Source organism: Microtetraspora malaysiensis, from assembly GCF_001528665.1.
Taxonomy (GTDB): domain Bacteria; phylum Actinomycetota; class Actinomycetes; order Streptosporangiales; family Streptosporangiaceae; genus Microtetraspora_A; species Microtetraspora_A malaysiensis.
Window position 1 is genome coordinate 55,034 of record NZ_BBYJ01000023.1, and the last position, 98,530, is coordinate 153,563.

96 protein-coding genes and 2 tRNA genes (1 of these 98 only partly in view) are annotated in these 98,530 nt (G+C 69.7%); 41 read left to right on the plus strand and 57 right to left on the minus strand.

Annotated elements, in window-relative coordinates; genetic code table 11:
• Positions 1–514, plus strand: partial view of a purine-cytosine permease family protein gene (locus AWQ71_RS27955; RefSeq protein ID WP_067138313.1) — the 3' portion only. 836 nt of this gene lie to the left of the window's left edge; 514 of the gene's 1,350 nt are visible here — the last part of the coding sequence; its start codon lies off the left edge, out of view; the stop codon is at positions 512–514.
• A 52-nt stretch (positions 515–566) separates the two neighbouring features.
• On the opposite strand, the gene AWQ71_RS27960 is transcribed toward AWQ71_RS27955, so the two are convergent.
• Both AWQ71_RS27960 and AWQ71_RS27965 read right to left on the minus strand, forming a co-directional pair.
• Positions 567–1,781, minus strand: coding sequence for a lipase family protein (locus AWQ71_RS27960; protein ID WP_169806646.1), 1,215 nt, complete (start codon positions 1,779–1,781; stop codon positions 567–569).
• 265 nt (positions 1,782–2,046) lie between these two features.
• Positions 2,047–2,610, minus strand: coding sequence for a methylated-DNA--[protein]-cysteine S-methyltransferase (locus AWQ71_RS27965; RefSeq protein ID WP_067138317.1), 564 nt, complete (start codon positions 2,608–2,610; stop codon positions 2,047–2,049).
• Positions 2,611–2,696: 86 nt separating this feature from the next.
• On the opposite strand from AWQ71_RS27965, the gene AWQ71_RS27970 reads away from it, so the two are divergent.
• Together AWQ71_RS27970 and AWQ71_RS27975 are read left to right on the plus strand one after the other, a co-directional pair.
• The gene (locus AWQ71_RS27970) at positions 2,697–4,571 is read left to right on the plus strand and encodes a PAS domain S-box protein (protein WP_067138319.1); all 1,875 of its coding nucleotides are present in this window, start codon (positions 2,697–2,699) and stop codon (positions 4,569–4,571) included.
• Positions 4,572–4,668: 97 nt separating this feature from the next.
• Positions 4,669–5,115, plus strand: coding sequence for an ATP-binding protein (locus tag AWQ71_RS27975; RefSeq protein ID WP_245658515.1), 447 nt, complete (start codon positions 4,669–4,671; stop codon positions 5,113–5,115).
• 1 nt (position 5,116) lies between these two features.
• On the opposite strand, the gene AWQ71_RS42785 is transcribed toward AWQ71_RS27975, so the two are convergent.
• A complete protein-coding gene (locus tag AWQ71_RS42785) occupies positions 5,117–5,284 on the minus strand; it encodes a hypothetical protein (RefSeq protein WP_169806647.1) in 168 nt (55 codons plus the stop codon).
• A 97-nt stretch (positions 5,285–5,381) separates the two neighbouring features.
• Between AWQ71_RS42785 and AWQ71_RS27980 the strand changes: the two genes are divergently transcribed.
• Positions 5,382–6,095, plus strand: a complete 714-nt coding sequence (locus tag AWQ71_RS27980) for a response regulator transcription factor (protein ID WP_084259376.1) — start codon at positions 5,382–5,384, stop codon at positions 6,093–6,095.
• A 35-nt stretch (positions 6,096–6,130) separates the two neighbouring features.
• Here AWQ71_RS27980 and AWQ71_RS27985 read toward each other — a convergent pair whose 3' ends face one another.
• Entirely contained in the window at positions 6,131–6,493 is a 363-nt protein-coding gene (locus tag AWQ71_RS27985; protein WP_067138321.1) for a hypothetical protein, read from the minus strand.
• Between the two features lie 173 nt (positions 6,494–6,666).
• Between AWQ71_RS27985 and AWQ71_RS27990 the strand changes: the two genes are divergently transcribed.
• The 3 genes from AWQ71_RS27990 to mptB all read left to right on the plus strand — a co-directional run bounded on the left by AWQ71_RS27990 (position 6,667) and on the right by mptB (position 9,355).
• On the plus strand, positions 6,667–7,008 hold the full coding sequence (locus AWQ71_RS27990) for an STAS domain-containing protein (protein ID WP_084259377.1): 342 nt from the start codon (positions 6,667–6,669) through the stop codon (positions 7,006–7,008).
• On the plus strand, positions 7,005–7,754 hold the full coding sequence (locus AWQ71_RS27995) for a glycosyltransferase family 2 protein (protein WP_067138324.1): 750 nt from the start codon (positions 7,005–7,007) through the stop codon (positions 7,752–7,754). The genes AWQ71_RS27990 and AWQ71_RS27995 overlap by 4 nt, the downstream gene beginning before the upstream one ends.
• Positions 7,755–7,897: 143 nt before the next feature.
• Complete coding sequence (mptB, locus tag AWQ71_RS40615; RefSeq protein ID WP_245658517.1) at positions 7,898–9,355, plus strand: polyprenol phosphomannose-dependent alpha 1,6 mannosyltransferase MptB; 1,458 nt, start codon at positions 7,898–7,900, stop codon at positions 9,353–9,355.
• Here the strand turns inward: mptB and AWQ71_RS42005 are convergent.
• Positions 9,255–11,510 (minus strand): hypothetical protein, encoded by a 2,256-nt coding sequence (locus AWQ71_RS42005; protein WP_157570617.1) that lies wholly within the window; start codon positions 11,508–11,510, stop codon positions 9,255–9,257. The genes mptB and AWQ71_RS42005 overlap by 101 nt on opposite strands.
• A gap of 337 nt (positions 11,511–11,847) precedes the next feature.
• Between AWQ71_RS42005 and AWQ71_RS28010 the strand changes: the two genes are divergently transcribed.
• The 3 genes from AWQ71_RS28010 (at position 11,848) to serS (ending at position 15,520) form a co-directional block, all read left to right on the plus strand.
• Positions 11,848–13,155 carry a glycosyltransferase 87 family protein gene (locus AWQ71_RS28010; RefSeq protein ID WP_067138330.1) on the plus strand — a complete coding sequence of 436 codons (1,308 nt, stop codon included), beginning with the start codon at positions 11,848–11,850 and terminating at the stop codon, positions 13,153–13,155.
• A 47-nt stretch (positions 13,156–13,202) separates the two neighbouring features.
• Positions 13,203–14,123: a prephenate dehydratase gene (gene pheA, locus AWQ71_RS28015; protein WP_067138332.1), complete on the plus strand. Its 921-nt coding sequence runs from the start codon at positions 13,203–13,205 to the stop codon at positions 14,121–14,123.
• 134 nt (positions 14,124–14,257) lie between these two features.
• Entirely contained in the window at positions 14,258–15,520 is a 1,263-nt protein-coding gene (serS, locus tag AWQ71_RS28020; protein ID WP_067138334.1) for a serine--tRNA ligase, read from the plus strand.
• 67 nt (positions 15,521–15,587) lie between these two features.
• Here the strand turns inward: serS and AWQ71_RS42010 are convergent, their stop codons facing one another.
• The 3 genes from AWQ71_RS42010 to AWQ71_RS28035 all read right to left on the minus strand — a co-directional run bounded on the left by AWQ71_RS42010 (position 15,588) and on the right by AWQ71_RS28035 (position 18,032).
• Positions 15,588–17,018, minus strand: coding sequence for a hypothetical protein (locus AWQ71_RS42010; protein ID WP_067138336.1), 1,431 nt, complete (start codon positions 17,016–17,018; stop codon positions 15,588–15,590).
• Positions 17,019–17,111: 93 nt separating this feature from the next.
• Positions 17,112–17,654 carry a hypothetical protein gene (locus AWQ71_RS28030; protein WP_067138338.1) on the minus strand — a complete coding sequence of 181 codons (543 nt, stop codon included), beginning with the start codon at positions 17,652–17,654 and terminating at the stop codon, positions 17,112–17,114.
• Between the two features lie 174 nt (positions 17,655–17,828).
• Complete coding sequence (locus AWQ71_RS28035; RefSeq protein WP_067138340.1) at positions 17,829–18,032, minus strand: cold-shock protein; 204 nt, start codon at positions 18,030–18,032, stop codon at positions 17,829–17,831.
• Positions 18,033–18,271: 239 nt separating this feature from the next.
• Between AWQ71_RS28035 and AWQ71_RS28040 the strand changes: the two genes are divergently transcribed.
• Positions 18,272–19,066, plus strand: a complete 795-nt coding sequence (locus AWQ71_RS28040; protein WP_067138342.1) for an HAD family hydrolase — start codon at positions 18,272–18,274, stop codon at positions 19,064–19,066.
• Positions 19,067–19,104: 38 nt separating this feature from the next.
• Here the strand turns inward: AWQ71_RS28040 and AWQ71_RS28045 are convergent, their stop codons facing one another.
• Positions 19,105–19,626 (minus strand): bacterial proteasome activator family protein, encoded by a 522-nt coding sequence (locus AWQ71_RS28045; protein WP_066935333.1) that lies wholly within the window; start codon positions 19,624–19,626, stop codon positions 19,105–19,107.
• 62 nt (positions 19,627–19,688) lie between these two features.
• Positions 19,689–20,642 carry an NAD(P)H-quinone oxidoreductase gene (locus AWQ71_RS28050; RefSeq protein WP_067138346.1) on the minus strand — a complete coding sequence of 318 codons (954 nt, stop codon included), beginning with the start codon at positions 20,640–20,642 and terminating at the stop codon, positions 19,689–19,691.
• A gap of 113 nt (positions 20,643–20,755) precedes the next feature.
• On the opposite strand from AWQ71_RS28050, the gene AWQ71_RS40640 reads away from it, so the two are divergent.
• Positions 20,756–23,053: a nucleotide-binding protein gene (locus AWQ71_RS40640; RefSeq protein ID WP_245658519.1), complete on the plus strand. Its 2,298-nt coding sequence runs from the start codon at positions 20,756–20,758 to the stop codon at positions 23,051–23,053.
• Between the two features lie 105 nt (positions 23,054–23,158).
• Positions 23,159–23,246 (plus strand) — tRNA-Ser (locus tag AWQ71_RS28060).
• Positions 23,247–23,851: 605 nt separating this feature from the next.
• Here AWQ71_RS28060 and AWQ71_RS28065 read toward each other — a convergent pair.
• On the minus strand, positions 23,852–24,982 hold the full coding sequence (locus AWQ71_RS28065) for a serine hydrolase domain-containing protein (protein ID WP_067138349.1): 1,131 nt from the start codon (positions 24,980–24,982) through the stop codon (positions 23,852–23,854).
• A 329-nt stretch (positions 24,983–25,311) separates the two neighbouring features.
• On the opposite strand from AWQ71_RS28065, the gene AWQ71_RS43390 reads away from it, so the two are divergent.
• The 3 genes from AWQ71_RS43390 (at position 25,312) to AWQ71_RS28075 (ending at position 26,596) form a co-directional block, all read left to right on the plus strand.
• Entirely contained in the window at positions 25,312–25,770 is a 459-nt protein-coding gene (locus tag AWQ71_RS43390) for a hypothetical protein (protein ID WP_218001993.1), read from the plus strand.
• Positions 25,733–26,098: a hypothetical protein gene (locus AWQ71_RS43395; RefSeq protein ID WP_067138352.1), complete on the plus strand. Its 366-nt coding sequence runs from the start codon at positions 25,733–25,735 to the stop codon at positions 26,096–26,098. The genes AWQ71_RS43390 and AWQ71_RS43395 overlap by 38 nt, the downstream gene beginning before the upstream one ends.
• Before the next feature lie 249 nt (positions 26,099–26,347).
• On the plus strand, positions 26,348–26,596 hold the full coding sequence (locus AWQ71_RS28075; protein WP_174550768.1) for a GntR family transcriptional regulator: 249 nt from the start codon (positions 26,348–26,350) through the stop codon (positions 26,594–26,596).
• Here the strand turns inward: AWQ71_RS28075 and AWQ71_RS28080 are convergent.
• The 5 genes from AWQ71_RS28080 to AWQ71_RS28095 form a co-directional block, all read right to left on the minus strand.
• The gene (locus AWQ71_RS28080) at positions 26,565–26,939 is read right to left on the minus strand and encodes a hypothetical protein (RefSeq protein WP_067138354.1); all 375 of its coding nucleotides are present in this window, start codon (positions 26,937–26,939) and stop codon (positions 26,565–26,567) included. The two genes, AWQ71_RS28075 and AWQ71_RS28080, sit on opposite strands and share 32 nt — an antisense overlap.
• 435 nt (positions 26,940–27,374) lie before the next feature.
• Entirely contained in the window at positions 27,375–27,761 is a 387-nt protein-coding gene (locus AWQ71_RS40650) for a S26 family signal peptidase (protein ID WP_084259382.1), read from the minus strand.
• Positions 27,758–29,521 carry an ABC transporter ATP-binding protein gene (locus AWQ71_RS28085; RefSeq protein WP_245658520.1) on the minus strand — a complete coding sequence of 588 codons (1,764 nt, stop codon included), beginning with the start codon at positions 29,519–29,521 and terminating at the stop codon, positions 27,758–27,760. The genes AWQ71_RS40650 and AWQ71_RS28085 overlap by 4 nt, the downstream gene beginning before the upstream one ends.
• A gap of 31 nt (positions 29,522–29,552) precedes the next feature.
• Entirely contained in the window at positions 29,553–30,071 is a 519-nt protein-coding gene (locus AWQ71_RS28090) for a TlpA family protein disulfide reductase (RefSeq protein WP_067138358.1), read from the minus strand.
• A gap of 1,725 nt (positions 30,072–31,796) precedes the next feature.
• On the minus strand, positions 31,797–32,174 hold the full coding sequence (locus AWQ71_RS28095; protein ID WP_067138359.1) for a DUF4267 domain-containing protein: 378 nt from the start codon (positions 32,172–32,174) through the stop codon (positions 31,797–31,799).
• A gap of 103 nt (positions 32,175–32,277) precedes the next feature.
• On the opposite strand from AWQ71_RS28095, the gene AWQ71_RS28100 reads away from it, so the two are divergent.
• Positions 32,278–32,871, plus strand: a complete 594-nt coding sequence (locus AWQ71_RS28100; RefSeq protein ID WP_067138362.1) for a TetR/AcrR family transcriptional regulator — start codon at positions 32,278–32,280, stop codon at positions 32,869–32,871.
• Positions 32,872–33,020: 149 nt separating this feature from the next.
• Here the strand turns inward: AWQ71_RS28100 and AWQ71_RS28105 are convergent, their stop codons facing one another.
• Together AWQ71_RS28105 and AWQ71_RS28110 are read right to left on the minus strand one after the other, a co-directional pair.
• Complete coding sequence (locus AWQ71_RS28105; protein WP_067138365.1) at positions 33,021–34,175, minus strand: epoxide hydrolase family protein; 1,155 nt, start codon at positions 34,173–34,175, stop codon at positions 33,021–33,023.
• A gap of 341 nt (positions 34,176–34,516) precedes the next feature.
• Entirely contained in the window at positions 34,517–35,296 is a 780-nt protein-coding gene (locus AWQ71_RS28110; RefSeq protein WP_067138366.1) for an alpha/beta fold hydrolase, read from the minus strand.
• 118 nt (positions 35,297–35,414) lie between these two features.
• Here AWQ71_RS28110 and AWQ71_RS28115 point away from each other — a divergent pair, with 118 nt between their 5' ends.
• Both AWQ71_RS28115 and AWQ71_RS28120 read left to right on the plus strand, forming a co-directional pair.
• On the plus strand, positions 35,415–35,996 hold the full coding sequence (locus tag AWQ71_RS28115; RefSeq protein ID WP_067138367.1) for a TetR/AcrR family transcriptional regulator: 582 nt from the start codon (positions 35,415–35,417) through the stop codon (positions 35,994–35,996).
• A 281-nt stretch (positions 35,997–36,277) separates the two neighbouring features.
• On the plus strand, positions 36,278–36,883 hold the full coding sequence (locus tag AWQ71_RS28120; RefSeq protein ID WP_084259393.1) for a cadmium resistance transporter: 606 nt from the start codon (positions 36,278–36,280) through the stop codon (positions 36,881–36,883).
• Between the two features lie 84 nt (positions 36,884–36,967).
• Here AWQ71_RS28120 and AWQ71_RS28125 read toward each other — a convergent pair whose 3' ends face one another.
• The gene (locus AWQ71_RS28125) at positions 36,968–37,624 is read right to left on the minus strand and encodes a DsbA family oxidoreductase (protein ID WP_067138368.1); all 657 of its coding nucleotides are present in this window, start codon (positions 37,622–37,624) and stop codon (positions 36,968–36,970) included.
• 464 nt (positions 37,625–38,088) lie between these two features.
• On the opposite strand from AWQ71_RS28125, the gene AWQ71_RS28130 reads away from it, so the two are divergent.
• Positions 38,089–38,778: an alpha/beta fold hydrolase gene (locus AWQ71_RS28130; RefSeq protein ID WP_067138371.1), complete on the plus strand. Its 690-nt coding sequence runs from the start codon at positions 38,089–38,091 to the stop codon at positions 38,776–38,778.
• Between the two features lie 36 nt (positions 38,779–38,814).
• Here the strand turns inward: AWQ71_RS28130 and AWQ71_RS28135 are convergent, their stop codons facing one another.
• The 12 genes from AWQ71_RS28135 to AWQ71_RS28190 all read right to left on the minus strand — a co-directional run bounded on the left by AWQ71_RS28135 (position 38,815) and on the right by AWQ71_RS28190 (position 54,811).
• Positions 38,815–39,927: a quinone oxidoreductase family protein gene (locus AWQ71_RS28135; RefSeq protein ID WP_067138373.1), complete on the minus strand. Its 1,113-nt coding sequence runs from the start codon at positions 39,925–39,927 to the stop codon at positions 38,815–38,817.
• A gap of 189 nt (positions 39,928–40,116) precedes the next feature.
• On the minus strand, positions 40,117–41,340 hold the full coding sequence (locus tag AWQ71_RS28140; protein WP_067138375.1) for an MFS transporter: 1,224 nt from the start codon (positions 41,338–41,340) through the stop codon (positions 40,117–40,119).
• Between the two features lie 87 nt (positions 41,341–41,427).
• Positions 41,428–42,891, minus strand: a complete 1,464-nt coding sequence (locus AWQ71_RS28145; protein WP_067138377.1) for an FGGY family carbohydrate kinase — start codon at positions 42,889–42,891, stop codon at positions 41,428–41,430.
• Positions 42,884–44,554 (minus strand): glycerol-3-phosphate dehydrogenase/oxidase, encoded by a 1,671-nt coding sequence (locus tag AWQ71_RS28150; RefSeq protein WP_067138379.1) that lies wholly within the window; start codon positions 44,552–44,554, stop codon positions 42,884–42,886. Before AWQ71_RS28150 ends, AWQ71_RS28145 begins: the two co-directional genes overlap by 8 nt.
• A complete protein-coding gene (locus AWQ71_RS28155; protein WP_067138380.1) occupies positions 44,551–45,612 on the minus strand; it encodes a Gfo/Idh/MocA family protein in 1,062 nt (353 codons plus the stop codon). Before AWQ71_RS28155 ends, AWQ71_RS28150 begins: the two co-directional genes overlap by 4 nt.
• Before the next feature lie 20 nt (positions 45,613–45,632).
• The gene (locus AWQ71_RS28160; RefSeq protein ID WP_157570618.1) at positions 45,633–46,511 is read right to left on the minus strand and encodes a carbohydrate ABC transporter permease; all 879 of its coding nucleotides are present in this window, start codon (positions 46,509–46,511) and stop codon (positions 45,633–45,635) included.
• Positions 46,504–47,379, minus strand: a complete 876-nt coding sequence (locus AWQ71_RS28165) for a carbohydrate ABC transporter permease (RefSeq protein ID WP_067138382.1) — start codon at positions 47,377–47,379, stop codon at positions 46,504–46,506. Before AWQ71_RS28165 ends, AWQ71_RS28160 begins: the two co-directional genes overlap by 8 nt.
• A gap of 167 nt (positions 47,380–47,546) precedes the next feature.
• Entirely contained in the window at positions 47,547–48,863 is a 1,317-nt protein-coding gene (locus AWQ71_RS28170; RefSeq protein ID WP_084259383.1) for an ABC transporter substrate-binding protein, read from the minus strand.
• Positions 48,860–49,699, minus strand: a complete 840-nt coding sequence (locus AWQ71_RS28175; RefSeq protein WP_067138384.1) for an IclR family transcriptional regulator — start codon at positions 49,697–49,699, stop codon at positions 48,860–48,862. Before AWQ71_RS28175 ends, AWQ71_RS28170 begins: the two co-directional genes overlap by 4 nt.
• Before the next feature lie 96 nt (positions 49,700–49,795).
• Positions 49,796–51,484, minus strand: a complete 1,689-nt coding sequence (locus AWQ71_RS28180; RefSeq protein ID WP_067138386.1) for a dihydroxy-acid dehydratase — start codon at positions 51,482–51,484, stop codon at positions 49,796–49,798.
• Positions 51,484–52,932 carry an NAD-dependent succinate-semialdehyde dehydrogenase gene (locus AWQ71_RS28185; protein WP_157570619.1) on the minus strand — a complete coding sequence of 483 codons (1,449 nt, stop codon included), beginning with the start codon at positions 52,930–52,932 and terminating at the stop codon, positions 51,484–51,486. The genes AWQ71_RS28180 and AWQ71_RS28185 overlap by 1 nt, the downstream gene beginning before the upstream one ends.
• A 4-nt stretch (positions 52,933–52,936) precedes the next feature.
• A complete protein-coding gene (locus AWQ71_RS28190; protein ID WP_067138388.1) occupies positions 52,937–54,811 on the minus strand; it encodes a thiamine pyrophosphate-binding protein in 1,875 nt (624 codons plus the stop codon).
• A gap of 261 nt (positions 54,812–55,072) precedes the next feature.
• Here AWQ71_RS28190 and AWQ71_RS28195 point away from each other — a divergent pair, with 261 nt between their 5' ends.
• Positions 55,073–55,945 carry a hypothetical protein gene (locus AWQ71_RS28195; RefSeq protein WP_157570620.1) on the plus strand — a complete coding sequence of 291 codons (873 nt, stop codon included), beginning with the start codon at positions 55,073–55,075 and terminating at the stop codon, positions 55,943–55,945.
• 47 nt (positions 55,946–55,992) lie between these two features.
• Here AWQ71_RS28195 and AWQ71_RS28200 read toward each other — a convergent pair whose 3' ends face one another.
• The 5 genes from AWQ71_RS28200 to AWQ71_RS28215 all read right to left on the minus strand — a co-directional run bounded on the left by AWQ71_RS28200 (position 55,993) and on the right by AWQ71_RS28215 (position 60,488).
• A complete protein-coding gene (locus tag AWQ71_RS28200; RefSeq protein WP_245658521.1) occupies positions 55,993–57,090 on the minus strand; it encodes a HEAT repeat domain-containing protein in 1,098 nt (365 codons plus the stop codon).
• Positions 57,091–57,269: 179 nt separating this feature from the next.
• The gene (locus AWQ71_RS28205; RefSeq protein WP_067138395.1) at positions 57,270–57,662 is read right to left on the minus strand and encodes a VOC family protein; all 393 of its coding nucleotides are present in this window, start codon (positions 57,660–57,662) and stop codon (positions 57,270–57,272) included.
• A 36-nt stretch (positions 57,663–57,698) separates the two neighbouring features.
• Positions 57,699–59,045 (minus strand): PAS domain-containing protein, encoded by a 1,347-nt coding sequence (locus tag AWQ71_RS28210; protein WP_245658522.1) that lies wholly within the window; start codon positions 59,043–59,045, stop codon positions 57,699–57,701.
• A gap of 329 nt (positions 59,046–59,374) precedes the next feature.
• Complete coding sequence (locus AWQ71_RS44480; RefSeq protein WP_281196276.1) at positions 59,375–59,500, minus strand: hypothetical protein; 126 nt, start codon at positions 59,498–59,500, stop codon at positions 59,375–59,377.
• Between the two features lie 289 nt (positions 59,501–59,789).
• Positions 59,790–60,488 (minus strand): PRC-barrel domain-containing protein, encoded by a 699-nt coding sequence (locus AWQ71_RS28215; RefSeq protein ID WP_067138399.1) that lies wholly within the window; start codon positions 60,486–60,488, stop codon positions 59,790–59,792.
• A gap of 164 nt (positions 60,489–60,652) precedes the next feature.
• Between AWQ71_RS28215 and AWQ71_RS28220 the strand changes: the two genes are divergently transcribed.
• On the plus strand, positions 60,653–61,498 hold the full coding sequence (locus AWQ71_RS28220; RefSeq protein ID WP_067138401.1) for a GNAT family N-acetyltransferase: 846 nt from the start codon (positions 60,653–60,655) through the stop codon (positions 61,496–61,498).
• 8 nt (positions 61,499–61,506) lie between these two features.
• Here AWQ71_RS28220 and AWQ71_RS28225 read toward each other — a convergent pair whose 3' ends face one another.
• The 3 genes from AWQ71_RS28225 to AWQ71_RS28235 form a co-directional block, all read right to left on the minus strand.
• Positions 61,507–62,379, minus strand: a complete 873-nt coding sequence (locus AWQ71_RS28225) for an NUDIX hydrolase (RefSeq protein ID WP_067138402.1) — start codon at positions 62,377–62,379, stop codon at positions 61,507–61,509.
• A 28-nt stretch (positions 62,380–62,407) separates the two neighbouring features.
• On the minus strand, positions 62,408–62,590 hold the full coding sequence (locus AWQ71_RS28230) for a hypothetical protein (protein WP_067138404.1): 183 nt from the start codon (positions 62,588–62,590) through the stop codon (positions 62,408–62,410).
• A 649-nt stretch (positions 62,591–63,239) separates the two neighbouring features.
• Positions 63,240–63,779 (minus strand): M15 family metallopeptidase, encoded by a 540-nt coding sequence (locus AWQ71_RS28235; RefSeq protein ID WP_245658523.1) that lies wholly within the window; start codon positions 63,777–63,779, stop codon positions 63,240–63,242.
• A 297-nt stretch (positions 63,780–64,076) separates the two neighbouring features.
• On the opposite strand from AWQ71_RS28235, the gene AWQ71_RS28240 reads away from it, so the two are divergent.
• The 5 genes from AWQ71_RS28240 to AWQ71_RS28260 all read left to right on the plus strand — a co-directional run bounded on the left by AWQ71_RS28240 (position 64,077) and on the right by AWQ71_RS28260 (position 68,852).
• On the plus strand, positions 64,077–64,898 hold the full coding sequence (locus AWQ71_RS28240) for a prolipoprotein diacylglyceryl transferase (RefSeq protein ID WP_067138409.1): 822 nt from the start codon (positions 64,077–64,079) through the stop codon (positions 64,896–64,898).
• A 5-nt stretch (positions 64,899–64,903) separates the two neighbouring features.
• Complete coding sequence (locus tag AWQ71_RS28245) at positions 64,904–65,401, plus strand: hypothetical protein (protein WP_174550769.1); 498 nt, start codon at positions 64,904–64,906, stop codon at positions 65,399–65,401.
• 5 nt (positions 65,402–65,406) lie between these two features.
• On the plus strand, positions 65,407–66,963 hold the full coding sequence (locus AWQ71_RS28250) for a radical SAM protein (RefSeq protein WP_067138411.1): 1,557 nt from the start codon (positions 65,407–65,409) through the stop codon (positions 66,961–66,963).
• Positions 66,960–67,388: a hypothetical protein gene (locus AWQ71_RS44000; RefSeq protein WP_245658525.1), complete on the plus strand. Its 429-nt coding sequence runs from the start codon at positions 66,960–66,962 to the stop codon at positions 67,386–67,388. Before AWQ71_RS28250 ends, AWQ71_RS44000 begins: the two co-directional genes overlap by 4 nt.
• A gap of 282 nt (positions 67,389–67,670) precedes the next feature.
• Entirely contained in the window at positions 67,671–68,852 is a 1,182-nt protein-coding gene (locus tag AWQ71_RS28260) for an ATP-binding protein (RefSeq protein ID WP_067138413.1), read from the plus strand.
• 99 nt (positions 68,853–68,951) lie between these two features.
• Here AWQ71_RS28260 and AWQ71_RS28265 read toward each other — a convergent pair whose 3' ends face one another.
• On the minus strand, positions 68,952–69,779 hold the full coding sequence (locus AWQ71_RS28265) for a MauE/DoxX family redox-associated membrane protein (protein WP_067138415.1): 828 nt from the start codon (positions 69,777–69,779) through the stop codon (positions 68,952–68,954).
• 3 nt (positions 69,780–69,782) lie between these two features.
• Positions 69,783–70,733 (minus strand): hypothetical protein, encoded by a 951-nt coding sequence (locus AWQ71_RS28270; RefSeq protein WP_245658527.1) that lies wholly within the window; start codon positions 70,731–70,733, stop codon positions 69,783–69,785.
• Positions 70,734–71,014: 281 nt separating this feature from the next.
• On the opposite strand from AWQ71_RS28270, the gene AWQ71_RS28275 reads away from it, so the two are divergent.
• Entirely contained in the window at positions 71,015–71,503 is a 489-nt protein-coding gene (locus AWQ71_RS28275; protein WP_067138417.1) for a SigE family RNA polymerase sigma factor, read from the plus strand.
• Between the two features lie 12 nt (positions 71,504–71,515).
• Here the strand turns inward: AWQ71_RS28275 and AWQ71_RS28280 are convergent, their stop codons facing one another.
• Positions 71,516–71,998, minus strand: coding sequence for a MarR family winged helix-turn-helix transcriptional regulator (locus tag AWQ71_RS28280; RefSeq protein WP_067138419.1), 483 nt, complete (start codon positions 71,996–71,998; stop codon positions 71,516–71,518).
• 101 nt (positions 71,999–72,099) lie between these two features.
• Here AWQ71_RS28280 and AWQ71_RS28285 point away from each other — a divergent pair, with 101 nt between their 5' ends.
• Positions 72,100–72,663, plus strand: a complete 564-nt coding sequence (locus AWQ71_RS28285) for a YceI family protein (protein WP_067138421.1) — start codon at positions 72,100–72,102, stop codon at positions 72,661–72,663.
• 289 nt (positions 72,664–72,952) lie between these two features.
• Positions 72,953–73,042: transfer RNA gene (locus AWQ71_RS28290), tRNA-Ser, on the plus strand.
• Positions 73,043–73,124: 82 nt separating this feature from the next.
• Here AWQ71_RS28290 and AWQ71_RS28295 read toward each other — a convergent pair.
• The 5 genes from AWQ71_RS28295 to AWQ71_RS40655 form a co-directional block, all read right to left on the minus strand.
• Positions 73,125–73,514, minus strand: a complete 390-nt coding sequence (locus AWQ71_RS28295) for a tyrosine-type recombinase/integrase (protein WP_067138423.1) — start codon at positions 73,512–73,514, stop codon at positions 73,125–73,127.
• A gap of 113 nt (positions 73,515–73,627) precedes the next feature.
• A complete protein-coding gene (locus AWQ71_RS28300) occupies positions 73,628–74,626 on the minus strand; it encodes a hypothetical protein (protein ID WP_218001994.1) in 999 nt (332 codons plus the stop codon).
• A gap of 277 nt (positions 74,627–74,903) precedes the next feature.
• On the minus strand, positions 74,904–75,449 hold the full coding sequence (locus tag AWQ71_RS28305) for a DUF302 domain-containing protein (RefSeq protein ID WP_067138425.1): 546 nt from the start codon (positions 75,447–75,449) through the stop codon (positions 74,904–74,906).
• 55 nt (positions 75,450–75,504) lie between these two features.
• A complete protein-coding gene (locus tag AWQ71_RS28310; protein ID WP_281196279.1) occupies positions 75,505–76,092 on the minus strand; it encodes a DUF5753 domain-containing protein in 588 nt (195 codons plus the stop codon).
• 7 nt (positions 76,093–76,099) lie between these two features.
• Positions 76,100–76,720 (minus strand): CGNR zinc finger domain-containing protein, encoded by a 621-nt coding sequence (locus AWQ71_RS40655; RefSeq protein ID WP_157570622.1) that lies wholly within the window; start codon positions 76,718–76,720, stop codon positions 76,100–76,102.
• Positions 76,721–76,742: 22 nt separating this feature from the next.
• Here AWQ71_RS40655 and AWQ71_RS43055 point away from each other — a divergent pair, with 22 nt between their 5' ends.
• A complete protein-coding gene (locus AWQ71_RS43055; RefSeq protein ID WP_084259394.1) occupies positions 76,743–77,720 on the plus strand; it encodes a VOC family protein in 978 nt (325 codons plus the stop codon).
• Between the two features lie 66 nt (positions 77,721–77,786).
• On the plus strand, positions 77,787–77,984 hold the full coding sequence (locus tag AWQ71_RS28325) for a GNAT family N-acetyltransferase (protein ID WP_218001995.1): 198 nt from the start codon (positions 77,787–77,789) through the stop codon (positions 77,982–77,984).
• On the opposite strand, the gene AWQ71_RS28330 is transcribed toward AWQ71_RS28325, so the two are convergent.
• Complete coding sequence (locus tag AWQ71_RS28330) at positions 77,981–78,757, minus strand: helix-turn-helix transcriptional regulator (protein ID WP_157570623.1); 777 nt, start codon at positions 78,755–78,757, stop codon at positions 77,981–77,983. The genes AWQ71_RS28325 and AWQ71_RS28330 overlap by 4 nt on opposite strands.
• A gap of 116 nt (positions 78,758–78,873) precedes the next feature.
• Here AWQ71_RS28330 and AWQ71_RS28335 point away from each other — a divergent pair, with 116 nt between their 5' ends.
• On the plus strand, positions 78,874–79,230 hold the full coding sequence (locus tag AWQ71_RS28335; protein WP_067138431.1) for a VOC family protein: 357 nt from the start codon (positions 78,874–78,876) through the stop codon (positions 79,228–79,230).
• 111 nt (positions 79,231–79,341) lie between these two features.
• Here the strand turns inward: AWQ71_RS28335 and AWQ71_RS28340 are convergent, their stop codons facing one another.
• Positions 79,342–80,958 (minus strand): ADP-ribosyltransferase domain-containing protein, encoded by a 1,617-nt coding sequence (locus AWQ71_RS28340; protein WP_067138433.1) that lies wholly within the window; start codon positions 80,956–80,958, stop codon positions 79,342–79,344.
• Positions 80,959–81,139: 181 nt separating this feature from the next.
• Here AWQ71_RS28340 and AWQ71_RS28345 point away from each other — a divergent pair, with 181 nt between their 5' ends.
• Together AWQ71_RS28345 and AWQ71_RS28350 are read left to right on the plus strand one after the other, a co-directional pair.
• Complete coding sequence (locus AWQ71_RS28345) at positions 81,140–81,817, plus strand: macro domain-containing protein (RefSeq protein WP_067138435.1); 678 nt, start codon at positions 81,140–81,142, stop codon at positions 81,815–81,817.
• Positions 81,818–82,039: 222 nt separating this feature from the next.
• Positions 82,040–82,576, plus strand: a complete 537-nt coding sequence (locus AWQ71_RS28350) for an NUDIX hydrolase family protein (protein WP_218001996.1) — start codon at positions 82,040–82,042, stop codon at positions 82,574–82,576.
• Between the two features lie 36 nt (positions 82,577–82,612).
• Here the strand turns inward: AWQ71_RS28350 and AWQ71_RS28355 are convergent, their stop codons facing one another.
• Both AWQ71_RS28355 and AWQ71_RS28360 read right to left on the minus strand, forming a co-directional pair.
• Entirely contained in the window at positions 82,613–83,296 is a 684-nt protein-coding gene (locus AWQ71_RS28355) for a hypothetical protein (RefSeq protein WP_067138439.1), read from the minus strand.
• Positions 83,297–83,417: 121 nt separating this feature from the next.
• Positions 83,418–84,230, minus strand: a complete 813-nt coding sequence (locus AWQ71_RS28360) for an SAM-dependent methyltransferase (protein WP_067138441.1) — start codon at positions 84,228–84,230, stop codon at positions 83,418–83,420.
• A 255-nt stretch (positions 84,231–84,485) separates the two neighbouring features.
• On the opposite strand from AWQ71_RS28360, the gene AWQ71_RS28365 reads away from it, so the two are divergent.
• Entirely contained in the window at positions 84,486–85,538 is a 1,053-nt protein-coding gene (locus AWQ71_RS28365) for a polysaccharide deacetylase family protein (RefSeq protein WP_067138444.1), read from the plus strand.
• Between the two features lie 9 nt (positions 85,539–85,547).
• Here AWQ71_RS28365 and AWQ71_RS28370 read toward each other — a convergent pair whose 3' ends face one another.
• Together AWQ71_RS28370 and AWQ71_RS28375 are read right to left on the minus strand one after the other, a co-directional pair.
• Complete coding sequence (locus AWQ71_RS28370) at positions 85,548–86,180, minus strand: hypothetical protein (protein ID WP_067138446.1); 633 nt, start codon at positions 86,178–86,180, stop codon at positions 85,548–85,550.
• A 304-nt stretch (positions 86,181–86,484) separates the two neighbouring features.
• Positions 86,485–87,546: a cation diffusion facilitator family transporter gene (locus tag AWQ71_RS28375; protein ID WP_067138448.1), complete on the minus strand. Its 1,062-nt coding sequence runs from the start codon at positions 87,544–87,546 to the stop codon at positions 86,485–86,487.
• A gap of 119 nt (positions 87,547–87,665) precedes the next feature.
• Between AWQ71_RS28375 and AWQ71_RS28380 the strand changes: the two genes are divergently transcribed.
• Positions 87,666–88,466 (plus strand): glycerophosphodiester phosphodiesterase, encoded by an 801-nt coding sequence (locus AWQ71_RS28380; RefSeq protein ID WP_067138450.1) that lies wholly within the window; start codon positions 87,666–87,668, stop codon positions 88,464–88,466.
• On the opposite strand, the gene AWQ71_RS28385 is transcribed toward AWQ71_RS28380, so the two are convergent.
• Both AWQ71_RS28385 and AWQ71_RS28390 read right to left on the minus strand, forming a co-directional pair.
• On the minus strand, positions 88,456–89,637 hold the full coding sequence (locus tag AWQ71_RS28385) for a zinc-dependent alcohol dehydrogenase (protein WP_067138452.1): 1,182 nt from the start codon (positions 89,635–89,637) through the stop codon (positions 88,456–88,458). The genes AWQ71_RS28380 and AWQ71_RS28385 overlap by 11 nt on opposite strands.
• Before the next feature lie 84 nt (positions 89,638–89,721).
• The gene (locus AWQ71_RS28390) at positions 89,722–90,159 is read right to left on the minus strand and encodes a pyridoxamine 5'-phosphate oxidase family protein (protein WP_067138454.1); all 438 of its coding nucleotides are present in this window, start codon (positions 90,157–90,159) and stop codon (positions 89,722–89,724) included.
• Between the two features lie 229 nt (positions 90,160–90,388).
• Here AWQ71_RS28390 and AWQ71_RS28395 point away from each other — a divergent pair, with 229 nt between their 5' ends.
• Both AWQ71_RS28395 and AWQ71_RS28400 read left to right on the plus strand, forming a co-directional pair.
• Entirely contained in the window at positions 90,389–90,949 is a 561-nt protein-coding gene (locus AWQ71_RS28395; RefSeq protein ID WP_067138501.1) for a hypothetical protein, read from the plus strand.
• 91 nt (positions 90,950–91,040) lie between these two features.
• Positions 91,041–92,726, plus strand: a complete 1,686-nt coding sequence (locus AWQ71_RS28400; RefSeq protein WP_067138456.1) for a sensor histidine kinase — start codon at positions 91,041–91,043, stop codon at positions 92,724–92,726.
• A gap of 9 nt (positions 92,727–92,735) precedes the next feature.
• On the opposite strand, the gene AWQ71_RS28405 is transcribed toward AWQ71_RS28400, so the two are convergent.
• Complete coding sequence (locus AWQ71_RS28405; protein ID WP_067138458.1) at positions 92,736–93,140, minus strand: pyridoxamine 5'-phosphate oxidase family protein; 405 nt, start codon at positions 93,138–93,140, stop codon at positions 92,736–92,738.
• On the opposite strand from AWQ71_RS28405, the gene AWQ71_RS28410 reads away from it, so the two are divergent.
• Entirely contained in the window at positions 93,139–95,580 is a 2,442-nt protein-coding gene (locus AWQ71_RS28410; protein WP_084259388.1) for a phosphoketolase family protein, read from the plus strand. The genes AWQ71_RS28405 and AWQ71_RS28410 overlap by 2 nt on opposite strands.
• 10 nt (positions 95,581–95,590) lie before the next feature.
• On the opposite strand, the gene AWQ71_RS28415 is transcribed toward AWQ71_RS28410, so the two are convergent.
• Entirely contained in the window at positions 95,591–96,793 is a 1,203-nt protein-coding gene (locus AWQ71_RS28415) for an acetate/propionate family kinase (RefSeq protein WP_245658529.1), read from the minus strand.
• Positions 96,794–97,063: 270 nt separating this feature from the next.
• Between AWQ71_RS28415 and AWQ71_RS28420 the strand changes: the two genes are divergently transcribed.
• Positions 97,064–97,903, plus strand: a complete 840-nt coding sequence (locus tag AWQ71_RS28420) for a universal stress protein (protein WP_067138505.1) — start codon at positions 97,064–97,066, stop codon at positions 97,901–97,903.
• The last annotated feature ends 627 nt before the right edge of the window (positions 97,904–98,530 follow it).

Below are 98,530 nucleotides of genomic sequence, written 5' to 3' on the forward strand. Positions count from 1 at the left end.
GCTGGTGCTGCGCGAGGTGGATCAGTCGTTCGCCAACGTCTACTCCACGTCCGTCTCGATCCAGAACTTCGCGCCCCGGGTGGACCGGCGGATCATCTCGGTGTCGATCGGCGTCCTGACCATCGCCATCGCCCTCTTCGCCGACGTGAACTCGTACGGCGCGTTCCTCAGTGTGATCGGCGCGGTGTTCGTCCCGATGTTCGCCGTACTCGCCGTGGACTACTTCCTGCTCGGCGGGGCGGCCCGGTGGAACATGGCCAAGGACGCGCCGCTGCGCTGGCTGACCCTGCCCCCGTGGGTCCTCGGCTTCGCCGCGTACTGGATCGTCACGGTCACCCCGACCGTCCCGTGGTGGGACGGCGTGTGGGCGCGGGTCCGGGACGCGATCGGGTTCGGCCACCAGCCGTGGATGAACGCCGCGCTGGCCGCGTTCCTGGTGTCGGCCCTGACGATGCTCGCGACCGGCCTGCTCGCCCGCCTGGCCGCCGCCCGGTCCGTACGGCACGGCCGGTGAACGCCGGCCGGGGCTCCGGGCGCCACCCCGCCCGGAGCCCCGGCACGTTCGATCAGTCGCCGAACTCGTTCTGCACCCCGGGCGGGGTGAGAGCCGAGACGTAGTGATGCGGCAGGTGGTCGTCGATCGAGTGGACGGCGGGGAGCGACCGGGCCATCGGGACCACGCGGGCCACGAACGCCGGCGCGGTGATCGCGACCCCCAGCAGGTGCGGCAACTGCCCGGCATGGTGCCCGGCGATGCGCCACACGCCGGCCCGGCCCGGCAGGTGCGCCTCGGGACGGCCGAGCGCGCCCGCCATGACGTTGCGGAGATGCGGGATCTCGTAGCGGTACTCCCGGCCGAAGTGCCGGAAGGGCCCCGAGGCCGCGGGCGGAAGGTGCGGAACGACGTCCCGGTCGTAGATGTAGCGGACGACGTTCTCGCGGAGGAAGTCGTCGCGGTCGCACGCCTCGGCGAACCGCCTGTCGCCGATCATGGGCTGACCGAACGTGTAGACGGCGCGCAGGTGGTCGCCGAGCGCCTCCCGGTACTTCCGCTCCCGCCGGATCATCACGCCCATGAGCGCGGCCATCGCCCCGCCGTGGCCGTGCCCGGTGATGTAGAGGGCCTCAAGCCGCCCGTCCACACGCCCGAGGTCGATCCCCGGGGAGCCGTTCGGCAGCGAGGCGCGCACCGAGTGGCGGTCGGAGGCGTTCCGCAGGGCGTTCATGACCTCGTACCTGGTCGCCCGTACGTTGCGGTAGATGCCCGCGTGGACGGTGGCCGACGGATGGCAGGCCCGGTACGCGATCCGCTCGGGCTCGCGGTCCGTCGAGGTCAGCCGGTGGGCGAAGTCGGACGGTTCGGCGCCCCGGTAACAGAGAATGGCGACCCGGCCGCTCTTGCTCTGGATGAGAAAAGCGGTCGATTGAATCCCCATGGCGTCCACGGACGCCTGGATCATCCGGCACTGGTTGTCTTCGAGGCCCATTCTCGCCATGATCATCGAGACCGTCTCGGGTCCGGAATAGGCGTAGGCCGCGCACGTGGCCATGACGTGCGCGATTTCCGGGTCGGGGTGCTCGGCGGCGTTCAGCAGCCGCTGTTCCAGGTCCTTGTATACGGGGAATCCGGAGGTTTCCCGCGGTCCGTAGGGTCGTAGTTCCTCGTAGGTGGGTGCCTTCGCGTCGCGGGTCCACAGGCCGCCGATCTCCAGGGTGTCCCGCAGCCGCGCCTCCATTTCCAGGGGGCGGAATTCGCCCGTCGTCCTGGATGATGCTGGCATTTTCCCGGTGCTCGCCTGCTCGGCCGTGGAGGGAACCGACTTTTCCGCCTGGCGGGTATTCCGCGCGGTGTCCACATTCGCCATGCCGTACACCTTCCGGTCACGTGATTTCAGGCGGTGGTTTCGACCATTTCCCGGGTGCCATGAAAAACCGGAACGGCTTGTGCCGTCCCGCGTCGAGCGTGCCCGTGGGGTCCCGCCTGTCCGTGACAATTTCCGCGACAAAGCGGGACAAATCCCTGCAACTCGCAAACACATTCCCAGGTCAGGCGAGGGCGCCCTCCAGGCGGAGCAGTTCCTCCTTCGCCGCGGGGCCTCCGGCGTACCCGCCGAGCACGCCGGGCGCCTCGATCGCGCGGTGGCAGGGGAAGAGCAGGCACACCGGGTTCGCGCCGAGCGCGTTGGCGATCGCGCGGAGCGCCTGCGGCCGCCCGATCCGTTCCGCGATGTTCTGATAAGTCGTGACCTGTCCGTACGGCACGGCGGCCATCATCTGGACGACGGTCCGCCCGAACGCGGAGACGAGCTGGGGGTCCACGGGCGAGGAGAAGGTCCGCAGCCGTCCCTCGAAGTACGCGTCGAGCTCCCGGCGCACCGGATCGAGACGGCGCGGATCAGGGCCGATGAACGAGCTGACGTCCCGGTGGATGCGGCCGTAGACGGCGTGCTCGTCCTCGTAGCTGCACGCCAGGACGCCGCGCCCGGTGGCGGCGAGCGTGAGGCGGCCCACCGGGGCGTCCACGGTGCCGAAGGCGACCTCGGGCGGGGACTCCCCCACGTATCCCCGCGCGGTCACTCGCAGCAGGGCTTCGAGGTCGGCTGTGGACATGCGCCCCACTTCCTCTCAGTGCGTATGCGAAGCGTATCGGATGCAAAACCTCAAGATCAGAGAGGGAAAGGGGGCACCATGGGGGAGTGGGTGAGGACAGGAGCGACTACGAGGACGGCATAGCGCGGGCTGCCGTCGCCAGCTCCCCCGACGCCATCGTGGCCCTGGACCGTGATCTCTCCGTCCTCGGATGGAACCCCGCGGCGGAGCGGCTGTTCGGCTGGACGGCGGAGGAGCTCATGGGCCGGCGGGCACCGATCGTCCCGGCCGAGCTGATGGCCGAGCACAACGCCGTCATGGAACGCGTGCGCACCGGCGGCCAGGTGTCGCTGCGGACCAGGCGCTTCCATCGCGACGGCCGCCTCCTGGAGGTCCGCGCCGACACCAACGCGCTGCGGAGCGACAGCGGGACGCTGCTCGGATACGTCAGCGTCTACCACCTCGCCGAGGACGACGAGGCGGCGCGGGCGGCGCGCCGGGCCCGGCTGGTCCGGCGGCTGACCGACGTCGTCGCCGACATCAACGCCGCGCTCGACCTGCCGGTCGTGCTCGACCGGATCGCGGGCAGCCTCACCGAGCTCACCGGCGCGGACGCCGGCGGCTTCGTGCTGATCGAGGGTGAGCGGCTGCGGCTCGTCAGCGGCCACCACATCCCGTCCGAGCTGCGCGGCGTCACCGCCGACCTGCACACCAGCCTGGTCGGCAAGCTGCTGCGCACCGGGAAGACGGTCCTGCTTGAGACCAACCCCGCCGGCCTGGAGGACCTCGTCTGGGCCCGGCTTCCCGGGCTGCACACCGTCGCGGTCGGCATCGCCGCCGTCGGCGGACGGCCGTACGGCGCGCTGTACGCGCTGTTCGCGAAGGGCAAGGCCGGGCACGTCGAGCTGGAGCTGCTTGAGCTGCTCGCCGGCCACGCGGGCATCGCGGTCGGCAACGCCCAGGCCTACCAGGAGGCGGTACGGCAGCGCGCGCACGAGCGGGCCGTCTTCGACGCGAGCGCGGACGGCATCGGCGTGCTCGACGAGGCCGGCCGGGTGACCCAGTGGAACCCGGCGGCGGCCGAGCTGACCGGCTTCCCGGCCGAGCGGGTGATCGGCGGGCCGCCGCCGTTCCCGCTGCCCGAGCCGGGCGAGAAACTCACCATCCAGCTCGATTCCGGACGCTGGCTGGACGTGCTGTGCGCCACGATCCCGGAGACGGGCGAGGTCGTGGCCGACTTCCGCGACGTGACCAGGGCCAAGGAGCTGGAGGAGGCCAAGGACCTGTTCCTCGCCACCACCAGCCACGAGCTGCGCACGCCGATCACGATCGTGCACGGCTTCGCCAGCACGCTCGACGCCCGCTGGGACAACCTGTCCGACGCGGAGCGCCGTTCGGCCGTCCACACCATCGCCGAGCGGGCCAGGATGCTGGGCCGGCTCGTGGACCACCTGCTGCTCGGCGCGCGCACCGGGGCGGACGAGTTGCGGATCAGGATCGAGACGTTCGACCTGGGCGAGCGGGTCCGCGCGGCCACCCTCGGCCTGCCGGTGCTGTCCGACCGGCACCGCGTCGAGGTGGGCATCCCGGACGATCTGCCCAAAGTCCACGGCGACTCGCTGGCCACCGACATCCTCCTCGGGCAGCTCCTGGAGAACGCGTTCAAGTACTCCCCGGACGGCGGCCTGATCCGGGTCGAGGCGTGGGCGGAGGAGGGCCGGGTCGTCCTCGTGATCGACGACGAGGGGGTGGGCATCGCCCCCGCGGACCGGGAGCGGATCTTCGAACGGTTCGTGCAGGCCGACAGCGGCAACCGGCGCCGATTCGGCGGTGTGGGACTCGGGCTCTACATCGCGCGCAACCTGGCCCGCGCGCAGGGCGGCGACGTGACCGCCCACTCGCGGCCGGGCGGTGGCACCCGGATGCGTTTCGTCCTCAACGAGGCGGCCGCCGTGTCGCGAGGTGAGCATCACATGATCTGATGTGTGCAACCTGTGATGAAAGGTGCGGTTTCTTGGGCCCCCGAATGGGGCATTTCGGTCCTACTGGGGTGTGTTGTCTCCTTGGGGGAGGGGGAAAGTGAGTCCGTCGAGCGTCGTGATGTTGCCCTACGCGCTGGCGAGCGTCGCCACCGCGCGTCGGCGTCTCAGCTCGGATCTGCTCGCTTCGGGGCTCTTCAGTACGACCGTGGATGATGCCGTCCTGGTCGTGAGCGAGCTGCTGAGCAATGCGTTGCGGCACGCTCACCCTTTGCCATCGGGGCAGCTCAGGCTCGCCTGGACGTGCTCGGAAGGCCGGCTGGAGCTCGCGGTGAGCGACGGGGGAGCGACCACCGAACCGCGCGCGGGCCGCCCCACGCTCTCGTCGCTGGGCGGCCGCGGCCTCGGGATCGTCGAATACCTCGCCGAGCAGTGGGGCGTGCGCCACGAGGGCGAGACGACCACCGTATGGGCGATCCTCGCGCTGCCGCAGCCTGTCCGAAACGGCCAGGAGCGAGAGCCCGAAATTCACGCCCTGCGAGGATGACTCAGCGGGACATCTTCCCCATGAGCGTGATCGCCGCCACCACGAGGAAGGCGATGATCGCGAACATGAGCAGGAACTTCAGCGTGGCGAACAGCGCCGGGATGATGAACGCGAAGACCAGCCAGATGGCGAGAACGACAGCCAGGACGGTCAGTACGGTACGGGCCATAGCCACAAGGTACGCGTTGCCGCCCGCCGCCGCGAAGATCTGGACGTTTCACGTGAATCACGACTGACGCCGGCCCGGCGACCGTGAGAATGGGCGCGTGACCGGAAGAACCGCCCGCATCCTGGTGGTCGACGACGACCCGATGGTGGCCGAGGTCGTCGCCCGCTTCCTGGAACGCGACGGACACGTCGTGGAGTGCGCGGGCGACGGCGCCGAGGCGCTGGAGCGGGCGCTCGCGGACCCGCCCGACCTGCTCGTCCTCGACCTCGCCCTGTCCGGGGCGGATGGCCTGCGGCTCTGCGGACGGCTCCGCGAGCACGACCGCGAGCACGGACGCGGCCCGACTCCGGTGATCATGCTCACCACTCTCGGCGCCGAGATCGACCGCGTGGTCGGTCTGGAGACCGGCGCCGACGACTACGTGACGAAGCCGTTCAGCCCCCGGGAGCTCGCGCTGCGGGTGCAGGCCGTGCTGCGCCGTACCGGGGCGGTGGCGCCCCTGGGCGCCGGCGTGCTCGCCGACGGCGACCTCGTCCTCGACGTCGGCACCCATGAGGTACGGCTCGCGGGCAGGGAGGTCGACCTGACCGCGCGGGAGTTCGACCTGCTCGCCCACCTGCTGCGCAACCCCCGTCAGGTGTTCAGCAGGAGCGCGCTGCTCAACCAGGTGTGGGGCTGGTCCTTCGGCGACTCCTCGACCGTCACCGTGCATGTGCGCAGGCTGAGGGAGAAGGTCGAGACCGACCCCGCCGAGCCGCGGCGCATCGTCACCGTGTGGGGCGTGGGCTACCGGTACGAGCCCGTCGGCTGAGCCTGGGAGTCGGCCAGGAGCCGGTCAGGGGCCGATCAGGAGAACGCGTCGTACATCGCGCGAAATGTCGGGCAGGGCCACCGCCACATGCAACTGCGGCAGCGCAGGATGGGGTTGGCGGTGTCGCTGGTGATGCCGCCCGCGTCCCTCGGCTGGTGGAGGTCGATCAGCCGGATGCCCAGCTCGGACAGGCTCAGCAGCTCCTCGCGCGCGGCGGCGAGGAATTCGAGGTCCTCCCCGGCCAGCCGCGCCGTGACCGGGACGTACCCCTCGCGGTTGATGAGCGCCTGGAGGTGTCCGGTGCCGTCGCGCCACGAGGTCGCCTTCTCGGTGCGGATCTGGATGGCCTCCAGCCGCTCGCGCAGCAGCCGTCGCTGCGGATCCTCGGGGGGTTCCATGCCTGCTGCGCCTGACACACTCGTCCCTTCGCCCCAAGCCGGGTGTCGCTTTCCGTCAAGCTTCCCGCACCGCGCGTTTCTGTGAGGGCGGAATCGGGGACAAAGCGCGGACGACTCTTCGGTTAGCCTGGGGGAACGTGACCCCAGGCCGGTACGGCGCTAGTGTGCGCGCTGTGGAGCTCAAAGTCGCGACGCAAACCCATGCTGGCCAGGCCATTATGGCTATTGTCGGCGAAATCGACCTATATACCGCGCCTCGCCTACAGGCGGAATTCACCCGCCTGCTGGAGACCGGGCCGGAGCGAGTGGTGATCGACATGTCGGGAGTGGAGTTCTGTGACTCCACCGGCATGAACGTGTTGCTCTCCGCTCTCAAGCGGCTGCGCGAGCGCGGCGGCATCCTCGAGGTGGCCTCACCTCGCCCCGCCGTACGGAAGATCCTCCAGGTCACCGGCCTGGACTCGGTCTTCACCGTCCATGAGAGCGTCCCTGCGGAGGTGGCCGAATTTCTATGAGTGACCTGGTGGAGCGGCCTGCGGACACCGCGGTCATCATCCCGGCCAAGGATGAGGCCGATCGGATCGGAGCCACGGTCGCCGCGGCGATGCGGCTTCCGGGGGTCGACCTCGTCGTCGTCGTCGACGACGGCTCGACCGACGAGACCGGCCGGGTGGCCAGGGCCGCCGGGGCCCGTGTCGTACGGCACAGCCGGAACGCCGGCAAGGCCTCGGCCATGGAGAGCGGGGCCGAGGCCGTGCGCCTCCTGGACGAGGAGACGCCTCGGCACCTGCTGTTCCTGGACGCCGACCTGGGCGAGACCGCCCAGCAGGCCGCTCCCCTCATCGCGCCCGTCCGTGCCGGGACGGCCGACATGACCATCGCCGTCTTCGCCACCAGGGTGAAGCTCGGCGGCCACGGCATCGTGGTACGGCTGGCCCGCGACGGCATCAAGCGGGCCACCGGTTTCGACGCGACCCAGCCGCTCAACGGCCAGCGCTGCCTGACCCGGGCCGCGTTCGACGCGGCGCTTCCGCTCGCCCGCGGGTTCGGCGTGGAGACCGGACTGACGATCGACCTGATCCGCAAGGGGTTCCGGGTGCAGGAGGTCGAGGTCGAGATGGCGCACCGGGCCACCGGCGACGACTGGAGGTCCCAGCTTCACCGGGCCAAGCAGCTCAGAGACGTCGGCTGGGCCCTGGCCGCCAGAGAACCGGCCGTCATGAAGGGAACCGACGCCATCCTCCGGACCATCCGGAGCTGACCGGCCCCGGATCGGATCGGATCGGAGGCCGGAGCCCGCGGACGCGTCTCCGGGCTGACCAGCCGTGATCGGCTCCGATCGGAGTCGGCCCGGTTGTCCACAGCCTCTACGGGAACGTGCCTCGGCTGTGATGAAATTCGGGGGTGAATCGGGAGAGCGCGCGGTGGTCCGCCACGCTGATCGCGCCGGCCTTCGTCGCCGGGGCGATCCTGCTGACGATCGTCATCGCCGCTCTCGGCCCCTCGGCGATGGTCCCGCCGCTTCCGGGCCCCGGCGGGCAGCCGCCGTACTCCCTTGACCTGCGGCCCGACGGGCATCTCGTCGTGGCGCTCGCGGCGGTCGCCGTCGTGGGCGGCGCGATCGGGCTCGTCGCCGGGCTCTACGGCCTTCGCCGCCACGCCGCTCCCGATGTCCGCCGCACCCGCCTGCTGGTCGCGGCCGGGTGCCTGGCGGCGGGCGTGCTGGCGTTCCTACCGCCGGTCGGGTCGGCCGACCACCTGAACTACGCCGCCTACGGGCGGATCGCCGTCCTCGGCCTCGATCCGTACGTCACCGTGCCGTCGGCGGTGCCGCACGACCCGGTGGCCGGGGCGGTGGAGGAGTGGCGCAACACGCCGAGTGTCTACGGCCCGGTGGCGACGGGGGTGCAGGCCCTCGCCAGCTGGGTCGGCGGCGATTCGGTGCGGCTGACGGTCTTCGTGCTGACCCTGGTCAACGCCGCCGCGTTCGTCGCCACCGCGCTGCTGCTGCACCGGGTCACCCGCGGCGACCCCAGGCGGCAGCGCCGCGCCGCGCTGCTGTGGGCGGTGAACCCGCTCGTCGTCTACCAGCTGGCCGCGGGGATGCACGTGGACACGCTGGCCGTGGCCTTCGTGGTCGCCGCCCTGGTCGTGGAGTCGGGGGTGCTCCTCGGGCTCGGCATCGCGGTCAAGGTGACCGTCGGCCTGGTCGCGCTCGGGCCCGCCTGGCGACATCGGCGCGATCCGCGCCGGCTGCTGCTGATCGCGGGCTCGGCCATCCTGACCGTGGCGGTGGCGTACTGGCTGGCCGGGCCGCACGCGCTCGACCAGGTGCTGAACGCGAGCAAGTCGGTGTCGTTCGCCACTCCCTGGAAGCTGGTGCAGCGGGCGCTCCAGGCCGTGTTCGACGACGGCGCCTACCGCGCCTGGATCCAGACCGGGTCGCTGCTCCTCATGGTCGTGCTCTCCTGGCTGCTGCTGCGTGCCGGTGCGGCGGGCCGGGTCGGGTCTCCCCCGGGTGTGCCGGAGAGCGGCGCGGGCGAGGCTCGCCTGGTGGCGCTGGCCGTCGTGGTGGCCTGGCTGTTCGCCACGCCGTACGCGCTGCCGTGGTACGACGGGCTCGCGCTCGCGCTGCTGGCGATGGTCCCGGCGTCGACGCTGGACTGGTTCGTGGTGGGACGGATGGCCCTGCTGTCGACGGCCTATCTGCCGGCCAGGCAGCTCGACCAGCCGCCCGACCTGAGCTGGCTGGTGACGGTCGTCAGGACGCAGGTGGTGCCGTGGCTGCTGCTGGCGCTGACGGTCGCCCTGGTGTGGTGGGCGGCGCGAGCTGGAGCGCGCGCACGGACGCGGCGAGCGTGAGCGGCACCGCAACAGTGAGCGCCATGGCCGGGATCGCGATCCCCGAGTCGTTGATCAGGAAGCCGGTCATGGTGGCGGCCAGCGCGCCGAACAGCCCCGCCCGCAGCGCCGGGGCCCTGCTGTAGGCGAGGGTGAGCGCCGGGGCGCCCCAGCGCGACGGGCGGGCCAGCACCAGGAACAGGAACGCGATCGCGACAACCGAGAGCACGGTCAGCTCGGTGTTGCCGAGCGTGTTGAGCATCGCTCCGAACTTGCGGCCCACGACCTCGGGGCCCTCGCCGTCGGCGACCTGCTGGACGAACGCGCCCAGATGCGTCCGCCGGTCCGCCGGGCGGAGCCAGTCGAACAGCGCGATGGCCGCGATCAGCACGGCTCCCGCCGCGCCGATGGCGACCAGCCGGACGAACGACACCCGCAGGCCGTACAGCATGAGCGCGAAGACGGCGAACCCGACGACGAACGCGGGTACGCCGCCGAAGTCGGCCCCCCAGCTCGGCCAGCCGTCCGCCACGATCGCGAGCACCCCGTAGGCGAGCAGGAGGAACCGTGGCTTGACGACGTGGGCGAGCCCGGCGAGGGCCAGGATCGTGCCCGTCGCGAAGATCGCGAAGGGCATGTTGCCGAAGCCGTAGAAGCGGCCGCCGGTCACCGGCTCGTATCCGGTGACCGCGTTCACCTGAAGCGTCGAGCCCGTCATGACGTCGGCGAGGAGCGCGAGCGAGCTGACCGCGGCGACCACCGTCAGCGGGCCGGCCACGTGCTCGCGCCACGGCCCGGCGAACGCGAGTGCCGCGATGACCCCGGCGAACCCGAGGATCGTCGCGATCAGGGCGGGCATGGGGTACGCCATGTGCCACCACGGCACGAGCTGCGCCAGGAACGTCGAGATCGGGATCGCGCCGCTGACCACGGCCACCACCTGGGTGGTGGTCAGCATCCGCCGGCGCCGCCTGATCACGAAGGCGGCGAGGCCGTAGAACAGCACCTGGATGGCGACGAGCGCGACGAAGAACGGTTGTCTGACGTCCCTGAGCACCTGGGAGGCCAGGTCGGCGTCGGCCAGCTCCGCGACGACCTCGGCCGTGTCCTCGGGGGCGTCGCCGCCACGCTGCCAGGCCCGGCCCACCACTCCCTGCGGCACGTCGAGTCCGGCCGTCGTCAGGACGGTCGCGGTCAGGTCGGTGATCGTGACCAGGGCGTCCTGCCGGGTGGAGGTCGCGGTCAGGTATCCGCGTCCGTACGGCGAGGCGCCGGTCGTCGCAGAGGTGCCGGCGGCGGCGTGCGGGGCACTGCCCGCGATGGCGACGTGCAGGTGCGGGTCGAGCGAGCCGATGCCCGAGTCGGCGAGCCCGGCGACGAGGACGACGGAGCCGGAAGGGACGCGGCCGAGGATGTCGCCGACGGTCTGGTCGGCCGCGATGACGGCCGAGTCGCGTGCGGTGCCGGTGAGATCGGAGGGCGTTGTGCCCGGGGGGCCCGCGGCGCGTCGCGCGACGGCGGCCTCGGCGATCTCGCCCGCCTCCGCGAACACGGCGGTGTACGGGGCCAGGTCGGGCAGCTCGTTGAGCGTGGCGGCATATTTCTGGACTTTTCCGGATGTGTCGGCGGCGCCGAGGGCCGCGCCCGGACCGACGGCGGCGACCTTCCCGCCCGCGGCGACGATCGTCTGCCCCAGCAGCCCGATCCGCCCGCCGTACGACTGGGTCCGCTGGTAGGCGGCGAACTCGTTCCAGCCGGGGATCGTCGCCGAGCCGTCGGGGGCCGCCTGGGGGACCGGCGTGGCCGCGCAGTCATTCCCCGCGGTCCCGGCCCGCTGGCCCGCCGAGACCGTCAGCCAGCCGCTGACGGGGCAGGTCACGTTGCGGCCGCCGGGTGGGATGACGCGGGAGGACAGCGACGCCGAGCTGCCCTCGCCGGTCAGCCGCCACAGGTTGGGCGTACGCCGCCGGTCGAGGTCGCTCCACAGGAGCCCGGGCACCCCGATGACCACCACCCGCCCGGAGGGTGCCGCCCGCCCGGTTCCGGAGGCTTCGCCCGTCGCGGTGTGGAGTGGGGCCGTCCGCGCACGCGTCGCTCCCGAGGCGTGTGCCTCTTCCGCGTGGGCCGGGGTGGGAAGGGCCAGGAGCAGCAGGCCCAGCAGAAGCGTGACCGCCACGGCCACGAAGCGACGGGGGAAGCCGTACGGGACCTCAGACGTCGGCGGGGGCGCCGCCGAGCCGGAGCCGTCCGGCGCGGCGGAAAACGCGAGCCACGGGCGGCCATGCGGTCGTGACCGGGAAAGGCCGATCCCGAATCGCCTCACGTGCTCTCCTCACTTCGTCTGATCCCACCGTCGCCTGGCTCAAGGCCCGGCCGGCGCGCGGCCCGACCGTGCCGGCTCGCGCTGTCGCGCGGCCCCCTGCTGTACGCGGCCCTCGGCGTACGGGCACCCGGCGGGCCCCGTCACGCTACTTCGCAAACCGTGGCGAAAGTCCACGGTAGCCTGCCTGGACATGAGGACAGGCGAGACGATCATCGCGAAACGGGCCTGGTGGGCCTGGGCGGCGGCCGCGCTGATCGTCGTCGGCGCCGCGATCCCGCTCGTCGCGTACTGGCTGACGAACCCCGCCGACCAGCGCCTCGTCGATCTTGACGTCTACCGCACGGGCGGGCAGAGCCTGCTGCTCGGCGTCCCGCTCTATGACGTGATCACGCCGGCTCCTCAGTTGCTGCCGTTCACCTATCCGCCGATCGCGGCCATGCTGGCGGCGCCGCTCGCCGCCGTCTCGTGGCCGGTCGCCCAATGGGTGTGGACGATCGCCATCGTCGCCACCCTCGCGGTGACGGTCCGGTACGGCTTCCGCCCCGCGCTCTCGCCACGGGCGGCCCCGCCGGAAGCCGAGGACGACGGCGCGGCGGCCGCCGCGCCGTGGCTCGGCCGGGCGGCGCGCTGGGCGGTGCCGCTCGCGTTCGCGGTCGGGGTGGTGGCCTGCCTCTACCTCATGCCGATCAGGGATCAGGTGCGGTTCGGCCAGGTCGATCTCTTCCTTGTGGCGTTGTGCCTGCTCGACTGCGTGGCCCGCCGTCCCTGGTGGCCGCGCGGGATGCTCATCGGGCTGGCCACCGCGGTAAAACTCACTCCCGGCGTTTTCCTCATCTATCTCGCTATAACGGGATTTTCGTGGCGAAAGCCGTACATGCGGGATGAAGGGCAGGGGCGGGCCTTCTTCATGGCCGTATTCACCGCGGCGCTGCTCACCGTGATGCCGTTCCTGGTCATCCCTTCGGACGCCAAGGACTTCTGGTTCTCCGCGCTGCTCGACCCCGGCCGCCTGGGCGCGAACGCGGCCACCACGAACCAGTCGATCCGGGGCATGCTGATCCGTCTCTACCTGCCCGACTCGGTCACCTCCGCACTGTGGCTGGTCGCCGTCGCCGCCGTCGGCTGGTACGGCTTCCGCCAGGCCCGCCGCGCGTACCTGGACGGGGACCCGATGACGGCCGTGGCGCTAACCGGGCTGATGGCGGTGCTGCTCTCCCCCGTCGCCTGGATCCACCACCTCGCCTGGGTGGTCGTCGTGCTGGCGGCGCTCGTGGGGGCCGGGACCGACCGGGTCCGGCTGCTGGTCGCCGGGGGCGTCTGGCTCTTCTACGTGGTCCCCGTGCCCTGGTGGGGGGTGTCCCTCAAGGCGCTGGAGATCCCCGTCCTGAGCCCGGTGCTCGGCAAGATCGTGCAGAACGGGTTCGGTCTCGGGGCGCTCGCTCTGGTGTGGCTGCTCGGCTCCTGGCTCCCCCGCCGCCGCGCCCGGATCGCCCCGTAGCGGAAATCTCGGTGTGGGCAGTTGTGACGGGTAGCTAACCTTGTGCTATGCCAAAGCTCGCGTACCTGGGGCCGGAGGGCACCTTCACCGAGGCCGCCGCGCGCGGCCTCGCACCCGACGCCGAGCGCCTGCCCTGCGCGAACGTCGGAGCCGCGCTGGACGCGGTCCGCTCCGGGCAGGCCGACGGCGCCGTGGTCCCCTTGGAGAACTCGCTCGAAGGCGGCATCATCCAGACGCTGGACGAGTTCGCGTGGGGCCAGCCGCTGCTGATCGTCGCGGAGTACCTGCTGCCGGTCGAGTTCTCGCTGCTCGTCCGCCCGGGCACCGAGCCGCGCCAGATCAAGCGGGTCACGACGCATCCCGCCGCCCACACCCAGTGCCGGAACTTCATCGAGCGCGAGCTTCCCGGCGCCGTCGTCATCCCGGCCGCCTCGACCGCCGCCGCCGCGCAGGAGGTGGCCAACCCCGATTCTCCGTACGACGCGGCGATCAGCCCGGCGATCGCGGGCGAGGTGTACGGCCTTGAGGAGGCGGCGTCGAACATCGGCGACCGCAACGACACGGTGACCAGGTTCGTCCGGGTGGCCCCGCCCGGCCACGTCCCGGAGCCGACGGGTGCCGACCGCACCTCCCTGGTGGCTTTCCTCAAGGAGGACCACGCCGGAGCGCTGCTGGAGATGCTGAACGAGTTCGCCGTGCGCGGCGTGAACCTGACCCGGATCGAGTCCCGCCCGACCGGCCAGGGCATCGGCAGCTATTTCTTCCACTTCGACGCCGAGGGGCACGTCGCCGACGCCCGGGTGGGCGAGGCGCTCTCCGGCCTGCACCGGATCTGCAGCGATCTGCGCTTCCTCGGCAGCTATCCGCGGGCCGACCGGGTCGTTACGCAGATCAGGCCGGGCACCTCCGACGGCGACTTCGGCGAGGCGGCCGGCTGGCTCACCCGGATGCGTTCCGGACGGGTCTGAGCCCCGCCTGCCGGACGGCCCGCGCCGATCACCTGGACGGATCGGCGCGGGCCGTCGGGCATCACGGCGTCACGCCGCGCCGCATCGGATAATCGGGGCGCATATGGTAGCCGTACCTCGGTAGCCTTTGTTTCGTGATTGACCTGCGTACCCTTCGTGAGGACCCGGACCGGCTCCGGGCGTCGCAGCGCGCCCGCGGTGAGGACGACTCGGTCGTCGACACGCTGCTCTCCCTCGACGAGCGCCGTCGAAGTGCGCTATCGGCCTTCGAGTCGCTGCGCGCCGAGCAGAAGTCCATCGGCAAGTCGGTGTCCAAAGCCTCCGGAGACGAGCGCCAGGCGCTGCTCGACCGAGCCAAGAACCTCGCCGCGCAGGTGAAGGCCGCCGAGGCCGACGCCGAGAAGGCGGCCGCCGAGTTCGACGTGGTGATCGAGGGCGTCCCCAACATCGTGGACGTGGCGGCCCCGGCCGGCGGCGAGGACGACTACGTCGTGCTGGAGGAGATCGGCGAGAAGCCCTCGTTCGACTTCACCCCGCGCGACCACCTGGAGCTGGGCGAGATGCTCGGCGCCATCGACATGGAGCGCGGCGCCAAGGTCTCGGGCGCGCGGTTCTTCTTCCTGACCGGGGTCGGCGCGCGGCTCCAGCTCGGCCTGCTCAACATGGGGATGCAGCAGGCGATCGAGACCGGCTTCACCCCGATGATCACTCCGGTGCTGGTCAGGCCCGAGTCGATGCAGGGCACCGGTTTCCACGTCGCCCACGACAAGGAGATCTATCGCCTGCCCGAGGACGACCTCTACCTGGTCGGCACCTCCGAGGTGCCGCTGGCGGCCTACCACGGCGACGAGATCCTCGAGCGCGGCTCGCTGCCACTGCGCTACGCCGGCTGGTCGTCGTGCTTCCGCCGCGAGGCCGGCTCGTACGGCAAGGACACCCGGGGCATCATCCGGGTCCACCAGTTCGACAAGGTCGAGATGTTCTCCTACTGCCGCCCGGAGGAAGCGGACGAGGAGCACCAGCGCCTGCTCGCCTGGGAGAAGGAGATGCTGGCCAAGGTCGAGCTGCCGTACCGCGTGATCGACACGGCCGCGGGCGACCTCGGCACCTCGGCGGCGCGCAAGTTCGACTGCGAGGCGTGGATCCCGAGCCAGGGCCGCTACCGCGAGGTCACCTCGACGTCGAACTGCACCCAGTTCCAGGCCCGCCGCATGCGCGTGCGCTACCGCGACGAGGACGGCAAGCCGCAGGCCGTCGCGACCCTGAACGGCACCCTGGCCACCACCCGCTGGATCGTCGCCATCCTGGAGAACCACCAGCAGGCGGACGGCTCGGTGGTGGTTCCCAAGGCGCTGCGCCCGTTCGTCGGGCTCGACGTCCTGGAGCCGGTGAAGTAGCCGAACGCCCAAGGAAGGCCTGAGAAAGGCCCGAGAAAGGCCCGAGAAGGCCTGAGGAAGGCCCCGCCTACCCGGCGGGGCCTTTCCTTTTCTGGAGGGTCCGTCTCGCGATCAGCCACGCGGGCGCCGCGGCGCCCAGGATCACGGCCAGCAGGACGGCCGTGCCGTACGCGTCGGGCAGGCCGGCGCTCCACCCCAGGAACGGGAAATAGACCCCGGCGAAGGTGGCCACGGCGACGAGGGCGCTCCGCCCTCCCGCCCGTTCGGTGTGATTCTGGTGGACCGCCCAGACCACCAGCACGCCCACGCCCCCCGCCAGGGCCAGCGGGATGCCCGCGAGCCGGGCCACCAGGCTGTAGGGCCAGTCCAGGACGGGGGGACCGGCGAGGGGGAGCAGCCCGATCCACAGGAGCAGGCCCGCGACTCCGAAGGCCACCGGGGCCCGCCCCAGGAAGCCGTCCGCGACGAGGCCGAGGAGCAGGACGGCGATCGCGATCAGCACCGCGATCCACAGCTCGTCCTCGATCTGCTCCCCCGGGTTGGTGAGGGGCGCGGCGGCCCGCGCCGAGAACCCGTCGTCGCCCGCGAAGCCCAGCCGCCGCCACAGGCCCGACGCGTCCCGTACGGCCACGCCGTCGGGGCCGTTGGCGACGACCACGATGTGCGCGCCCGCGCCGCCGGGTACGGCCTGTACGGCGAGCGCCCGGGAGGCGGCGAGATCGCTCGGCAGCCCATGCGGGTCGGAGTTCTCGTAGATCCGGTCCAGCCAGTGCCTCCGGCCGGAGGAGACGGCCCAGGACGTGGACCACGTGCGCCCGCCGTCGGTGGTCTCCTCGACCTCCAGCAGCCCGGGGCGGATCCGGTAGCAGTGTGCCTGCTCCCCCGGCACGCAGGCGCTGCTCTGAGGCGCGTACGTCCGGTTCTCCGTCCACGGGTGCCAGGTCGCGCCGCCGTCGGTGGACGCCCTCGCCTGGATCTCCCCGACGTCGACGACGACCGCCGAGCCGTTGACAGCCACGGAGACGGCCGACGGCGCCTGGGGAACGGCCGAGGTCGCGGTGACCGCGAAGACGGCCACCGGGACGACGAGGACGGCGTGTGGAAGCCGTACGGGAGGGCGCCGGGCGGCCCGCCGCCAGGCGAGCCAGGCGAGGCCGAGGGCGGGGAGCGCGATCAGGTCGGTCGGGTCGGCCACGATCCGCGACGGGATGAGGAGGGACCACAGCCACGACGCCGCCTCCGCCCCCGCGGCGGTGGCCTTCATCAGGGTGAAGAGCGTGCCGGTGAGCGCGATCGCCGCCGGGGCCGGGCATCGGAGGAGCAGCGCGGCCAGCGGCGGCGCCACGACCAGCCCGGCGACGTCGCTGAGCTTGCCGGTGACCGGGCCGGGCCACAGTCCCTTGAGAACGTGATCGTTGAGAAGGAGCACGGCCAGGGCCAGCACGGTGACCGGGTGGCCGAGCCACGCGAGCGCGTGGCCGGAGCTTCGCGTTGCCACGTCCGGTTCGATGCGGGGCCGGCGGCCCGGGTTGTCACGAACCGGTCCCGGCTGGGGGACGACTCGGTCATGCCGCGCGGCCCCGGTGGTGCGTCAGCGCACCCTGATCCAGGCGTTGCCGATGAGGTCCTTCCTGGTGATCTCGTCCAGGTAGTCGCGGGTGCTGCCGCCGTAGTCGAGCGTCACCGGCCGCCAGTAGTGCCCCGAGCGGAACTTCCCGCGGTAACTGGTCTTGATCCACACATTGAACGACATGGTCAGCCGGGAGTGGTTGAGCGAGCGGATCACGCAGTAGACGGCGTAGTTCCCGACCGAGTTGCGCTTCTGGGTGCCGCACTTGGCGCCCTTCGGCCTGGTCGCGAACCGCACCTTGGACACGATGCGGCGGGGGAAGTCGGCCTGCAGGACGAGCGCCTCGTCGGTGAACTGGTCGGGGTGGGTGACCTTGTAGGTGATGCGGGCAGGCCGTCCCCTGCGGATCGCCGAGGGGTAGGTGACCTTCACCTTGGGCAGCCGCCGTTCGGCCGCGTAGGAGGCCGTGTGGGCGCCGGAGGAGGCCTCCGTCGCGTGTGCGGGTGCGGGGGACGCGAGGAACACCGCCACGAGGCAGGTGGCGGCCGTGAGGACTCTGCGCATGGATCGCTCTCTGCTGGGGAGTGCCGATGAGCCAGTGCCCTCTCACCATCACAAGAGCGATTGCTTGCGGCAAGCCCCTTTTGTCCAACCGCCTGCGCGACTCCGAGACCGCCCGGGAAAGCGCGAAGGTGGGGCCCGCAGGACGCGGACCCCACCTTCAGCGGTGTTCAGAGATCAGAGCGCACGGACGTTGGACGCCTGCGGACCCTTCGGACCAGAGGTCACCTCGAACTCGACCCGCTGGCCGTCCTCGAGGTTGCGGTAGCCGCTGCCGGTGATCGCGGAGAAGTGGACGAAGACGTCCGGCTCCCCACCGTCCGGTGCGATGAAGCCGAAGCCCTTCTCAGCGTTGAACCACTTGACGGTTCCCTGAGCCATTAATGCTCTCCCTAAGGAAGTGAATCTTGGGGCTCACACCTCGTGAACCCCGGTGTGTCGCACAGCTCCCCGGGTGGCTCATACAGTCAAGCTGGTTTTCGCTACGGGAACAGCTAATACAACGCCATCACATCTAACACTATGTCGCCGGTGGGTGTTCCACGTCTGGGGGAAGATTTCCTCCGTCTTCATCCCCGAGGACGGACTCGGGTGCAACAGCGGGCAAACTGGAGGCTGTTATGAGCAGCCCCCGCCTCGTCGCGACGGACCTGGACGGCACCGCACTGCGGGCCGACGGGACCGTCTCCGTCCGCACCGCCGCCGCCTTCGCCCTCGTGGAGGACTCCGGCGGGACGCTCGTCTTCGTCACCGGTCGGCCGCCCCGCTGGATGCACAGCGTGGCGGGAGCCGTACGCCATCGGGGGCTGTCGATCTGCGCCAACGGCGCGCTCGTCTACGACCTGCACACCGAGCGGATCGTCGAGGCGCGCATGATCCACCCCGACGTCATCGACGAGTCCGTCCGGCGCCTGCGCGAGCACCTGCCGGAGCTGGCCTTCGCCGTCGAGTACGAGGGTGGCTACGCGCACGAGTCCGACTTCGCGGTGAACGGCGACGACCCCGCGTACGGGCGGCGGGAGGCGATACACGCGCTCACCGCGGAGCCGTGCGCCAAGCTGCTCGCCCACCACCCGACGATGGATCCGGACGAGCTCTACCGGCTGTCCGTCTCGCTCGTGGGCGATCTGGTGACCCCGACGCACTCCAGCGGCCGCGCGTTGATCGAGATGAGCGCGCACGGCGTCACCAAGGCGTCGGCCCTCGCCGCGCTCGCCGCCGAGCTGGGGATCGCGGCGGGTGAGGTCGTCGCCTTCGGAGACATGCCGAACGACCTGCCCATGCTGGCCTGGGCAGGAACGTCGTACGCGGTGGCCAACGCCCACCCGGAGGTGCTGGCCGCCGTCGATCACGTGACGGCGGCCAACGACGACGACGGAGTCGCCCGGATTTTGGAAGATATTTACCGTAGGTAACCGCTCACGGTTCCCGGGTCCGCCACCGAGCCGGGGACCTACAGGTAGGGCCCCGAGGCGCGGTGGTGCTGCTGGTCCTCCTGACCCTGCGACATGCCGCCGGGCAGAGCGCGGCGCATCTGCTCAAGCTGCGCGCGCGCCGCCATCTGCTGGGCGAACAACGTGGTCTGGATGCCGTGGAAGAGTCCCTCAAGCCATCCGACGAGCTGCGCGTGGGCCACCCGGAGCTCCGCGTCCGAGGGCGGGGCGCCGTTGTCGTCGGTGAACGGGAGCGACAGCCGTTCCAGCTCGTCGACGAGCTCGGGCGCGAGCCCATCCTCCAGCTCCTTGATGGAGCTTTCATGGATGTCCTTGAGGCGCTTGCGGCTGGCTTCGTCCAGGGGAGCGGCACGTACCTCTTCGAGGAGTTGGCGGATCATGCTTCCGATGCGCATGACCTTCGCCGGCTGCTCCACGAGGTCGGCGACGGAGCGCTCCTCGTGCTCGCCGTTCTCCCCCGCGACGGACAAGCCGTCGGGCCCCACGACCACGATCTGCGGCGTGCTCTCATCTGCGTTCATCGGCCGCTCATCACTCCTCGTACGCGTCGGGCTCGGTCGGTACTCATGCGTTCAAACCTAACTCACCGGAACAGGAGGATTTTGCCGATGTGCTCGCCCGACTCCAGCAGCCGGTGCGCGTCCGCGGCGTCCCGCATCGGCATCCGCGCTTCGATCACCGGCCGGATCGCGCCCGCGCCGATCAGCGGCCAGACGTCACGCACGACTCCCGCGCAGATGGCGCCCTTCTCGTCGACCGGCCGGGCCCGCAGCCCCGCCGCCGAGACGGACGCGCGCTTGGCGAGCAGCTTCCCGAGGTCCAGTTCGCCGACCCGGCCGCCCTGCATGCCGATCACGACGAGGCGGCCGCCGACCGCCAGCGCGTCCAGGTTCTTCTTCAGGTACGCGGCGCCGATGATGTCGAGGATCACATCGGCCTTCTTGGCCGAGAAATCCTCTTCGCGGTAGTTCAGGGCCTCGTCCGCGCCGAGCTCCAGGCACCGCCGTACCTTCTCCGGGGATCCGGCCGTCGCGATCACGCGGGAGCCGAACGCCTTGGCGAGCTGGATCGCCATCGTGCCGATGCCGCTCGCGCCGCCGTGGACCAGCAGCGTCTCGCTCCGGCGCAGGCGGGCGGTCATGAAGACGTTCGACCAGACGGTGCAGACGACTTCGGGCAGCCCCGCCGCGTCCACCAAGGACAGGCCCTCGGGGAGAGGCATGACCTGTTGCCAGGGAACCGCTACGCGCTCGGCGTAACCGCCGCCGGCGAGCAGCGCGCAGACCTCGTCGCCCGGTTTGATGCCCTCGACGTCGGCGCCGACCGCGACCACGGTGCCGGAGCACTCCAGGCCGAGAATCTCCGACGCGCCTTTCGGCGGGGGGTAGAACCCCTGGCGCTGGAGGACGTCCGCCCGGTTGACGGCGGATGCGGCCACGTCGATGAGCACATCGCCCCGCTTCGGCTCCGGATCAGGGACTTCCTGCCAGTCCAAAACCTCGGGTCCACCGGGTTCCCTAATTACGATCGCGCGCATGCGACCAAAGTAGCGGGGCCGCGAACTCGACGGTTGCCCACATTCGCTGCATAAGAGGGCGCTAATCTGCAAGGTGTTTGCTGCCCCTTTAGCCCATCCCGAGGGGGAACACGGTGGCAAGACACGATCGTGAGGATCCCCACTCTCTCGAAGATCAGCTCGCCTGGCTCGACGCGATCAAGGACATGCCCGACGAGGTGGACATCGCGGTCAGCGCGGTGACCTCGGCGTCGCTGTCCTCGGCGCCCGCGAACCCCGCCGGTTCTCCTGCCGGTCCTTTCGCGGGGCCGGCCGGCGAGCCGGAGGTGCCGTCGCCGTACCCTCAGGACCCATGGCGCTCGGTGCCGTCCGAGCCCGCTCCGCAGGGGCTGCTCCGCACCGCCACCGACCACGCGTACGGCGCCCCGGCGGCCGCCACCTCGGACGGGCCGACGGAGACGGAGGCCGATCCGGCCACACTCTCGCCGGGCTTCCCCGGTACGCCGCCGACCGGCCTGGGGCGCGGGCCGCTGTTCCCGGACTCCCCCGTCGACACCGACTCCTTCAACGTCGGCTCCTTCGGAACCTCGTACAAGGAGCACCACACGCAGCCGATCCGGCTTCCGACGGGGGAGCACCGGCTGGACGAGCTCCGGGCCGGCGAGCACACCGCCGAGGAGCGCGACCTCGGCGGCCCGACCCAGACGCGGCCGGAGACGCCCAAGGCGGAAGAGCCCGTTCGCGGGTGGCTGGAGCCTGCGGTGCCGGTCGAGACCGACGCGCCCACCGGGACCTCGGGGACGAACACGGCCGCCGACTCCTCGGGGTTCCCCAGCTCGGGGTTCCCGGGGCCGACGTTCTCCGCTCCCGCGCCGTCCGGAGACGAGGGCCGGCCGCCCTTCTCCGGCGACATCGTCGGCGCGGTGACCGAGCGTTTCGCCGGAACTGTCCCCGAGGAGGCTCCGGCCAAGGAGCAGCCGGACCCTCCGTTCAGCGGCTCGCTGCGCGAGGACCTCGCCTCCACCCAGACGTTCGACGCCTTCACCCGTGAGGAGCAGCGGTCCGCTGCCCAGCCGTTCGGGGGTGGACCGGCCGGAGACACGCCGCTCGGGGGCGTACCGGGTGGGGACACGCCGTTCGCGGGCGCGCCGTTCGCGGGCTCCTTGCGCGAGGATCTGGCCCCCGGCAACTCGTCGTACGAGGACGCCGCGCCCGGGCCCTCCACGGGCTCCGCGCCGTCCTCGGGCACGGTGTCGTCTTCGGGGGCCGTGCCGTCCTCGGGTGCCGTGCCGTCCTTGGGGAGCGCTTCGGCCGACGTCGCCCCGCCGCGTGAGGAACCCCGCCAGGCGGACACCTCCCCCGATGGCCAGGCGCCGGAGGAGCCGCGCCAGGGCCGGCGCAGGCAGGTCACCACGTTCGGCGCTTCTGGGCGTACGAGCGGGACGCGGGCGGCGGGCAGGCCGAGCGCGGACAGCCTGGACCCCGGCACCCTGCTCAAGGGACGCAGGACCGCTCCCACCCGGGGGTGGCGCAGGTTCGTCTACAAGGCGTCCGGCGGCTGGATCAAGCCCGGCGAGGCCCCTGACGAGCGGCGGCGGCGCGAACTGCTGGCGCGCGCCCGCACTCCCGTCGCCACCGGCCACCACCGGGTGGCCGTGCTCAGCCTGAAGGGCGGCGTCGGCAAGACCACCACGACGGTCGGCCTCGGAGCGACGCTCGCCCAGATCCGCGGTGACCGGGTGATCGCCGTGGACGCCAACCCCGACCGCGGAACGCTTTCGGACAAGGTCGAGCTGGAGACCTCCGCGACCGTACGCGACCTCCTCAACGAGCGGGCGCAGATCAAGCGGTACGTCGACATCCGGGCATTCACGTCCCAGGCGCCGTCGAGGCTGGAGATCCTGGCCTCCGACCGGGACCCCTCCGTGTCCGAGGCGTTCAGCGCGGGCGACTACCAGACGGTGGCGCAGGTGCTGGAGAACTTCTACTCGATCTGCATCACCGACTGCGGGACCGGCCTGCTCCACTCGGCGATGTCGGGCGTCCTCGGCCTGGCCGACCAGCTCGTGCTGGTCAGCTCCCCCTCCGTGGACGGCGCCAGGGCCGCCTCGGCCACGCTCGACTGGCTGGAGGCGCACAACTACGAGGAGCTCGTCCGGGCCGCCACCGTGGTGCTGTGCAGCGTACGGCCGCGGTCGAAGTCCGCCGTGGACCTCAACCGGCTGGAGTCGCACTTCGCGGCCCGCTGCCGCTCCGTCATCCGCGTGCCGTACGACCCGCACCTGGAGGAGGGCGCGGAGATCGAGCTGGACCGGCTGCTGGAGCCGACCCGCGAGGCGTACCTGCGGCTCGCGGCCGCGGTGGGCGACGGCTTCGCCGGCCCGCAGGCCCCGGCAGAGCGTAAGTTCTCGGAGATCCCCGATCAGATCTGACGTTATGATCAGAGATCATCTTTTGTCGCGGGTACGCAGCGCGCGGTGAGAGACTATGGTGATGTCCTGATGCCTGTGCGCGTTCCACGCCTCCGGCATCGGCCAGGAGAGCTCGCCTAGTGGACGATGGCGGCGGTCTTGAAAACCGCTAGGGGCTTGACGCTCCTCGTGGGTTCGAATCCCACGCTCTCCGCTCCCACCTCCGAAAACGGCGTCTGACCAGCGGTTTCGCTACGGTCGGACGCCGTTGATCGTTTCCACCCATGTGCAGCCCTACGCCACCCTGAGCAGCCCCCGGCCGCTGTTCGCGGAATATACGCGGAATGATCTTGCTTGTGTTTTCGCAGGTCAGTTTGAGTTTCGTTGTGATGTCTGCTGCTGGGGTATTCGTAGGACCAACCGCCACCCAGCAGACCGCATGAGGGCGCAGCCTTGTTGAGCAGCATCGACGACTGTTGGCTGGTGAAGATCCGTGGCTACCGTCAGATGCGTTGCACGGAGGTCGAGGTCATCAAGGGCTGCACCGGCCATCTTCCACGCAGTGATGTTGTGGGGGCGTCCACGGCCTATCTGTGGCTTATCGACAGGGAAGTTGCCAGCGGAGGGGCACGAGAGCCCCGTATTTGTCAGTCGGACCACTAAAAATGCCATGCAACCGGTCAAGCCGATGCTGTCAGGCTGAACGGCCCTCCCGCCAGCACCGAGAGGGCCGTTCTGACGTCTGGCTTCGGCCATCACTCGCCTAATTAGTGGTCGTCGCAACACCCCAGCTTCGCCCCGGAGAGGAGAGGACAGGTCTCAGGGGCAGAAGGCGGAGTCGATCATCTTGCTGAAGGCGGCCATGTCGGACTGGGACTGGTTCTGGTTGACGGAGAGGGCCAGCTTCGTGCGGCCGTCCAGGGTGGTGAAGGCGGTCGTGAGATAGCCCGGGATGCCTCCGTTGTGACCGATGACCCGCCGCCCGCACGAGGTGGACATAGAGACCAGGCCGAGGCCGTAGTCTCCCGGCTGGATCTTGATGGGAACGGTCTTCTGCATCTCGGTGAACTGGGCGGGCTTGAGGAGCTTGCCGGTGACCAGGCCGTTGAGGAAGGTCGTCAGGTCCGCGGTGGTCGTGATCATCGCTCCACCGGAGCTGGCGATGCTCGGGTTGAGCCGGGTCACGTCCACGTACTCGCCGTTGTTCTTCTTGATGTATCCGTGGGCGTGCGGACCGGGGATGGCCGTGGAGTACGTCGGAGCCGAGGTGCCGTGCAGCCCCAGCGGCTTGATGACGCGCTCGGTGACCTCGCTCTGCCAGCTGTGGCCGGTCACCGCCTTGATCAGCATTCCGACCACCACATAGCCGGTGTTGGAGTAGGAGAACTTCGTGCCGGGCTCGAAGTCCAGCGGCCTGGTCAGCGCGGTCTTCACGATGCCCTCGTCGGTGAACCGGGTGAAGCGCAGCTTCAGGTACGGCTCGTCCGACGTCGGGAACTCCTTCATGCTGGTGTAGTCGGGTATTCCGGCGGTGTGCTGGAGGATCATTCGTACGGTGATGTCGTTCTCGCGCGGCAACAGGCCGGGCAGGTACTTGCCGATGGGGTCGTCCAGTCCGATCCGGCCCTCGCCGACCAACTGCAGCACGGTGACCGAGGTGAAGACCTTGGTGACGCTGCCCATGCGGAACGACCCGTTGGCCGGGACGGGACGTTTGCCGTCGATCGTGGCCGTTCCCGAGCGCAGGACGGTCTGCCGGTCTCCCTCACTGAGCCTGGCCTGCACTCCGGCCGCAGTACCGGTGCGCATCATCGCGTCCATCGACTTCTGGAGCGAGGCCGCGGTGCTCGGAGCGGAAGCCTCCGCGGCGTGTACCGGGACGGCGGCGAGGGCCAGCCCGGCGGTGGCGAGGGCGAGGGCGAGGGCGGGGCCCCTGGACTTGGTACGCATGGGTGATTACTTCTCCTGGTGGGCTTTCACGCCGCATCGGCGCTGGTCACCACGCTAGGAGAGGCAGGCCTGGGCGAACGATCCCGCCAGCGGGCCAACGACAGAGGGGGATGACCGGCCCGCGATGGTAGGGAAATCCGTACCGTCCGGTTCGTGTGGCCGCGTGCCGCGATGCTTGGGAACGCCCCGGGCTGAGCGCCGTTCACCGGCGCCGACCAGGCCCGCGCTCCCGCCCGCCGTACCGGTGCTGAGGACGACAGTCCGGTGAAGACGGAGGGGAGGAGCGGGTGGGGTGGGTTGACCGCGTTCATCGGCTAACAAGGTATGCAATGAAGACGACCCAGCGACCCGGCTGGACACCTTCCCGCCTGCGGGAACACCGCGAAGCACATGGCCTCACCCTCGAAGCGGCGGGTGAACGGCTCCGGCTCGCGGCCAGCCGCCACGGCCTTGCCGTACCGGCGGCGAACTTCCAAACTCTGTGGGGACATGAGCAGGGGACCATCTTCCCCGGCCCGCACTATCGACGCGCGTACTGTCTGCTTTATCAGGCAACGGAGCCTGAACTAGGCTTTCGCCCTCCCTTGCCCGGTGAATCACAGAAAGCGGAAATTGTGATTTCCGAATTGCCTGCGCCCACAGACCTCGCCACCGACAACGCCGCTGCCCAGGTCATCGAAGAAGCGTTCACCAAGGTCTCCATCGGCGGCATCGAGCCAGGAGACTCCACAGGCTCTCTTGCGCGCCCGCGTGGTCGACGCCTGGCGCAGGCGCCACGGCGGAGGTAGCCCCAAGCCGATCCTCGTCCTCGTCGGTGGGTACGCCGGATCGGGCAAGACCGAGTTCTCCCGCTTCCTGTCCGACATCACCGGCTGGGCGTTCCTCGACATCGAGTTCCGCGCCGCCGCCCGCGACACCTGGAAGCTGAGCAACTGGGACCAGTACGCCACAGGGCTCAGGGTCGAGACGAGCCCGCCCACGACACACGTCACCGTCGACAACCGACTCGGCGCGGCCATCAGCCTCGCCGACCAGACCCGCGAAGCGCTCAAACGCAGGCCGGGGGCCTGCTCTTCACCCGCCGCCACTACCGCGCCGCCGACGGCACCGTCGTGACCGAGAGCGAATGGCTCCGCTCCATCCCCGCCCGACGGCTGTGGACCAACATCCTGCTTGGTCACATCCGATGACCGACCGAACCCGCCCCCTTTCCCTCGGCGGCCAGAGCGGCGAAAGCGCCAGCCATCTCTCGCGCCACCACTACGGCCTCGGCATCCTGGGTGGAGATCGGCAAGTTAAAGCTATGGCGCGCTATAGCGTGCCGTCCATCGCCATGGCATGTGATGATCTCCTACGTTCAGCGGCATGGTCGAACTCAAGCCGAATCAGCCCAGATGGAGGCAGGTTTTCGAGATCATCCGCGATCGGATCCACTCCGGGCAGTACAAGCCAGGCGAGCGCATCCCATCGATCGTCGATCTCATCGAAGAGTTCGGCATAGCCAACGCCACCGCACAGAAGGTCATGCGCGCACTCCGGCAAGCAGAGCTGATCCACACCGAGCCCGGCATGGGCTCCTTCGTCAAAGCTCCCGAGGATCAGGCGACGGACTGATCCGTAGACGCTCCAGAGGTGGCAGAGCGTCGGTGTCATAGAGAAAGTCGAGCCCGGCCAGCCGGACGCCGTCTTCCACCCAAACGATCAGCGCGCCGATCTCCCCACCCTCGGCACCGACGACACCGATATCCAGGGCCAAGGTCGAGTTGGGCGCAGAGGCCCGTCCCGCCCCGGCGACGCCGAGCCAGATGCTCGGAGATCGGTCATCCTGGACGCCGACCACTTCGACCTGATCGAGCTGACAGCACCACTCCTCCGCGGCGGCCGCGTCGAAGCGCAGGATGTACTCCAGCAACATGCGCTCCGCATCGTCCAACGGACGAGGCTCGATCGGGATCACGGGAGGCACCCCCTGATGATCCTCGCTGACGGGAAATCTGTCAGCCCGCCGATAGATGGCCAGGCCGACGGCGCTCGCGGTCGGCGGTTCAGGAGTGGCGGATGAGAACTTTCTCTACGCCTTTAAAGCGGCCCGCCTACGGCGGCCCGCACGCGCGCCGGTCGGCCAGCCGGCCGGGCATGCGGCTCTTCGGCCGGTCCCGGCCGTCGCCGCCCGCGCGCTCCCAGCCACACGAGACGGGCGCTCAGACGGTGGAAGAGCACCGCGGCCAGGATGGCAACCAGGGCGAAGCCGTCCAACTCGCCGAGGAGCCGGAGGGGCGAGCCGCAAGGGGCTCCGCCCCCTGCACCCCCGGCCCTCCGACGGGGATGAGCCGCCATACCAGATCAGAACCCGGGAACGCCGGGGCCCTGACACCCCGAAGGGGATGGCCGTTCAATGGGAAATCCTAAGCAGCACACGGGCCACCACGTGATGAACAGGTATGAAGCCCAGCTGCCTTGAGTCCATGCTCTGATCCGGGTTGTCACCGAGGACCGCCAGATGGCCAGGCGGCACGACGTTGCCCGCCACACCAGGGGGAACGAGCCCGCCCGCGACGGCTGCGACTCTTTTCACCAGGAGTGACGATCGAGGCACGTGAGGATTTCGAACCACCACCACCTGCCTGACCCTCACGGCACCACATCTTACGGCTAGCAGTCGATCGCCGTCGAAATAGGTCGGCATCATGCTTGTTCCCACGACCTGAGCCACCAGCATGCGGCGACGGACCCAGACTAACCCCAGCGCTATGGCGGCGAAGAAGAACGCCCCTCTCATGCCGATGCCTCCTTTCGATAGCTTGAGGCCTGCAAGGAGAACATGCGCGCATAGATACCTTGCCGTGATATCAGTTCGGCATGTGAGCCCAGCTCTGCGATCCGGCCGCCGTCGAGCACCGCGATCACATCGGCTTCCCGCATGGCTCCAAGACGGTGCGATATTAGTACGCTTGTCCGACCTTTCCGATGAGAGGAAAGGCGAGTGTGGATTTCGTGTTCCGCCTCGGCGTCCAGGCCTGAACCGGGCTCATCGAGAATGAGCAGGTCCCGATCCCCTCGCAGCAGGGCCCTGGCGAGCGCGACCCGCTGCCACTGTCCGCCGGACAGAGAGACTCCGATAGCGGGGTCGTCTTCATCGATACCATCGATGAAGAACCGCGTGAGCAACGTTTCATAACCACGGGGGAGGGCCATCAGTTCGTTATGGACACCGGCGTTGACCGCCGCTGTTTCAATCTCCTTCCGAACGGCCTTCAAGTCGCCGATGCCTATGTTCTCGGCGGCAGAGAGATCGTAGCGCATAAAATCCTGAAAAACGGCGCCTAATCGGTTACGTAAATCGACAAGGTCGAGATCCCGCAGATCTACTCCATCCCAAGTTATGATGCCCTCAGTGGGATCATAAAAACGACAGAGTAGTTTGACCAACGTGGACTTGCCCGAACCGTTCCGGCCCACTAAGCCGACCATCGCTCCATGCGGAATGGCCAGGTTTACACCGGAAAGGGCCCACGGATGTTCATCCGAGTACCTGAACCAAACGTCCCGGAACTCAATTCCTCTACTCAGAGGCGCGACATTCCGGCTGCTGAGCACAAGATCCGGCTTGCCGGATTCGATCTCCATGAAATATTCGAACATCGAGAGTTGCTGGTGAACTCCAGCAATTTGATTCACCAGGCTGGCCAGCCCGCTTTGCACTCCGACGACCGCTGCAACGAACATCGAGACGTCGCCAGCGGTAAGACGCCCGTAGATCGCTTGGGCGACCGCCCAGATCAGTCCCCCGCCAACGACCGATGCCCCCATGACGCCGAGTACGAGCTGGACCCTCATCTCTCGGCGGTCCAGGCTCGTCCGCTCGTCGTCGGCGTACCGTCGTGCGGCCATCATCCGGCCGTGTAGAAAGGAACTGATCCCCAGAAGCCGTATCTCCATGGCGGCTTGAACGTCGCTCATCAACCTGCTGTAGAAGAATTCTCGGCGGTCGGTCGGGCTTAGCCGCAATGCCATCGTGGTTCGGCGCTGCGACAGCGCGATCTCGGCCGTCAACGCCGGGAGAGCCGCTACGAGCACGATTCCCGCCATCACCGGGGACAGCAGGAACAGCGAGCCAGAGAATCCGATCACGGTGATCAAGCCGGCTACGATGGCCAGCCCATTCTCGACGACCTGGCTGGGCGCCTGCCCTCCGGCCTGCTGCGCCAGACGCAACCGGTCCAGGAACTCGGGACTCTCGAACCGAGCCAATCCCGGCAGTCGATTCACTGCGGCATAGAGTCGGTTCTGGGCAAGCGCTGCCACCGCGCGAGCCAGCTTCCCCCTCGCGTACTGAGCGAAGTCACCCATCGCAGCCGTCAGCAGTCCCAGCACGGCCAGCACGACGGCAAGGACGATAAGACCGCTGACCGATGAACCTTCCACGATGCCGTCTAAGATCAGCTTCGTCAACCACGCCGCCGATACGGGGACGACCGCCGAGACGAGCGTGACCAGGACGATCAGCGAGCTCGAAGCGGTCCCCGCCCGCCATGCCATTCCCGCAGCGGACCGTGCCGCCTTCATTCCACTACGCATGGACGGTGGCGCGTAGAGACTGGACGTCGTTGGCGCCGACGGCCACCTTCCCCGCTTTCATTGCCACGAAAGTGGGAGTCCCTTTCACCTTGAAGGCGAGGGGCATGGAAGCCTCGCGTTGAGCCACCACCACTTTGGCCACCGGCTCCAGTTCCGCGACGATGTCCCCGCAGTCTTCGTCCTCAACGGCAATTACGACGGCAACCGCATTCCCCGCCTCCGCCGCATAGGATACAAAATCGGGAAGAGCGCTCATACAGGGCTCGCAGGTCGGAGAAAGGAAACCAACCACGGCGTCCCGAACCGATTCACGGTTTAGCCTCTCGCCGGAAACGGTTTCCGCCTGGAACTCCGCCGGTGTTTCTCCGAGCCCGATCCCGAGCACAGGATTGGAAACCTGGCGCAACTGTTCGGTATGCTGCCGAAGGCGGCGGATCATTCCAATTATAAGCAACAGCTCTATCAGGCAGAGGCCGCCAATGAGGATATGTGACGCTATCAAATAAGGCATATGGGCTCCAAGGGATCTGCCGGTTCCAGCTTGTATACCTGCAGGGGAATCGTCTCGGGTGCTCAAACCCTGTCCGGATGGAAACGAAAGAAGTCGCTGTGGATGCCAATCGGAAAGCAGAGCGCCGAGCGCATCCACAGCGACTTCAAAGCGCTTTAGGGGCACATCCTCGCTTTCACAGTCTTGCTGATGAGTGTGCCGTTCGTGCAGTCTTCGCACCTCGTATAGATGATCATGCAACCAGTACGAATGTCGTACGTGGGATCTTCGTCATAACAGCACTTTCCGGACGCCGGTGCCGCCTTGGCCTCCACGTGCGGCACGAATCGACTGATGACGCGGTCGGCCACGCGCTCGATAAAACTAATCAAATTACCCTCTCCTAATCAGAAGACCGCTCTTTGTGGTCATGCAATGTCCAGACTAACTAGAGGCGGCTAGTCATGCAATACCGTTCTTTGCTATCGACCGTGACACAATGTGACAAGAAATGTGTGGGCGTCGCAAAACAAAACGAAATCAAAGGTCGCGAGTTTACGGCGATCTTGGTAGGGTAAAGATGATATCCCCCAGCGGCATCTCGCTTTTCGGGTGACCTTTTTAACGCTTTCGATTTATCCGTAAATCCCGAGTTCGCCAGGGTTCCGGCGTTGATTCGCAATGTTCAGTTCCGGCATGTTGATCAGATGTAGCTGGATAGGTCTTCCGGCTGGGTGTGCGCGATGCCACGCGACTGCGGGCGGATGTCACCTTGGGTGACGTCGCGGAGACGGTCCGGGAGTGCGAGTGGCTGGGCGGTTCCGGGCAGCCAGGGGCGTCTCTCGGCGAGTTCGACGAGGGCTTGGAATAAGTGGACGCCGTGTTTGCGAGTGGGGCCTGGTGGCCCTGCGGTCCGGGTCCACTTGGCATCGAGATACCGTGGCTGATCGCCGTCCGGGTGCAGGATGACCGCTGACCTTGCTAACGCCGGTGCTAACAACGGTCCTGGACGACTGTGGGAGAGGATGAAATCCCGGAGGCAGGACATCCCTCCTGAACGGGTCCCCGCGTCGTCCGTGGACGCTCGTGGACGACTCGATTACTCCTTGTAAACAGAAGTTCTCGACCGTCGGCGGAGGCCGTGGCGATCGCCGGCTTCGGTACGCGCCGTGCGGAGCTGGGGCGATCGACGCCCCACCCCTCCTTCGTCGGGGCCGGGCACCGGCAAGCCATGGCGGACGTCTGCGGGATATGTACGGGATGATCTATGAGAGGCGCGCCCTTACTCGACGCACATGTGCAGGTCAGAGGGGTTTGGCGGCCAAATACGTAGCGCTCTTGAAATCCGCTAGGGGCTTGACGCTCCTCGTGGGTTCGAATCCCACGCTCTCCGCTCCCACCTCCGAAAACGGCGTCTGACCAGCGGTTTCGCTACGGTCGGACGCCGTTGATCGTTTCCGCCCTTGTGCAGCCGTACGCCATCCTGAGCAGCACGCGGCCGCTGTTCCCGGGATATATCTGGGATGGATCACGGCGCGTTTCCGCAGGTCGGCCAGGAATCGGAGTTTGCGGCTCTGCGCGTTCGACGGCACCGACCACCGCGGCCACGGCGAGTAGAACGCCGCAGTCCGCGCCTACGTCCGCTGGCGCAACGCCCGCGCCGAGCCGAAGACCAACGTTGCCCCGGACTCACCGATCCGTCAGTGGACCGGGCTGAATACCCGGCCAGGGCGGCTTGACGAGTGGTTACGCGATGAGCAGGAGCGCGCCGATCGCCAGCATCACCACCGCAGTAGCGCCGTGGATGCCGTAGGCGGCCGCCTTGGGCCCGTTGCTGCGCAGCACGATCACCGCGTCGCCGACGGGTATGAGGCCGGCGGCCAGCAAGAACCAGCCCAGCAGGTGGGTTGTCCCGCCGATCAGCACGATGAAGATGAAAAGCCCTGAGGCGATGTCGCGCACGCCCTTGACGGACAGCCAGGCGTGGAAGCTCCGGTCCTCGGTCGGCGTGTCGGGGATGCCGAAGCCGACCGCGTTCTGCGGTGCCCAGAAGGCGCTGGCACCCATGAAGATGCTGCCTGCGCCGATCAGTCCGGCGAGCACAGTGGCGATGGTGCTGAGCATGAGTTGTCCCCTCCATAAAAGCGCCCATCTCTAGCGGCGCTAGTTATGGGAGCGACGATATACCTATCGTAGACATAATGTCTAGCGCTGCTAGGGTGATGTCATGTCCGCCATCGCCAAACGCCGCGAACGTGAACGCGCCCAACGCCATCAGCTGATCATCACGGCCGCCCGCGAACTGGCCGAGGCCGAAGGGTGGGAGGCCGTGACCACGCGAAGGCTGGCTGAGCGGGTCGAGTACAGCCAGCCCGTGCTCTACAGCCACTTCAACGGGAAGGGCGCCATCCTGCGCGCCGTTGCCATCGAAGGCTTCGGTGAACTCGGGGCCCGCCTGCGCCGTGCCCGGCTGGCCACCCCCGAGCCGCCTGAGGCACTGCACGCCGTCTGCCGCGCCTACCTGGAGTTCGCGGCCGAGCAGCCCGCCCTCTACCAGGCCATGTTCGTCCTGCCGACCGATGTGAAGTTCGCGCACGCTGAGACGCCGCCCCCACTGCGCGCCGCTTTCGCCGAGTTCGTGAGCTGCTTCCGCTCGGACAATCTGCGACGCGAACTGTTCGCCGAAGTCACCTGGAGCGCGTTGCACGGCATAGCCGCCCTGTCGGACAGCGGCCGCATCCCCCCGGACGGCCAAGCGGAGCGGCTCGACTTCCTCGTCACCCAGATCGCCGGCACACCAGGTGGACCGGCCCCGCTGTGAAGGGCAATTGAAAGGTCAAGGTGGCACGGTCGCGAGAGCATCGGTCAAGTCGGACATCCGGCTCAGAGAAGAGCGCTTCCGGTGACTCCCGCCACGCCGGCCACGTCCCGCGAGTCCCCCCGCGGCCGGTGGCCGCGGGGGGACGGACGTCAGCTTCCGGACCTGAGGGGCCGGAAGAAGGCGCGCAGCTCGTCGGCGACCTGTTCGGGTTCCTCATGAGCCATGAAGTGTCCTCCCCGTTCCGGGGTGCTCCAGTGGCGCAGGTCGGTGCAGAGACGTTCGGTGAGGCTCCGGGGGATGTTCGCGTAGGCCGGTTCGTTGCTCAGCGTCACCGCGCTGGGCACCGTGATGGTCGGGACCGGTCTGTTCTGGGGGTAGTCGTAGTACTGCCGGAAGGATGAGCCGATGGTGCCGGTGGCCCAGTAGAGGGTCGCGACCGTCAGCAGGGTGTCCTTGTCCCAGCGGGTCTCCAGGTCGCCGCCGCAGTCGCTCCAGTCGCGGTACTTGTCGATGATCCATGCGACGAGTCCCGCCGGGGAGTCCGCCAGGGCGGCGGCGATCGTGTCCGGCCGGGTGCACATGATCTCGCTGTAGCCCCGGTCCGTGGCGTCGTACGCGCTGAGGGCTTCGAGGTATGCCGCCTCCTCGGCGGTCGGCGGCTGCTCCCGGAAGTCGGTCGTGATCACTGCGGAGGTGATGTGGACGCCGGCGACCTCGCCCGGGTAGAGGGCGCCGAGCCACTGCGTCACCCCGCCCCCGATGTCACCGCCGAAGGCCCCGAAGCGCGGGTAGCCGAGGGTCTCGGTCATGAGCGTGTGCCAGGTCTCGGCGACACCCCTGCGGGTGAACGGCCCCTGCGGCAGCTCGGAGTACAGGAAACCGGGCAGCGAGGGAATGACCACGTCGAATGCGTCAGCGGGATCACCGCCGTGGCCGGCCGGGTCGGCCAGCAGCTCGGCGACTCGCAGCATCTCCACGAAGCTGCTTGGCCAGCCGTGGGTCAGGATCAGCGGCAACGGCGCGGGCGCGCCTTCGGCGCCTCTGCCGCGCAGGTGCACGAAGTGCACCTGCTGTCCGGCGATCTCGGCGATGTGGTGCGGGTAGGCGTTGAGCGCCGTCTCGGCCGCGCGCCAGTCGAATCCGTCTGCCCAGTAGGTGACGAGCTCGCGCAGGTAGCCGGGATCGGTCCCGGCGGCCCAGTAGGTGGTGTCTGACGCCGCCGTGAAGAGGGTGCGGGCGAGGCGCGTACGCAGGTCGTTCAGAACGTCATCGGATACGGAGATCTGAAAGGGCTTTGCTGTCATTGTTCCTTCGTTCAGGAGTGCTCGACGGGCGGGCGCTCCTGAGTGCCGGTCAGACAGACGCAGCGGCCAGGAGTGCCCGGACAGGGTGGTTCGTGGTCATCGGGCTCACCTCCTCGCGTTACGTGACTTGGACGACTATATCCCTATCGACTGATACGAGAAGATCTCGCTGATCTGGGCCGACAGCGCCTACGCGGGCACGCTCATCACCTGGGCCAAAAAGCATGTCCAGCTCACCCTGGAGATCGTCAAACGCAGCGACGACGTCAGCGGCTTCGTGGCCTTCCTCCTCGCACGATCCTCCTCCGACCTCTGTCGTCCGGCGGTGGACAGGCGTCAGCCTAGAGTTCGGCGAGGAACTCGTTGACGGCCTTGGCGAAGCCGTTGGGGTCGTTGGCGTATACGAAGTGGTCAGTGTTCAGTTCGACTTTGCGGGTGTTGGGGCGGCGGTCGACCATGGCCTGGGCCTGGTCGGCGGGGATGACGCCCTGGGTGGGGTGGATCAGGAGGGCGGGGCAGGTGCTGGCCAGCCAGTCGGCCCAGTGGTCGCCGTGGACGAGGTCCTCCGAGTCGACGATGTCTTGCGGGTGGAAGGGCAGGCTCCAGGTGCCGTCGGGGCGTTCGCGAGGGAGCTTGTCGAAGAAGGAGGCCATCGGGCCCATGCCGTCGATCAGCGCCTGGCGGCTGGGGGCCTCGTAGGGCAGGCCCAGGACGAAGGCCAGCGGGTTGTGGCCGTCGAGGCCCAGGGAGGCCGCGCCGTCGGCGTTGATGAATGCGCTGACCCGCTCGGGGTGGTGGGCGGCGAGCTGGTAGGCGTTGATGGCGCCGAGCGAATGGCCGAGAACGACGACCTGGTCGAGGCCCAGGTGGTCCAGGAGGGCTACGGCGTCGGTGATGTACCCGGCCCGGGAGTAGTCGGCGGCGCGCTCGGAGTGGCCGTGTCCTCGCTGGTCGAGGGCGATGAGACGCCACTCGGGGGACAGCTCGGCGGCCAGGTCGGCGAAGCTCGCCGCCTCCGACATGTGGCCGTGGAGGGCAAGCAGGGGGCGGCCGGTGCCGCCGAAGTCGAGGTAGGAAAGTCGGCGGCCGTCGATGACGAGTTCGGCCCGGGTGGCGGTCATGTTCTTCTCCGTTCTTGGGGTGGGATGACCATAACCGGAATTTGGGCATTTGCGCAATGCGTATGCCTAAGGCGAGCGTCTAAGGCTTTTGCCTGACGCGTCCGCTACCATCCGTGGCATGGGAAATCGCGAGGATCTCATCGCCGGTGCCCGTCGTTGTCTGGAGGAGAAGGGGTGGGCACGGACCACGGTCCGCGACATCGCCGCGGCCTCCGGCGGGGTCAGCATGGCGGCCATCGGCTACCACTTCGGATCGCGGGAGGCGCTGCTGAACACGGCGCTCATCGAGGCGATCGACGAGTGGAGCTCGGAGATGGGGCGCACGCTTGCCAACTACGCCGGGAACACCTCCGGGGAACAGTACGAGGCCATGTGGACGGGGATCACCGAGTCGTTCAGTACCCACCGGAATCTGTGGATCGCCACGATCGAGGCGCTACTGCAGTCTGAGCACTCGCCCGAGCTGCGTCGCTATCTCGCCGGTGCTCAGGCCGAAGGTCGTCGCGGGCTGGCGGCAATCCTGCTGGGAGTCGAGGAGAGCGCTCTGGCGGAGGGTTCCGTACGATCGCTGGGAGCGGTGCAGATGGCTCTGTTCTCGGGAGTGATGGTGCAGTGGCTCACCGACCCTGAGCAGGCTCCCTCCGCGTCCGAGGTGGTGGCGGGGCTACGGGCCATCGCAACTATCGCCGACAAGCATTGACACCGATCCGCGCTCACCACGTGACCACCGCCGACGACTCACGTGGAGCCGGATGGTCCGCTCGGAGACCGAGCCCTCTACCGTGTCCCTGACGTCATGCGCTTGCTCAGCCTCAGTCGTAGTGCTCTTGAAAACCGATAGGGCTTGACGCTCCTCGTGGGTTCGAACCCCACGTTCTGAGTTCGATTTCTCCCGGTTCGGGCCGACCTTTCCGGAATATGTAACCACCCTTAGATCCAGATTGAACCCGGTCGCGGCCCGGACGGATAGATATGCCGAGCATGGGCGGAATTGTAGGCACCCTCGCGACGGCGGCCGGGATGTGGGCCGGCACCAACGTGGACGATCTCATCGTGCTCACGGTGCTGTTCCTGTCCCTGCGAGCCGCCGGCGCCCCCAAGGCGTGGCAGATCTGGGTCGGGCAATACTGCGGGATCGCGATACTGGTGGCACTGTCCATGATCGCGGCGCTCGGCCTGGCGGTCATCGCCGACGGCTGGGTCGGTCTGCTCGGACTGGTCCCCTTCGCCCTGGGACTCCGCGGCCTCATCGCGACGATCCGCGCCCGCAACAGCGGTGAGCACGCATCGATGGCCGTTTCGGGCGGCGCGCTCTCGGTGGCGAGCGTGACGATCGCCAACGGCGGCGACAACATCTCCGTCTACACGCCGGTGTTCCACACCATCGGTACGGGTGCCAGCGTGGTGACGATCATCGCGTTCTTCGTCGCGCTGGCCGTGTGGTGCCTGGCCGGGTCCTGGCTCAGCTCCCACAAGAAGGTCGTCGAGGTCATCGAACGCTACGGGCACTGGATCGTTCCAGTCGTCTACGTGGTGATCGGAACGCTCGTCCTCAGGAAGTCCGGAGTCATCGGCAAGATCTTCTGACCCGTACGACACGGGCTCGACCGTCGGTGGGCGTGCTCCCATGCCATGCGATGCCCGAGCTCACTGGGACGCGCACACCTGGAATTACGGGTGGGATCCCGTGGTCAAGTCGCTGTGTGAGCCGGTCGGACCGTGCCTCAGCAGTTCTTGCAGGTCGGCGACGGGCTGGACCCCGGAGACCGGCGACCGGCCGCCGATCACCAGGCTGGGTACGCCGGTGACGCCGTGCTCGGCCGCGCGGCGCCGGTCGGCGCGTACCTGTCCGGCGTAGTCGTCACCGGCCAGGACGGCGCGTACCTCATCGCCGTCCAGCCCGGCCTCGCCGCCCAGGCGCCGCAGGACCTGCGCATCGGCGACATTGAGCCCCTCGGTGTGGTAGCCGTACAACAGCAACTCCATCATCTGGTCGGCTCGGCCGCGGTCGGCGGCCAGCTTGACCAGCCGGTGCGCGTCGAAGGTGTTCACCGGGCGCGCCAGATGCAGGTTCAGCTCCAGGCCTTCCGCCGCGCCCAGCGACCGGATCCGGGCGATGCGGGCGGGCGCCTGCTCGCCCCACCAGCCGGCCATGGCCTCTGCGGCGGTCGGGCCGGGGATCCGGCCTTCCTCCGGCGCGAGTTCGTAGCCGCGCCAGACGACCTCGACGCGGTCACGACCGGTGTGCTCGGCCAGTGCGGCCGTCAGGCGTCTTTTGCCGATGTAGCACCAGGGGCACAGCACATCGGCGTATATCTCGAGCTTCATAAGTGTCCTTACAGTGATGGAGCAAGGTTCGCCTTGGTGCCGGCGACCACCGGGGTTCGGGCGATCAGGCGTCCAGGCGCTGGGCCCGGGACCGATGGGATCGGTCCGCAGTGCCGCGTAGTCGTCGCCGCCCACCGTGATCAGGTGTACGCCGACGACGGCCGGTCGCTCCAGTCACCAGGAACGTTATGGACACACGCTAGATCCGGGACATCACCCCACACCTCGCCCCATGGATCGAGCGTTCATCCGTCCTTGGACCTAGGTCGAGTATCCCCAGCCGAGGCAAGCGCCGTTGATCGTTTCCAGCCAGGTGCGGCGGGCGGCAAGGTTTAGGCTGGGGCCTGTGATCACCGCATGATCTCCTGTCTTCACACAACGCGGTGGTCGTAGCCGTTGTCCGGCAGCCCGGCTCCCCGCCCCGGCTGGACGAACAGATCGACAACCCGGGAGGATCCTGTCCGATGGCGACCTACGTATTGGTCCACGCTGCGGCAGTCGATTCCTGGTATTGGGGACCGCTCTCCGCCGAACTGCGAGACCGGGGTCACGACGTGGTGGCACCGGACCTGCCGTGTGATGACGATTCGGCCGGGCTCGCGGAGTACGCGGACACGGTGGTCGAGGCGATCGGCGGCCGCACCGGCCTGGTCGTCGTCGCCCACTCGTTCGGTGGGTTCACCGGCTCGCTGGTGTGTGACCGGGTGCCGGTCGACCTGCTCGTGATGCTCCAGGCTCAGATCCCGGCCCCCGGCGAATCGCCGGGCGAATGGTGGGGCAACACCGGCTACGGGGCGGCACGGGAGGAAGCCGATCGGCGTCGCGGCGTCGCGGGTGGCACGGAGGAGGACGCCTTGTCCCTCGTGCTGCACGACACCCCGACCGACCTGGCCGCCGAGTTCGTAGCCGGGCACCAGCGGCGCCAGGCGCCCACCCCATTCGGCAAGCCGTGGCCGCTGGCCTCCTGGCCGGACGTGCCGACCAGGTTCCTGCTGGCCGCCGACGACCGCTTCTTCCCAGCCGAGTTCATGCGCGGGGTCGTCGCCGAGCGTCTCGGGTTCGAACCGGACGAAATGCCTGGTGATCACTGCCCGATGCTCGGCCACCCGAAGGAACTGGCCGACCGCCTGGAGGCGTACCGCACCGGGCTCTGACCAGCCCGCTCTCCTGTCGGTGTTCGCGACCGCCCGTCACGTCCGCGCGGCCAGGTCGCGATCCACGATCACCGCCACCTTGCCCGGTACGCCACGGCCCGCCTTCAGCGACTGCAGTCCCGCGTTGATCGCGTCGACGGTGCTGTCGATGGTCTGGCTGACGTGTGGGACCACAAGTCCCTGCGTCGCCCACTCCATCGCCAGAGCCATCCCACGGTGGAGAAAGGCGCGCGCCTCGCTGTCGAGCGTGGCGGGTTCGGAGAAGTAGCGCAGCAGGTTGACGTTGACATGCTCGGCGCCCCGCTCGGCCAGGATGGCATCCACCGGGCTGCGCGTTTCGACCAGGCGTGTCGTCTTGCCGGGGCCGACGCCCAGCACGATCCAGCTGCCGCCCCGCCGGACGGTCTTCGCGGTCTCGGCGAAGCTCTGCTCGCTGTAGGTGGCGTCAAAGACGAGGTCAACGCCCCGCCCGCTGGTCAGCTTCGCGATTTCGGTGGCGATGTCGTCGCGCTTGTAATTGAAAACGTGATGGGCGCCGGACTGCCGGGACAGCGCCATCGATTGGGGCGTGCTGCCGCTGCTGATGACTGGTCCGGCCCCCAGGGCACGCGCCGCCATCTGTACGGCGAGATGCCCGACGCCGCCCCCACCGCCCGGGATATAGACCGTGTCACCGGCCCGGACGGCCTGGTAAAGGCCTATGAAAGCGGACAGGAAGCACATCGGAAGCGCCGCCGCGTCGCGGAAGCTCAGGGAGGGCGGCTTGGGGACGGTGAGGAATTGGCGTGCGACGGCATAGCCGCCTTCCCCTCCGCTGCCGCCTGTTGCGACCCAGCCGCCATCACCGTTCAAATCGGCCATGGCCGCCACCGCGTCGCCGACGGCTACGCCTCTCACACCATTGCCCACCGCGACCACGACGCCGGCCATGTCAAGACCGAGAACGACGGGGGGCGTCCGTCCCATGAAATTGAGGTCGGCCAGCTTGTACTCCAGCGGGTTGAGCGACGAGGCGGCGACGCGGATCAGAACCTGGTCGGCCGCCGGCTGCGGCACCGGAACACGCACCGCCTCAAGTGGCAGCCCAGCTCGGTCTCTTGTGTACCCGACGCCGAGGAACGTCTCCGGGATCGTCTGAATCTGCTTCATGTTTCGCTCCCCCACCTGATGACACGCCGGCCCGCGACGGCCGGCAGGACGGGTGCGATTCCGCTTCCTACCCCCTTGTCGCCTGCGGTGCCGGATGCCGAAGGCAAAGGTTCAGGGACCACCTGACGCATGGACTCAGCCGCCCCCTGGACTGGCCGGCCTCGCTGGTGAGACACAGATTCGGCAGCCTTAGAAGTTCCGCATCCGGCGCAGCGGCGACAGCAGCAGGGGCGCCAGGCTGAGTAGCTGCGCCAGCACCAGCCCCCAGAGGCCGCCGCGCGTGCCGTACAGCTCGCCGAGCAGGCCGCCCGCGGTGGCGCCGAAGGGCATCACGCCCCAGGCGATGAACCTGGTCGAGGCCGTCACCCTGCCGAGCAGATGGTCTGGGGTGATCGCCTGCCGATAGCTCGCCTGGGCCACGTTGTAGAGCACCCCGCCCGTCGCCGTGATCAGGGTGGCGACGACGAACCAGGACAGCCCCCAGCCCGCGCCGGTGAGTGGAATCAGCAGCGCGAAGGGGGTGCAGACGGTCGGGGCCAGCCAGACAAGTCTGGCCTGACCGATCCGTCCGGCCAGACGGCCCGAGGTCACAGCCCCCAGCAAACCGCCCGCGGCACCCGCCATGAGCAGCATGCCGTACAGACCAGGGCTGACGCCGACCGTGCGGATCAGGAACAGCACCTGCAGCACGGCGATCGCCGAGGTACAGAAGTTGGAGATGGCCGCGCTGGTGGCGGTGGCCCGCAGGGCGGGATCTCGCAGCACGAAGGCCAGGCCCTCCCGGATCTCACTCCAGAGCCCTCGGCGTTCGGCCGTACGATCTTCCAGCGCCTCGCGCGCGTCGATCTTGCGCAGACAGAGCGCGGAGGCGAGATAGCTGAACACGTCGGCCAGCAGCGCGACGGGCCCGCCCACCAGTTGGACGGTCCAGCCGCCGACGCCGGGCCCCGCGACCCGCGACAGCCCCGCTACCGACTCGATCGCGCCGTTACCTCCGATGAGCTGGTCCTTGCCGAGCAGGGTCGGCAGGAAACTGCGGTAGGCCACGTCGAAGAACACCGTGGCCGCGCTCAGCCCGAACGCCACCACGTACAGGTGCGGCAGCGTGAGCAGGCCCAGCCACCAGGCGACGGGGAGCGTCAGCAGGAGCGCCGCCCTGGCAAGATCGGCGGCGACCAGGATGGGACGGCGGCGCAGCCGGTCCACCCATACCCCTGCGGGCAGGCCGATCAGCAGGAAAGCGGCCTGCTGCGCGGCGTTGAGCAGGCCGGTGTCCAGGGCACCGGCCCGGAGCGCGACGACAGCGGTCAGCGGCAGTGCCACCAGCGTGATCTGGGTGCCCGTATGACTGATCGCGTCCGCGGCGAGCAGCCACCGGAAGTTCCGGTTCTGGTGGAGGGCGGGGGAGGCCACCCGCGATGATCACAAGTGATGACAGAGTGTGTCAAGGCGCCATGGTCGCCTGCCGCGTTGTCTGACCTCCCGCTCCTTGCCCGCAGATCAGGCCAGGCCGAACGAGCGGGACAGGGCGTCCTTCCAGGCGCGGCGTTCGCTTTCCCGCCGGTCCGCCGACCACCGGGGCTCCCATTCGTCGTCCGTGCCGACCAGGCCGCGCACTTCCTCGGTGGAGCCCCACACCCCGGCCGCCAGCCCGGCGGCGAACGCGGCCCCGAGCGCGGTGCTCTCCCGGCTCGCGGCCCGGCTGACCGGCAGGCCGAGGACGTCGGCCTGCGCCTGCATGCACACGGCGCTGCGGGTGACCCCGCCGTCCACGCGGAGCGCGGCGGGCTCGACGTCCATCGCGTCCAGCACGTCGGCGGTCTGGTGGGCGATCGCCTCCAGGGCGGCGCGGGCGACGTGGGCGCGGCCGATGGCCGCGGTCAGCCCGACCAGCACGCCCCGGGCGTCGGCGCGCCAGTGCGGGCTGAACAGCCCGGAGAACGCGGGGACCAGGTAGACCCCCTCCGTGGAGGCCACGGTGTCGGCGAGCGTGCTCGCCTCCTCCAGGTCGCCGATGACGCCGAGGCTGTCACGCAGCCACCGGATCAGCGACCCGGCCACGGGCACCGCGCCCTCGATGGCGTACGTCCGCCCGTGCCGGCCCAGGTCGTATCCGAGGGTGCCGAGCAGGCCGGTGGCCGAGCCCGGCCGCTCCCCGGTGTTCATCAGCAGGAAGCTGCCGGTGCCGTAGGTGTTCTTGGCCTCGCCCGGCCGTACGCAGCCGTGCCCGAGCAGCGCCGCGTGCTGGTCGCCGAGCACGGCCCGGATCGGCAGGCCGCCAGGGCCGGCCGCGGCACCGGGATCGATCGTGATCTCGGCCAGTGCGGCGGCCGGGACGCCGAACAGCTCCAGGAGCTCGGGATCCCATGCCGAGGTCTCCAGACCGGCGAGCTGGGTGCGGCTCGCGTTGGTCGGGTCGGTGAGGTGCACGGGGGCGTCGAGCAGGTGGCGCAGCAGCCAGGAGTCGATCGTGCCCAGCGCCGCCGACCCGCTCTCGGCCGCCGCCCGCAGGCCGTCCACCTCGTCGATCAGCCAGCGCATCTTCACGGCGGAGAAGTAGGTGGCGAACGGCAGGCCGGTGCGGTGGACGACCTCCGCCTCCCGTCCGGTGGCGTGGGCTCGGGCGACGAGCTCGGCCGTACGGGTGTCGTGCCAGACCACGGCGGGGCTGAGCGCCTTCCCCGACGCGCGGTCCCAGGCGAGCGTGGTCTCCCGCTGGTTGGTCAGCCCGACGGCCGCCAGGTCGGTGACGGCGAGCCGGGCCTCCCGCAGCGCCTGGTCGATCACCGCGCGGGTCCGGAGCAGGATCTCCTCGGGGTCCTGCTCCGTCCAGCCGGGCCGGGGGTGGCGCTGGCCGTGCTCGGCCTGGGCGTGGGCGACCACCGTGCCGCGCTCGTCGTACACGAGGAAGCGGGTGCTGGTCGTGCCCTGGTCGATGGCGCCGACCAGCGCGCCTCTACTCATGTCCCGACTCACGTACGGCCTGCCGGGACAGGTCGGCCATCAGGGACGCGGCCTCCCGGTCGTCCGAGACGGCCAGCGCCTCCCGCTCGGCGCGCACCTGCCGCAGGTAGTCGTCGACCTCGGCGCTGACGCGTTCGCCGGACCAGCCGAGTTCGGCCGCCATCAGGGCGGCGGCGTCCGCGGCGGCGGTCTCGCCCCGGTCGGGCGTCTCCGTCGCCACGCGCAGCCGCCGGACCAGCACGTCCGCGAGGTGGCGGGCCTTCTCGTGCCGTGCCGCCCACACGACCTCGGCGCGCAGGTGGCGCGGCGCGCCGGCCAGCGGCTCCAGCAGGCCGGGTACGGCACGGGCCTGGTCGAGCAGGTCCTCGGTCTCGTCGCCGTACCGGCGCAGGAGGCGGCCGATCGCGGCCGAGTCGAGTCCGCTGCGCTCGGCCAGCCGTTCGGCGCCGGCGCGGGTGGCGGCATACCAGGCCGCGCCGAGCAGCGGAAGGCGGTGAGTCTGCGAGGGCGCGATCTCCTCGCCCTGGAACGCGGCGTCCACGGCGTCGGCGGCCATGACCCGGTAGGTGGTGAGCTTCCCGCCGGCCACGGCGAACACGCCGGGCGCCTGCCGGACGACGACGTGTTCCCTGCTGATGGACGCGGTGGAGCCCGCCGACTTCGCGCTCACCAGCGGCCGGACCCCGGCGTACGTGCTGATCACGTCGGCCCGCCCGATCGGGCGCGCGAGCAGCCGGTTGGCCTGGCCGATCAGGTAGTCGACGTCGGCGGAGGTGGCGGCCACCTCGCCGGGCGCGGCCGGCCAGGGGGTGTCGGTCGTGCCGACGATGACCCGGTCGCCCCAGGGGATCAGGAACAGCACGCTGTTCGGCGTACGGCCGATCACCGCGGTGGAGGTCTCGATGGCGGACCGGTCGACGACCAGGTGCACGCCCTTGGACATGGCCACTCTCAGCCCGCCGGAGAGGCCGAACCGTTCCCCGGCCAGGCCGGTCCACGGGCCGACCGCGAAAAGCACCCGGCGCGGGCGGAGCCGTACCTGCTCGCCCGTCTCGGCGTCGGCCACCTCGACGAGCGGCCGGTCTCCTTCGGTGCGGACCGCGTCCACCCGGGCCCCCGGCACGATCAGCGCGCCGTGCCGTTCGGCGGTGCGGGCCAATGCCACGGTGAGCCGGGCGTCGTCCACCTGCGCGTCGAAGTAGCGGATCGCGCCGGTCACGCGGCCAGGGTGGAGGGCGGGGGCTTGGGCGAGGGTGGAGGCCCGGCCGAGGTGCCGGTGCCGGGGCACGCCGGAGGCGCCGGCCAGGGCGTCGTAGAGCGCCAGTCCGGCGCCCATGTACGCCCGCTCCCACGCGGGCCGGGTCAGCGGGCAGAGGAACGGCACCGGCCGGACCAGATGCGGCGCGATCCGTTCCAGCAGCAGCCGGCGCTCCCGCAACGCCTCTCTGACCAGCCCGAACTGGAACTGTTCCAGGTAGCGCAGCCCGCCGTGGACCAGGCGGCTGGACCGGCTGGACGTGCCGGAGCCGAGGTCCCCCTGCTCCACGAGCCCGACCCGCAGCCCCCGGGAGGCGGCGTCGAGCGCGGCGCCGCAGCCCGTCACTCCGCCGCCGACCACCAGCAGGTCGAGCGGCGCGTCGGCCAGCTCCGCCAGGGAACTCATCGGCCGGTCACCGCCGGGGCGGCCGCCCGGCCGGTGCGGGCCGACTCCTGCGCCGCGAGCGCGAAGGCCAGCACCTCCCGGCCCTGCTCACCGGTGAGCGCGGGCGGGGTGCCGTTGAGTAGGGCGTCCACGAAGTGCCGCCCGGAGCGGACGAAGCTCGTCTCCCAGCCGGTCGGCATGTCGTCGTACTTGGTGGTGACGCCGTCGCGGTGCAGGACGACCGGGGCGACGTCGAGCATCCTGCCGTGGCCACGCGTGACCCAGATGACGCCGCGGGTTCCGGTGATCTCCACCCGGTCGTCCTGGGCGTAGTGCACGGTGTCCAGCTTGAGCTCGGGTGAGTGGACGACCTCCAGCGAGCCGACCGCGCCGTCCGGATGCGTCCAGCTCACCAGGGACGGCGCGTCGAGCAGCCCGTCGTACGTGCTGCCGATGAACGCGTGGACCCGGTCGGCCAGGCCGAGGAAATGCCAGGCGATGGCGAACTTGTGGTGCCCGTCGTCGAAGACCAGCGGACCGCCGCCGCACTGCTCCGGATCGATCCGCCAGGCGCTGGCGGCGGCGGGCACCTCCCAGGCGGTGGGGCTCCAGCCCGGGTTGGACTTGAGCCGGATGCTCCGTACCTCGCCGATCTCGCCGGCCTCGATCAGCTCCTTGGCCCGCTGGATGGGCGGGTAGAAGACGAAGTTCTCGAACACCTTGAAGACGACGCCGCGCTCGGCGGCCCGGGCGATCATCGCGTCGGCGTCGGCCAGGCTCGTCGCCATCGGCTTCTGCAGCGAGACGTGCTTGCCGGCGTCCATCGCGTCGAGGGCCACGCGGGCGTGCAGGTGGTGGGGGACGAGGATCTCCACCATGTCGACGTCGTCCCGGGCCAGAAGTTCGCGGTAGTCGGCGTGCCGGTCCTGCTCGGCCACTCCCCAGGCCGCCCCGCGGGTGTCGCGGTTGTCCGCCACGGGGTCGCAGACGGCCGTGATCACCGCCTCGGGGTGCTCCAGGTACGCCTGGGCGTGCAGGTCGGAGATGCGGCCGCAGCCGATGATGCCTACGCGGATCACTGGAACTCCTGAATCTTTGTCTAGCCCTTGACCGCCCCGGCCGTGAGACCGGCGATGAAGTGCTTCTGGAAGGCGATGAAGATCGCGACTGTGGGAAGGCTGGCGAGCACGGCCATGGCCGCCTGCACGCCGTACGCGACGGAGAACTGGCCCTGCTGCTGCAGGATGCCGACCATCACCGTGCGCATGGTGTCCGAACGGGTGAAGACCAGCGGGTAGAGGAAGTCGTTCCAGATGAAGGTGAACTGGAGCGTGGCGAGGGCCGCCAGGGCGGGCCGGGTCATCGGCAGCACGATGGAGGCCAGGATGCGCGGCTCACTGGCACCGTCCACCAGGCCGGCCGCTCGCAGCTCCATCGGCAGGCTGCGGAAGAAATTACGCATGACCAGCGTGCACAGGGAGATCCCGTAGCCGGAGTGCACGATGATCATCGGCCACAGGGTGTCGTACAGGCCGGTCGCGTTGAACCCCTGGAACAGCGGGATCAGCAGGATCTGCGGCGGCACGAACAGCCCGGCGAGCAGGAAGAACCCGATGAGTTCCCCGCCCCGGGGCCGCAGCACGGCGATCGTGTATCCGGCGAGGGTGCCCAGCGCCACCGAGATCGCCGTCGCCGGCACCGTCACGAGGACCGAGTTGAGCAGGTAGCGCCCGGTGCTGCCGACCGTGAACGCCTGCAGGTAGTTGTCCAGCGTGAGGTTGCCGCTGGGCGCCCACAGGCCGTTGGCGGCGATGTCGGCGTCCGATTTGAGCGAGGTGTACAGCACGCCCAGGCAGGGGACGAGGAACAGCACCGCGAACCCCAGCAGCGCCGCCACCAGCGGCGCTTTCGACGAGCGCTCCCGCGCGCCGGCCGCCGCCGGGATCGCGGCCCGGCCGGCCAGAACGGTCTCAGGCATGCCGGTCCCTCCACGAGTTCCAGGCGAAGAACAGTCCGATGATCACGATCGAGACGACGAACAGGACGATGGACACCGCGCTGCCGTAGCCGAAGTCGTAGGTCTTGAACGACACGCGGTAGGCGAGCACGGCGAGCGTCTCGGTCTGCCGGAACGGTCCACCGCCGGTCATGACGTACACGATGTCGAAGCTCTTCAGCGCGTTGATCAGGCTGAGCGAGGTGACCACGACGAACGACGGCCGCAGGGCGGGCAGCACGACCGCGCGCAGCCGCTGCCAGGCGCCGGCGCCGTCCACCTGCGCCGCCTCGGTCAGGTCACGCGAGACCCCGGTGAGACCGGCCAGGAAGATGACCATGGCCAGGGTCACCTGCTGCCAGCCCCAGGCCACCATCACCGCCCACAGGGCCGTGTTCGGGTCGGACAGCCAGGCGTGTCCCCACGACCCCAGCCCCAGCGCGTTGAGCACGATGTTGAGCAGGCCGTCCTCGGGCCGGTAGATCCAGAACCAGATCTGGCCGACCACCACGAGGGACAGCGCGAGCGGCAGGAAGAAGAACGATTTGATCAGCTTGGCGAACCGCGTGATGCGGTTCAACGCCAGTGCGAGCGCGAGACCCACCGTGGTGGGCACCACCACGGCCGCCACCGTCCAGATCAGCGTGTTCCGCAGCGCGCGTAGAAAGCTCGGGTCCGCGGCCATCCGGCGGAACTGGTCCAGCCCGACGAAGTCACCGCCGCCGACCGCGTGCCAGTCGGTGAAGCCGTGGGCGAAGGAGTACAGCGCCGGCCACACGACAGTGATCCCGTACGCGAGGAGCGGTGCGGCGAGGAACCCCCAGGCCCACCAGGTGCGCCGGATCGTCATCCGCGCGTGCCTCCTTTCTGTCGAGGGGTGTGTGCTCGTCGCGCCGGCGTCCGGCGGCCGCTGAGCATGAATAGGATTTCGGGATTTTTAGGGATATTTCGGGCGGTCAAGGTCCGGGCGCCGCATGGTGGACGGCACCCGGACCGCCGCCGATCAGAAGTCGCCGATCAGGAGCCGCCGAACACGCCGTCGGCGGTGCTCTGCGCCTCCTTCAACGCGGACGCGGCGTCGGCGGGGTTGTTGACGAACTGCGCGAGCGCGTTGAGCCCGGCGTCGGACATCTCCGGCGTGGTCGCCAGGTCGTAGTTGAAGGCGAAGACGGGAGCCTCACCGACCACCTTGGCGGCCTTGTGCATGACCTCGTTCTGCGAGCTCAGGTCGGCCTTGGGGTTCGGAGCCAGGGCGCCCTGGGTGAGCGCGACGGCCTGCTGCGCCTCGGCCGAGGCCAGGCAGGCGAGCACCTTCTCGGCCCCGGCCTTGTTCTTCGCCCCGGCCGAGATCGCGAACCCGTCCACCGGGCCGAGCGAGGCCTGCGGAACGCCGGGAGTGACCTCCGGGAAGGGGAAGAAGTCGTACCCCTCGCCGGCCTTGACGTTGTTGCCGTCCCAGTAGCCGCTGATCCACGTGCCCATCAGGGTCATCGCGGCCTTGCCGGAGGCCACCATGTCACTGGCGTCGGGCCAGTCGTAGCCGTTCGGGTCGGAGTTGAAGTAGCCCTTGTCGAAGAGCTGCTTCCACCGGTCGAACGCCTCGGCCACCTGCGGGTCGGTGTACTTGGCCTTGCCCGCCATGAGCTGCGCCCGGTAGTCGGGCCCCGCCGTACGGAGGAGCAGGTAGTCGAACCAGAACTGGGCCGGCCAGCGGTTCTTCGACCCGAGCGCGAACGGCGTGACCCCGGCGGCCTTGAGCTTCTCCGCGGCGGTCATCATCTCGTCCCAGGTCTTCGGCATCTCGGTGATCCCGGCCTTCGCCATGACCTTCGGGTTGTAGAACATGCCGACGTAGTGGTAGTCGAGCGGCAGCAGGTACTTCTTCCCGCTGTACGTCGCCGCGGCCTGGGACAGCGCCCCGGGGATGGCCTGGTCGAGGCTGGCCTTGGCCCACACGTCGTCGAGCGGGGCGAGGCGCTGCTGGTCGACGAGATACTGCGTCTTGGCCCCGGCCCAGTACGAAAGCAGGTCGGGCGGGTTGCTGCCCGCGAGCTGGACCAGGATGGCGTCCTTGAACGCCTCCTGCTCGGCCGGGCTGTTCTTGATCTTCTCGCCGGACTGCTTCTCGCAGATCGACAGCACCTGGGCCATCGCCTTGCTGCCGCCCTCGTCGCTGAAGTAGTGCACCATGCTGACCTCGCCGGCGGCGGCCGTGGAGCCGGAGGCCCCCGCCCCGGCGTCCGACCCGCAGGCGGAGGCGAAGAGCGCGGCGGCCGACGCCGCCACCGCCAGTTTGACCGCGCGCCGGTGACCGGCAACGCTGCTGTTCGTCATCCGTGGATCTCCGTGGGTGTCGGTGGGTGGGCGTCGAACTTCGCGGGGACGCGCCCACCCATCTGCTGGGTGATACGGAAGGCGGCGACCGCGACCAGGTGGCCGAGGTCGCCGATCCTCGCGAGCGTGACTCGCGAGGCGGGCCCGGAAATCCCGATGGAGGCCAGCGGGACGCCGTGCAGGTTGAAGATCGGTGCTGCGACGCACCGGACGTCGAGGTTGAGCTCCTCGTCGTCGATCGCGTAGCCGCGGCGGCGGACCTGCACCAGGTCGGCCGCGAGGCTCTCAATCCCCGTGTGTGTACGCATCGTGAACGCGGTGAACGGGTCGGGCAGCAGCTCGGCCAGTTCCTCCGCGGTGGCCGTGCAGTACAGGGCCTTACCGGTGGAGGACGCGTAGATGACCGGCTGGGCGCCGATATCGGTCTCGACTGTGATCCGGCCGCCGGGCTGCCGTTCCTGCGCGACGTACACCCCGCCGCCGCGCGTCCTACGAGCCAGATGCACCGCCTCGCCGCTGGCCGCCGACAGCTCGCGCATGATCGGCCCGGCGGTGCCGACGAGGTCCACCCCACGTAGCACCTGGCCGGCGAGCGAGATCATCCGCGTCGAGACCCGGAAGATTTTGGTGGCCGGGTCCTGCTCGACGTAGCCTCTGTCCTCCAGCACCCGCAGCAGCCGGTGCACGTTGCCCTTGTCCGCGTTCACCTCGCGGGCGAGCGCGGTGACGCCGAGGCCGTCAGGGCGCCGGGCGAGGGCTTCGAGGACGTCGAGCCCCGTGAGCAGGGCACCGGCGGCGCGGGAGGCGGGCAGGGAGTCGGTGGTCGGGTCAGCCATAGGCGTAGTCAAGTGGTCCTGTTGTCCAGCCGTCAACCCTGTTGTGTCGGATCGGCGCACATCGTCCTCCTCTCGTGACTGATCGCGGGTCAGGGCCTAACAGACATCGAAGTCGGCGCCCTCGTGGGCCTGCAGCACGTGGTCGTGGTGCAGCCGCCGCCAGCCCCGCGCCGGCGGCTGCGGCGGAGTCCACTCCGCCTGGCGGCGCGCCAGCTCCGCCGGATCCACCAGCAGCGACAGCTCCCCCGCCGCCGCGTCGAGCCGGATCGGATCGCCGTCGCGCACCAGCGCCAGCGGGCCGCCGACCGCGGCCTCCGGGGACACGTGCAGCACCACCGTCCCGTACGCGGTGCCGCTCATCCGGGCGTCCGACACGCGCACCATGTCGCGCACGCCGCTCCTGGCCAGCTTCGCCGGGATCGGCAGCGACCCGGCCTCGGGCATGCCCCCGCCGACCGGGCCCGCGTTGCGCAGCACCAGTACGGAATCGGGAGTGACGGGCAGGTCCGGGTCGTCGATCCGGCGCGCCGCGTCCTCGGGCGACTCGAAGACGACGGCCGGGCCTTCGTGCCGCAGCAGCGTCGGCGAGGCGGCCGACACCTTGATCACCGCGCCGTCCGGCGCGAGGTTGCCACGCAGCACCGCCAGCGCGCCGGTCGGGCCGAGCGGGTCGTCCAGCGTGCGGATGGTGGTCTGCCACGCGGCGGGCGGGTCGACCTCGGCCAGCCGGTCGCGCAGCGTGCCGCCCTCGATCACCGGGACGTCCAGGTCGAGCAGCGGCTCCAGCGCCTTCATCAGTACCGGGACGCCGCCCGCGCGATGGAGGTCCTCCATGTATCCGACGCCCGACGGCTTGCAGTCGACCAGCAGCGGCACCCGCGCGGCGATGCGCGCCACGTCGTCCAGCCCGAACGGCAGGCCCGCCCGCCTGGCCACCGCCAGCAGGTGGATCACCGCGTTGGTCGAACCGCCCAGCGCCAGCAGCACGGTGACCGCGTTGGCCAGGGCGCCCGCCGTGACGATGGACGACGGCCGCCGCTCCGTGCGGGCGGCCTCGACCGCGACCCGCCCGGAGAGGGCGCCGGCACGGAGCCGGTCGCCGGTGGGGGCCGGGGCGGTGGCGGTGCCCGCCGGGCTCATTCCGAGAGCCTCCGACAGGCAGGCCATGGTCGAGGCGGTCCCCATGACCATGCAGGTGCCGCCGGTCGTGGCGAGCGCGCCCCGCACGTCGGCGATGTCGTCCGCGTCCAGCTCGCCCGCCCGGTGCTTGGCCCACATCGAGCGGCAGTCGGTGCACGCGCCGAGCCGCGTGCCGCGCCAGGTGCCGGTGAGCATGGAACCCGCCACGAGCTGCACCGCCGGGACGTCCGCGGACATCGCGGCCATGAGCTGGGCGGGCACGGTCTTGTCGCACCCGCCGACCAGCACCACCGCGTCCATCGGCTGGGCCCGGACGAGCTCCTCGGTCTCCAGCGCGGCCAGGTTGCGGAAGAGCATGGAGGTGGGCGACATGAGGATCTCGGGCAGGGACATCGCCGGGAAGGTCACCGGCAGGCCGCCCGCCTCCAGCACCCCCCGCGCGACCGCCTGCACGAGCTGCGGCATCTCCCGATGGCAGGTGGTGAAGCCGCCGCTGGTGTCCGCGATGCCGACGACCGGCCGGTTGAGATCGCTGTCGTCGTATCCGGCGGAGGCGAGGAACGCCCGGCGCAGGAAGCGGCTGAACCCCTCGTCGCCGTATGAGGTGAGCCCCCGGTCGACGCCACGCGCGTCATGAAGCTCCATCAGGCACCCCTCAGCCGCATGTTGATGTACTTGGCGACGGTGTAGTCGTCCAGGCCCTCGCTGCCGCCCTCGCGGCCGAAGCCGGACCGCTTGACCCCGCCGAACGGCGCCTCCGCGGTGGCGATCGCGAGCTCGTTGACCCCGACCATCCCGGTCTCCAGCTCCTCGCAGGCCCGGAAGGCGGTGGTCAGGTCCTCGGTGAAGACGAACCCCGCCAGACCGTACGGCGTGGCGTTCGCCCTGGTCAGGGCCTCATCGAAGGTCGTGAACGTGCTGATGGGCGCGATCGGGCCGAACGGCTCCTCGATCATCACCTGCATGTCGTCGGACACGCCGGACAGCACGGTCGGCAGGTAGAAGTGCCCGCCGGGCAGGTCGGCCGGGCCGCCACCGGTCAGCACGGCCGCCCCGCGGGCCGCCGCGTCCTCCACCAGCGCGTGGACGGCCGCCAGCCGCCGGGCGGTGGTCAGCGGGCCCACGTCGGTGGCCGGGTCGCGCCCGTCTCCGAGCTTGAGCGCCCGCGTCTCCGCGACGAACGCCGCGGCGAAGGAGTCGGCGACGTCCGCGTGGACGAGGAACCGGCTGGGGGAGATGCACACCTGGCCCGTGTTGCGGAACTTGGCGCGCGCGCACAGTCGCGCCGCCCGCTCGGGGTCCGCGTCGGGGAACACCAGGACCGGCGAGTGGCCGCCCAGCTCCATGGACACCGACTTGATCCCGTCGGCGGCCAGCCGCAGCAGCTCCGCGCCGACCGGCACCGAGCCGGTCAGGCTCACCTTGCGGATCACGTCGGAGGCGATCAGGTGACGGGAGATGGCCGGACCGTCCCCGGTGACCACGTTCAGCACTCCGGCGGGCAGCCCGGCCGCGTCGGCGATCTCCGCGATGAGCAGGGCGGACAGCGGCGCCTCGGCCGGGGCCATGACCACCACCGAGCACCCGGCGGCCAGCGCCGGAGCGATCTTCCGCACCGGGAGCAGCGCGGGGAAGTTCCAGGCGGCGAACGCCGCGACCGGCCCCACCGGCTCGCGGCGGACCAGGATGCGAGTGTCCGGGTCGCGTGCCTCGACCGTCCGGCCGTACACGCGGCGGGCCTCGTCGGCGTACCAGTCGAACTGGTCCGCGGTGGCCAGCACCTCGCCCTCGGCCTGCGCCAGCGGCTTGCCCTGGTCGAGCGTCATGACCATGGCGAAGCGGGCGGCCTGCGCGCGGATGCCCTCCGCGATGCGGCGCAGCACCCGCGAGCGCTCCCAGGGCTGCGTCCGTCGCCACACCGCGAAGCCGTCGGCCGCCGCGGTCAGCGCGAGGTCGAGATCGTCCGGCCGGGCGACGGGCAGCTCGGCGAGAAGCGCGCCGTCGGCGGGGTTGTGCACCGGGAACGTCTGTTCCGCGGTGCGCCAGGCGCCGGCGATGTACATCGCGGCGGGCGGAAGCGGGGGATGGCTCACGGGTTCACAGTCCGATCTCGTGGCGCAGCTCCTGGGTGTCCCCCACCCAGTTGCCGACGTTCCAGCGGCCGTAGGAGGGAAGGCCCCCGTCCGGGTCGGGCCCGAAGTACACGGGGACGTGGATGATCGACAGGCCGGAGTGGGCGCGGGCCTTGTCCAGCGCCGCCCGCAGCTCCTCGGGCGTGGTGCCGCCGAACAGGGCGTTCACCCCGTTCACCGAGGCGCCCCAGGCCACGTAGTCGACCGCGACGTGGTCCCAGGTCGCGTGGTCCTTGCCGTACTGGGCGATCTGCAGGCTGGAGATGGCGGCCATCCGCCGGTTGTCCAGGACGACCACGCATCCGGTCGCGCCGTGCGCCACGCCGTCGATGAGCACCTGGGGGTTCATCGTGAACGACCCGTCGCCGGTCACCGCCACCGCGTACCAGTCCCGGTCGGACATGGCCGTGGCCAGCACCGCGCTCGTGGCGAAGCCCATGTAGCTCGCGCCCGCCTCGGTGAACGACGCCCCCGGCTCGTCCTGGGCGGACATCTGGAAGCCGTACGCCTGGACGTCGCCGGCGTCGAAGAACGTGACCGCGCGCGTCTCGGCCGCCCACTCCGCCACCGTGTGCACGGCGGCGGGCTGGGTGAGCACCTCGCGACCCCAGACCGGGTCGTGCAGCCGGGGCCGGGCCAGCCGGGCCGCCTTGAGGTCCTCCCAGGCCGCCCTGGCCGCCTGGCACTCGGCGAGCCATTCGCTTTCCTGCCGCGCGCCCTCCGCCGCCTCGGCCCGGACCGCCTCGATCAGGGCGGCCAGGCTCAGCCGGGCGTCGCCGACGAGGGCGCTGGTACGGGCGTAGTGCGTGGCGGCGTCCAGGTCGGCGTTGATGTTGACGACGTGCCGGACGTTGGGGTAGCCGGTGCGGGAGGAGTCCGCCTGGCAGACCGAGCGGGTGCCGACGGCGAGCAGCAGGTCGGCGTTCTCCATCGCGTGGTTGCCGCTCAGCGAGCCCTTGGAACCGCCGACCATCATCTGCCGCGGGTGGCCGGAGGGGATGATGCCGAGGCTGATCGGCGACATCACGAACACGCCGTCGACCAGGTCGGCCAGCTCTTCCAGCTCCGCCCGGCACTCCGTGGCGCCGCCACCCACCTTGATCACCACGCGCCGGGCGTCGAGCAGCCGGCGGGCGATCTCCGCGTACGACGTGGTGGGGTTGGCCTTGCCGAGTCGCGGCGGCGCGCCGACCGGGAGCTCGTCGAGGTTGAAGTCCTTGATCAGCTCGGGCTGAGTGTTCAGCGGCAGCAGCAGGAAGAAGGGGCCCGGACGGTACGGATGGTCGACCTGGTTGAGGCCGCGGCGCAGCGCCGTCGGCAACGCGCGCGGCGTGTGCAGCGAGTAGGACGGGCCCATCGTCGCCGTCAGGCGGAGGAACAGACCCTGCTCGGCGCGCGGGATCTGCTGCATGTTGGGGCCCTCGTCCTCGGTGGTCTCGTCCCCGTAGATGTGCCAGACGCCCACGCCGTCGCTCGCGGCCACGAGGGAGCCGGCCATCGCCTGGAGCGCCCCCGGGCCGATCGAGGTGACCACTGCCACCCCTTCGCCGGTGACCCATCGCAACGCCGTTGCCGCATGCGACGCCTCGGTCTCGTGCCGGACGGCGAAGGTCCGCAGCACGCCCGCGTCCTGGTAGACGCGCAGCACCTCGCCCAGCTCGGTCGAGCCGTGGCCGAGCACGACGACGAACCGGGTCACCCCCTGCCTGAGCAGTCCGAGAACAACCGCCTCCGCCATCGTCACGTCGGCCCTGCGCGGCAGATCACCGCGCTCCAGAGCCGCTTCGAAACCCCCGGCGCGCGCGATCGCCGCTGCCCGCGTGACGCGTTCAGCAGTCATCCTGCTTGCTTCCCCCTCCACCGCACTCCTTCGATGTCGTGGACGTAGCGGCGAAGCTACAACAGTGTTGCGTCACCAGCAATACTTGACGCGGAATTGAGGGTCCATTTCGCCCAAAACGGTCAGTCGTGTTGTTCTATTAACAACGCGACGCGAGATTTGTTGTCTTGATTACAACGACGCCGGGGGCGCGGGTCGGGGCCGGGTGCGTGTACTCGTCTGCTCACGACGGGAGTGGAATTCTGTAAAGATCGTCAAATGATGCGATTGGCCGCGACACTTCTGATGGTGGTGCCGCTTCTCGCTGGCAGCTCTGCTCTGTATGGACCGCGCACGTTTATGGAACAGGTCGCGCAAGCCGTCTCCACCTGGCGGACCACCGGTGCCGCGGAGATCTGGCGCACGGGGTTCGTTCCGCTTGAGGACCTGAGCAAGATGCCGCAAAAGGTGCGCAAGCAGATCGGGCACGATGAGGAGTACGGGTGGGTGGTGGCCGGCCCGCTCCCCGCTTCGCCGGCCGGGGCGCAGGTCCGCTGGGACGACGGGTCCACGATGCAGGTCCCCGTGATCGGGCCGAGTGAGGCGTTGGTGGCCGTTTCCCCCTGGCCCGAGGAATGGATCTGGCCCAGCCGGCACACCTATCCGGATGGCGAGGCGTACAAGCTGACCGGCGCCACCTTCACGACCATGCGGCTGAAGACCCTACGCGGCATGGCGACCGTGCCCGCGTGGCGTCTGCACTTCTCGAACCTTCCTGGCCCGATCGACCACGTTGCGGTCGATCAGAAGGCGGTCGGTGCCATCGAAGACGCCGTGGGCGACTCTCTGCCAGGCGACATCACAGATTTCGAGGTGCTCGATGAGCGCACGTTCCTGGTGAAGTACGACTACGGCTCCTGCGGAGGTGAACCGCTCGACGTCACCCTACGAGCCGACGAGCAGCCGGACGTCGTGGTCCTGGGAATCGACGTCCCCAGCCAGGGCTCCGGCCCCTGCGCAGGCACTGGCAGGCTGGGCCAGGACGTCATCAGGCTCGACGAACCGCTGGGCGACCGCGTGGTGTTGGACGCGACAAGCAGGCTCCCCGTCCTCTGTCGTCGCGCGCACAACGCCTGTCGTGCCGGGCGCGGATGACGCCCGCCCACGGGCGTCGGCACGCTGACCAAGTCGCGTTCGCCGCATCATGTCAGCGCGTCGAGGCCCGCGTAGGCCCGGCACTCCGCGCGCGTGCTCGGCAGATTCCAGGCCCGCACGATCTCGACGAAATTGCCCCAGCGCCAGGTCTCCGGCCCCAGCTCGGCCAGGACGCGTACGACCCGCTGCTGCGGCTCGGTCAGCTCCTCGAACGGCGGCAGCGGACGAGGCGCGCCTTCCCCGAACGTCAGCCGCAGCGCCGCCGTGGCCATCGAAAAGGTCGCGACCTCCGCGCTATGCGACAGGCCCTCCAGGACGGCGTCGACGGACTCCGCCGGCAACTTGGCGTCCAGCGCGGCCAGTGTCTGCGACGCGTAGGCGCGCGGATCGCCCTCCAGGAAATGCACTCCGGGCGCCACGTCTGCTTCCGGCGGGTCGACGCTGGCCGACGCCAGCGCGCCGATGATCTCGGGGTCGAGGACGTCGAGCCGGGCGAGGGCCACGGCGGCGGCCCAGCGCAGCAGCGGCTCGGGACCGCTGAGGTGCTCGCGCAGCCGTGGAATCAGCTCCGCGTCCGACAGCAGTCCCGCGGAGATGATCGCGTTGGCCGTGACGCCGGTGACGATCTCGGATGCCAGCAGAGTCCGGAGCGCCAGGACGGAATCGGCCGCTTCCTCCGGGAACCAGCCCAGCAGGTACGCCGTGGCGGACCGGGTCTCCGCATCGTCGTCGCCCAGCAGCCGGCGAAGCCCGGGTATCTCGGCCCGGACCGCGTCGTAGACGCCCAGCTCGTCTTGCGCGTATCGGAGCGATTCGGCGTGGTCGAACATGTCCCGCCGCCAGTTTCGGACCCGCCGCTCGCCCTCGTCCTGGGCCGCCTCGACCCACTCGTCGATCTTGCGCAGCTCCTCCGCCGGGTCGGCGGCACGCATCCGCCCGACCTCGGCCCGCCAGCCCGCGATGTCGACGCCGCGGGGCAGGTGCGCCTCGTCGTATCCGATCGCCATCGAGGCGAGCAGGTGCACGATCTCCTGACGATCGTCTGTCGCCGGATCGACGGCGAGCCGGGCCAGGAACGGCACCGCATACGCGGTCGCCTGGTATCGGCTGCCCTGGTGGAAGATGTTGCCGTACAGCTCGTGCACGGCGCGTTTGCGCTCGTCATGAGACTCGGAGCGCAGCGCCTTCAGCAGTCCCGGGAACGTCGTCCGCGGGACCGTAGGCGTGACTCAGCGCCGCCCAGTCGAGCTCGTCCAGCCCAGCCAGGACATCGCGATCACCCATGGCGTGAAGTGTGCCAGCCGCCACCGACATCCCACGGGCATCAGGCGGGGCCGAGCAGGTCCCAGCGGTTTCCGGCGATGTCGACGAACACGGCGACCTGTCCGTACGGCTCGCTGCGCGGCGAGGTCACGAACTCGACGTCCGCGGCGACCATCCGCCGGTAGGCGGCGTCGAAGTCGTCCACCCGGAGGAAGAACCCCACCCTGCCGGCCACCTGGTTCCCGACGGCCATGGCCTGCCGTTCTCCGTCGGCGCGGGCGAGCAGGACGCCGGTTTCCGCGCCCGGCGGGCGGACGACGACCCACCGCTTCGGGCGGCCGTCGTTCGTCAAGGAGGGCGAGTCCTCCACCAGGTCGAAGCCGAGGACGCCGACGAAGAACCCAATGGCTTCGTCGTAGTCGTCCACGACGATCGCGAACAAGTCGATCTTCATGAGCTGATCGTACGGGTGCGCGTCCGGAGCGGAAGGTCAGGCCGCCTTGTGGGAGCCGATGGCTCCGGCGCGCACACGCGCCACCTGCGTCGCGAGGGCGTCCACGTCGAACGGCACGGCCGCCGACTCGAACGCCCGGCCCAGCGCGTGCAGCATGTCCATGCCGTCCCAGCTCGCGGCGAACTCCTCGTCGATCGGCTGCATCAGGTCGCCGAGCGCGCTCTCGGCGCGGTTGCGCATCACGAGGATCCGCCACTGCCCGACGAAGCGGCGGAACTCCACCAGTCGCTGGCCGGCGACGGCGATCTCGGAGACGATCTCGTGCAGTTCCTGGTTCACCTGCTGCGCCCGCTCCGACATCTCCAGGACGCTCTCGTGTACGGCGTCGCAGAGCAGGGGCGCCTCGTTGAGCGAGGTCGACGGCGCGAGGCCGTCCACGACCTCGGCCGCGAAGGCGGCGACCATGTCGTTGTGCACGTTGGCCAGCGCGATCCGGAACCGCAGGTCCGTGACGTACGAGCGCAGCGCGGTGAGCCGGGGCACCAGCCGCTCCAGCGTGTCCACGGCGGTGTGGGTCGGCGTGGCCATCACCCGGGCGACGTTGTACAACACGGGGGCGGTGTCGGCGACCCGCTCGGACGCGGCCTGGGCGGCGGCGACGGTGTGGTCGAGCCTGCGGGAGATGTCGAGCACCTGGGTGGACGACCGCAGGAGGCGGTCGCTGAGCACGCGGTAGCTCTCCAGTCGCTCCACCAGGTCGGTGAGCATCGCTTCGAGCGCGCCGGTCCCGGCGAGCACCTCTCCTATCGGCCCGCGCGCCTCGGGGCGGGCGTACGTCGACGAGGCGAGCCGCCCGCGCGTCGCGATCTCACCGGTCAGCGCCTCGGTGAGGAAGTCGTCGTGCGAACGGAATCCGAGCTCGCCCAGCTGCTGCTCAAGTTGCCTGATGCCGACCTGTGCGACCTCGCGCCGGTTCATCCCGTGGCGTTCGGCCGCTTCGACCTCGGCGTCGGCGACGTACTTGTAGATCCGCTTGACCTCGTCGAACAGCTCGGACTCGGGGGCCATCCGGACCGAGAGGAAGCCCTCCGCCGAGGGCGTCATCGTGGCGAAGACCCAGTAGTTGCTGCCGTCCTTGGCCAGGTTCTGCACGTACGCGCCGGCCGGGCGGCCGGAGAGCAGGCGGTCCCACATCAGCCGGAAGACCCCGGCCGGCATGTCGGGGTGGCGCACGATGTTGTGCGGGGCGCCGGTCAGCTCGTCGAGGGAGAACCGGGAGGTCCGCACAAAGACAGAGTTGCCGCTGCGGATCAGCCCACGCCGGTCCGTGGTGGAGAAGAAGAGCTCCTCCGAACCGATGAACTGCTCTGCCCCTGTGGGCATGCGAAACTCGCCAAGACTCATGGTGCCTCCCCGATCTCCGGCGGAGAGACTATCCGCAGGTGATCGGGGTCCCGAAACCGGCCACGCGGCCGACGTTCGCCGAGTCGGCCGGTTGATGCGGGTCGTCCGACCGTCCGTACGCGGCGGGACCGGCGGGGGACGCGGCCGCTATTCGCGGGAGCCTCGAAGATCTATTCGCGGGAGCGTCGAGGTCTATTCGCGGGGAGCGTCGAGGGACGAGGGCTATTCCTCCGGCCTGACTTCCGCTGTGACACTCGTTTCTGTTGACCGCCTCTCGCGCTGTCGTTTTGTGACTTCAGCGGTGGGGGTCACCTTTCCCGTCTGCCCCAAATCGCGACCCTGACGGTGAGGACGACCAGGGCGACCGTCAAAGTGACGATGACCAGCAGGATCGTCCCGATGAGGGTGAATTCCACGGGGTCGAGATCGCTCACGGTGGACTCTCCTCGCGTCACTGTGGGGCCTCCCCGATCCGCTCGCGATGATGGCACGTTCCATGTGAATCAGGAGTGGAATTCCGCGGAACGGCGACCTATGACGCCACATCGCCGTCGGCCGGCGAATTCGCGTGAGAGCGCGGGGCGCGGGGATTCCGGCCGCGGCGAATGCGATAGAGGGATGACGCCTGTTCCGGCCGGGCCGAGGTGGTACGGCACAGGCCCGGAGGGGTGACCTCCGGGCCTGTGCCGGGCGATTTCGCGGTCCTGATCGGCCCGCCGCCCATCAGAAGGGGCGTCCGGACTGTCCCGTGTCGCCGAAGTCGTCCCGCTTGGCGTCGGGACGCTCCCCGCGTGACTCCCCGGGCCTCAGGTACCGGCGCAGGCGTACGCGGAACGGTTCCCGCGTCCTCTGCTCGGGCTGGATCGACGCCCTCTCTCCGGGCTGGAACGACTCTCCCGGCCGTCGGGTCTCTTGGGGACCCGTCACCGGCCCGCCCGTCGTCTCTCCGGGTCGTATGGTCCCTTCGGGGCGGGTGGTGCTTTCGGGGCGTATCGTCCCTTCGGGACGGGTGGCCGTTTCGTCTCTGAAGCCACCGGCCATGCGTTCCCGCTCCTGCTGGCCCGCGGTGTGGGCCCAGCCGGTGCCGGGCTCGTTGGCCTGCTCCCAGCTCATGTCGTAGTAGCGGTAGAGCTCGCGCTCCTGCTCCACGGACAGGTGGCCGCCGGCGTCCACGTCGACGTGGGGCGCGCCTTTGACCCGCTCCTTGTCGTACGGGACCTCCACATGGTCTTCGACCAGGTCGGCGTTACGGATCGGGACGAACGTCTCATGGCTGCCGAACAGCCCAGTCTTCACACAGAGCCATTCCGGCTGCCCGGTGTCGTCATCGAGGAAGACGTGTTTGACCTCGCCGAGCCGCTGCCCGCCGGTGCCCTGGACCGGGATGTCCAGCACCCGTGGGATCTGCTCCTGGGTGATCATCTTCTCCTCCGTCCTTCGCTGTCCCCATCGGCCCTACCGCTGGCTGTTGACGGGAAACCCGATATACCGGACGAACCGCCTAAAACTTCCGTCGGCTGCTCATGGGGGCCGCCGTGCGCTGAGTTACCGTCGTCGAATCGACCGGCCCGACGCGAAGGAACCATGTGACCGACCAACTGATCTCCGGCTTTCCCGTCCGTCTCCTCGATGTCGACGATCTCCCCGCCTGCCTGGCCCTGGCCCGCGACCGCGAATGGTCCCCCGAGGAGCAGAAGTGGCGGCTGCTGTTCGAGGTCGCAGACGTCTACGGCCTGGACGACCCCGACGGCGGGCTGGCCGCCACGGTGGTGGCCACCCGGTTCGGCCAGGAGATCACCGCGATCGGCATGATGCTCGTCGCCAAGCGGCGCGAGCGTCGCGGCCTCGGCAGCGCTCTCCTCAGATACGCGCTGGACCGATCGGGGACGGCGAGCGCCTGGCTGACCGCGACCACGTACGGGCGGCCCATGTACGAGCGGATGGGTTTCCGCGCGATCGGCGAGTGCGCGGCATACGCGGGCGAGCCGACCGGCCTCTCACGGGACGTGTCACGGCCGGCTGAGCCGGCGGACCTGCCCGCGATCCTCGCCTTGGACGCCGAGGTTTTCGGCGCGCCACGCGGCGCCCTGCTGACCCGGCTGCAGACGGTGTCCGCGCGATTCCGCGTGGTGGACGGGCCGGACGGCGGCCTCGCCGGGTTCGCCGCCGCCTGGAGCAGCCTGGGCGAGACGATGCTCGGCCCGGTGGTCGCCCAGGACGCGGCCACCGCGCGGGGCCTGCTCTCCGACCTGGCCCGCGAGGTCGAGGGACCGGTCCGGGTCTACATCGACACGACCCAGTCCGAGCTCATCGCCTGGACGAAGGAGCACGGCCTGTCCCATGCCTTCTCCACCACGATCATGGAGTACGGTGCGCCGCTCCCGACTGATCGCGGCCGCCTGTTCAGCCCGGTGATGCTCGCCGTCGGCTGACCCTTCGATCAGAGCTGGTTCAGCAGCCACCGCGGCCCGGTGAAGGAGGCGCCGAGGGCCTCGACCCGGCGGCGCAGCTCGCGGTCCGCCGTCACGACGAGCACCTTCTCCCAGCGTTTCGCGTCGCGCACGAGAGCCACGATCGCATCGTCCCCGCTGCCGGACGCCTCGACGATCGAGACGCCGCCCGTGACATGGTCAGGGATGCCGCCGCGGGCCGCGCCCTCGACCACGACGGTCATCCGGGGAAACCACTGGGCCAGGTCGTCCTGGCCCTCCGGGGGACGGCGCAGGCCGCGCGCCGCGAGACCGCGCAGCTCCCCGATCAGCCGGGCGGCGGCCCCGGCCCGGTCCCGCCACCAGCCGTGCTCGGCCCGCGCGCCGACGATGTTGGCCGCGTCCAGGATGACGACGAGGGGGGCCAAGGCGGGTCGTATCCGCGGCCAGGTCTCGGCGAACCCGGGATGCAGCTTCCTGGCGCCGACCTCGTCGGCCGCGATCCAGCGCATGTCCGTGCTCTCGCCGTTCGCCGGGGAGGCGTCGAGCAGCCCCGCGGCCTGGGCGATGACGGTCTGGAACGACCAGCCGCCGTGATCGTCGAGGTAGACGCCCTGGATCCGGAGCTGGTCACCGGTCAGCGCCGCCTCCTCGTGGGCCTCGCGCAGCGCCCCGCTGATCGCGTCCTCGTGGCTGTCGCGGGCGCCGCCGGGCAGCCCCCACGTGCCCCCGTGATGGCTCCACCAGGAGCGTTTCTGCATCAGGACGTACGGCATGCCGTCCTGGGTGTGGTGGACGGCGAGCAGGCCGGCGGCGCCGTGGACGCCCCAGTGCCGGTGTCCACGGTCGCACTGCGCCCAGCCGTCCCCGTCGTTGGCCGCCATCACCCGTCTTTCTCGTCGGCTTGGCGGCTCACCACTGGTCGGCGGGCAGGCCCGCGCCGGAGGCGAGGTCGAAGAGGACCGCCCCGTCCTCGATGCGGATCGCCTGCATCTGCGTCACCAGCCCGACGTCCCTGAGCCGGAGCACGGCTTCGTGCGCGTTCTTCGCGTAGTGGTAGCGGTCCGCCGAGGAGAACTCCGGGCTCGCCCGCACGCAGCGGACTTCGAAGCGGTCCGCTGGCCACAAGCGGAAAGTGGGGCCTGAATTGTTCCAGCCAGACATTCGGTGCTTCTCCTGTCGCGCCGTCGTGAGACGACCTGTCGTGATCCCCGTACAGGGCCGGCCCGTTGGAACGTGACTGGCCCGATTGCCGATCGTTATGAAGTGGTAAGCGATCCTTCCCGATTCCCCCGCCGTATCCGTTAGCGTTTGAGCCCTCGCTCGCGATTCCCGATGGTTCCGGGGTCGCGAGTTCTCATAGCACGAGACAGGAGCTCGCCCCTTTCGGCCGGAGGAGCGGGCGTACGCGTGTCTCACCCGAGGGTGCTCCGCTCGACGCCATCGCAGTGTCAGTCCCCTCCGCATCCGGCCGGACTCCGGCGGCGGCCGGGCCAGACGTCAGCCTGACACGCCTGGTCCTGCTCGCACCAGTGCGATTCACGGTGCGGGCCGCAGCACGGGTTACCGCGCGGGCCGCCCACCTGCTTGGAGCCGGCCGCCTTCCCGCCGGGGCCGGGCCGCCTACCTGCCCGGCCCCGACGGGAAACGCCGAATCCGGCGCGTCCGATCCGTACCCCTGACGGCGCGGTTCGACGCCCGTGATCGCCCTTCTGCCACAGTCGTCGCAGCCGTCGCGGGCCGGCTAACGGCCGCTCTTCGAGAAGTGCTGGAGGTCCTTCGCCCCCGACCAGTCGCCGCCCCAGCCCCAGCCGATCGACTCGAACGCGCGGACGACCCGGTCGCCCGGGTTGATCACGCCCGGCTTGTCCAGCGGGCGCTTGACGTACGCGTCCGCGTTGCGGTGCGCGTTCGACCCGTCCGCGTATACGTACGGGTTCTCGCGAGGGTTGATGTCGATGGCCCGGCCGTACGCGTGTTCGGACCAGCTGGTCGATCCCGTGGCGGCCCTGCAGTTGAACGCCGAGGTGTTGTTCGCTTCGATCGAGTCGAAGTCGCTGCCCTTGTACGCGTCTATCGGCTCCATCTTCCTGATCGGGAAGCGGTAGCCGTACAGCCGCTTGAAGACCGACACGAGGTCGTCGGCGACGTCCTTGTTGACGACGAGCCGGCCCGTGTGGATCTTGTCGTCGAATCCCCAGTGCGTCATGGTGATCATGCGCAGGTCGCTCACCTGGACCGGGCAGCCCGGCCGCCAGGAGTAGCGCACCTGGTCCCGCGTCACCCCCGTCACCTTCGCCGAGAAGGGCGGCTTCTCCGTCCCGCTCGGGCTCGGGGCAGGGGACGGCGTGGCTTCCGGAGAGACCGCGCCGGGTGACTCCGCTGGGCTGACCGTGGCCGGAGGGGGCGTCGCCGCTCTGCCCGCGGCGCCGCACGCCGACACTCCGGCGATGGCCAACAGCACTGTCGCTGATCTGCGGAAACGTGTGGTAGCCATACGTCAGCGTAACCCGGCCCCGGCCGCTCCGGCGGGCGGACGTGGGCGACGGAAACGTCGGCGGCCGCCGCTAGGGTGGCCCCCGTGCTTCCCGAGCTACGCTTCGGCGGGCTGGCCGTCCCCACCCACGGCTTCTTCGTCGGCCTCGGCGTCCTCGTGGCGGCCGTGGTGTTCGTCCTGGAGGCGCGCCGCAGGGGCGCGTTGCACGAAGACTCGCTGGTCGCGGTCACGGGCGCCCTGGTGGGCGGTGCCATCGGCATGCGCCTGTCGGGTTGGGCCGAGCACCTGGATCCGCGTCTGAACCCCGGCCTCCTCGAAGCCTGGATGTTCGGCTCGCGCAGCATTCTCGGCGGCCTCACCGGGGCCTACGCCGGGGTGCTGATCGCCAAACGCCTCGTCGGCTATCGCGGTAAGACGGGCGACCTGTTCGCCCCCGCCGTCGCGCTCGGCATGGCGGTCGGCCGCATCGGCTGCTTCCTCACCGAGGCGCCGGGACGTCCCACCGGCCTTCCCTGGGGCGTTCACGCGCCGGCGTCCGTCCCCGAATGTCCCGGTTGCCTGGCCGGGCAGGCCATGCATCCGTCCTTCCTTTACGAGGTCGCCTTCCAGCTGGCCGCCTTCTTCGCCCTCGTCTGGGCCCGCGACCGGGTGCGCCGCCCCGGCGAGCTGTTCACGCTGTACGTCGGCGCGTACGCGGTGTTCCGCTTCCTCGTGGAGTTCACCCGGGCCAACGAGACGGTCTGGCTCGACCTGACCCGGCCGCAGTGGTTCCTCCTCCCCGGCCTGGTGCTCGTGTTCATTCGGCTGCTGTACGGCTATCACCGTGGTTATTACGACATGCTGGTACACAAGAGGGACAGCCGGACGCACAGAGGACAGGAGGAGGGCGCCTCCCAGGCCCCATAGACGCGATGACCACTCCCCCCGAGCCATCCGGCGAACCCCGGGATGAGCGGAGCCCCCAGCCGCCCCCGCCGCCTCCTCCTCCCCAGGGCCCGTTCGCCGGGCCCCCGGGGCCGCCCGGGCCGCCCGGGCCGCCGGGGCCGTACGGACCGCCGCCCGGCCAGGGCTGGCCGCCACCGCCTCCGCCGGCCCCGAAGAGTTCAGGAGGGATCATCCTCGCCACGGCCTTCGGCGGGTTCGCGGCCTTCATCGCGATCGATTTCGTCACTGTGCTGCTCACGCTGGCCATCACCGGGAGCGGCGACGGGGAAGTCGTGGTCGGCGTCGGCGCGGTGATCCTCGCCCTGATCGCGCTCGGCGGCGGCCTCGCGCTCATCCTCCTGCGCAGACCGTGGACCAAGGGCCTCGGCCTCGGCCTCATGATCGGCTGGGCGCTCGTCTCCATCCTGACCGCAGGCTTCTGCACCGGCCTCAACCCGAGCCTCTACAGCGGTGGAGCACTGTGACTGGTATGCCCCTGCGCGGTGATCGCATCCTGCGCTACGTCAACGCGTTCTGTCCCCTCTGCCATGAGGAGGACCCGGACCGTCCGCTCGACCTGGTGCCCCGCCTCTCCGGCTGGCTGGCCGCCCGGAACGACCGGGTCTACCTGGAGCGCGGCTGCCGCACCCACGGCATGGTCCGCACCATGTACGACGAGGACCCCGAGATCCTCGCCTATCTGGAGGAATGGACCGCTCCGACGAAGGCCCACATCCCCGACGTGCCGGGAAACTTCGCCCCGGTCCCCGAGGCATACCTGCAGGGCCTCCCGGAGATGCAGACCCAGCACACCTGCATCCTGCTCGAGGACATCGCGGAGACCTGCAATCTCCGCTGTCCGACCTGCTTCACGGACTCCTCGCCCGACCTGCGCGGGGTGGTGCCGATCGACGAGGTTCTGGCCAGCGTGGACCAGCGGCTCGCCCGCGAGAACGGCCGCATCGACGTTCTCATGCTGAGCGGGGGCGAGCCGACCCTGCACCCCGCGCTGCCCGAGCTGCTCGCGGCGCTGGCGACCCGACCCATCACCCGCATCCTGATCAACACCAACGGCGTCCTCGTGGCCAGGGACGACGCCCTGCTCGACCTGCTGACCGAGCACCGCGAGCGGGTCGAGATCTACCTCCAGTACGACGGCGTCAGCGCGGAGGCGTCCCGCCACCACCGGGGCGGCGACCTGCGGCGCTTCAAACAGGAGGCGCTCGCCCGCCTGTCCGAGCGTGAGATCTTCACCACACTCGTGATGACCGCCGCCCTCGGCGTGAACGACGGCGAGATCGGCGACGTCGTACGGCTCGCGCTCGACACGCCCTACGTCGGAGGCGTGTCGCTCCAGCCGCAGTTCGGCTCCGGCCGTTCCGGCGTGATCGACCCGATGGACCGGCTGACCCACACCGGCGTGCTGAAGCGGCTCGGCCCGCAGACGGACGGCCTGGTCACCTGGCGGGACCTGACCGCGCTGCCGTGCTCGCATCCGCACTGCTGCTCCGTCGGCTACATGATCAAGGACGACTCCGACCGGTGGCGCTCCCTCACCGCGCTCATCGGGCACGACCGCCTGAAGGAGAACCTCGGCCTGGTCTCCAACCGGATCGCCGACTCCGAGATCCCGCGCGAGCTGCGTCTCGCCGTGCAGGAGTCGCTCCTCGGGCTGCTGTCCGAGCAGTCGTCGCTGTCCCATCCCGAGATCGGCAAGATCTGGCGCGACATCTGCGAGAACTGCGACCTCGGCCTGTCCACGCTGCTGACGCTCGCCTCGTCGGTGCTGCCCGGACGCAGGAAGCGGCTGCGGCAGCTGCTCGGCGAGCGCGTGGTCCGCATCACCGTGAAGCCGTTCATGGACATGTCGACCATGATCGAAGAGCGGCTGACCCAGTGCTGCGTGCATGTCGGCACCCGCTCGGAGCAGCACCAGTGCGCGCCGTTCTGCGCCGTGCAGGCGTGGCCGGCGCTCGCCCGCCAGCGCCTGTCCGCCACCGCCTCAGTGGACGCCGGCGTACGGCTCCCGCTGGTGGAGATCACATGAAATCTGAAGAGACGAGGGGAGAGATGCCAGGAGAACGGAGGCCGCCGTTGACCGGGGTGGCCTACGAGGAGGCGCGCGCGGCCCAGGCCGCCGCCGACGGATTCACGACCGACGGGCCGGGCCGCCCGTGGCCGGGAGCTCCGCGACCGAGTGCCTACGGAGGCAGGAGCGGGCCCGTCATCGTGACGCCGTTCGATCCGCTGCGGCTGTGCGTCTACGCGACCGTGGCACTGCTGGGCTGGGTACTGGGCCCGTTCGCGGTGATCGTCTTCGCCGGGGTGGGGTTCGCCGGGTATGTCCGGGCCCGCCGCGCGGGGCTGGTGCGGAGCAAGTGCCTCCTGCGCGACACGCGGTTGGTCCTGGCCTATCTCGGCCTTGTCGTCGTCGCCGCGATCGCCGCGATCGTGCTGCGGTTCTTCACCTAGCGGTACGGGAAGCGGCGTTCTCCGGCGTGGCTTTTCCCGGAAGACGTCGCGCACGTGTTCGAGGGAGCGCTACAGTCTTGGGCATCGGATCGAACACGGGTTCGGTCGCCGAGTCTGCAGGTGAGGTGTGCCATGGCGCTGCTCGCGGCACCGCTGGCGTCCCCGCAGCACGCGCCGGCCACCTCCGGGCGATGCGTCCCGCTCCGGTCGGGCGCGACACGCCGTAGCGCTTTCTACGGAAATCTACGACGGCCGCTATATCCGGTCATAAAGTCCGAGAGCGTGGACCCCGTGCGCAACCCCTATGCCCCCGGTGCGGGGCAGCGCCCACCCGAGCTCGCCGGGCGCGATCGTGAGCTGCAGCAGTTCGAAGTCGTATTGGAGCGGGTGGCCCGCGGCCGGCCGGAGCGGAGCATGGTGCTCACCGGGCTTCGCGGCGTCGGCAAGACCGTCCTGCTCAACACGTTCAAGTCAATGGCCATGCAGCGGCTGTGGGGCACCGGAAAGATCGAGGCCCGGCCCGACCAGTCGATTCGCCGCCCGGTCGCCGCGGCGCTGCACATGGCGATCCGGGAGCTGGCGCCCCGGCATCGCGCCCCCGACCGCATCGAGGCGTTCCTCGGCGTGCTCAAGGCCTTCGCGATGCGCGACCCGGCGGCGGCCAAGGGCACCTCGCACTGGTCGCCCGGCATCGACGTCCCGGCGTCGCGCGGCCGGGCCGACTCCGGCGACCTGGAGATCGACCTGACCGAGCTGTTCGTCGACGCCGCCGGGGTCGCGACCGATCTCGGCGTCGGCATCGCGCTGTTCATCGACGAGATGCAGGACGTGCCGGCCGCGGATGTCTCCGCGCTCTGCGCCGCCTGTCATGAGCTGTCGCAGAACGGCGGGCCGCTGATCGTGGTCGGGGCCGGGCTGCCGCATCTGCCCGGCGTCCTGTCCGCGAGCAAGAGCTACTCCGAGCGCCTGTTCCGCTACGCCCGGATCGACCGGCTGGACCGGGATGCCGCCGACCTCGCGCTCATCGCTCCCGCCGAGCGCGAGGACGTCGAGTTCACCCCGGAGGCCCTCGACGCCCTCTACGAGGCGGCCGACGGCTACCCCTACTTCGTCCAGGCGTACGGCAAGGTGGCCTGGGACCTCGCCCCGCACAGCCCGATCACGGCCGACGACATCAAGGTGTCCGCCCCCGAGGCCGAGGAGGAGCTCGCGGTCGGTTTCTTCGGCAGCCGGTATGAGCGCGCCACGCCGGCCGAGCGCGACTACATGCACGCGATGGCCCAGCTCGGAGATGACCCGGTGCCGACGGCCGATGTCGCGGAGTCGCTCGGGCGCAAGCCGTCGAGCCTGTCGCCGGCTCGGGACAGCCTCATCAAGAAGGGCCTGATCTACAGCGCGGAGCGCGGTGTGATCGCCTTCACCGTCCCCCATTTCGGGAGGTTCCTGCGTGCGCAACCGCTGTAGGGACCCCCGCCATTGACCTCTCTACGGCTTTCTAGAGGGGAAGCTAGAGAGCCGTAGAGAGTTGAATTCGCGCGCCCGCATCGCGAAATCTAGGGCTGTCTAGCGTGTAGCCGATACAGCGATAGATTCCGCTAGCGGCTCGACCGGGTTGCCGTCCTGCCCCACCACGGCGACCCGGATCGTCGGACGCCGGCCGCTCAGATAGACGGCGAAGACCACCTCGGCCCCGCCCTGACCGGGGAAGACGAAGAACCGCCAGCACAGCTCGCGCCACGAGTCGTACGGCTCGACGGACTCGAGGGCGGCGACGTGGGTCCGCCAGGCCGCGCTCGACCTGAGCCGGGACAGCGCGCGGCCGGGCGGCGCCGGCCGCTCCTCACAGGGAGCCCGGTGCCGCAGCCGCGACACGATCTCCTCCACCTCGGGCGAGAGCGCCAGCAACAGCGCGAGGTAGCCCGCCGCCCAGGCCGCCGCCGTCCAGGACACCCCGGCGACCAGGTCGGCCACGCCGACGTCCGCCACCGCGACGGCCGTCGCCATCCCGGTCAGCACCGTCGAACGCGCGAGCGAGCGCAGGCCGACCGGCGCGGAGCTGACCTCGCCGAAGCAGCCGCACCCCACATCCGGCCGGCGACGGCGCAGATCCCACAGCACGTACGTTGAGATCGCGAAAAGCGCGACGGTGAGCAGGCGGGCGACCGCGAGATCGGCGGCGAGTTGACCCGCGACCAGCGCGAACTCACCGACGGCGCAGGCGAGCATGGCCGCCTTCCTGAACCGCTCCGGCACGAGGACGGCGGGGCCGAGCCGGCTGGTCGCGCCCTGCCCGCCGCCGTCGTCTCCGGCGGTGAACAGCTTGGCCACGCCCCCCATGATCAGAAGCAGGGTCAGGATGGGCAGGGCGCCCACCGCCGCGGTCACCAGCACACGTCACCTCAATCCGACCTGGGCGTTGAAGCAGCCCTTGGTCAGGTCGCCACCGAGTCGTACATACGAGAGCGCGGACAGTTCGACGATCCGCCCGCGTGGGGAGGTTTCGCAGTCGACGCACCGGTCGTGGAAGCGGGCGGCCATGCAGCCGCAGGCCACGATCGGCACCGCGGCCGAACGCCGGCCGCAGACGTTCCGGACGGTGAGCATCGACCCCAGCGAGAGATACGGCAGCCGAACGCCCGGGACGACGCCCTGGTCGCAGCCGGTGTCGGAGCTCTCCAGCATGGGATAGGCCGCGCCGCCGTCGGCGTGGTCGGACCACACGGCGGTCCCGGAGACCCTCGACGGTGTCCCGCCGAACGCGGGAGGCGGCGCGGGCACCGCGTTCGCCCGGTGCGGTGGCTGCGACGTGGCCGGGACCTGGGCCAGCGCGGCGCCGTCCTGGACCGTCCCGATGGCGTCGAAGAGGTAGCCGGGCTCCAGCTTCGGATGCCGTACCAGGAGTCGGCCGGTGGACGGGTAGGGGATGACGACCGAGCGGCGGCCCCGGTGCGGGCCGCTGTCGATCTCGACGGTGAGGTCGCGCCGGCCGCTGACGTCGAGGATGATCCCGGTCATCCGCGTCATGTCCGCCCATACGCAGTCCGCGACCCGCCCGGACCGGGTCCTGATGATCACACGGGAGCCCGCGGGCAGCCGGTCCGGAGGGATCGGACCACCGCGCCAGGCGGTGGCCCACGGGGCGATGACGAGCCGCTCCTCCTGGCCCCGGTCGTCCTCTATCACCAGGAAATGGGGGGTGGCGTCGAAGATCCGGCCGCTGATCGCGTCCAGCGCGGGGTCGTCGTCGTCCTCAGCCGACTGGGGTGGGTGCGCGGTCCGGCCGAGGGCGGCCGCGGACAGTAGGTGCCGGCGCTCGACCCGCGCGTGCGGCAGGGAAACTCTCACCCATCCAGCGTCACATGAGACCGATGACCGATAGGGACGCATTCGAGGCTGATGGTGCTTTCGGGAGCAATATTCCCCCACTCGGTGGAAGCTGTTGTCACCCGATCTCCGCCAATCGGGCCGTCCGGCGGCGACGAGGGCTACGTCGGCCCGCCACCGATCTGCCGTCTCTTTGCACTTGACGGTACGAAACCTGGATGGCGGTTCAGCCGGATCGCGGGTCCCAACTGCGATTCTGGCGACGGAAGCAGCCTCTCCACGGCCGGACCGGTGATCGTTTTATGGGGAATCATGAGGAGTTCCGCGAGTATGTTGTGACGCGCGGGCCGGCATTGCTGCGCGCCGCTCACCAGCTCACGGGGAACCCCTCTGACGCCGAGGACCTGCTGCAGGCCGCGCTGGCCAAGACCTATGTCGCCTGGGACCGGATCCAGGACCGCTCCGCGCTCGACGGGTACGTGCGCCGGGCCATGGTGAACATCAACATCTCCTGGTGGCGGCGGCGCAAGCTCCAGGAGTTCCCGTCCGAGGAACTGCCCGAGGTCCCCGTCCAGCCGGACGCGCGGTATCACCACGAGGAGCTTGAGCGGGCGCTCGAACGGCTCCCGGTGCGGCAGCGTACCGCGATCGTGCTCCGTTACTACGAGGACATGACGGAGCTCGAGATCGCCAAGGCGCTGGGGATCAGCATCGGGACCGTCAAGAGCACGGTGTCGCGGGGGATGGCCAAGCTGCGCGGGGACATGGCGGTCCAGCACTCGCTGAACTGACCCCTCCTCCGGTTACTCGACCTTGGCCGGCTCGGCGACCCCCGCCGTGGCGCACGGCCGTACGACGTCGCGGATGAGGCGGAGCGTGGACAGGAAGTCGGCGAGCTGCTCGGGGGTGAGCAGGCTGGTGAACCACGTCTCGATGTCGTCGAGGTGCTGGGGCAGCACGCCGAGCAGCCGCTGTCTGCCCTCGTCCGTGAGCACCGCGTACGACGCGCGGCGGTCGTTGGGGCAGGCGCGGCGGGTCACAAGGTTCTCGCGTTCCAGCCGGTCCACCACGCGGGTGATCCCGCTCGTCGAGAGGGAGGTCTGTGCGGCCAGGTCGCTCATCCTGAGGCCGTGTGCGGGGGAGCGGGCAAGCCTGATCAACGTCTCGAACTCGACGTCGGACAGCCCGGCGCCCGCGAGCGCGGGACTCATCTTTTCGGAGATCCCCGCCATGACCTCGGCGAGCAGTCCCATCGCGGTGAGCCGGGGATCGTCAAATGGGCTCATAAGCGCTGAGTCTACCGCGTCTTAGTTGACACGCGGAATATTACTCAGGTAGAAAATTGCTAGCTCAGACATCCACACGGCAAGTACATCGGGAGGCCAGCATGAGCATCCGTGAATGGGAAGGCATCAAGATTCCGACGGTCGGGACCTTCGCCCTGGACGTCGCGCACACGCGCGTCGGGTTCGTCGTCAAGCACATGATGGTCAGCAAGGTCCGGGGCAACTTCGCCGAGTTCGAGGGCAAGATCGCCATCACCGAGAACCCGCTGGAGTCGAGCGTGGAGGCCGTGCTCAAGACCGGCAGCATCCACACCGGCGTCGGTGACCGTGACAACCACCTCCGCAGCGACGACTTCCTCTCCGCCGAGAAGTTCCCCGAGATCACCTTCCGGAACAGCCGGGTGGCCGAGCACTCCGGCGACGAGTTCGTCCTCGTCGGCGACCTCACGATCCGCGACGTCACCAAGGAAGTCGAGCTCAAGGTCGAGTTCGGCGGCGCCGCGCAGAACCCGTGGGGCCAGGAGATCTTCGGCTTCAGCGCCGAGACCGAGATTGACCGTGAGGACTTCGGCCTGACCTACAACCAGGCCCTGGAGGCCGGCGGCGTCCTGGTCGGCAAGAAGGTCAAGATCGAGATCGAGGGTGAGGCCGTACGGCAGGCCTGAGCGTTTTCCCCAGCCTTACACACAGCCTTTGTCCACAGCCTGTGGACAAAGGCTGTGTGTTTCTCGCCTGGTCGAACCGTCGTCCGATGCTGTCGGCCGCCCGCGCTGCTACCCGGCAGGCGCGCGGTGGGCGGCTCGATCGGCAAAGAGTACGACAGGCTTGCCCGATTCGGGCGTGGGCCAGGTAGGCGGGCAGGCAGTCGAGAGCGGACCGTGATCAATCAGAGCCGGTTTCGCTTTGCTGGCTGGCGCAATCGCCGGTACTCTGTCTTGAGCCAATCGGCAACCAGGAGGCTTCGCCTAGTCAGGTCTATGGCGCCGCACTGCTAATGCGGTTTGGGTCTTAAGCCCATCCGGGGTTCAAATCCCCGAGCCTCCGCAGGTCAGAGCCCCTCTCGCGACATCAGCGAGGGGGGCTCTTCTGATCTCTGGGACCGTCAGGGTTGCAGTTTGGGTTGCAGTTAGTCGTCATCGCCCCAGAGAGCGGCCCCCATGCGGGCGCTCGCATCCTTCACCTGTGGACTGGCGACGTGGGTGTATCGCTCGGTGGCGGTCACCCGAGCGTGCCCGAGGTTCTCCTGAACGACGCGGATGTGCACACCCTGTTCGACGAGGAGGGTCCCGGCGGTGTGGCGGGCGACGTGGAGGCGGGCTTCCCTGACCCTGGCCTGATTGAGGAGCGCTTTCCACATCTTGTCGTCCTCGCTGCGTTCCATCGGCCGGCCCCGCCGCGTCGGGAACAGCAGGTCGTGATCTTCCCAGAGGTCCCCGGCTTCCGCCCGTTCGGCGTCCTGGAGCTTCTTGTGCTCGCGGAGGATGGGCAGCAGCTCGGGCGGGCACTGGAGGGTCAACCTGCTTCGGCCCTTGCGTTGCCGAAAGACGATGCCGCCGCCGGTGCGCTTCGGGCAGCGGTCGGCGTGGCCGGTGCATCCCCTGGGGCATGTCCTCGTTGGGCAGACGTGGGTCACGTCCCCTCGCGTGGTGTAACTCCAAGCTGATCATGTGACGGCGAGGCATGCACGGATGCGGCTGAGTAGATTCGGGCGGGCATCGCGTCGGTGGGTGATGCAGACGATGCAGACCGCCGACGCGCAGTGACGACTACTGCGGCGGCCGTCACGAGCGTGAACACCGCTACCCCCGCGTAGGCGATCAGTGTCTGCCGATCGAGATGGGTCACCGGTATGCCGCGCTTCGCCTGCCAGGTGAGCACTGCGAACACACCGGTGTAGCCGAGGGCGGCGACGCCGACCAGCCGGGCCCGGACCCGTTCGTCGCGGAGCCAACTATGACTGGTCGCGAGTACACCCAGGATCGCGGTGATGAGCAACAGCACCTGGATGGCGTGCAAGCCGACGAAGTGTGGTACGCGGAGGTCGCCGCCGGTCGTACTCCAGTTGGTGAGGAACATTCCGTTGCCGTCGGGGTCGCCGATGCCGTGGCCGCCGTTCATGGACACCGTGTTGCCGTTGGCGTCGGTCACCGTGCGGGGTGTCGCGCCTGAGGAGTTGCTGAGCCAGAGGGCCACGACCATGCTGGCGCTGGCAAGCCCGAGTCCGGCGCGCAGGGCGCGGGCCATGGCGCGGTCGCCGGTGCGTTGGATCAGGACCAGGACCGCGATGAGCAAAGTGATCAGCAGGAGCGGCCCGACGCCGATGGAGAACACCGTCCGCACGGTTTGAGCGACCGGCTCGGCGTTGTTGTTGAAATGGCTGACGGTGCCGTGCGCGGCAGCATAGGCGACGGCACCGACGTCCAGCAGGCCGGAGATCGCGAAAAAGGTACCGAGCCACCAGCCGAAACGTCTGCCCTTGCTCAGCTTGCTGAGCAGCCACGCCAGCGTCAGGCCGTACACCCCCATGGCGAAGCCGAACTTCAGAGGCTTCACCCAGACCGATTCGCCCATGAGCAGGCGATCGTCGACGAACAGACCGACGGCGGAGGCCAACGTCAGGGTGAACATGAGCGCGGCGTTCACCACCAGTGGGCGGTGCCAGCCGCGCATTGCGCTGAGACATGTTGCAGGGGTGGCCAACGGGCGCTCCAGACGAGGATCAGGGGGGTCGTAGCTATTTGAACGACCCCGCCTTGGGCGATGCTGATGTGTCCACCAGCCTCGGCGAACGCGCATCCCGTAACCATCCGATATGCCCCCGGACGCGACCGGGGGTTAACCCCCGGTCCGGAAGGCAGGGGTGCTCACTGCGTCATGCGGCGCGAATCGCCGCCATCATCGAGATTCAGGAGCCGCTTGACGTCAGCGCGTCCGGCACCGGCACGCCGAGGTGATCGAGCAGAGCCGCGAGCTTCCTGTCGAGCTCGATGCCGACCGCGGTGATCGCGGGATCTCCGAAGCTGGAGAAGCGGGTGCTCGGCTGGTCGACGGCGAACCAGGTTTCGCCCTGCGCGTCCTCGTAGATCGCGGTGCGGAGCGGGGCGTACAGAAGGATGGCCGGGTTGTGGTGGAACATCCGCTGGGCGATCGTGTGGTTTCCCATCAGGTATTCCACGCAGCGCCGCCGCTCCCCGGCCAGCCGCAGGAGCGGGCTGAAGTCCTGGCTCCAGTACGTGATGAAGTCGTGGGGCGCGTTCTCGGCCGTGGCCCGCGCGACGGCGTCCCAGCCGGCGTTCTCCTCGACCAGCCGCCCGAAGCGTTCCGCCTCGAACTCGGGGACGGCGTCCTCGTAGCGGACGCGGAAGGAGTCGTACGGCTCGCCGACGGCGATGGCCAGGCGGTTCACCTCATGCGGGACGCTCTCGATCTTGGCGGGTGTCGACCGGGTCACGGTTCCTCCTCGGTGCTCGCTGTCGAACCGAGGAACACGTACCCCCACGTCGTGACTACGTGCTCGCGAGAGCGCGGTAGTCCGCTCCGATCCGCCGCAGAAGATCCCGCAGAGCATCGTCATACACAGCGGCGGCAGCGAACGCCTCGAAGACGTCCATGTGCGTGTCGATCTCGCCGGTCTCCGTCAGAGTGAGATCACCGGTCAGGCTCTCGACCACGCTCACCGCGCCGTCGTAGATCGTGAACCCGTGAAGAGGGAAGGCCGGCGCTTCCACGCTCCACGGCACGACCCCCAGACGGACATGGGGAAGCGTGGACACCTGGGCGAGCCGGTCGAGCTGCGCCGGCATCAAGGACGGCGAGCCCGGCCACGTTCGCACCGCACCCTCCGTCAGCACGAACGCGAACTTCCGGCCAGGCTCGAACACGACGGCCTGGGACTCGACCCGTACGGAGGCCGCCTTGGCCGCGTCGTCCTGGTCCACGTCCTGGCCGATCGAGAGAGCGAGCCGGGCGTACTCGGCCGTCTGCAACAGCGGCGGAATCATCGCCGAGGAGAACACGGCCATCCATTGAGCCGAGCGAACCCGTGCGGCGTTCGCCGCCTCTCGGCCGGCAAGCCCACTCTTCAACCGGGACACCTCATCATCATGCCTCAGGGCCTCCGCCGTCCGGCTCGGTGCGTTTGCGGCGACGGTAGGCGGCGGCCCGTTCTTTCCCGCCGCAGGCCGTACTGGAGCACCAGCGGCGCCTGCCCGGTCGACTGGTGTCGACGAAGAGCAGTGCGCACTCGGGGCCGGCGCACTCCCGGATGCGTCCACAGGCACTGCTGCCGAACAGGTCGATCGCGTCGCGAGCGAGCGTGCTGAGTACGGCTTGCCCGGATCCGCCGGACGGGAGAGTCAGGTGGACATGTCCGGATCGCAGGACGGGGACGAGTGGTGGGGCGTCGGCAGCCGAGTTGATCAACGATTCGTCCTCGCGGGCGGCCTGTCGGCCGCTGATCACTGCCTGGGCCTGACGGTAGATCGCCTCACGCAGATCCCGCGCTTCCTCGAGTTCGCGAGACGTGATCGTCATGGGCGCGTCAAGTAGGCCCGCTTCCCGGCACCACCGTGCGAGATCGGAAGGCCGGCGGAGACGTTCGTAATTGCCGCGCCAGCGTTCGCCCACCGTGGCCACGAATGCGAGGCAGAGACGACCGGAGCGGAAGTTGAACGCCAGCTCCTCGGCGGGAACGTCGCCCGGTGGGGTTGCCTGCACAGTCACGTCACGACTATAACTCGTGACTATGGCTGATGACTCTGAATCCGCATCCTCGTGGTCTCGTGTCGAAACCTTCCTGCGCGACCGGGGAGCGGCCGATATGCCCCATCCGGGTGGCACGCTCTTGGCACACCTTGGCCGGGTAAGGCGGTTGCTCGCGGACTGGGGAGCAGATCCCGCGGTCCAGATGGCCGGACTGTGCCACGCGACATACGGGACCGATGGCTTCGACCAGTGGCTACAGCCGGTCACCGAACGGTCCCAGCTGGCCGAGCTGATCGGCGACCGAGCCGAAGCCCTGGTCTACCTGTACGCCAGCTGCGACCGCAGTGTCGTTTACCCGCAACTCGGGGGCGCCCAGCCGGTTGTCTTCCGGGATCGCTTCACCGGCACCGAACACGTGCCGGGCGAAACCGACTTGCGCGCGTTCATCGAGATCACAGCCGCCAATGAGCTCGATGTGATGGCCCACAACGACGAGTTGGCCGCACGCTACGGTGCGGAGCTCCATCGGTTGTTCGCCCGCTCAGGCGACCTGCTCTCCACAGCCGCCCGCACCGCCTGCACGGTACAGCTGGGACGGTGGTCTGCTCCGCCGGTGCGAATCACGGGAATCGACCACCTGGTGCTGACTGTCGCGAACATCGAGCGGACCATCGACTTCTACCAGCGGGTCCTCGGTATGCGGCCGGTCACCTTCGGGGCAGGGCGCCGCGCCCTCACCTTCGGAACCAGCAAGATCAACCTGCATGAGGTCGGCAGCGAATTCCTGCCGCGCGCCACCCACCCCACACCTGGAAGCGCGGACCTGTGCCTGCTGACCGACCTGCCACAGAGTCAGCTCCTCCGGCACCTGACCGCCTGTGGTGTACAGGTAGCGGAGGGGCCTGTGCCGCGCACCGGCGCCCAAGCCCCGATCACCAGCACCTACGTGCGGGACCCCGACGGCAACCTGATCGAGATCAGCACCTACGACCCTGGCACCGGCGAACTTCACAGCTAGGCCGTCGCGGCTCACTCGATGGAACAATTCGGTCCAAACTGGACTCCGCTGGAATACTCCGCCGGTGTGACAGCAGACTCCGCGCCGACCGAAGCGGAAGCCGTACGTCGAGGGTGTGACCGGGTCGCCGTCTCGTCCTTCACCTTCCAGGCTCCCGGCTTCTACCAGCGACACGGCTACGTCGAAACCGGCCGGATGCTCGGCATTCCCGACGGTCACGAGGACGTGCACATGTTCAAGCGACTGACCGCCTTGCCGGCCTAGGAAGCTGGGGCGAGTAGGCGACGCAGCGCGGACGGCGTGTGTTCCAGGTGCTCGCGGACTGTGCGCGTGAGGTGCGCCTGGTCGGCGAAGCCGAGGTCGGAGGCCAGGTCGGCGAGGCTGGATTCACCCTCCTCAAGCCGATCCATGGCCTGGCCGACGCGAACGCGATTGCGGTAGCGGGTCAGCGAGACGCGCATCTCTTGAGAGAAGACCCGGCTCAGCCGGTACGGCGAGACCGTCAAGAGCCTGGCCAGTGAGCACAGCCTCGCCGCCTCCGGCGCCCGCTCGATGATCGCCTCGCGGGCCGCCGCGACCAGCGCCCGGTCGGCGGGCCTCGGCCGCTCCGCCGGCCGGCCCGCGGCCACCGCGACGAGACGGAGCAACTCCTCCGTGAGCGCGTAGTCGATGTCGCCGCCGTCGGCGGCGGCGAGCAGACGACGGTGAGCCAGATCGACGCGCGCGTCCACGTACACCGTCATCCCGCCCGCGAGCCCTTCCCAGAGCCAGGGCTCGAAGCGCACCGAGGTGCAGATGTCGCCGCCGCTGGGATGCGCGAACCGTTCCTCTTCACCCGGGGCGCCCAGGTAGGCCACCGTCGAATCCAGATCGGCATCGGCCCCGTCGGCCCACCGCCGGAACCTGCCACGCCGGACGAGAACCATCCGGTAGTCGTCGCGTGTCTCCGGCTCTGACCATCTGGCGTGATCGGCGCGGCAGGCCACCGCGGTCACGGCGAACTCCGGCCGGTCGGCGAGGGTCAGAGCTGAGAGCACGCTGCGGACACTACGCCGGGGGTACGACAGAACGGCCCGCAAGAATCTTCAAGACCTTTCGGCACACGAGAGCGGATGCTGGGCGGGCAGGCAATCGAGACCAAGGAGTCATCCCTATGGCCGTCCACGCGGAGCTCACCGCGATCATCATCGACTGCGCCGTCCCGAAGGCGCTCGCCGAGTTCTACGAGAACCTCACCGGCTGGAAGATCACCCACTGCGACGACGATTTCGCCTATCTGGGCGATGGCCCGATCCAGCTCGCCTTCCAGCGGGTCGACGGCTATCAGGGGCCGGGGTGGCCGGACGCGGCCAAGCACGCCCACCTCGACTTCAAGGTCGCCGACCTGGAAGCCACGGTCAAGGAGCTGGTCGCACTCGGCGCGACCAAGCCCGACTTCCAGCCCGGCGAAGGCCAGTGGACGGTCCTCGCCGACCCTGAAGGGCACCTTTTCTGCGTCGCCGCGGGTTGATCGGAGGACCCACGGCCTTCATCCGCAAGGGCGGACCGGCCATGGCGCCGTCTCACAGAGCCATGGCCGGCCCGCCCTCGCGGCCGCCGAGGGCGGCACAGCTGTGGATGCTCAAGAAACCAGGCCCTGCTCGGCCAGCTCGGTCAGCGTCACCCGGTACAGGCCGCCGCGCTCGGCCCTCACATCGGTCACCTTGAGCTGGGTGCCGGGGGCGAGGATGAACTCCTCCTCGCCGGTGAACGCGGAGAAACTGCGGATGCCCACCGCCCGTACAGGGAGCACCTCGAAGAGCGTCCGCTTGCCACGGCTGCCGAGAAACGCCTGGGCCACGCCGAGCTTCGACGTACACGACGACACGCCCCACCAGGTCACGGTTCGGCCGAGCGGGTACTGCGCCCGCAGGTCCAGCGATACACCGCGCCACAGCGGCTCCTGGCGGGCCGGTAGACGCGACACGGCCGAGAACAAGAGCCGCAGATACGCGAGGTACGGAACGATCCGGCCGCGGTCGGGGTCGCGCAGAGTAGCGTTGATCTGCCGGTAGAACGCCGACTCGCAGGTGTAGAGGTAGAGGGCCGCGACCTCGTCGGCGGACAGATCGGTGGTCGCGCCGACGGCCTGCTTCGCGCCGAACCGGTGCGATTCCTCCACGTGCCAGTCAAGGCCCGACAGGAGTTTGGCCACCGGGGCGATCGCCGCACGGAAGTCCATGACCGGGGTGTCGAAGACGCCGGTGATCGCCGGAAGTACCAGCCCCTCGTCCTTGACGCCGGCGAGACGTTCAAGGTAGAGCTTGTGCAGTTCCATGGTGGAGGCGATGAACGCCCCCATGCGGTCGGCTGTGTCCGAGTCCGCCCCGCCGGCTTGCGCCGTGAGCGTGTTCCATCCCTTGCCGGGCAGCCAGTCGATCTCGTCGGCCCCAAGCGTCCGGAGGGCCTCGTTCACCGCGGCGAAGTGCTCCCCGTCGCAGAAGATGTCGCCCTGCGCCGCGGGATTGGGGTGGTCGATGTGCCGGACCTCCACCTCCGGATACTTCTTCTGAAGCCGGAGGACGACCTGCTTCAGGCTGCGGGCGTGCGCCCCCCACCAGGCGAACACCACGCCCCGGTCTTCCTCGTCGGCGTCCTGCTTGGCCTTCAGGATCTCCTCGACGAGCTTCTCGACGACCGGGCGCCAGAACGCGGTGTGCTGGTCGGTGGGCATCGCTCCGTCGCCGCTAGCGGTGAGCGCCGCGTTCAGGAGCAACACGCCCTGCGTGAGCATCGCCTGGAACCACTCCGGCGGCTGCACGGTGTCGTGCTTCTTCAGGAGCGCGCGGATGTCGGCGATCGGCGTCTTCTTGGGGATGCCGTGCTTCCACATCGCCGCCGCCTTGATGATGCAGCGGATGGAGATGACCTTGCCGAACTGGCTGTCGCTCCAGTCGTTGAAGGTGTTGTCGAACATGGCGATGCCCGTGGCGCTCTCGGCCCGCGGGTACGGGTTCTGGCCGAAGACGACGACCTTCCACTTGTGCGGAGGGTTGGGCTTGAGCGCCTGGAAGGTCAGCTCCCGGACGGGCACGACACTCGGGCTGCGGCTCGGGCCGATGAACGTGCTCGCGGCCGGTTGCGCCTCGATGACCGGCTTCAGGAGCGGCAGCCACGGCTCGCCGCCGCCGTTGAAGAGTTCGGCGAGGGCCAGCGGGTCATCGGGGTCGGGTGCGGTGGGGGCGCTGGTGTCGGTCATCGGCGGGCTCCGGATCGGCGAGCCGTGCCGGGGGTGGCACGGGTGATTGGGGTGGGGGGAATTGTGCCGTGCGAAGGCTCCGTACGCGATCTCGGAGAACTGGCCATCAAGATCGTTTGTCGGGGCGGGGCGGTAGCTTCGTGGACGTCGGAAACACCCATCTCCCCGACCGGAGTGATCTATGACCATCGAGCGTGTGAAGTCGCCGCTCAAGGTAGTGCTGGCGGACATCAACGCCAAGGTGGTGCAGGCGTGGCAGGCCGCATTCGCCGACACCCCCGAGATCGAGATCCACAAGGGGTCGATCCTCAGCCGGCGCGTCGATGCCTGGGTCAGCCCGACCAACTCCCGCGGCCGGATGGACGGCGGGGTCGACGCGGCCATCAAGCGCCACCTCGGGGCGGGGATCCAGTTGCGCGTCCAGCGGGCGATCCGTGATCAGTTCGAGGGGTCGCTGCCGGTGGGAAGCGCCGTGTGCGTGCCGTCCGGGGCGACCAACCCGAAGTTCCTGATCTCGACGCCGACGATGGTGCGGTCGGTGCAGGACGTGAGCGAGACGCTGAACGTGGCTCTGGCGTGCGCCGCCGCGTTCCAGGCCATCCACATGCAGAACGAGAAGGAGCCGGGCAGCATCGAGTCGGTGGCGCTGGTCGGCATGGGCGCGGCGACGGGCGGGGTGCCGGCGCGGGTGTGCGCGAACTTGATGTGGACCGGCTACACGCTGTTCAACGACTACTACTTCCGCGATTACGACGACCTGCGGAAGACGATCTGTGCGCAACTCGACGACATTGACAGCCACCCTGAGGAGCAGCGGGTGCGGATCGTGCCGCCCGAGTCGCGGGGCTCGCGCGGCTGACGAAGTGAACACGAGCCGCCAGGACAACCGGGTCGGCGGGCGACGAGCGGCCTGGCGCTGGCCTGACAGAGAATGGCTCACGGCAAGATCGAGCTTTGGGCGTGTGTGAGCAAGCCGTACAAGGTCAAGTTCGCCCGCTGCGGGGCGAACTCGACCGTGATGCGTCGTTAGTACTGGCTGATTGACCATCTGCCGGCACAGGCCGCGAAGTACGATCGGTGAATGACCGAAATGACCGAAACCACGCCCGGCTGGCTCTCTCCTGAGGAACTGGAGTCCACCCGCGCGCGGATGCCGATCCTCTACGTCGACGCCGTGCCGGTACGCGTCGACGACGCCGGAGTGGTCACGCGTCTCGGTCTGCTGCTGCGGATCGGGTCGGACGGGACGGTCAGCCGCGCCCTCGTGTCCGGCAGGGTGCTCCACTACGAGCGGGTGCGTGACGCACTCCTGCGCCATCTGGAGAAGGACCTCGGCCCCACCGCGCTGCCGCGGGTTCCCGCGTCTCCGCAGCCGTTCACCATCGCCGAGTACTTCCCGACGCACGGCATCACGCCGTACCACGATCCGCGGCAGCACGCGGTGTCCCTCGCCTACGTCGTCCCGGTCGCGGGGGACTGCCGGCCTCGGCAGGACGCCCTCGACCTCGTCTGGTTCACCCCGGAGGAGGCCGCGTCGCCGCTGGTGCAGCAGGAGATGACCGGCGGCCAGGGCGTCCTGCTCAGGCAGGCCCTCGCGTACGTCGGCTGCCTTCCCTGACCGGCGACTGACGACCGGCCGCGCCGCCACGCGAGGTCAGGTACGGGGACGCCGTCGAAGGAGGCGCCACCCGACGAAGGCGAGTGCGGCGGTCCCGGCGCCGGCCGCCCCCGTGTAGATCCCGACGGGACTCCGGCCGTCCTTCAGCGTGCCCGGGGTCACGGTGATCGGCGACGGGTCGGCGGTGGCGGCCGGCGCCCGCGTCGGCGTGCCGAGGGCGGTGAGCAGCGCCTTGTCCAGGCGCGCCCCACCCTGGCCGTTCTCGTCGCGCACGATGCCGTCCCGCGGGCGGAGCGGTCCCGTGCCGGGACGCACCATGACGTTCCCGGAGCACAGGGAGGTGTACAGCGGCACGCCCGGATCGGTGTCGAACAGGCCGCTCTTGCCCGCGGAGGCGAACACCAGGTAGCGCGAGCCGATGGTGAAGTTGACTCCGCACGCGGCGCTGTCGGCGTTGGTGGCGACCTCGTACGTCGCGTTCGGCGTGCCCTTGTAGATCTGGTCCGCGCGGAAGGTGAAGACGAGCGGCGGCGGTGGGCCGAGAGGGTCGCCGCCCCCGGCCCGGCGTGCCGCGGTCACCGTCCCGGTGAACACGGTGGCCGAGCCTTTCATCAGCTCGGACGGCGGACGTAGCGCACACGAGCAGGCGCACGCGGTGGAGGGGGTGAACGCGACCGTCCCGATGATCAACAGGAGGACGGCGAGTAGTCGGTGTGTCATGCCCTTATCACGTACACGCTCACCTGCCGGTTCGGCGGTCGCCACGCTGGTCGCCCCGCGTACGGCGATGCCCGGGGCGGGAAGCCCGGCCCCGGGCATCGTACGGCGGTGAGCCGCCCCCTTACGGCTTGCGGCCGAGGCCGCCGAACTGGAACACGGGGCGGTTCTGGAAGCTGGTCTCCGGCTCGGGACGCCACTTGGGCAGCGACACCACACCGGGCGAGAGCAGCTCCATCCCGGTGAAGAACTCCTCAAGCTGCTCGGGCGTACGCAGCGTGAGCGGGGAGGCGTTGCTGGCGTTCCACTTGGCCGCCGCGTCGTCCATCGAGGGGCTGTGGACGCTGTGCGCGATCGCCATGTAGCTGCCGGAGGGCAGCGCGTCCCGCAGGGCGCCCACCGCGGCGTGCGCCAGTTCGGCGTCGGGGACGAACTCCAGCACGCCCATCAGCATCAGTGCGATCGGGCGGGAGAAGTCGATGGTGCGCGCGGCCTCCTCCAGGATGGGCTCCGGCTTGCGCAGGTCCGCGTCGATGTACGCGGTGGCCCCCTCGGAGGTGCTCTGCAGCAGCGCCCGGGCGTGGACCAGCACGATCGGGTCGTTGTCCACGTACACGATGCGGGCCTTGGGGTTGACCCGCTGGGCGACCTCGTGGGTGTTGTCGGCGGTGGGGATGCCGGTGCCGACGTCGAGGAACTGGTCGATGCCGGCCTCGCCGGCGAGGTGGCGGACGACGCGCCCGATGAACTGGCGTTCCGCCCGGGCGTTGACCGGTAGGTCCGGCATGACCTTCACGATCTCCTCGCCGACCTGGCGGTCGGGGGCGTAGTTGTCCTTGCCGCCCAGCCAGTAGTCCCAGACCCGAGCCGAATGCGGGACCGAGGTGTTGATGCGCGCCAGCACCTCGTTGTCGATCTCCCGGGATTCCCCACCCATCACTGCCTCCTCATCGGCGTTATCCACACACACGCCTAAGAGATCAACTTAGACGATCAAGGCTGACCAGGCGGGCAAATCGCAACAGATCAGGGTATTTCACCGCATTGCCGTCAAGTTGGGCAACTGGGGCTGTCGAAGGCGTGCGAACGCGAGTAAAGGAATCCGAAGGGTGAGCATGGCGATACAAAGGGTGAAGCGGGGAAATCGCCGGGGTACAGGTGACCTATCTTCCACAACTCGGTTGGAGGGACCATGGGTCGCTTCGGGGTTGTCCGTATTGGGGTGGCGTGTGCGGGTTTGGTGGCGCTCGCCGCCTGCCAGTCCAATGAGACCAACACACCGGCGAAGGCGAAGCCGAACGCCAAGGCGGCGGCCATTTCCGCCGAGCTGACGCGGAAGGCGAACATGATCGCCGCCGCCAAAGTGAGAGCGAACGAACTGGGCAAGATCCCGGTGATCATGTATCACCGGATCACCGACAAACCCGGAGGCACCGACGACCGCACCCCGGCCCAGTTCCGCGCCGAGCTGGAGCGTCTCGCCTCGGAGAACTACGTGCCGATCACCGCGGCCGAGTACGTCACCGGGAAGATCGACATCCCGGCGGGCACGCACCCGGTCGTGCTGACCTTTGACGACTCCTCGCCGTCTCAGCTCACCCTGGACGAGATGGGTACGCCCAAGCCGGACACCGCGGTGGGCATCCTGCTCGACGTCTCCAAGAAGCACCCGGGCTTCCGGCCGGTCGGCACCTTCTACGTGATCCGCGACATGTTCGGGAAGTTCACGCCGGAGGAGCGCACCCAGGTCCTCAGCTGGCTGCGCGACAACGGGTTCGACATCGGCAACCACACCCGCGACCACCTGAACCTGCTCGGGAAGTCCGAGAAGGAGGTGACCGAGCAGATCGCCGCCGGCCAGAAGCTCATCAGCGACCTGGACAAGAAGGTCCAGGTCCACACGCTGGCCCTGCCGTACGGCAACCAGCCGCGGAACAAGCAGTGGGCGCTGCACGGCTCCGCGAACGGCGTGCGGTACGACTACCAGGGGGTGTTCCTGGCCGGGTACACGCCCGCGCCCTCGCCCTTCACGAAGGAGTTCGACCCGGTCGGCCTCCCGCGGATCAGGTCGATGGACAAGAAGGGCGACTGCGTCAAGTTCTGCTCGACGGCCTGGCTGGACGAGCTCAAGGCCAACCCGGACGAGCGTTACACCTCGGACGGCAATCCCGCGACCGTGGCGTTCCCGAAGTTCAAGGCGCCTTTCGTGGCCAAGAGCGTCACCACCAACGCCCTGCCGTACTAGGAGGTGGCGTCAGTCGGGGTCGTGGGCCTGGCGGCGGCCCTCCTCCAGGAACGCCGTGACCGCGTCGGCGCCGCCCAGCTCGGATATCGGGCGGGCCGCGCCGAAGGGCATGTTCCAGAACGTGCCCTGCCTGGGCCGCCAGGGACCCACGTAGGCGTACGGCTCCTCGATGGCGGCGTCGCCGAGGGAGACCCCGTAGTTGATCTCGTCGCTGGTGATGCCCAGGTCGAAGTGCTCGGGCCACAGCACGGGGGTCAGCTCGGGTTCGAGGTGACGCAGTGCCGTCTCGCCGATGGCGAGGCAGTCCGCGATGTATTCGGCGGCGGCCGGATCGACCTCCACGGGCTCGTCGGGCTGGACGCCGGAGCCGTTCCGGTAGAGCCCCTCGGGGGCGCCTGCCCGGACCCCGGCCGCCTCGGCCAGCCCGGCGTACGTGATGTCCCGGAGAGGGAGGCGTCCGCCGTCGCCGGTCACCAGGGTGTCGCAGTCGATCCGCAGGTCGGGCGCGGCGACTGTGGCGAAGCCGCCGGAGACCGGCCGGAGCCGGATGGTGCCGCTCAACCGGTACTGCGGGCCGGCCAGCACCAGCTCGGCCACCCCGTGCAACGCGCGCCGCGTGCGCGGCAGATCCTGGACATGCATCCTGGCCTCCTCCAGGGAGCGTCTTCCACGGGGAGTAGGGTTCCTAACGAACCATAACAGGGCAGTGATTACCTGCCGGGTGAATCCGGCAGTCCGCTCGCTACGCGAGATGGGGGGCGGGCCGATGGCGACCAGTGAGCCCGTGTGCGAGCTTCATCTCCGGATGATCGGGCAGTTGCACGATCTCGTTTTGCGCGTGCACCGACCGATGCTGACCGAGGACGAGGTGGCCCGCTGGATGCAGTCGGGGGCGGTCGTCCGGCTGGAGGTCTCCGAGATGGGCACCCAGGTCGCGCACAGCATGCTAGTGAATTTCGGAAACATCGGGTTCGCCTGGCTGCTCCCCTATCGCGGGGGACGCGGCCTGAGCTTCTGAGCGCTCACGCCCCATCCCCTTTCCGTGATGCGCCGGTCCGTGCGGGTCGGCGCAGTGGTCCGGGTGCGGGTCCTCCGTAGGCCCGATGGACAGGACGCCCGGCGACGCGTGGTCGACCTGGAGCGTCGTGTGCTCGATGCCGTACGCCTCGCGTACCAGGCGCTCGGCGGCCAGCCGTACGGCGTGGCAGTCGGCGCCGGGAGCGACGAGGATGTGCGCGGACAGCGCGGGATAGCCGGAGGTCACCTCCCAGACGTGCAGGTCGTGCACCTCGACCACCGTGTCGAGCGCGGCCGTCCTGCGTCCGATCTCGGCCGGGTTGATCCCGGTGGGCGCCGCCTCCATGAACACCCGCGCCGACGCGCAGACCAGGCCCCAGCCGGACTTCAGCATCAGGGCGGCGATGAGCAGCGCGGCGACGGCGTCGGCCCGGCTCCACCCGGTCAGCCAGACGACCAGGCCGGCGATCGTGGTCGCGATGAACGCGTAGAGGTCGTTGAGTATGTGCTGGAAGGCGCCTTCGACGTTGAGACTGGCCCGGTTGGCGCGGGCGAGCAGCCAGGTCGCGACGATGTTGACGCCGATGCCCGCCAGGCCGGTGACGACGACGTAGACGCCCGCGACCGTCGGCGGTGCGATCAGCCGCCGGGCCGCCTCGTAGACGAAGTACGCGCTGAGCAGCAGCAGGGTGATGCCGTTGATCTGCGCGGAGATGATCTCCGCCCGCTTGAGGCCGTAGGTGAAGCCGCCCTGCGGCGGGCGTGCGGCGATCCGCATGGCGATCAGCGCGAGCATGATGGCGATGGCGTCGGTGAGCATGTGCCCGGCGTCGGAGACGAGCGCGAGCGAGTGGGCGATGAGGCCGACGGCCACCTCGGCGCCCATGAATCCGATGATCAGCAGCAGTGCCGCCGTGAGAAGGCGTCGGTCGGCCGTCGCGCTGACGCCGTGCCCGTGCCCGTGTCCATGACCGTGGCCGTGCTCCGCCATCGTACGGATCCCTCTCGTTTGGTCCGCTATGCGAGCGTAGCGCGCGAGCGTGGAAATAATCGAGCCGTTGTCAACGATTTGTAAGCTAACGACTACGGAACGTGAGCATCATAGGTCGTATGGCAGTCGGCCTTCCCAACGCGCTCGGCAGCGCGCTCCTGTTGATCACGATCCTCGACCCCCGGACGGGGCACACCCAACTGGCCACCACGTCGTCCTGTCCCGCTCCGAAGGTGGTGTCCCATCGGGGGTACGGGGCTGACGAGAACACGCTCTCCGCCTTCGCGTACGCGCTGGACGCGGGCTCCGGCCGGGTCGAACTGGACGTGCACTTCACTCGCGATCACTACCCCGTGGTCATGCACGACGCCACGGTGGACCGTACGACCACCGGGTCGGGGCGGGTCGCGGACATGACGCTGGCGCAGTTCCGCGCGCTGCGCACCCCGGACGGCGAGCGGCTCCCGACCCTCGCGGACGCGCTGCGGCTGGTCCGGGATCGCGGCGGGCGGGTCCTGGTGGAGCTCAAACAGGTCCCGGACGCGCGCGACCTGCGCGAGCTGCGCGAGCTCTACACGGCGCTGGACGCGCGCCGGTGGGCGAGCCTGATGTCCTTCTCCGCCGCCGCGCTGCGGGCGGTGCGCACCATCCCGGCCGCCCGCGGGCTGCTCTCGTCCACCGCGCCCAGCCCCTCGGCCACCGAGGGGCTCTCCTTCGTCGGCGTACGGTACGACCGCCTGACGCGGACGCGGGTCCGGGACTACCAGGCGGCCGGTCTGTCCGTGTACGCGTACACCGCCGACGACCGGGACACCTGGCAGCGCCTGGCCGGTTACGGCGTGAACGGTGTCGTGACCGACCGGACGCCCGCCTACCTGGCCTGGGCGAGCTCCGCCTGCTCGGTCACGATCACGGATTGAGCAGGACCTTGATCGCACCGTCGCGCTTCTTCTGGAAGATCTCGTAGCCGTACGGCGCCTGGTCGAGCGGCAGGCGGTGCGTGGCGAGGTCCATCACGCCCAGCGGGTCCTTGTCGTCGTTGACCAGCGGCAGCAGCGTGTCGATCCAGCGCTTGACGTGCGTCTGGCCCATCCGCAGCGTGATGCCCTTGTCGAACATGCGCAGCATGGGCATCGGGTCGGTCATGCCGCCGTAGACGCCGATGATCGATACGGTGCCGCCGCGCCGTACGGTCTCGATCGCGTGGTGGAGCGCGGAGAGCCGGTCGACGCCCGCTGTCTCCATCAGCGGCGCGGCCATCCGGCCGGGCAGCATGCTGGTGATGCTCTGGGCGATCTTGGCGAATGGAGAGCCGTGCGCCTCCATGCCGACGGCGTCGATCACGGAGTCGGGGCCGCGGCCCGCGGTCATCTCGCGGATGGCCTCGGCGACGTCGGTGTGGCTGCCCAGGTCCACGGTCTCGACGCCGTGCCTGCGCGCCATGGCGAGCCGCTCGGAGACGCCGTCCACCGCGATGACCCGGCGGCCGAGGTGCCGGGCGATGCGGCAGCACATCTGGCCGATCGGGCCGAGGCCGAAGACGGCGACGGTCCCGCCCTCGGGGATGTCGGCCCACTCGACGGCCTGCCAGGCGGTGGGCAGGACGTCGGAGAGGTAGACGTACCGCTCGTCGGGAGGGCCCTCGGGCACCTTGATCGGGCCGAAGTGGGCCTGGGGGACGCGTAGGTACTCCGCCTGCCCGCCGGGCACCTCGCCGTACAGCTTGGTGTAGCCGAACAGGGCGGCGCCCATCCCGTGGTCGCGGCACTGGGTCGTCTCGCACTGCGCGTAGAGCTGACGGTCGCACATGAAGCAGTGCCCGCAGGAGATGGTGAACGGGATGACCACCCGGTCGCCGGGCTTGATGTTCCTGATGTCGGCGCCGACCTCTTCGACGATGCCCATCGGCTCGTGGCCGAGGACGTCGCCCTCCATCATGAAGGGCCCGAACAGCTCGTAGAGGTGCAGGTCGGAGCCGCAGATCCCGGTCGTGGTGACTCTGATGACGGCGTCGGTGGATTCCTTGATCGCCGGGTCGGAGACTTCCTGGACCCGTACGTCGCGTTTCCCGTGCCAGGTGAGTGCCTTCATGCGGCCCCCGCTAACCGCGCCCTTCGCCGCCAAACTGGACAAAGGGCGTTCTTTACGAGAAAACGCCGCAAGGTCGCCCTGGCGTCAGCGGTCCGCGGCCGGCACCGGCTCGTCGAGGGGCGTCAGCCGGAATCCCGTGACGACCTCGGGATGGATCCGGATCACGTGGTCCATGTTGCCGAAGACCCACGGCCGCAGCATCTCGCTGTACCGCTCGATCTCGCCCCGGTCCCTGACCAGGCGGGCGGTGCCGACGACGATCACGCTCCAGCCGAGATGGTCGTGCGGGTCGATCGCGTCCGCCTCGTACGCGACCACGGTGCCGTCGCTGTCGGCGGCGGCGGCCGTGATGGCCGCGCCCAGGTGGGTCCGGATGATGATGTCGCCGTCGTCGAGGATGTGGTTGACCGGCCGGATCGCCGGGAGCGCGTGCAGCGTGAACACCACGCGGCCCATCGCCACCGAGGCGAGCAGCCGCAGCGACTCGTCCCGGGGGATTTCCCGGAGTTCTCGTTCATTCATGCCGGATCGCCCGATTCACGTGATCCACCATGCCATTGGTAACGGCATGTCCCGCTAGGGCCCAAAGTCCTGGAGAAAGGGCCGTTCCTCCTTGACCGTCGCGACCGGGCCGAAGGTCCCTGCGGGCCGGGACCTCGGGGCCACCGAGCCCGAGCCGTACGGCACTGCCGCCGATCCCGAGATCGCGATGCACTTGAGGCAGCACAGACGAAAGGGAAAGGGGCTCACGATGGCGATCACGGAGCGGCGCGGTCGGCAGGACGCGGATGTAGTCCCGGGACCGGGCGCGCACGCGATGACGGCGCGCAGGCCGGTGGAGTACGTCTGGGGGATCGCCCGCATGGCGATCGGCTGGATATTCCTCTGGGCCTTCCTGGACAAACTATTCGGCCTGGGGTTCGCCACCCCCGGGAACAAGGCGTGGATCAACGGCGGCAGCCCGACCACCGGATTCCTCAAAGGGACGGCCGAGAACACGCTCGGCGGCTTCTTCTCCTCACTCGCCGGGCAGGGCTGGGCCGACTGGCTCTTCATGATCGGCCTGGCCGGGATCGGCACCGCGCTGATCCTCGGTGCGGGCATCCGCGTCGCCGCGATCGCCGGCGGCCTGCTCCTCATGCTCATGTGGGCGGCCGAGCTGCCCCTCGCGACCAACCCCTTCCTCGACGAGCACGTGATCTACATGGTCGTCATCGCCGGGCTCGCCCTGGCGAACGCCGGTGACACCCTGGGCATCGGCCGCTGGTGGGGCGGCACCGCGCTCGTCCAGCGGTTCCCCATTCTGAAGTGACCGAAGTTACGTCCCCCTCGGCCGCCCGTCCTCGCGAAGAGGGCGGGCGGTGTGCTATGCCCGGAGTGGTATCACTTTGAGAGGGTGCGAGATGGCGGACACCGAATCAGGATCATTCCTTCCGCGAATGCGGCTGGACGATCTGCTGACCGAGCTGCAGAGCCGGCTGGAGGCCGTGCTCGCCACCCGCGACCGGGTCCACTCGCTGCTGGAGGCCGTGGTCTCGGTCGGTAGCGAGCTCGACCTGGAGACCGTGCTCCACCGCATCGTCGAGTCCGCCACCGCCCTGGTCAACGCCTCGTACGGCGCGCTCGGCGTGATCGGCGAGGAGAGGACGCTGGTCCAGTTCGTCCCGGTCGGCCTGACCGAGGAGGAGATCGCCAGGATCGAGCACTGGCCGCACGGGCTCGGCCTCCTCGGCCTGCTGATCAAGGAGCCGCAGTCGCTCCGGCTGCGCGACATCGCCGACCACCCCGACTCGTACGGCTTCCCGGCCGGGCACCCGCCGATGCGCTCCTTCCTGGGCGTCCCCATCCGCGTACGCGACGAGATCTTCGGCAACCTCTACCTGACCGAGAAGCGCAACGGCGAGTTCGACGAGGAGGACGAGGCGATCGTCACCGCGCTCGCCACCGCCGCCGGCGTCGCCATCGAGAACGCCCGGCTGTACGAGGAGACCCGGCGCAGGGAGGCGTGGCTGGAGGTCTCCTCCGAGGTGACCACGAGCCTGCTGTCCGGGGCCGACCCGCACGACGTGCTGGTGACCCTGGCCCGGCGCACCCGGGAGATGACCGACGCGGACGTGGTGACGATCTCCTTCGGCGTCGCCCCGGACACGCTGCGCGTCGAGATCGCCGAGGGGCTCGACGCGAAGGAGCTGCTCGGCGTCGAACTGCCCGCGGGCGACACGGTGGCCGGCCGGGTGCTGCGCACGGCCGAGCCGCAGATCGCCGACATCAGGGCCTGCCCGGACGTCCCGGCCGGCGCGCCCAAGGCCGGCCCCGCGCTGTCCGTCCCCCTCGGCAAGGGGCGGCTCGTCCGCGGCGTTCTCGGCCTCGGCAAGCGCACCGGGCGCCTTCCGTTCAGCGCCGCAGACCTGCGGATGGTCCAGGCGCTCGCCGGCCAGGCCGCCGTCGCGCTGGAACTGGCCGAGGCCAGGAAGGACGCCGAGCGCCTCGGCCTGCTTGAAGACCGCGACCGCATCGCCAAGGACCTGCACGACGTGGTGATCCAGCGGCTGTTCGCGGCGGCGATGACGCTGATGAGCGTCGTCAGGCTGGTGGAGAAGCCGGAGGTCACCGGGCGCGTCCAGCACGTCGTGGACGAGCTCGACGCCACGATCAGGCAGATCCGCTCCACCATCTTCGCGCTGCACACGCCGCGGGAGGACAAGGCCGCCACCGTGCGCGGCCAGTTCATGGACCTGGTGGAGTCGGCGCGCGGCCACCTCGGCTTCATGCCGGGCGTCCTCCTCGAAGGGGCGGTGGACACCCTCGTCACCCCCAAGATCGCCGACCACGCGCTCGCCGTCCTGCGCGAGGCGCTGTCCAACGTCGTACGGCACGCGCACGCGACCGAGGTGACCGTGACGGTGGACGCCCGCGAGGAGGTCCTCGTGCTCGAGGTCGCGGACAACGGCGTCGGCGTGCCGGAGGAGGGGCGGCGCAGCGGCCTGCGCAACCTCGCCGACCGGGCCGAGCTCCTCGGCGGCACGTTCGAGGTGCAGCGGCGCGAGCCGCGGGGCACCTGCCTGTCCTGGCGGGTCCCGCTCGCCTGAACCGGCCCCTCAGTGCAGCCGACGTCCGGTGACCAGCTCCGCGCGGACGGCGACGAGCTGGTCGTGGTGGCCGGGCGCCCACGGGACCAGCGGCAGCCGGGCCAGCCGGACGACCTCGCCGGGCTCCTCGACGATGCGCGCCGGGCCGACGGCGGTCACCGACCAGCCGGTGCGGCTCGTCTCGTCGAAGTGGTCGGCCTCGAAGGCGACGATCGCGCCGCGCGCGGCCTCCGACAGGCGCGAGCCCGCGGCGGTGCGGAACACCACGTCCTCCCCGTCCAGCACGTAATTGACGACCTGTACGGCCGGCAGCGCGCGCTCGGTGAACACGACGCGGCCGATCGGCGTCGAGGACAGCAGGGAGAGGCATTCCGCCCGCGAAAGCTCCTGGAGCCCGGCCATGTCGATGTTCATGCCTCCAGAGTCGCCCACGCCCCCTGCCCGCCCGCAGGGACGAAGGTCCCGGGTGTCCCGGCGTTCGGCTCGTTCGGGGGCGTTCGGGCCCATCAAGCCCCCGCTCCCGGGTACAGGCGTGGTCATGGATGAAATCGCGCAGATCGACGCATTCTGGCGTGCCGCGAACTACCTGTCCGTCGGGCAGATCTACCTGCTCGACAACCCGCTGCTCAAGGAGCCGCTGTCCCCCGCCGACGTCAAACCCCGGCTGCTCGGCCACTGGGGGACCACCCCCGGACTGAACTTCTGCTTCGCGCACCTCAACCGGATCATCCGGCGGCGCGACCAGGACATGATCTACATCGTCGGCCCCGGCCACGGCGGGCCCGCCGCCGTCGCGCACGCCTGGCTGGAAGGCACGTACAGCGAGGTGTACCCCTCGGTGTCGCAGGATGCCGAGGGCATGCGCCGGCTGTTCCGGCAGTTCTCCTTCCCCGGCGGCATCCCGAGCCACGTCGCGCCCGAGACGCCCGGGTCCATCCACGAGGGCGGCGAGCTGGGCTACGCCCTCGCGCACGCGTACGGCGCGGCGTTCGACAACCCCGACCTGGTCGTGGCGTGCGTCATCGGCGACGGCGAGGCGGAGACCGGGCCGCTGGCCGCGAGCTGGCACTCGAACAAGTTCCTCGACCCGGCCCAGGACGGGATCGTGCTGCCGATCCTCCACCTGAACGGCTACAAGATCGCCAACCCGACGGTCCTCGCCCGGATCCCGGAAAGTGAGCTGATCAAGCTCATGGAGGGGTACGGCTACCGCCCGTACATCGTCTCCGGGGACGACCCCGCGATCATGCACCGCCTGATGGCCGACACCCTGGACGAGGTCTTCGACCGGATCGCCGAGATCAAGGCGGGGTCGGGCGACCGGCTGCCGATGATCATCCTGCGTACGCCGAAGGGCTGGACCGGCCCGCGTGAGGTGGACGGCCTGCCCGTGGAGGGCACCTGGCGGGCCCACCAGGTGCCGCTGGCCGACGTGCGGGACCGCCCCGAGCGGCTGGCCGCCCTGGCGAAGTGGATGCGCTCCTACCGGCCGGAGGAGCTGTTCGACGCCGACGGGCGTCCGGTGCCCGAGGTCACCTCGGACGTGCCGTACGGGCCGCGCCGGATGAGCGCGAACCCGCACGCCAACGGCGGCGAGCTGCTGCGCCCGCTGGTGCTGCCAGACTTCCGCGACTACGGGGTCGAGGTGAAATCGCCGGCCACCGCCACCAGCGAGCCCACGCGGATCTTCGGGACGTTCCTCCGGGACGTGATCGCCGCCAACCCGCGCGACTTCCGGTTGATGGGCCCGGACGAGACCGCGTCCAACCGGCTGCAGGCGGTTTTCGAGGTCACCGACCGGGCGTGGGACGCCGAGCGGCTGCCCACCGACGAGCACCTCGCGCCCGACGGCCGGGTGATGGAGGTGCTGTCGGAGCACCTGTGCCAGGGCTGGCTGGAGGGGTACCTGCTGACCGGGCGGCACGGCCTGTTCAACTGCTACGAGGCGTTCATCCACATCGTGGACGCGATGTTCAACCAGCACGCCAAGTGGCTGGAGTCAGCGCGCAGGATCTCATGGCGGCGTCCGGTGGCGTCGCTCAACTACCTGCTGTCCTCGCACGTATGGCGGCAGGACCACAACGGCTTCAGCCACCAGGACCCCGGGTTCCTGGACGTGGTCATGAACAAGAAGGCCTCGGTCGTGCGCGTCTACCTGCCGCCGGACGCCAACACGCTGCTCTCGGTCGGGGACCACTGCCTGCGGTCACGTAACTACGTGAACGTCGTGATCGCCGGCAAGCAACCGACGCTCGACCTGTTCACGATGCCGGAGGCGGTGGCGCACTGCACCCGGGGCCTCGGCATCATCGAGTGGGCCTCCAACGACGCGGGCGTGGAGCCCGACGTGGTCCTCGCCTGCGCCGGCGACGTGCCCACCATGGAGACCCTGGCCGCCGCCGCGATGCTCCGCGAACACCTGCCCGAGCTGCGGGTCCGGGTGGTCAACGTCGTGGACCTGATGCGCCTGCAGCCGCCGGGCGAGCACCCGCACGGCATGTCGGACGCCGAGTACGACACGCTGTTCACCACCGACCGGCCGGTGATCTTCAACTTCCACGGCTACCCGTGGCTGATCCACCGGCTCACCTATAAGAGGGCGGGCCACGACCACCTGCACGTACGCGGATACAAGGAGGAGGGCACCACGACCACGCCCTTCGACATGGCGATGCTCAACGACATCGACCGGTTCCACCTCGTCCTCGACGTGATCGACCGGGTCCCCGGACTCGGCGCCCGCACCGCCCACCTGCGCCAGCGGATGCTCGACGAGCGGCTGCGCTGCCGCGTCTACACCCGGGAGCACGGCGAGGACGCGCCGATGATCCGCAACTGGGTCTGGCCGTACTGAGCGGTCCGGGTCAGCCGCCGAGCAGGCGCAGGGCCAGGGACGCGATCTCCCACTCCTCGTCGGTCGGGACCACCGTCACCGCGACGTCGGAGCCGGGCGGCGAGATGATCCGCGCGCCCTCGCCGCCCTGGTTGCGGGCCGGATCGACGGCGATGCCGAGCCGTTCCAGCCCGCTCATGGAACGGGCCCTGGTCCGCGCGTCGTGCTCGCCCACCCCGGCGGTGAACACGACCGCGTCGAGGCGCCCGAGCACCGCGTAGTACGCCCCCACGTACTTGCGTATCCGATGGCAGTACACGTCGAGCGCCAGCCGGGCGTCCTCGTCACCGGCGTCGGCCTTCGCCCAGACCTCGCGCATGTCGCTCGCCCCGGCCAGCGCCAGCATCCCCCCGGCCCGCATCAGCGCCTCGTGGCTCTCGGCCACGCCCAGGCCGGCCGTGCCGTACAGGAAGGAGGGCAGCGAAGGGTCCACGTCACCGGAACGAGTGCCCATGACCAGCCCCTCCAGCGGCGTCAGGCCCATCGAGGTGTCCACGCTGCGTCCGCCGCTGATCGCGGTCGCGCTCGCGCCGTTGCCGAGATGGAGCACGATCATGTTCGTCTCCTCAAGGGGGCGGTCCAGCAGCTCGGCCGCCAGCCGGGAGACGTACGCGCATGACGTGCCGTGGAAGCCGTACCGCCGCACGCCCAGCTCCTCGGTCCAGGCGCGCGGGACCGCGTACGTGTAGGCGTGCGGGGGCAGTGTCCGGTGGAACGCGGTGTCGAACACGGCGACCTGCGGGACGCCGGGGAACGCCGCCCGCGCCACCCGGATCCCGTCCAGGTTGGCCGGGTTGTGCAGCGGCGCGAATTTTGCCAGCTCCTCGATGGCGGCGATCACGTCGTCGTCCACCAGGACCGGCTCCGTGAACCGGTCGGCGCCGTGGACCACCCGGTGCCCGACCGCCCGCAGCGGGATCCGGCCCAGGTCCGGGCCGGCCTGGGCGAACGCGTCCAGCGCCGCCCGCAGCCCCGACTCGTGGTCGGGGAAGGCGCGGCGCAGCTCGTACGGCTCCGCCCCGGCCACAGTGTGGGTGAGCGCGCCCCGCCCGTCGCCGATCCGCTCGATCAGGCCGACGGCGAGCCGGCCCCCGGACTCCGTGTCGATCAGCTCGTATTTGATCGACGACGAGCCGGTGTTGAGGACCAGGACGCAGTTGTCCACAGTTTCCACAGCGTCTTCCACAGAGGTGTCCACAGGGTTTTCCACACCTGTGTCCCCGCTTCCGTCCACAGCCACGGGATGCCTCCAGATCGGCGGAACCTGCCGTGATCACCCTCCTTCCCGCGGGAGGAGCGCACATGCTTTTGGGGAAAATTTCCGGACTTTGCGTTGCCGTTAGGGGGAAGGCGGAAGGTCCCGTCCCATGAGGACCAGCGGCTCTGGAATCCGCTCCGCCGCGGTCGTCTCATGGATATGCCGGGGACGAACGAGGAGGACACCATGATCATCGCTGCCACCGACGGCTCCCCCGCCGCCACCGCCGCCGTGGAGTGGGCCGCCGACGACGCGGCACGCAAGAAGCTCCCGCTGCGCGTGCTCCACGTCGTCGACCGCCTGCCGTACGAGATCCCGCGCTATCCGATCCCCGGCGTGCAGGAGTCCATCGTGGAGTCCGGCGAGCGGATCCTCCGCGACGCCCGCCAGGCCGTACGGGCTCGGCAGCCCGCCGTCGAAGTGACCACCGAACTGGTCTACGGCGTCCCGGCCCCCGTACTGCGGCAGGAGGCCGAGCACTCGTCCGAACTCGTGGTGGGCAGCCGCGGCCGGGGCGGCTTCGCCGGGATGCTGCTCGGCTCGGTCAGCACCCACGTCGCCGGGCACGTCCACACCCCGGTCGTCGTCGTACGGCCCGCCCCCGCGACGGCCCACGGCGAGGTCGTGGTCGGCGTGAGCGAGTCGGAGGAGTGCGACCCGGCCCTCGCCTACGCCTTCGAGGAAGCCAACCTGCGTGGCACCCGGCTGCGCGCGATCAGCGCGTGGGAGCTCCCGGTGCACATCCTCGGACCCGAGGTCGTCTACGACGTGGACGAGATCCAGCACGCCTTCCGCCAGGCCGCCAACGAAAAGCTCGGAGACCTGCGGGAACGGTTCCCCGACGTCGAGGTCACGCTGGACATCGTGCGCGGGCACCCCGTCGCCGCCCTGGTGGACGCCTCGGAGAAGGCCGACCTCGTCGTCGTCGGCTCCCGCGGCCGCGGCACGATCGGCGCCGCCGTGCTCGGCTCGGTGAGCCGCGGCGTCCTGCACCACGCCCGCTGCCCGGTCGCCGTCGTCCGGTGACGGCACGAGTGGAAAGCGTTCCGGGTCCTCGCCGTCGATGAGGACCGTTGCGCTGCGGCGCCGGTGTGGGTCACGGCGGTCGTGAGGGAGCGTTCCGGGATCTCGCCGTTGATGAGTACCGCTGCGCTGCGGCGGGTGGCTGCTCCGGCGCGCCGTGATAGCCGGCCTCTGGCGTCACCGCTTCGCGGCTTCGGGCGCGGTGGTACATGGCACGGTCCTACGCGCGCCTCCACAACCACCCGCACTCCGCTCCGCTCACCCCCGCACCGGCTCCTCGCCGTAGGCGCATCGTCTCGTCCTCGGGCTCCTTCTCGCCGCAACCTGGGAAACCCGCTCATGGTCCGGCGCCGTCGGGAAACCCGCTCATGGTCGGGCGCTGTCGGGAACTCCGCTCCGCTTTCCCGCCGCACCCACTTCTCGCCGTCACGCGCCCTGTCCCGCTTTCCCGCCGCACCCACTTCTCGCTGTCACGCGCCCTGTCCCGCTTTCCCGCCGCACCCACTTCTCGCTGTCACGCGCCCTGTCCCGCTTTCCTGTCGCACCGACCTGCGTCCACATTCCGGGGTCGCTGGTTCGGGAAAGTTGTCTTACCGCATCAAATCCGCAGATTCCTCATATGGGGCCTTT

Bases quoted from the DNA above. Each gene is read 5' to 3' on its own strand.
- AWQ71_RS27960 (WP_169806646.1), bottom strand. From the start codon at position 1,781: ATGCCAGCATCATCCAGGACGACGGGCGAATTCCGCCCCCTGGAAATG.
- AWQ71_RS27965 (WP_067138317.1), bottom strand. From the start codon at position 2,610: ATGTCCACAGCCGACCTCGAAGCCCTGCTGCGAGTGACCGCGCGGGGA.
- AWQ71_RS42785 (WP_169806647.1), bottom strand. From the start codon at position 5,284: ATGGCCCGTACCGTACTGACCGTCCTGGCTGTCGTTCTCGCCATCTGG.
- AWQ71_RS27985 (WP_067138321.1), bottom strand. From the start codon at position 6,493: ATGGAACCCCCCGAGGATCCGCAGCGACGGCTGCTGCGCGAGCGGCTG.
- AWQ71_RS27995 (WP_067138324.1), top strand. From the start codon at position 7,005: ATGAGTGACCTGGTGGAGCGGCCTGCGGACACCGCGGTCATCATCCCG.
- AWQ71_RS28010 (WP_067138330.1), top strand. From the start codon at position 11,848: ATGAGGACAGGCGAGACGATCATCGCGAAACGGGCCTGGTGGGCCTGG.
- pheA (WP_067138332.1), top strand. From the start codon at position 13,203: ATGCCAAAGCTCGCGTACCTGGGGCCGGAGGGCACCTTCACCGAGGCC.
- AWQ71_RS28030 (WP_067138338.1), bottom strand. From the start codon at position 17,654: ATGCGCAGAGTCCTCACGGCCGCCACCTGCCTCGTGGCGGTGTTCCTC.
- AWQ71_RS28035 (WP_067138340.1), bottom strand. From the start codon at position 18,032: ATGGCTCAGGGAACCGTCAAGTGGTTCAACGCTGAGAAGGGCTTCGGC.
- AWQ71_RS28040 (WP_067138342.1), top strand. From the start codon at position 18,272: ATGAGCAGCCCCCGCCTCGTCGCGACGGACCTGGACGGCACCGCACTG.
- AWQ71_RS28045 (WP_066935333.1), bottom strand. From the start codon at position 19,626: ATGAACGCAGATGAGAGCACGCCGCAGATCGTGGTCGTGGGGCCCGAC.
- AWQ71_RS28050 (WP_067138346.1), bottom strand. From the start codon at position 20,642: ATGCGCGCGATCGTAATTAGGGAACCCGGTGGACCCGAGGTTTTGGAC.
- AWQ71_RS28065 (WP_067138349.1), bottom strand. From the start codon at position 24,982: ATGCGTACCAAGTCCAGGGGCCCCGCCCTCGCCCTCGCCCTCGCCACC.
- AWQ71_RS43390 (WP_218001993.1), top strand. From the start codon at position 25,312: ATGAAGACGACCCAGCGACCCGGCTGGACACCTTCCCGCCTGCGGGAA.
- AWQ71_RS28075 (WP_174550768.1), top strand. From the start codon at position 26,348: ATGGTCGAACTCAAGCCGAATCAGCCCAGATGGAGGCAGGTTTTCGAG.
- AWQ71_RS40650 (WP_084259382.1), bottom strand. From the start codon at position 27,761: ATGAGAGGGGCGTTCTTCTTCGCCGCCATAGCGCTGGGGTTAGTCTGG.
- AWQ71_RS28085 (WP_245658520.1), bottom strand. From the start codon at position 29,521: ATGGCATGGCGGGCGGGGACCGCTTCGAGCTCGCTGATCGTCCTGGTC.
- AWQ71_RS28090 (WP_067138358.1), bottom strand. From the start codon at position 30,071: ATGCCTTATTTGATAGCGTCACATATCCTCATTGGCGGCCTCTGCCTG.
- AWQ71_RS28095 (WP_067138359.1), bottom strand. From the start codon at position 32,174: ATGCTCAGCACCATCGCCACTGTGCTCGCCGGACTGATCGGCGCAGGC.
- AWQ71_RS28100 (WP_067138362.1), top strand. From the start codon at position 32,278: ATGTCCGCCATCGCCAAACGCCGCGAACGTGAACGCGCCCAACGCCAT.
- AWQ71_RS28105 (WP_067138365.1), bottom strand. From the start codon at position 34,175: ATGACAGCAAAGCCCTTTCAGATCTCCGTATCCGATGACGTTCTGAAC.
- AWQ71_RS28110 (WP_067138366.1), bottom strand. From the start codon at position 35,296: ATGACCGCCACCCGGGCCGAACTCGTCATCGACGGCCGCCGACTTTCC.
- AWQ71_RS28115 (WP_067138367.1), top strand. From the start codon at position 35,415: ATGGGAAATCGCGAGGATCTCATCGCCGGTGCCCGTCGTTGTCTGGAG.
- AWQ71_RS28120 (WP_084259393.1), top strand. From the start codon at position 36,278: ATGGGCGGAATTGTAGGCACCCTCGCGACGGCGGCCGGGATGTGGGCC.
- AWQ71_RS28125 (WP_067138368.1), bottom strand. From the start codon at position 37,624: ATGAAGCTCGAGATATACGCCGATGTGCTGTGCCCCTGGTGCTACATC.
- AWQ71_RS28130 (WP_067138371.1), top strand. From the start codon at position 38,089: ATGGCGACCTACGTATTGGTCCACGCTGCGGCAGTCGATTCCTGGTAT.
- AWQ71_RS28135 (WP_067138373.1), bottom strand. From the start codon at position 39,927: ATGAAGCAGATTCAGACGATCCCGGAGACGTTCCTCGGCGTCGGGTAC.
- AWQ71_RS28145 (WP_067138377.1), bottom strand. From the start codon at position 42,891: ATGAGTAGAGGCGCGCTGGTCGGCGCCATCGACCAGGGCACGACCAGC.
- AWQ71_RS28150 (WP_067138379.1), bottom strand. From the start codon at position 44,554: ATGAGTTCCCTGGCGGAGCTGGCCGACGCGCCGCTCGACCTGCTGGTG.
- AWQ71_RS28160 (WP_157570618.1), bottom strand. From the start codon at position 46,511: ATGCCTGAGACCGTTCTGGCCGGCCGGGCCGCGATCCCGGCGGCGGCC.
- AWQ71_RS28165 (WP_067138382.1), bottom strand. From the start codon at position 47,379: ATGACGATCCGGCGCACCTGGTGGGCCTGGGGGTTCCTCGCCGCACCG.
- AWQ71_RS28170 (WP_084259383.1), bottom strand. From the start codon at position 48,863: ATGACGAACAGCAGCGTTGCCGGTCACCGGCGCGCGGTCAAACTGGCG.
- AWQ71_RS28175 (WP_067138384.1), bottom strand. From the start codon at position 49,699: ATGGCTGACCCGACCACCGACTCCCTGCCCGCCTCCCGCGCCGCCGGT.
- AWQ71_RS28180 (WP_067138386.1), bottom strand. From the start codon at position 51,484: ATGGAGCTTCATGACGCGCGTGGCGTCGACCGGGGGCTCACCTCATAC.
- AWQ71_RS28190 (WP_067138388.1), bottom strand. From the start codon at position 54,811: ATGACTGCTGAACGCGTCACGCGGGCAGCGGCGATCGCGCGCGCCGGG.
- AWQ71_RS28195 (WP_157570620.1), top strand. From the start codon at position 55,073: ATGCGATTGGCCGCGACACTTCTGATGGTGGTGCCGCTTCTCGCTGGC.
- AWQ71_RS28205 (WP_067138395.1), bottom strand. From the start codon at position 57,662: ATGAAGATCGACTTGTTCGCGATCGTCGTGGACGACTACGACGAAGCC.
- AWQ71_RS28210 (WP_245658522.1), bottom strand. From the start codon at position 59,045: ATGCCCACAGGGGCAGAGCAGTTCATCGGTTCGGAGGAGCTCTTCTTC.
- AWQ71_RS28215 (WP_067138399.1), bottom strand. From the start codon at position 60,488: ATGATCACCCAGGAGCAGATCCCACGGGTGCTGGACATCCCGGTCCAG.
- AWQ71_RS28225 (WP_067138402.1), bottom strand. From the start codon at position 62,379: ATGGCGGCCAACGACGGGGACGGCTGGGCGCAGTGCGACCGTGGACAC.
- AWQ71_RS28245 (WP_174550769.1), top strand. From the start codon at position 64,904: ATGACCACTCCCCCCGAGCCATCCGGCGAACCCCGGGATGAGCGGAGC.
- AWQ71_RS28250 (WP_067138411.1), top strand. From the start codon at position 65,407: ATGCCCCTGCGCGGTGATCGCATCCTGCGCTACGTCAACGCGTTCTGT.
- AWQ71_RS44000 (WP_245658525.1), top strand. From the start codon at position 66,960: ATGAAATCTGAAGAGACGAGGGGAGAGATGCCAGGAGAACGGAGGCCG.
- AWQ71_RS28275 (WP_067138417.1), top strand. From the start codon at position 71,015: ATGGGGAATCATGAGGAGTTCCGCGAGTATGTTGTGACGCGCGGGCCG.
- AWQ71_RS28280 (WP_067138419.1), bottom strand. From the start codon at position 71,998: ATGAGCCCATTTGACGATCCCCGGCTCACCGCGATGGGACTGCTCGCC.
- AWQ71_RS28285 (WP_067138421.1), top strand. From the start codon at position 72,100: ATGAGCATCCGTGAATGGGAAGGCATCAAGATTCCGACGGTCGGGACC.
- AWQ71_RS28300 (WP_218001994.1), bottom strand. From the start codon at position 74,626: ATGTTCACCCTGACGTTGGCCTCCGCCGTCGGTCTGTTCGTCGACGAT.
- AWQ71_RS43055 (WP_084259394.1), top strand. From the start codon at position 76,743: ATGGCTGATGACTCTGAATCCGCATCCTCGTGGTCTCGTGTCGAAACC.
- AWQ71_RS28335 (WP_067138431.1), top strand. From the start codon at position 78,874: ATGGCCGTCCACGCGGAGCTCACCGCGATCATCATCGACTGCGCCGTC.
- AWQ71_RS28340 (WP_067138433.1), bottom strand. From the start codon at position 80,958: ATGACCGACACCAGCGCCCCCACCGCACCCGACCCCGATGACCCGCTG.
- AWQ71_RS28345 (WP_067138435.1), top strand. From the start codon at position 81,140: ATGACCATCGAGCGTGTGAAGTCGCCGCTCAAGGTAGTGCTGGCGGAC.
- AWQ71_RS28350 (WP_218001996.1), top strand. From the start codon at position 82,040: ATGACCGAAATGACCGAAACCACGCCCGGCTGGCTCTCTCCTGAGGAA.
- AWQ71_RS28355 (WP_067138439.1), bottom strand. From the start codon at position 83,296: ATGACACACCGACTACTCGCCGTCCTCCTGTTGATCATCGGGACGGTC.
- AWQ71_RS28360 (WP_067138441.1), bottom strand. From the start codon at position 84,230: ATGGGTGGGGAATCCCGGGAGATCGACAACGAGGTGCTGGCGCGCATC.
- AWQ71_RS28365 (WP_067138444.1), top strand. From the start codon at position 84,486: ATGGGTCGCTTCGGGGTTGTCCGTATTGGGGTGGCGTGTGCGGGTTTG.
- AWQ71_RS28370 (WP_067138446.1), bottom strand. From the start codon at position 86,180: ATGCATGTCCAGGATCTGCCGCGCACGCGGCGCGCGTTGCACGGGGTG.
- AWQ71_RS28375 (WP_067138448.1), bottom strand. From the start codon at position 87,546: ATGGCGGAGCACGGCCACGGTCATGGACACGGGCACGGGCACGGCGTC.
- AWQ71_RS28380 (WP_067138450.1), top strand. From the start codon at position 87,666: ATGGCAGTCGGCCTTCCCAACGCGCTCGGCAGCGCGCTCCTGTTGATC.
- AWQ71_RS28385 (WP_067138452.1), bottom strand. From the start codon at position 89,637: ATGAAGGCACTCACCTGGCACGGGAAACGCGACGTACGGGTCCAGGAA.
- AWQ71_RS28390 (WP_067138454.1), bottom strand. From the start codon at position 90,159: ATGAATGAACGAGAACTCCGGGAAATCCCCCGGGACGAGTCGCTGCGG.
- AWQ71_RS28395 (WP_067138501.1), top strand. From the start codon at position 90,389: ATGGCGATCACGGAGCGGCGCGGTCGGCAGGACGCGGATGTAGTCCCG.
- AWQ71_RS28400 (WP_067138456.1), top strand. From the start codon at position 91,041: ATGGCGGACACCGAATCAGGATCATTCCTTCCGCGAATGCGGCTGGAC.
- AWQ71_RS28410 (WP_084259388.1), top strand. From the start codon at position 93,139: ATGCCTCCAGAGTCGCCCACGCCCCCTGCCCGCCCGCAGGGACGAAGG.
- AWQ71_RS28405 (WP_067138458.1), bottom strand. From the start codon at position 93,140: ATGAACATCGACATGGCCGGGCTCCAGGAGCTTTCGCGGGCGGAATGC.
- AWQ71_RS28420 (WP_067138505.1), top strand. From the start codon at position 97,064: ATGATCATCGCTGCCACCGACGGCTCCCCCGCCGCCACCGCCGCCGTG.